This is a genomic window from Ktedonobacter sp. SOSP1-85, from assembly GCF_016587415.1.
Lineage (GTDB): Bacteria > Chloroflexota > Ktedonobacteria > Ktedonobacterales > Ktedonobacteraceae > Ktedonobacter.
The window spans coordinates 5,290,532-5,405,874 of sequence record NZ_BNJI01000001.1 but is presented as its reverse complement, the minus strand read 5'-3'; the positions used below and the strand labels follow the sequence as shown (position 1 = coordinate 5,405,874).

90 protein-coding genes and 4 pseudogenes (2 of these 94 running past the window's edge) are annotated in these 115,343 nt (G+C 52.3%); 51 read left to right on the top strand and 43 right to left on the bottom strand.

What is annotated here, in order from left to right; all coding sequences use genetic code 11:
* The 4 genes from KTE_RS22505 to KTE_RS22490 form a co-directional block, all read left to right on the top strand.
* Positions 1-616, top strand: partial view of an NB-ARC domain-containing protein gene (locus tag KTE_RS22505; RefSeq protein WP_201384855.1) — the 3' portion only. Its footprint begins 3,071 nt before the window's first position; the window shows 616 of its 3,687 coding nt (coding positions 3,072-3,687); its start codon lies beyond the left edge, outside the window; the stop codon is at positions 614-616.
* A 317-nt stretch (positions 617-933) separates the two neighbouring features.
* Positions 934-1,548: an IS607 family transposase gene (locus KTE_RS22500; protein ID WP_201381799.1), complete on the top strand. Its 615-nt coding sequence runs from the start codon at positions 934-936 to the stop codon at positions 1,546-1,548.
* Positions 1,520-2,743, top strand: coding sequence for an RNA-guided endonuclease TnpB family protein (locus tag KTE_RS22495; RefSeq protein ID WP_201384853.1), 1,224 nt, complete (start codon positions 1,520-1,522; stop codon positions 2,741-2,743). Before KTE_RS22500 ends, KTE_RS22495 begins: the two co-directional genes overlap by 29 nt.
* A 176-nt stretch (positions 2,744-2,919) precedes the next feature.
* Positions 2,920-3,294 (top strand): hypothetical protein, encoded by a 375-nt coding sequence (locus tag KTE_RS22490; protein ID WP_201384851.1) that lies wholly within the window; start codon positions 2,920-2,922, stop codon positions 3,292-3,294.
* Here KTE_RS22490 and KTE_RS22485 read toward each other — a convergent pair.
* Together KTE_RS22485 and KTE_RS47665 are read right to left on the bottom strand one after the other, a co-directional pair.
* Positions 3,237-3,596 (bottom strand): Lrp/AsnC family transcriptional regulator, encoded by a 360-nt coding sequence (locus KTE_RS22485; protein WP_236600521.1) that lies wholly within the window; start codon positions 3,594-3,596, stop codon positions 3,237-3,239. The genes KTE_RS22490 and KTE_RS22485 overlap by 58 nt on opposite strands.
* Positions 3,597-3,762: 166 nt before the next feature.
* Complete coding sequence (locus KTE_RS47665) at positions 3,763-4,074, bottom strand: Lrp/AsnC family transcriptional regulator (protein WP_236600520.1); 312 nt, start codon at positions 4,072-4,074, stop codon at positions 3,763-3,765.
* A gap of 342 nt (positions 4,075-4,416) precedes the next feature.
* Here KTE_RS47665 and KTE_RS22475 point away from each other — a divergent pair, with 342 nt between their 5' ends.
* Both KTE_RS22475 and KTE_RS22470 read left to right on the top strand, forming a co-directional pair.
* Positions 4,417-5,334, top strand: coding sequence for a PhzF family phenazine biosynthesis protein (locus tag KTE_RS22475; protein ID WP_201384848.1), 918 nt, complete (start codon positions 4,417-4,419; stop codon positions 5,332-5,334).
* 263 nt (positions 5,335-5,597) lie between these two features.
* Entirely contained in the window at positions 5,598-6,953 is a 1,356-nt protein-coding gene (locus tag KTE_RS22470) for a PQQ-binding-like beta-propeller repeat protein (protein WP_201384846.1), read from the top strand.
* Between the two features lie 172 nt (positions 6,954-7,125).
* Here KTE_RS22470 and KTE_RS22465 read toward each other — a convergent pair whose 3' ends face one another.
* The 8 genes from KTE_RS22465 to KTE_RS22430 all read right to left on the bottom strand — a co-directional run bounded on the left by KTE_RS22465 (position 7,126) and on the right by KTE_RS22430 (position 15,591).
* On the bottom strand, positions 7,126-8,331 hold the full coding sequence (locus KTE_RS22465; protein WP_374226785.1) for an enolase C-terminal domain-like protein: 1,206 nt from the start codon (positions 8,329-8,331) through the stop codon (positions 7,126-7,128).
* A 69-nt stretch (positions 8,332-8,400) separates the two neighbouring features.
* Positions 8,401-9,438, bottom strand: a complete 1,038-nt coding sequence (locus KTE_RS22460) for an ABC transporter permease (RefSeq protein WP_201384844.1) — start codon at positions 9,436-9,438, stop codon at positions 8,401-8,403.
* Positions 9,435-11,021, bottom strand: coding sequence for a sugar ABC transporter ATP-binding protein (locus tag KTE_RS22455; protein WP_201384842.1), 1,587 nt, complete (start codon positions 11,019-11,021; stop codon positions 9,435-9,437). Before KTE_RS22455 ends, KTE_RS22460 begins: the two co-directional genes overlap by 4 nt.
* A gap of 43 nt (positions 11,022-11,064) precedes the next feature.
* Positions 11,065-12,138, bottom strand: a complete 1,074-nt coding sequence (locus KTE_RS22450) for a sugar ABC transporter substrate-binding protein (RefSeq protein ID WP_201368717.1) — start codon at positions 12,136-12,138, stop codon at positions 11,065-11,067.
* 384 nt (positions 12,139-12,522) lie between these two features.
* Positions 12,523-12,711: a hypothetical protein gene (locus KTE_RS22445; RefSeq protein WP_201368718.1), complete on the bottom strand. Its 189-nt coding sequence runs from the start codon at positions 12,709-12,711 to the stop codon at positions 12,523-12,525.
* Between the two features lie 62 nt (positions 12,712-12,773).
* On the bottom strand, positions 12,774-13,730 hold the full coding sequence (locus tag KTE_RS22440; protein WP_201384840.1) for a TetR family transcriptional regulator: 957 nt from the start codon (positions 13,728-13,730) through the stop codon (positions 12,774-12,776).
* 23 nt (positions 13,731-13,753) lie between these two features.
* Positions 13,754-14,422, bottom strand: coding sequence for a DUF998 domain-containing protein (locus tag KTE_RS22435; RefSeq protein WP_201384838.1), 669 nt, complete (start codon positions 14,420-14,422; stop codon positions 13,754-13,756).
* 431 nt (positions 14,423-14,853) lie between these two features.
* Entirely contained in the window at positions 14,854-15,591 is a 738-nt protein-coding gene (locus KTE_RS22430) for a polysaccharide deacetylase family protein (RefSeq protein ID WP_201384836.1), read from the bottom strand.
* A 398-nt stretch (positions 15,592-15,989) separates the two neighbouring features.
* Between KTE_RS22430 and KTE_RS22425 the strand changes: the two genes are divergently transcribed.
* The 3 genes and pseudogenes from KTE_RS22425 to KTE_RS22415 all read left to right on the top strand — a co-directional run bounded on the left by KTE_RS22425 (position 15,990) and on the right by KTE_RS22415 (position 18,294).
* Positions 15,990-16,535, top strand: coding sequence for a DUF1349 domain-containing protein (locus tag KTE_RS22425; protein ID WP_201384834.1), 546 nt, complete (start codon positions 15,990-15,992; stop codon positions 16,533-16,535).
* Positions 16,536-16,599: 64 nt separating this feature from the next.
* Positions 16,600-16,776 (top strand): annotated as a pseudogene (locus tag KTE_RS22420) (hypothetical protein); the annotation flags it as partial.
* A 210-nt stretch (positions 16,777-16,986) separates the two neighbouring features.
* On the top strand, positions 16,987-18,294 hold the full coding sequence (locus tag KTE_RS22415; protein WP_201384830.1) for a GNAT family N-acetyltransferase: 1,308 nt from the start codon (positions 16,987-16,989) through the stop codon (positions 18,292-18,294).
* Between the two features lie 188 nt (positions 18,295-18,482).
* Here the strand turns inward: KTE_RS22415 and KTE_RS22410 are convergent, their stop codons facing one another.
* Entirely contained in the window at positions 18,483-19,004 is a 522-nt protein-coding gene (locus KTE_RS22410; RefSeq protein ID WP_201384828.1) for a hypothetical protein, read from the bottom strand.
* A gap of 502 nt (positions 19,005-19,506) precedes the next feature.
* Here KTE_RS22410 and KTE_RS22405 point away from each other — a divergent pair.
* From KTE_RS22405 to KTE_RS22385, 5 genes are all read left to right on the top strand, one after another.
* Positions 19,507-20,730 carry a WD40 repeat domain-containing protein gene (locus tag KTE_RS22405; RefSeq protein ID WP_201384826.1) on the top strand — a complete coding sequence of 408 codons (1,224 nt, stop codon included), beginning with the start codon at positions 19,507-19,509 and terminating at the stop codon, positions 20,728-20,730.
* A gap of 137 nt (positions 20,731-20,867) precedes the next feature.
* Positions 20,868-21,542, top strand: a complete 675-nt coding sequence (locus tag KTE_RS22400) for a hypothetical protein (protein ID WP_201384824.1) — start codon at positions 20,868-20,870, stop codon at positions 21,540-21,542.
* 108 nt (positions 21,543-21,650) lie between these two features.
* Positions 21,651-22,799 carry an RNA-guided endonuclease TnpB family protein gene (locus KTE_RS22395; RefSeq protein ID WP_201384822.1) on the top strand — a complete coding sequence of 383 codons (1,149 nt, stop codon included), beginning with the start codon at positions 21,651-21,653 and terminating at the stop codon, positions 22,797-22,799.
* Positions 22,800-22,973: 174 nt separating this feature from the next.
* Positions 22,974-24,236: a D-arabinono-1,4-lactone oxidase gene (locus KTE_RS22390; RefSeq protein ID WP_201384820.1), complete on the top strand. Its 1,263-nt coding sequence runs from the start codon at positions 22,974-22,976 to the stop codon at positions 24,234-24,236.
* A gap of 66 nt (positions 24,237-24,302) precedes the next feature.
* Complete coding sequence (locus KTE_RS22385; protein ID WP_236600518.1) at positions 24,303-26,117, top strand: glycoside hydrolase family 36 protein; 1,815 nt, start codon at positions 24,303-24,305, stop codon at positions 26,115-26,117.
* 287 nt (positions 26,118-26,404) lie between these two features.
* Here the strand turns inward: KTE_RS22385 and KTE_RS22380 are convergent, their stop codons facing one another.
* On the bottom strand, positions 26,405-28,324 hold the full coding sequence (locus KTE_RS22380) for a glycoside hydrolase family 30 beta sandwich domain-containing protein (protein WP_201384818.1): 1,920 nt from the start codon (positions 28,322-28,324) through the stop codon (positions 26,405-26,407).
* A gap of 546 nt (positions 28,325-28,870) precedes the next feature.
* A complete protein-coding gene (locus KTE_RS48930; RefSeq protein WP_255552925.1) occupies positions 28,871-29,002 on the bottom strand; it encodes a hypothetical protein in 132 nt (43 codons plus the stop codon).
* Between the two features lie 446 nt (positions 29,003-29,448).
* Here KTE_RS48930 and KTE_RS22375 point away from each other — a divergent pair, with 446 nt between their 5' ends.
* Complete coding sequence (locus KTE_RS22375; protein WP_201384816.1) at positions 29,449-31,521, top strand: glycosyl hydrolase family 28-related protein; 2,073 nt, start codon at positions 29,449-29,451, stop codon at positions 31,519-31,521.
* Positions 31,522-31,768: 247 nt separating this feature from the next.
* On the opposite strand, the gene KTE_RS22370 is transcribed toward KTE_RS22375, so the two are convergent.
* Together KTE_RS22370 and KTE_RS22365 are read right to left on the bottom strand one after the other, a co-directional pair.
* Positions 31,769-32,710 carry a helix-turn-helix transcriptional regulator gene (locus KTE_RS22370; protein ID WP_201384814.1) on the bottom strand — a complete coding sequence of 314 codons (942 nt, stop codon included), beginning with the start codon at positions 32,708-32,710 and terminating at the stop codon, positions 31,769-31,771.
* Between the two features lie 278 nt (positions 32,711-32,988).
* A complete protein-coding gene (locus KTE_RS22365; protein WP_201384812.1) occupies positions 32,989-34,899 on the bottom strand; it encodes a glycoside hydrolase family 6 protein in 1,911 nt (636 codons plus the stop codon).
* A gap of 401 nt (positions 34,900-35,300) precedes the next feature.
* On the opposite strand from KTE_RS22365, the gene KTE_RS22360 reads away from it, so the two are divergent.
* Positions 35,301-35,897, top strand: coding sequence for a hypothetical protein (locus tag KTE_RS22360; protein WP_201384810.1), 597 nt, complete (start codon positions 35,301-35,303; stop codon positions 35,895-35,897).
* Between the two features lie 199 nt (positions 35,898-36,096).
* Here the strand turns inward: KTE_RS22360 and KTE_RS22355 are convergent, their stop codons facing one another.
* The gene (locus tag KTE_RS22355; RefSeq protein WP_201384808.1) at positions 36,097-36,669 is read right to left on the bottom strand and encodes a peroxiredoxin; all 573 of its coding nucleotides are present in this window, start codon (positions 36,667-36,669) and stop codon (positions 36,097-36,099) included.
* A 239-nt stretch (positions 36,670-36,908) separates the two neighbouring features.
* Positions 36,909-37,349: a hypothetical protein gene (locus KTE_RS22350; protein WP_201384806.1), complete on the bottom strand. Its 441-nt coding sequence runs from the start codon at positions 37,347-37,349 to the stop codon at positions 36,909-36,911.
* Between the two features lie 145 nt (positions 37,350-37,494).
* Here KTE_RS22350 and KTE_RS22345 point away from each other — a divergent pair, with 145 nt between their 5' ends.
* Positions 37,495-39,027, top strand: a complete 1,533-nt coding sequence (locus KTE_RS22345) for a zinc ribbon domain-containing protein (protein WP_201384804.1) — start codon at positions 37,495-37,497, stop codon at positions 39,025-39,027.
* 59 nt (positions 39,028-39,086) lie between these two features.
* Here KTE_RS22345 and KTE_RS47660 read toward each other — a convergent pair whose 3' ends face one another.
* Positions 39,087-39,338 carry a hypothetical protein gene (locus KTE_RS47660; protein WP_236600682.1) on the bottom strand — a complete coding sequence of 84 codons (252 nt, stop codon included), beginning with the start codon at positions 39,336-39,338 and terminating at the stop codon, positions 39,087-39,089.
* A gap of 93 nt (positions 39,339-39,431) precedes the next feature.
* Positions 39,432-40,216 (bottom strand): annotated as a pseudogene (locus KTE_RS47655) (glycoside hydrolase family 43 protein); the annotation flags it as partial.
* Between the two features lie 473 nt (positions 40,217-40,689).
* On the opposite strand from KTE_RS47655, the gene KTE_RS22330 reads away from it, so the two are divergent.
* From KTE_RS22330 to KTE_RS22295, 8 genes and pseudogenes are all read left to right on the top strand, one after another.
* The gene (locus tag KTE_RS22330; protein WP_201384798.1) at positions 40,690-41,736 is read left to right on the top strand and encodes a LacI family DNA-binding transcriptional regulator; all 1,047 of its coding nucleotides are present in this window, start codon (positions 40,690-40,692) and stop codon (positions 41,734-41,736) included.
* Positions 41,737-41,970: 234 nt separating this feature from the next.
* Positions 41,971-43,272, top strand: coding sequence for an extracellular solute-binding protein (locus tag KTE_RS22325; RefSeq protein ID WP_201384796.1), 1,302 nt, complete (start codon positions 41,971-41,973; stop codon positions 43,270-43,272).
* A 195-nt stretch (positions 43,273-43,467) separates the two neighbouring features.
* Positions 43,468-44,436, top strand: a complete 969-nt coding sequence (locus KTE_RS22320; protein WP_201384788.1) for a carbohydrate ABC transporter permease — start codon at positions 43,468-43,470, stop codon at positions 44,434-44,436.
* A gap of 155 nt (positions 44,437-44,591) precedes the next feature.
* Positions 44,592-45,356, top strand: a complete 765-nt coding sequence (locus KTE_RS22315) for a carbohydrate ABC transporter permease (RefSeq protein WP_374226784.1) — start codon at positions 44,592-44,594, stop codon at positions 45,354-45,356.
* A gap of 191 nt (positions 45,357-45,547) precedes the next feature.
* Complete coding sequence (locus KTE_RS22310) at positions 45,548-47,899, top strand: glycoside hydrolase family 3 N-terminal domain-containing protein (protein ID WP_201384784.1); 2,352 nt, start codon at positions 45,548-45,550, stop codon at positions 47,897-47,899.
* A 498-nt stretch (positions 47,900-48,397) separates the two neighbouring features.
* Positions 48,398-51,338, top strand: a pseudogene (locus KTE_RS22305) (PAS domain S-box protein).
* A 222-nt stretch (positions 51,339-51,560) separates the two neighbouring features.
* On the top strand, positions 51,561-52,487 hold the full coding sequence (locus tag KTE_RS22300) for an acetamidase/formamidase family protein (RefSeq protein ID WP_201384782.1): 927 nt from the start codon (positions 51,561-51,563) through the stop codon (positions 52,485-52,487).
* A 351-nt stretch (positions 52,488-52,838) separates the two neighbouring features.
* Positions 52,839-53,072, top strand: coding sequence for a hypothetical protein (locus tag KTE_RS22295; RefSeq protein WP_201384780.1), 234 nt, complete (start codon positions 52,839-52,841; stop codon positions 53,070-53,072).
* Positions 53,073-53,162: 90 nt separating this feature from the next.
* Here the strand turns inward: KTE_RS22295 and KTE_RS22290 are convergent, their stop codons facing one another.
* The 8 genes from KTE_RS22290 to KTE_RS22255 form a co-directional block, all read right to left on the bottom strand.
* Entirely contained in the window at positions 53,163-54,107 is a 945-nt protein-coding gene (locus KTE_RS22290) for a threonine/serine dehydratase (RefSeq protein ID WP_201384778.1), read from the bottom strand.
* A gap of 101 nt (positions 54,108-54,208) precedes the next feature.
* Positions 54,209-54,781 (bottom strand): GNAT family N-acetyltransferase, encoded by a 573-nt coding sequence (locus KTE_RS22285; protein ID WP_201384776.1) that lies wholly within the window; start codon positions 54,779-54,781, stop codon positions 54,209-54,211.
* 32 nt (positions 54,782-54,813) lie between these two features.
* Positions 54,814-55,932 carry a D-alanine--D-alanine ligase family protein gene (locus tag KTE_RS22280; RefSeq protein ID WP_201384774.1) on the bottom strand — a complete coding sequence of 373 codons (1,119 nt, stop codon included), beginning with the start codon at positions 55,930-55,932 and terminating at the stop codon, positions 54,814-54,816.
* A 22-nt stretch (positions 55,933-55,954) separates the two neighbouring features.
* Positions 55,955-57,385 carry a UDP-N-acetylmuramoyl-tripeptide--D-alanyl-D-alanine ligase gene (gene murF, locus KTE_RS22275; protein WP_201384772.1) on the bottom strand — a complete coding sequence of 477 codons (1,431 nt, stop codon included), beginning with the start codon at positions 57,383-57,385 and terminating at the stop codon, positions 55,955-55,957.
* Positions 57,386-57,454: 69 nt separating this feature from the next.
* A complete protein-coding gene (locus KTE_RS22270; protein ID WP_201384770.1) occupies positions 57,455-58,228 on the bottom strand; it encodes a hypothetical protein in 774 nt (257 codons plus the stop codon).
* Between the two features lie 109 nt (positions 58,229-58,337).
* Complete coding sequence (locus KTE_RS22265; protein ID WP_201384768.1) at positions 58,338-59,717, bottom strand: HEAT repeat domain-containing protein; 1,380 nt, start codon at positions 59,715-59,717, stop codon at positions 58,338-58,340.
* Complete coding sequence (locus tag KTE_RS22260) at positions 59,714-60,298, bottom strand: RNA polymerase sigma factor (protein WP_201384766.1); 585 nt, start codon at positions 60,296-60,298, stop codon at positions 59,714-59,716. The genes KTE_RS22265 and KTE_RS22260 overlap by 4 nt, the downstream gene beginning before the upstream one ends.
* 209 nt (positions 60,299-60,507) lie before the next feature.
* Positions 60,508-61,413 (bottom strand): ABC transporter ATP-binding protein, encoded by a 906-nt coding sequence (locus KTE_RS22255; protein WP_201384764.1) that lies wholly within the window; start codon positions 61,411-61,413, stop codon positions 60,508-60,510.
* Between the two features lie 409 nt (positions 61,414-61,822).
* On the opposite strand from KTE_RS22255, the gene KTE_RS22250 reads away from it, so the two are divergent.
* The 7 genes from KTE_RS22250 (at position 61,823) to KTE_RS22220 (ending at position 73,427) form a co-directional block, all read left to right on the top strand.
* Positions 61,823-62,689: an SPFH domain-containing protein gene (locus tag KTE_RS22250; protein WP_201384186.1), complete on the top strand. Its 867-nt coding sequence runs from the start codon at positions 61,823-61,825 to the stop codon at positions 62,687-62,689.
* Positions 62,690-62,772: 83 nt separating this feature from the next.
* Entirely contained in the window at positions 62,773-63,699 is a 927-nt protein-coding gene (locus KTE_RS22245; protein WP_201384762.1) for an NAD(+)/NADH kinase, read from the top strand.
* A gap of 250 nt (positions 63,700-63,949) precedes the next feature.
* Complete coding sequence (locus KTE_RS22240; RefSeq protein ID WP_201384760.1) at positions 63,950-66,148, top strand: WD40 repeat domain-containing serine/threonine protein kinase; 2,199 nt, start codon at positions 63,950-63,952, stop codon at positions 66,146-66,148.
* Between the two features lie 3 nt (positions 66,149-66,151).
* The gene (locus tag KTE_RS22235; RefSeq protein WP_201384758.1) at positions 66,152-68,491 is read left to right on the top strand and encodes a WD40 repeat domain-containing serine/threonine protein kinase; all 2,340 of its coding nucleotides are present in this window, start codon (positions 66,152-66,154) and stop codon (positions 68,489-68,491) included.
* A 3-nt stretch (positions 68,492-68,494) separates the two neighbouring features.
* Positions 68,495-70,675 carry a WD40 repeat domain-containing serine/threonine protein kinase gene (locus tag KTE_RS22230; RefSeq protein WP_201384756.1) on the top strand — a complete coding sequence of 727 codons (2,181 nt, stop codon included), beginning with the start codon at positions 68,495-68,497 and terminating at the stop codon, positions 70,673-70,675.
* Between the two features lie 4 nt (positions 70,676-70,679).
* The gene (locus tag KTE_RS22225) at positions 70,680-72,977 is read left to right on the top strand and encodes a WD40 repeat domain-containing serine/threonine protein kinase (protein WP_201384754.1); all 2,298 of its coding nucleotides are present in this window, start codon (positions 70,680-70,682) and stop codon (positions 72,975-72,977) included.
* Between the two features lie 204 nt (positions 72,978-73,181).
* Entirely contained in the window at positions 73,182-73,427 is a 246-nt protein-coding gene (locus KTE_RS22220; RefSeq protein ID WP_201384752.1) for a heavy-metal-associated domain-containing protein, read from the top strand.
* Between the two features lie 84 nt (positions 73,428-73,511).
* Here the strand turns inward: KTE_RS22220 and KTE_RS22215 are convergent, their stop codons facing one another.
* From KTE_RS22215 to KTE_RS22190, 6 genes are all read right to left on the bottom strand, one after another.
* Positions 73,512-74,186, bottom strand: a complete 675-nt coding sequence (locus KTE_RS22215) for an isoprenylcysteine carboxylmethyltransferase family protein (RefSeq protein ID WP_201384196.1) — start codon at positions 74,184-74,186, stop codon at positions 73,512-73,514.
* Between the two features lie 83 nt (positions 74,187-74,269).
* Positions 74,270-75,010 carry a TetR/AcrR family transcriptional regulator gene (locus tag KTE_RS22210; protein ID WP_201384750.1) on the bottom strand — a complete coding sequence of 247 codons (741 nt, stop codon included), beginning with the start codon at positions 75,008-75,010 and terminating at the stop codon, positions 74,270-74,272.
* Positions 75,011-75,222: 212 nt separating this feature from the next.
* A complete protein-coding gene (locus KTE_RS22205; RefSeq protein ID WP_201384748.1) occupies positions 75,223-75,435 on the bottom strand; it encodes a DUF2795 domain-containing protein in 213 nt (70 codons plus the stop codon).
* A gap of 241 nt (positions 75,436-75,676) precedes the next feature.
* Positions 75,677-76,138 carry an HAD-IIIA family hydrolase gene (locus tag KTE_RS22200; protein ID WP_201384747.1) on the bottom strand — a complete coding sequence of 154 codons (462 nt, stop codon included), beginning with the start codon at positions 76,136-76,138 and terminating at the stop codon, positions 75,677-75,679.
* Between the two features lie 2 nt (positions 76,139-76,140).
* Positions 76,141-77,622 carry a pyridoxal-dependent decarboxylase gene (locus KTE_RS22195; protein ID WP_201384745.1) on the bottom strand — a complete coding sequence of 494 codons (1,482 nt, stop codon included), beginning with the start codon at positions 77,620-77,622 and terminating at the stop codon, positions 76,141-76,143.
* Positions 77,623-77,634: 12 nt separating this feature from the next.
* The gene (locus KTE_RS22190; protein WP_201384743.1) at positions 77,635-78,246 is read right to left on the bottom strand and encodes a helix-turn-helix domain-containing protein; all 612 of its coding nucleotides are present in this window, start codon (positions 78,244-78,246) and stop codon (positions 77,635-77,637) included.
* A 401-nt stretch (positions 78,247-78,647) separates the two neighbouring features.
* Here KTE_RS22190 and KTE_RS22185 point away from each other — a divergent pair.
* The 6 genes and pseudogenes from KTE_RS22185 (at position 78,648) to KTE_RS22160 (ending at position 90,698) form a co-directional block, all read left to right on the top strand.
* A pseudogene (locus tag KTE_RS22185) lies at positions 78,648-80,327 on the top strand (AAA family ATPase).
* Positions 80,328-80,721: 394 nt separating this feature from the next.
* Positions 80,722-83,796 carry a LuxR C-terminal-related transcriptional regulator gene (locus KTE_RS22180; protein ID WP_201384741.1) on the top strand — a complete coding sequence of 1,025 codons (3,075 nt, stop codon included), beginning with the start codon at positions 80,722-80,724 and terminating at the stop codon, positions 83,794-83,796.
* Positions 83,797-84,126: 330 nt separating this feature from the next.
* The gene (locus KTE_RS22175; protein ID WP_201384739.1) at positions 84,127-85,881 is read left to right on the top strand and encodes a serine hydrolase; all 1,755 of its coding nucleotides are present in this window, start codon (positions 84,127-84,129) and stop codon (positions 85,879-85,881) included.
* Between the two features lie 166 nt (positions 85,882-86,047).
* Positions 86,048-87,550, top strand: a complete 1,503-nt coding sequence (locus KTE_RS22170; protein WP_201384737.1) for a serine hydrolase — start codon at positions 86,048-86,050, stop codon at positions 87,548-87,550.
* Between the two features lie 181 nt (positions 87,551-87,731).
* A complete protein-coding gene (locus tag KTE_RS22165; RefSeq protein ID WP_201384735.1) occupies positions 87,732-89,444 on the top strand; it encodes an ABC transporter substrate-binding protein in 1,713 nt (570 codons plus the stop codon).
* Positions 89,445-89,633: 189 nt separating this feature from the next.
* On the top strand, positions 89,634-90,698 hold the full coding sequence (locus KTE_RS22160) for a dipeptide epimerase (RefSeq protein ID WP_236600517.1): 1,065 nt from the start codon (positions 89,634-89,636) through the stop codon (positions 90,696-90,698).
* A 126-nt stretch (positions 90,699-90,824) separates the two neighbouring features.
* On the opposite strand, the gene ctaD is transcribed toward KTE_RS22160, so the two are convergent.
* Complete coding sequence (gene ctaD / locus KTE_RS22155) at positions 90,825-92,513, bottom strand: cytochrome c oxidase subunit I (RefSeq protein ID WP_201384733.1); 1,689 nt, start codon at positions 92,511-92,513, stop codon at positions 90,825-90,827.
* A 361-nt stretch (positions 92,514-92,874) separates the two neighbouring features.
* Here ctaD and KTE_RS22150 point away from each other — a divergent pair, with 361 nt between their 5' ends.
* Positions 92,875-93,519 carry an acetate uptake transporter gene (locus tag KTE_RS22150; protein ID WP_201384731.1) on the top strand — a complete coding sequence of 215 codons (645 nt, stop codon included), beginning with the start codon at positions 92,875-92,877 and terminating at the stop codon, positions 93,517-93,519.
* Positions 93,520-93,639: 120 nt separating this feature from the next.
* On the opposite strand, the gene KTE_RS22145 is transcribed toward KTE_RS22150, so the two are convergent.
* Positions 93,640-95,007, bottom strand: coding sequence for an MFS transporter (locus KTE_RS22145; RefSeq protein ID WP_201384729.1), 1,368 nt, complete (start codon positions 95,005-95,007; stop codon positions 93,640-93,642).
* Between the two features lie 347 nt (positions 95,008-95,354).
* Here KTE_RS22145 and KTE_RS22140 point away from each other — a divergent pair, with 347 nt between their 5' ends.
* Positions 95,355-95,720 (top strand): VOC family protein, encoded by a 366-nt coding sequence (locus tag KTE_RS22140; RefSeq protein ID WP_201384727.1) that lies wholly within the window; start codon positions 95,355-95,357, stop codon positions 95,718-95,720.
* A gap of 48 nt (positions 95,721-95,768) precedes the next feature.
* Here the strand turns inward: KTE_RS22140 and KTE_RS22135 are convergent, their stop codons facing one another.
* Positions 95,769-96,500: a nucleotidyltransferase domain-containing protein gene (locus KTE_RS22135; RefSeq protein WP_201384725.1), complete on the bottom strand. Its 732-nt coding sequence runs from the start codon at positions 96,498-96,500 to the stop codon at positions 95,769-95,771.
* A 445-nt stretch (positions 96,501-96,945) separates the two neighbouring features.
* Between KTE_RS22135 and KTE_RS22130 the strand changes: the two genes are divergently transcribed.
* On the top strand, positions 96,946-97,248 hold the full coding sequence (locus KTE_RS22130; RefSeq protein WP_007909757.1) for a putative quinol monooxygenase: 303 nt from the start codon (positions 96,946-96,948) through the stop codon (positions 97,246-97,248).
* A gap of 162 nt (positions 97,249-97,410) precedes the next feature.
* Here the strand turns inward: KTE_RS22130 and KTE_RS22125 are convergent, their stop codons facing one another.
* Both KTE_RS22125 and KTE_RS22120 read right to left on the bottom strand, forming a co-directional pair.
* Positions 97,411-98,220, bottom strand: coding sequence for a carbohydrate ABC transporter permease (locus KTE_RS22125; protein ID WP_201368786.1), 810 nt, complete (start codon positions 98,218-98,220; stop codon positions 97,411-97,413).
* Positions 98,217-99,149, bottom strand: a complete 933-nt coding sequence (locus tag KTE_RS22120; protein ID WP_201384723.1) for a carbohydrate ABC transporter permease — start codon at positions 99,147-99,149, stop codon at positions 98,217-98,219. The genes KTE_RS22125 and KTE_RS22120 overlap by 4 nt, the downstream gene beginning before the upstream one ends.
* A gap of 34 nt (positions 99,150-99,183) precedes the next feature.
* Here KTE_RS22120 and KTE_RS22115 point away from each other — a divergent pair, with 34 nt between their 5' ends.
* A complete protein-coding gene (locus KTE_RS22115) occupies positions 99,184-99,351 on the top strand; it encodes a hypothetical protein (protein ID WP_201384721.1) in 168 nt (55 codons plus the stop codon).
* Between the two features lie 44 nt (positions 99,352-99,395).
* Here the strand turns inward: KTE_RS22115 and KTE_RS22110 are convergent, their stop codons facing one another.
* Positions 99,396-100,877: an ABC transporter substrate-binding protein gene (locus KTE_RS22110; RefSeq protein WP_201384719.1), complete on the bottom strand. Its 1,482-nt coding sequence runs from the start codon at positions 100,875-100,877 to the stop codon at positions 99,396-99,398.
* A gap of 212 nt (positions 100,878-101,089) precedes the next feature.
* Between KTE_RS22110 and KTE_RS22105 the strand changes: the two genes are divergently transcribed.
* Positions 101,090-102,838: a sensor histidine kinase gene (locus tag KTE_RS22105; RefSeq protein ID WP_201384711.1), complete on the top strand. Its 1,749-nt coding sequence runs from the start codon at positions 101,090-101,092 to the stop codon at positions 102,836-102,838.
* Positions 102,835-104,358, top strand: a complete 1,524-nt coding sequence (locus tag KTE_RS22100) for a response regulator (RefSeq protein ID WP_201384709.1) — start codon at positions 102,835-102,837, stop codon at positions 104,356-104,358. Before KTE_RS22105 ends, KTE_RS22100 begins: the two co-directional genes overlap by 4 nt.
* 6 nt (positions 104,359-104,364) lie before the next feature.
* Here the strand turns inward: KTE_RS22100 and KTE_RS22095 are convergent, their stop codons facing one another.
* The gene (locus tag KTE_RS22095) at positions 104,365-104,895 is read right to left on the bottom strand and encodes a YceI family protein (protein ID WP_201384707.1); all 531 of its coding nucleotides are present in this window, start codon (positions 104,893-104,895) and stop codon (positions 104,365-104,367) included.
* Between the two features lie 115 nt (positions 104,896-105,010).
* Positions 105,011-105,139 carry a hypothetical protein gene (locus KTE_RS48925; RefSeq protein ID WP_255552922.1) on the bottom strand — a complete coding sequence of 43 codons (129 nt, stop codon included), beginning with the start codon at positions 105,137-105,139 and terminating at the stop codon, positions 105,011-105,013.
* 151 nt (positions 105,140-105,290) lie between these two features.
* Here KTE_RS48925 and KTE_RS22090 point away from each other — a divergent pair, with 151 nt between their 5' ends.
* A complete protein-coding gene (locus tag KTE_RS22090) occupies positions 105,291-107,027 on the top strand; it encodes an AAA family ATPase (protein WP_201384705.1) in 1,737 nt (578 codons plus the stop codon).
* Between the two features lie 121 nt (positions 107,028-107,148).
* Here the strand turns inward: KTE_RS22090 and KTE_RS22085 are convergent, their stop codons facing one another.
* Entirely contained in the window at positions 107,149-108,258 is a 1,110-nt protein-coding gene (locus KTE_RS22085) for a hypothetical protein (RefSeq protein ID WP_201384703.1), read from the bottom strand.
* Positions 108,259-108,315: 57 nt separating this feature from the next.
* Positions 108,316-108,783 carry an SRPBCC family protein gene (locus tag KTE_RS22080; RefSeq protein WP_201384701.1) on the bottom strand — a complete coding sequence of 156 codons (468 nt, stop codon included), beginning with the start codon at positions 108,781-108,783 and terminating at the stop codon, positions 108,316-108,318.
* 331 nt (positions 108,784-109,114) lie between these two features.
* Between KTE_RS22080 and KTE_RS22075 the strand changes: the two genes are divergently transcribed.
* From KTE_RS22075 to uxaC, 6 genes are all read left to right on the top strand, one after another.
* Positions 109,115-110,137, top strand: a complete 1,023-nt coding sequence (locus KTE_RS22075; protein ID WP_201384699.1) for a LacI family DNA-binding transcriptional regulator — start codon at positions 109,115-109,117, stop codon at positions 110,135-110,137.
* Between the two features lie 511 nt (positions 110,138-110,648).
* Entirely contained in the window at positions 110,649-111,845 is a 1,197-nt protein-coding gene (locus tag KTE_RS22070; RefSeq protein ID WP_236600681.1) for an ABC transporter substrate-binding protein, read from the top strand.
* 90 nt (positions 111,846-111,935) lie between these two features.
* Positions 111,936-113,087 (top strand): ABC transporter ATP-binding protein, encoded by a 1,152-nt coding sequence (locus KTE_RS22065; protein ID WP_201384695.1) that lies wholly within the window; start codon positions 111,936-111,938, stop codon positions 113,085-113,087.
* A gap of 4 nt (positions 113,088-113,091) precedes the next feature.
* Positions 113,092-114,012, top strand: a complete 921-nt coding sequence (locus KTE_RS22060) for an ABC transporter permease (protein ID WP_201384693.1) — start codon at positions 113,092-113,094, stop codon at positions 114,010-114,012.
* 3 nt (positions 114,013-114,015) lie between these two features.
* A complete protein-coding gene (locus tag KTE_RS22055; RefSeq protein WP_201384691.1) occupies positions 114,016-114,921 on the top strand; it encodes an ABC transporter permease in 906 nt (301 codons plus the stop codon).
* A gap of 95 nt (positions 114,922-115,016) precedes the next feature.
* On the top strand, positions 115,017-115,343 hold the beginning of the coding sequence (uxaC, locus tag KTE_RS22050) for a glucuronate isomerase (RefSeq protein WP_201384689.1). 1,095 nt of this gene lie beyond the right edge of the window; only the first 327 of its 1,422 coding nucleotides appear in the window; the start codon lies at positions 115,017-115,019; the stop codon falls past the right edge of the window.

Genomic DNA, 115,343 nt, shown 5'->3' with positions numbered 1-115,343 from the left:
AACCTGGGTCAGACGCGTGGCCTGGAGTCCGGATAGCACACGACTCGCCGGAGGAGATGAAGATGGAAATGTGTATCTGTGGAACACAGCCGATGGATCCCAGATCCTACAGTTGCAGAGGCATCATGGGGCAGTCATGAGCGTGGCCTGGAGTCCGGATGGCGCACAGTTGGCCTCTGGCTGCGGGAGTAGAGACAGTGGAGAACTTGTGGTATGGGATATGCGAACCGGTGAGCCAATACGATCCTTAAAGGGGCATTCGGGGGTGGTCTCTGCGGTGACGTGGAGTTCGAGTGGAACGCTACTGATCAGTGGGGGAAGTGACGGGATGCTGCGCTGGTGGGATGTCTCCAGGGGAGCGTGTGTGCGCGTGCGTCAGGCCCATCAAGGGATGATACAGTCCCTCAAAGTGAGTCCCGATGGCCGCTGGCTGACGAGCTGCGGGGATGATGGAAGCATCGTGCGTTGGGACCTACAGTGTGGCGAGTCGCTCCACATGCTGCGCCGCGACCGCCCCTACGAGCGATTGAATATTGGAGGGGTTCGAGGCTTGACGGAGGCACAGAAGGCCACGCTGAGAATGTTGGGAGCAATTGAGTGCGCTCCAGCTGAGTAGGCTTGTTCCTGCTAACTTGCCAGCTTCACACAGTAGAGGCGGAAATAGCTGAGGCAATGATGCGGATGCAGCATGTGTGGTCGCAATTGAGTGTTTCCTAACAGCGAATGAAGTGGAAACAGAGCACAGAATATTTCTGTACTCTGTTTTTTGTGCTGATCGGTAAGACCAGAATAAGGGGGTGGATCACGCTCCAATCTAGTTCGTCGTGGGCCACGCGGCATGCTACCAATTTTCAGCCACTCTCCCCGGCGCGTCATCCAGAGGAGAAATAAAACAGTTTTGACATAAGCACTCAAATGTGTTAAAATATGCTTATGCAAAACATATATAGCATTCAGGCATTTGGGAAGCTTATTGGCAAGTCAACCAAGACGCTGCAAAAATGGGACCGCGATGGCAAGTTAGTTGCTCATCGTTCTCCACAATCAAACAGGCGCTACTACACCCACGATCAGTATCTTGAGTATCGCGGGCTCAAAGCACCAGAACAGGGACGTACCATTGTCTATGCGCGCGTTTCAGGGGTCTCACAAAAGCCTGACCTTACCAACCAAATGACTGCCTTACAAGCGTATTGTACTGCTCATGAGATCACTGTCGATGAATGGGTACAGGATATTGGCAGTGGACTCAATTACAAACGCAAAGGCTTCAATCATGTGATGGAGATGGTTGAGTTAGGGCAAGTTCGCACGATTATCATTGCCCATAAGGATCGCTTAGTGCGGTTTGGGTATGACTACTTTGAGGCGTTCTGCGAACGGCATCACACCCAACTGGTTCTTCTTCATGGTGACCACCTTTCTCCTGAGCAAGAGCTTGTGCGCGATCTTATCGCCATCATAACCGTATTTAGTGCCAGGCTTCACGGACTCAGATCCTACAAGAAAGTGATGAAAGATGCTGCTTTGCAAAAAGATCAAGATTGACGTGAGCGAGCAGGACGCTGCTACGCTTGAGTTCATGCAAAGCAAATGTCGAGGGCTGTACAACTGGTGGGTTATGAGGCTCAGGGAAGGAGAGAAGTGGAATCTCTACGAAGCCAAACGGAGTTTACAAGAAAGTAAGCACCATGATCCTGAGCTTATTCAGGTGTATGGCAAGTTGCTTCAAGAGGTCTACTATCGCCTTGATGGGGCCATGAAAGCATTCTATCGTAGGGTGAAAGCAGGTGAAAAGCCTGGATTTCCACGTGTACGTCCAAGACACGGCTTTTTTACGCTCTGCTATCCTGCCATGTACCTCAAACGTGAGGGTGACAAGCTCATCTTGCCTACAGGTGGTGGCGGGAAGCATGGGGCAAAGGTACATCCCAACGTCACTGCCCGTCTCACTGAGAGACCGCCAGAACAGTTCAAAAAGGTGGCGATCAGTCGGGATGCCAGAGGCAACTACTATGCTTCCTTCCCGGCAGAGCGGCCATCAAAGCCCTGTTCAACTGATGATGTTGCCGCCTTTGATCTTGGCATCAAAACCCTGGCAACAGGCGTGAATGAGCAAGGCAGAGTCTACACCATTGGCGGATTCAAAGGGGCAAAATGGCATAACAAGCAACTGGACAACATTCGATCCAAGCGTGATAAATGCAAGAAAAAGTCACGTTGCTACCTCCATCTCAGCAAAGTGTACAAGCGCGTTTCCCAGAAAAAACGCAAGAAACAACGGGATAGTTTGCATAAAGCATCCCACCTGATAGCCCACAAACTGGTTGAAAGAACCGTTGTGGTTGGCGATCTCTCCCAGAGACAAATGGTCACAAAACAGCATGTAGAGCGCAATAAGCAGCTCAATAGAGCGGTCTATAATGAGTGGGGACTCTCCACCTTCCTCGAAATGCTGAAGTACAAATGCCAATTGTACGGGAAAGAATTGCACTTCTTAGATGAGCGCAACACCTCCAAGCAGTGTAGTGGCTGTGGGAATCTGCAAGCCATGCCGCTGTGGAAGAGAACCTACTGTTGCGTCGAATGTGGACTCGTCATGGATCGCGATGAGAATAGCGCGGTGAACATTTTGACGAGGTTCCTTGCCCGGCGAGGGCCACACACTCCCTCTGTGGAGTGCGGTGTGCTGCAGGCGACCCAAAGCAGCGGAGAAGTCAAAGAGGCTTCCTGTGAGGGGTAAGTGCAGCAATTGGATCTATTCGAATGGGCTTCGCGCACATTTGAGTAGATTTAGAAAGGCAGTATGATCATTTTGTGCGTATGCTGGTCTCACACTGCAAGGGGCGGGTCCGTTACTGGTAATGCGAAAATGAGCCGACGAACCCTCTGCTCTGGGAAGGAACAGCGCAAGACTATGTGAACCACCTCAAGGTCTTCTCACGTGCCGTCAAAGAGGTTGATCCAGAGGCTATGGTGATCCTTGCCGGCGCCGTTGACGCATTTTACCCATCCGCCGACGCTCAGCATCCTGATCTGCAAGCGGAGCAAGACTTCTTTGATTACCTACTACGGGAAAGTGCTAGCGACTTTGATGTTTTCGATCTCCATCTCTATGGCGACCTCGATGCCATCACGGCAAACATCAATGCGGTCAGGCAGAAAATGGCCGCCCTGGGGTATCAGAAGCCGATCTTCCGCGGTGAATACAATGGCCCGAGTTTCTTCCAACCATTTCACCTTTTCCCTTGTTCAAGCATCTTCTGCGTGATAACGTGCTGCTTTTCGGGCTGAGAGAACGTAATCGAGGTTGAAGGCTGACCATAGACGGCAAGTTGGTCAAGGATGCTATCCAGGTGATCGATCGAGGTTGCAGCTACTTTGACTAATACCTGATCATTGCCAGCCATGCGATAGCACTCAAGCACCTCTGGGAGTTCACTGACAGCGGAGGCGATGTTCCGACAGTGAAGTCCCGCCGCTGGCACTAAACGAACCATCGCTACAAGTGGTAAACCGAGCTGAGCGAGGTCTACCTCAGTATGATAGCCCCTAGTGACGACTCCCCACGGATAAATCCGGGGGCTTCTCAGCAAACCGAAGTTTCCTGAAGGCTCCGTCCGAGCCAATACGTGTTTGCTCTCTTGGATGGCAAGGCGGCTTTGAAGCTCTTAAAAGACCTCACCGAGAGGGCACAGGGACACTTGTACGCAAGTGCTTTTACGCAAGGGAACGATTTACCTTGCAACGCCCAAACACTTTTCAGTTGTGTCTGTACCAAAACACTTGTTCTAGTGTAGTGTAAAAGGTGGATAGTGTCAAGAGAGGGATATCCCCAACCACCCTATCCGCCTTCAAAGGACTCGCTTCTATCCCTAGGGCTAAAGCCCAGGGTTTTACGCTCGGGTCGATAATTCCCTGTTCCTCCATCTTGCGCATTCGCTCAGCTACGGCGGGCGCAGTGAGTCCCACCCGTTGCCCTAACTCGCTGTAGGAGAGGCGTGCGTTCTGTTGCAACGCTTCAAGCAGTTGCCAGTTTGTCTCATCAAGAGGCTTTTTGGTTTCCAAAGCCATTATTCGCTTTTCCTTTGGTATCTGAAGTTTTCTGGGAATATTACTTTCATTTTTTTCTCCACTTTACCACAAAATGATGCTACACTGGAAACGCAGAGCAAGCAGATCAGGAAAGCCATTGTGAGCATTATTTTGCGCATGAGTGCCTTCCTTTTGCTCTCCCGCTTCTACCTTTTGTTCCTCTCAGAGATGGAAGACGGGTACGTGCGCCTGCTGGATGGGCTTTCGGATGCACCACAATCGTCACGAGATCTTGTGCATTCCCGATGATAAAAAATAAGGTTAACAGGATGTTATCACTGCATGAAATGAGCCATCGTAAGACAAGAGAAGGAGAAACCAATGAGAGAACAGCATATTCGTTTCTACATAGTTGATGTCTTTGCACAGGAGCCACTGAACGGTAATCCACTCGCGCTGGTGGTGAATGCACAGGACCTGAGTCAGGAAACCATGCAGCGGATCGCGCGCGAATTTAACCAGTCGGAGACCACCTTTCTACTCCCTCCGACCAGGCAGGAAGCCAATTGGCGTCTACGTTCATTCACCCCAGTGGGAATTGAGGTCGGAGGTGCTGGTCATAATGCGCTTGGGGCCTGGTGGTGGTTGGCCGAAGCAGGACAACTGGAGTTGTCTGGGCCTCAGACCACCTTTCAACAGGAGATAGGGGAACAGGTCCTAGAAGTGGAAGTATTGGCGGAAAAGAGAAGAGAGGGTGCACCGTGGGAACCGACCACTATCGGGATGAGACAGACAGCACCATCATTTGGAGACACCCATAAAAATCCAGTGGAGTTGGCAGCAGCGCTTGGCCTGGAGGTAGCCGATCTAGCTGTAGAGGGTTTACCGGCGCAAGTTGTTTCCACGGGGGCAGCACATCTACTTGTTCCAGTACAGAACCGTGAAGCAATAAGGCGTGCTCAACCAGATGCGAAACGTCTGTATCAACATCTTCACTCAGTTGGTGGTCAAGGCTGCTATCTATTTAGCCTGGACCCAGTCGATCCGGATGCCGCTGCTCATACACGCTTCTTCAATCCCACGGAGGGGATTGTCGAAGATCCGGCCACGGGAACTGCGGCCGGCCCACTCGCATGCTACCTGGCAAAGTATGGTCGGATCAGCTCATCGGGAACAGTGACGATTGAGCAGGGATATGAGTTGATGCGGCCAAGCCGTATTGAGATACGCTTGCATGGCGATGAGGTGCGCATCTTTGGCGCTGGCGTGACGGTGGCTGAAGGTGTGCTACGGCTCTAAGCTCTCATGCCACTTGGTACGGTCCAACACCAGTATGATGCACCTATCTGGACCAGCGCTAATAGCTTACGCAAAGCGCTTTCTTAGGAGGGCTTGAGCTATGAAATGGCCAGTGGTAAGCGACCGTGAGATAAGTGAACGTGCTGCATGCAGCCTAGCGATGAAGGTGCAATTGAGACACGTTTCAGCTTTTCTTCAGGAACATATTGTACTCTCTTGAGAGAAAGTACTGAAAAAGTGTTTTTCCGTAGAAGAGGTGAGTCGTGGGTACGCCTGAAGATGAGCAAACCATAAACGATACTGAAGTCGAAATGGCCGATTTGGACCCACCGGGCACAGTTCACAAGGGGTTGGGCATACAAGTCATTCAGGGTCAACGTCTTTCATTCCAGATACGCTGGTTCCTGCTCCTGCTGACCATCATGGGAGGATTTGTCTTTCTTTTTCTCTGGCTTCCAAATATACCTCAGGGGGCCAAAGATACCCATCCAATGGGAACTCCGGTGGTGGCTCACCCAACGTTTGTGCCAAAGTCTCTCTCTCTGCTGGATGGGGTGATCTACATCACAACAGCAGACGAGAATATACATGCGTTGCGTACCAGTGATGGTTCTCTGCTCTGGCGCCACCCAGGGCTCGTTGATGCCTATCCGGTAGCCAGCACCAATGGGGTTGTGTTCCTATTAGAACCACAAAGCGGAATGGTCGATGCGCTGCGGATCAGTGATGGAACCGTGCTCTGGCAAAGGAGAGGGCTTGGCTGGCCTGACGTCGAAAACGGGCTCGTTTATGTAAGCGAAGAGACGACGGTAAAAGCCCTGCGCGCCAGCGATGGCACAGTCGTATGGCAACGAAAAGTCGCCAGGCAAGGACTTTGGGTTGCAAACGGCGTCGTCTATGCGCTACCAGATTTCGGCGGCGTGGGCGCATTCCGCGCCACTGACGGCTCCCCGCTCTGGTACCACAAAATCGACGGCCTTATCCTCGGAGTAGACAATCGTATGGTTTACCTGGACTTATGGGATCATAGTGTTGCAGCCCTGCGCACCAGCGATGGCTCCGACGTCTGGAACCAGAAGGCCGTACAAGCAGATACCCTTTCCTCGATCAAAAACGAAGCACTCTATTTCCTGACCCCTGGTGGTGAGTTAGACGCGCTACGCACCAGTGATGGCTCTTTCCTCTGGCACAAACACCTACCCCCAGCCAATCTTGCGGGCGCGTATGTGTACGCTGACGACCAGGTCGTTGCCCTCTGTTTCCAAAATGGTGCGAGAGACTTTCTGCGCGCCAGTGATGGCTCTTTGCTCTGGCACGCTCCCAATACAGCCAGTGGAAGCGCTTTCGGATTAGAGGCAGACCATGGTCTCACCTACTTTAACACATCAGATGGGGGAGTGGACGCCCGCCGCGTGACTGATGGCATGCTGCTCTGGCACCGTCGCGTTAAAGGGAACGTCATGCTGATAGAAAAGGGCATCATCTACTTCACTACTGATGACGGGAGCATTCATGCCATGCGCGGCAGCGATGGCGCGCTGCTCTGGCATCGTGTCTTGAGCATCTCCGGGCTCACCATCAACGAAACCGCCGAGCATGACCAAGCTATCACACGTTGATAGACATGGACTACCAGTTCTTGAGGGATGATCGGTAGTACCCGTGCCGAGAGGCATTTGGCGTTTATTACCATCGCCAATGGATCTATGTGGGAAATAGCGGCAGCGATGTGTACACCTTTTGGCAGACATGTGAAGATCGCGGATATAATCGTACAAAAAAAGCACAGCCTTAGGGTCGCGCCGCGGTGCCATCTGGTGTGCGCGCCAGGGTCCACTGTGGTGGCCCATCTGAACAGGGATAACGCGCGGCCAGTTGCTCATCGATAGCAATGCCCAGTCCTGGCCGCTCGTTGGGATACATGTAGCCGTTTCGCACTTCCGGGCACCCTGGAAAGACCTCGCGCACAGTTTCACTAAAGCCGCTCCACTCCTGTACGCCGAAGTTATGGCAGCTTAGATCCAGGTGCAGGTTCGCCGCGTGCCCAACCGGTGAAGTATCGCCTGGTCCATGCCACGCGGTACGCACGGCAAAGGCTTCGCACAGGGTTGCCAATTTCCTGGCCGGTGTCAGTCCACCGACCTGGCTTACATGCACGCGGATGAAATCGATCAGGCGCCGGGTAATCAATGGCATCCACTCGTGCTGGTTGTTAAACAATTCGCCCATGGCGATGGGCGTAGCGCACTGTTGCCGCAGCATCTCAAGCCAGCCGCCCTGCTCCGGCGGCAGGGGATCTTCAAGAAAGAACAATCCGTATGGCTCTAGCCTCTTCGCCAGGTGTATGGCCTCAATGGGCGCCAGGCGTTCGTGAACATCGTGCAACAATTCTGCCTGGAAGCCAATGTGTGCGCGTATATACTCAAAGAGCGGCGGTATGCTGCGCGCATAAGCGGCCGGGTCATAGTATGTCCCTGGCTGAGCCTCCTCCGGCAACTGGTTGAGCGATGTCTTACCCCCATAGCCTCCCATCTGACAGCGTATGTAGTGATACCCCTGCTCCATCAATGCCTGGACGCGCTCTAGCACTTGCGCCTCGTTTTTCCCATCTGCATGCCGGTAGACCGCTGCGGCTTCGCGGCACTTTCCTCCTAGTAGTTGGTAGATGGGCATACCGGCAAGCTTCCCTTTGATGTCCCACAGGGCAATATCCACGCCTGAGATGGCATTGTTGAGCACTGGTCCATTGCGCCAGTAGGAATTAACCCACATCGTTTGCCACAGGTCTTCAATCCTGTGGACATCCTTTCCCAGCAAGAATGGCCTTAGGTACTCCTCCACGGCACTTCGCACAGCCAGGGGACGTTGCGTAAAGGTCGCGCAGCCCAGGCCATAGAGTTCCGGCTCAGTGGTCTCGACCTTGACGATCACCAGCCGATTTGCGCCATCTGGCATCGTTAAAATAGTTCGAACATCCCTGATGGCCAACATCATCAATATCCTCCTCGGTTGTAATTATTCCGAACGCCCCGACGCCAGATTTCGCGCGGGGAGCTCTCAGAAACATTATGCGCTCTCGGTACCGATCAAGCGGGCAATACCCAGTGCAATTAAGATAATAAGCCCATTGGCCGCATCTATCCAGAAGGTCTGGATTTGCGAAAGAATGAGGATGTTCGTGACCAGCGCCAATAAGATGACACCCGTGAGGGCACCCACGATACGTCCTCGACCGCCATCCAAGGAGATACCACCGATCACGGCGGCCGCAAAGACCGAGAAAATGAGATTGTTACCCTGGTTGGCGGTTACCGCCACTACCTGCCCCGCTGTCATCAGTCCGGCCAGCGCAGCCAGGAGGCTCCCAACAATAAACACTCCTATGCGGATACGGTCTACCTGGATCCCAGCAGCTCGTGCCGCTTCCGTGTTCCCTCCGATGGCATAGATAGCGCGTCCAATCCGATGATACCTCAGAAAGAGTGCCGCGACCAGGAAGATCGCGCCAGTAATCCACACTGAGACCGGAATCCCTAGAACGTATTCCGACCCCAAATAGATATATGCAGCGGGCAAGCGATAGATGGTGCGTCCACCCACAATACCAACCTGGATACCTGCCAGGAGGATCAGCATGGCCAGGGTAAAGATAAAGGCATTGAATCCCAGCTTGATCACCAGGATACCATTAAGAGTTCCGATCACCAGACCTATGAGCAGAACAATGGCGATCCCAAGCAAGGGAGGCCAGTTGGTACCCAGGCCCTGGCTATCCTTTGAGACAATCAGCCATGCTCCTACCATTGGTGCCAGGCCATACGTTGATTGCAGAGACAAATCAAACTTGCCGGTGAGCAAGATGAGGGTCTCGGCCACCACAACGGCACCTAAAGCCGCCGATTGCTGCGCAACGTTGATGAAGTTATCCGCAGTCAGGAACGCGGGATTGACAAAGGCGCCCACGATCACGATCAAAATAATGATCGGAAGCAGGGCCAGTTCTCGGATCCAGCTGGTAGCCATGGAGCGCCCACGACGCAGAAGCGTCCCATCAGTAGGCTGTTGCAATGGTTTGACCTCGTGTTCGACCATTGACTTTCTCATGACAATTCCTCTCCGTTCGTTTCGGTATACCCTTGTGCGGAGGCCGGCTCAAGCCCCTCAATTGCAGTAATGAGCACATGGCGGTCCCAGGGCGGCTGGTACTCCTTGACCAGTCTCCCTTTGACCATAACTAGCAAGCGTGTGCAGATGCGCAGGTCATCCAGATCGTCAGAGATGAGTAAGACAGCCGTCCCATGCACGCGGGCAGCATCGATTACATTGAGAAGCGCCTCCTTAGCGGCGACATCCACCCCGACCGTAGGCGTCACGACCACCAGGACCTCGGGCTGCCGGGCCAGTGCCCGCCCAACCACTACCTTCTGCTGATTTCCTCCACTCAACTGCCCAACTGGCTGATCGAGGCCGCTAGCGACGATCCCCAGTTGTTTGACCAGGCGTCTGGCAACCGTTTGGCTGCTGGAACGCGAAACGATGCCCCCCTTTGCGACACGATCCAGAATGCATAATGTCAGGTTCTCTTCAACACCAAGATACGGCACGAACCCGCGTGCATGCCGATCCTCAGGCACATAGGCAATCCCCTGTCGCAAGGTAGCGTCTACTCTGCCCGCCTGAATCGGCTTGCCATTGAGCTTAATTTCTCCCGAGGCTGGTTTTCTCAGACCAACGACAGCGTCCGCGACAGTCGTCGTACCAGAGCCTTGTAAACCGACCAGGCCAACGCACTCCCCCTCTCCCACCGTAAAACTTACATCCTGCACAGGGCCCAGGGTGGCGGGGATATGCAGGTGCGAGATTTCGAGCCGTGGGCGTGGGGAAGCAACGACCTGGCTCGCGACTGCGCTGTTTGTTTCCTGTTGCGGCGCAGCTCCAACCATCGCCTCGACAAGTTGCTCCTGCCCGATCTCCTCAACCTGCCTGTTCAACACACGCACACCGTCGCGCAGGACGGTGACCTGGTCGCACACCTCATAGATCTCCTCCAGGTGGTGCGAGATAAAGAGGATAGCGACGCCGCTCTCCTTAAGGCGACGGATCCTTTCAAAGAGTCGTTCAATCGCGACCTTCTCCAGCGACGCCGTGGGTTCATCAAGAATGAGAAAACGCGCTCCCACCGAAAGGGCACGCGCAATCTCAACGATCTGCCGCTGCTCAACGGTCAGGTCATGCGCGCGACGGTTGATATCCAGATCGAAGCCCCAGTCGAGCATGACCTGCCGGGCCCGCGAACGCATGGTACGCCAGTTGACGATCCCTCGGTACTTGCTGGTCACGCGATTAAGAAAAATATTTTCGGCGACGGTCAGGTTGGGAACGACCATCGATTTCTGGTACACACAGGCCACCAGGTGCTGCCAGGCGGCGCGATCCACCAAAGGTGGCGCGACTTCGCCTCCGATTCGAACGACGCCGCGGTCGGGGTACGTCATACCGGTAAGGATGGCAACCAGGGTGGATTTCCCGGCCCCGTTACGCCCAACCAATCCGTGGCACTCGCCGGCCCTGACCTCAAGTGAGATATCACGAAGGGCCTGGGTTTCACCAAAGGCTTTCCAGACGCCCTGTGCTACCCCCACAGAGGGCTGGGCGGGGCCCAGCCCTCCATTCACAGCTTCTCTCACGATTCCTCCTATGTCAGGATCTCTCCGCTTTCAGGCTCTTCCCTTAGGAGGTCGACTTCGCATTTCCCCACAGGTTAGGATCGCCCACGTTGGTTTTGTCGACGATGGGCGCCGGAAGTGCGTCCTCAAGGTTGCCTTGCAGGCTAACGATGGTACTTTTATGATCGGTGCTCTGTCCGGCGGAGTAGGTCTTGCCCTCCAGCGCAGCCCGGGCATAGAAGACGGCATATTGCGCGTAGGCATTAGCGGGTTGCGAGATGGTTGCATCAAGCTTGTTGCTGCGAATGAGGGCATGTTCATGCGGCACGCCATCATTGCCAACCAGCACGATATGTGACGATCCCCCCACAGAGGTGAACTTGCCAGCAGCCTGTTCAGCCGCCAGAATACCATCCTCGGGTGCGCCCCACTCCACATAGATGCCTTGCAAATCCGGGTAGGTACTCAGCGCCGTCTTGGCGTCGTTAACAGCGGTCGGCGTATCCCATTTCGTGGCGTACTCAACCGTCTTGAATTGCGGATAGTTCGACTTGATCACCTGGGTGCAGCCATCGGTCCGGTCCTTGCCGTTGAGCGAGGCCAGGTCGCCCTCCAGGATCGCGATGTGCCCACCGCTACCAGATGCATGGGTGGCAATATATTTGCAGGAGTTTTGTCCATACAGTACATTATCCGCGCGTACAATCATAAAGACCTTGCCCGTGCTTGGCGCGACATCGACGCTAATCACGGGGATGTGCTTGCTGGCAGCGTAATCGAGCGCGGGAGCAATCGCGGCGCTATCAACCGGGTTGACGATCAGCGCCTGGGCGCCTTCCTGGATAAGGGTGCGAATATCGGTAATCTGTTTGGCGGCGTCATTATTAGCGACCAGGGGTCCAATTAAGGTTGCCTTATACTGAGAGGCGAACTTGGTCTCATAGGAGATATAGTTAGTCCAGAAGTCGGTGTTGTTGAAGGTGAGTGACACACCAAGTTTGAAGCTATCGCCTGGCGCGAGTGTCCCACCTGAGGATGAACCAGCTGTCGTGCTACCTCCGCATCCTGCGAGGGCAAGTGTGGCGAGGATAACGAGTACCCCCAGTGCTCGTAGACGGCTTGCGAACTTCGATGTCATGGTTTTCTCCTCCCGAAATATCAGCTACTATGCTGACATACAAACGCTATACTTCTTCGGAGCCATGTCTAGTATTGGGAAGTCCTGAAGTCAAGGGTTGTACAAGCGCCTCCTTTCCTCTGCATGGATGCACTTATTTAGATAAAAGCGGCACCTCATTACTCTCTTCTGTTTTATGTATTACATGCTAGCAGAAACGGCGTTCAAATTCAACCATATTCCCTACCCACGCCCTCCTGAGGGACCCACGAATTGCGCAACGAGATGATCATAGGTAGCGAGAAAGCAGAAAATGTGCCTCTTCGATGGGAAAGAACGAAACAGTTCCCAACAAGGAGGCACACATGACGAGTATCGCCGCTTCAGCGGTCAGGATCCAACCCTCTAACCAATCGATACCTCGACGCCATGCTGGCTGGGAGGGTCACTCTTATCAAACCATGCCAGAAGACCCCTGTTTTCAAACACTTTGTCCCAGGTCTTTCGATTGGGTTCGTCGCCAGAAAGAGGGCCAGAGCGAAAACCACACATCACGACGGTTTGTGCCGTAAGCAGTTTGAGATTGACCGTCATAGAACATCTCCCTTCCACAACGTGTCAGCGAAAACACGCACTTTTCCTTTGCCCGTAATGAGTCATGATTCGCCTGGCCTCGCGTCCTTGAGATAGCGATAGAAGCTGGCACGAGAGATCCCGAGCGTCGAACAGATCTCCTCAATGGACTTGGTCTTATCAGCATACAGGCGCCGAACCTGGTCGACCTGTGCAACGGTCTTCAATTTCTTCGAACGCCCGCCTTTTCTTCCTCTCGCACGGACGGATCTGTGGGCACGCGATCGATCATCCTCCACCTTCGCCTGATCACCCACTTGAAGCTGTTCTTGTGCGCTTGCCACAGAACGATCCAGATACTGCTTCAAGGCATGGGAAGCCATCTGGAGTGAGCTGGATGGAAGCGGGTCACGAGGCTCTAGTGTGCGATGACCCGTTTCAGCTATCAACTCTGCCAGTTCCTCGTCAGAAGGTTTGAACGCATCTGGCAAGAAGGGAACCGCGAGGAAAAAACCGGTAAAAATGGAACTGAAAAGGGCTCCTAGTGTGTGCAGAGAGAGATCTGCGCGCACCAGTCCCTGTTGGCGCAGCGCTTCCAGATAGGCCGTGAAGCCTGCCAGCACCTCTGTCGAGAGAGTGCTGCCCTGCTCGCGCTGGATAACCTCTCCGAAGACCTGTGTATCATGCAGCAGAGCTGCTTTGAGCAATGGGCGCTGCATCAGCGCAAGTGCTGCGTGTTTGAGAAGCCCATGCAACGAGGCTCCCACAGGATCGCCTGCAATCCGCTGCTTGATGTCTTCTGCCATCGCGACCTTTTCCCGGAGAATGAGCGCAGCGAAGAGCGCTTCTCGCGAGTCCCAGTGCAGATAGAGCGTCCCCTTCCCGACGCCGGCTTCCTTGGCGATCTCCTCGATGGTGGTCTTGTCATAGCCATCGTGCAAGATCAAGGTCGAGGCCGCATCCAGAATGCGCTGTGCTCGAGCCTCACGTCTCTCTCTGGTCTGCATCTGTCGGCTTTCTCGCCTGTTCTGCTGTGCCAAATGTCGTCCTCCTGTTGCACAGCTCAAGCTCTCTGGACCTTCTTGCTCATGAGGCGGATCGCCAGCAGAGCAATCCAACTCCAGCCGATAATGATGCAGATTCGTTGCATGAGCCCTGCTGGCCCGTTGAGCAACGCAACGACATCGGTCACGACGAAAAAGACAGCGACCAGGATACCTGTGGCAACGGAATACCAGGCCCAGCCGTGCCCGGCAGGATCAGCGGCCTCGCGCCGTGCCAGCACGAAGCAAGCCGCAATCAGCGAGGCGAAGACGAAAAGGCTCAAGAGGTTATGGAGGGTCCCGTGAACGGTTGGCGTGCTCGATGCTCCAGGTGGATAACCCAGAAGTGGGTCGGTCACGAAGATCCCAGCACCAATGAGGCAGAGGCCAAAGATACCTAGCAGGATGGGCCCCCAGGTGGAGCCACGGCCTGCACGCAAGGCACGCCTCAGCCCGATGGCAAAACCGAGCACGAGCGCTCCGCAGACGATGAAGTTCGCCATTTGTATCCACCCACCCTCACCCTGACTGAGTGAGCTGACAACGTTCTGCCAGGCGCTGTAGTGAGGACGTATTGCCCCTTCGATGAGAAACACAACAATGAAGAGCAGCGGACCGATGGCCCCACAAGCTAGCAGCAGTCTGATCGCTACTGGCTGTTCGCCTGTGCTTTGTGTTGAGGTTTCCATGTACTTTTTCCTTTGTAGGAAGATAAGTGACCATTTTATGATAAATAGTCATGAATATATCAGTAAAACTATACCGGAGAGGAGGGAAAAAGTCAAGGAACGAAACATCATGATCGATGTTCTAGAGCCTCTTCAAGTGAGAATTCATGAGCTGCGAGTGCTTCCCTTCTTGATCTTACTGAGCGCTAGTCCCATAATCAACGTCTCAAAACATACTGATACCATGGGAACGTAAGACACACGGAGGAGGGGGATTGAATGTGCATCTCTTCTCCCTCTGCGCTGATCAGGACTTCGGAGATGCAGGAAGCCCTGTTTCGCTTTTCACTAGGCGCCGTGAGATACAAGCTCAAGGATGGCTTGAGGTGGTCCCCATGCATCTTGGTTGCTGATGCTGCCTATGATGCATGGTACGTCTATGAGGCGGCAGTCTACTTTTTCGCATACATCAGCAATTGAGAGACAGTCACAAACTGATAGCCTCGTGCCTCTAGCTCGTCGATGATCCTGGGGATAGCCTCGCGGTCCGCTGCACAAACCTTGTCACAGAACGGATGCAACAAAATAATCGAGCCCGGCTTTGTATGTTCTAGCGTATAGTTCACCAGGAAATTCGCATCCCCGTTGCTCGCACCTGTATCCTCAAATGTGTCGGGTTCGACATCCCACATGATCGTACGAATATGCTGCTGGCTGAGATACCAGGGCAGACCAACGAGCTTCTTCCCATTTGGGGGTCGAAACATAATCTCCCCGCTATAGCCAGTACCCCTGATCAACCGATTCGTTTTGTCCACCTCGTCCTGGTAAAAGGAAAACGGCTTCAAGACCATGCGTTGGTGGGAATAGGAATGATTGCCCACCTGCATGCCCGCCTGTGTGATAGCCCGCGCTAACTGCGGATACTTCTCGATTGCTGAGCCAATCTCGAAAAAAGTGGCCCGGACGTTTTTTTGTGCCAACGTCTGCAACACAGAAGTAACCTGTAGGGTTGGAGCATCATCGAACGTAAGTGCTACCACCTTTTGATCAGTCTCGATGCGATCAACCAGGCCACCAAAAAACTGGAACGTGCGCATATCCATCAGTCGTAATGTCCCATAGCCCACTGCCGCAAAAACCAGAATGACTACCAGCGGAAGAAGCACATATTTCTTTTTCACTCTCATAGTATCAGCCTGAAAGTCTCCATCATCTCACAGTTCCCTCGCCTCGCCGTATTTCTTAAGCATAACCTCAAGAACATCTCTTGTCCAGTAGAACCACTTCACTAGAAGGCATCAAATTTCCCCCTCTTTACACAAGGGCTTTCTTGAACCTGCACTAGTAAAGCGGATACCGGGCATTCTATGAATACACGATCAAATGCACGTCTTCCTCAGCTCTTGATCCACATTTCCTCGACGCCCTTCGTTATCTGCTCCGAACGCACGATTATACGTTCGACGCGCTATCAGATCATCCTTTTTTTCAGGCAGAAGAATTGTCTGAGGGGGAATGCTCTGGCTATGATAAAATACCGTAGCTACTTCTTTTATATTATTGATAGAACAAGGAAGAATACGTCATGCATTGGTACAACGAGCCTCCCACGTGGACGATCCAGGACAACAAGGTAATCGTCCACACAGGGCCTAAAACGGACTTCTGGCGTCTGACTGCCGGGGGCTATATCCAGGATAGCGGGCATTTTTACTTTGAGCGACGGAAAGGAGACTTCCGGGCCGAGGCCAAATTCAGCGGGGAGTACCAGACCCTCTACGACCAGGCGGGACTGATGGTACGCTTAAATGAGACTACCTGGATGAAGTGTGGCATTGAGTTCATTGAGGAGAAACAGCATGTCAGTGCCGTGGTGACGCGAGATACTTCAGATTGGTCAATGGTTGCCCTTTCCTCCAATCCTTCAGCACTCTGGCTTCGTGTAACCAGGGCCGGGAACACAATTGAAGTCCATTATGCTCTGGATGGAAGCCACTATCAAATGCTTCGGCAGTTCTCTCTCCCGCAGGAGGAGATGTTGGATGTGGGGCTGATGTGCGCCTCCCCTGAGGGCACTGGCTTTGTAGTGACCTTTGAGGATTTCTCCATTCAACCAGAGCAGCATCCATAACTCTTGAGTGTGAGGAAAGAAAAAAGCGACGAAGACAAGGGCCGTCTCTCCTTGTACTGAGAACAGCGCTCGCTCGCAAATGGTAGAAGCGCTGCTCCAGCACCTGAGTCATGGAACGATCGAGGCGTTCAGCGCAGGAAGTGCTCCAGCAGCGCAGGTCCATCCGCTGGCGGTACAGGTTCTGGAATGCAGGAGTGCTCTTCTCGTTGGCCCATTGATTGGAGAGGCTGGAGAGGCGTGATGTCAGATCCGCGAAGCTGAGAGCCTCTGGCCCGGTGACATCAACTGGTCCAATGGTTGTCAGCTTGCCTATGAGTGCACCGGTAGCTGCACGTGCACAATCCTCGCGGGAGATCCAGCTGTGTTTGGCATTACCTTGTTCTGCGCAGGCACATGGAATAGAGTAGGTGAAAGAAGAAAAGAAACAGGCATAAACGAGAAAGAAGAGAGCATGGATCAGAGAGACCGTCAAGAACTCTTTCTAGATGAGGGCCCAACCTTTGAGCAACAGTGGCAGGCATTGAGTTTGAATAACCAGGGCTGGTTTGCCCGCTGTGCGCAAGCCAGGGCGAAAGAAGTGGTTTCTGAAAAAGGCATCATGTGGACGAGCGGGCACCTGGCTATTTCTTCTGTCAATCCTCTCCAGATTGACGACCAGCTAGACCGTGCGCTGGAGTGGTATCGCGCTCAACGTCCCATGGGGGGGGCGATCTGCTGGTATCTCACTGCGATTCCTCCAGGCGACCTTGCCGCGCGCTTGCTCGCTCGTGGGTTTGAACCAAACTGGCAACCGCACTGGATGTGGTGCAACCTTCGTGATCTCTCAGGCCAGCATGTCCATTCTTCCGCCTTTGACATTCAGGCTGTCGAGGACGAACCAGCCTGCCAGGTAGATGATCTTTCTTTCTACCCTGCAGAGAAGAGAGAAGCTCGCGCTGCCCTACATCAGATGTATCCACACCATGTGCGCAGCCTGGTCGCTTTCCAGAAGAATCAGATAGTGGGGCGGTGTATGCTCAATATCACGACCGGCGAATGGGGGATAGGGGGACTATTTGCGATGGAGGTGGGGCTTTCGGCTCGCAACCAGGGGATCGGGACCGCGCTGGCGTGGGAGGCATGCGACCTTGCACGGCAGATGGGATGCCATCATGTTGTGCTCAATGCAACGCCCATGGGAGAGCCGGTGTACCGACGCGTCGGCTTTCAGTCCATGGGATACGGTCCAAGCTGGCATCTGCGCACGCAGACGCTAGCGGCTCCCCCACCAACAAAGGATCAGGTACTCTTTCTGGAAGCGATCGGACGAGGTGAGGTCATGGCCCTCGACGAGAGAGGCAAACGTGTTGAAGACAGGTTCTTCCACGATTCCCTGCCCAATGGGCTGACGCCCCTGGATATAGCAGTTCACTGCCAGCAACCCGCCTCGGTGGACTGGCTCGTCAGCCACGGAGTGCCTCTTGATCTTCTCTCCGCATGGGATATAGGATGGAAACAGCAGGTTCACCGGTTGCTGATCGAGTATCCAGAACTGGTCAACGTCCAGCGTGGAGAAAGGCAACTTACCCCCCTTCATATCGCGGCCGAACGGGGCGATCTTGAACTCGCGAAAGTTCTGCTCACCGTTCCCAATGATCTTGACCTCAAGGATAGTGAATTTGAGGCAACAGCATTAGGATGGGCACAGCATTTTCAGCGTGCGGAAATAATCATACGCATTGAGCAGCACCGCATGAGCCAAAGGAAACTGGATCACTAAAGAGATTTTCTGGAATATTCAGTTCGGAAGTATCACGCTCACGAGCATCTCGCCAGGTGGCGAGATGCTCGTGAGCTACGATAGGCAGGATATAGCAGTCACGACACCTTGACGGTTCCTCTTGGTGTGCTCATCAATCCAGGCGCCTGTTTGCTGATTCATTGAACTCAGCCGCATTGTAAGTGGCTCTATAGCTCCAAATGGTAGTCATTGTAGTTCCGGGGATTGACCTGGACGGTCACGTACTCACCCTCACGCACGACCGGACGCGAGTTCTTATCCTGCTTGAAGCGATAGCGCGAGCCCGTTCGCGGATCGAGCCACTCGGCATGTACGGTATAAACGGTATAGCTATTGCCGGGCGAGCCCGCATTGTTCACGTAGCGGTGCTTGATTGCACTGACAAGCGCGGAGATGCGCATGCCTCCCTTTGAGAGACGGTCGCGCTTAAAGGCATAGCTCACGCTCTGGATGAAGACGATCAGCCCGATGAGTATCCCGCAGCCTACACCGATGAGTGTGCCAGCGCTGGCAAGACCGGGTGTTTGCAGGACCGTTGACATATCCGATGGATCGATTGAAGAGAGTGAAGTTCCGTGCGCAAAGAGCACTTCATACAAGACCGTTCCAATAATACCGCATACGAGAACGCCCACGACAGTCGCGAAAGCGCCCGCAATTACGGCTCCAATTAACCGGATAAGAAGCATGCTAGCCTCCCCGCCCTCAAGGCATCTATTAAACTTGTATATAGCCTGGTATCATTATCTGAACGCGGAGAGCTGTGAGTTTCAGCGGTTGGCTTATACCCGAACTACAGGCGCGACCTGAGATGTAAAACGCAGCCTGCCGATACAACAATGCCCCACTGCCAACCACAACCCCTCGCAGTCAAGAAACCTGTCAGGATCTTAGGGAGATACGCATAGAAATATACATATGGTCTTCGTCCTGGTAATTTTACCGGGTAGGTCCCATTTTTCGCCTCATCGTGAAACAAAACCTGGCTCCAAATACCGGTTATATTACAGATGCGTAAAGGCTGTTTCCCCCTGTATACTCTCCCCATACGCAAGAGCTACGGCTTCTACAACCTACGATTGGCAGTGTATAAAGAACCCGTTGAGAAGGTACAGCATGCAATTACAAGTTTGATTGCGAAAAGAAGAGGCTTTGTTGCCGGTAAGAACAACATTATGAAAGGACAGCTGTATGTATCAAGCAGCCAGGCGTATCTGTTCTGCATGTGGAACAGCCCTCGCCACGCATGAAGCATTTTGTCATAATTGCGGAAAACCCTATAGTGAGCATTATAACGCGGCATATGCTCCGCCCCCTCTCCCTATGGGAGGCCAGCAGCCATATGACAATCACCAAAATGTTCAGGCGCCACAGCGTCGGTCTCTATGGTTTATTGGAAGCATCAGCGCGTTTGTCTTGCTGGCTCTTCTTGGAGGAAGTTTTTTTTTCCTGATCTTGCCCCGTCTCCAGTCGCACGCTGGCAACGGTGTCCAGAACTCTTCCACTCTGACCCCGACTATTGTACCCCTCCATATCAATCCCTATAGCTACACAGGACATTCATCAGTGGTCTGGCAGGTTGCCTGGTCCCCTGATGGGAAACGAATCGTCTCCGCAGGCGGACTTGGCGACGATTCGGCGCAGGTTTGGGATGCCGTGACTGGCAAAAAACAGATGACCTATGCCAGTTATACCGTCATGAATGCGATTGCCTGGTCGCCCGATGGGAAATATATCGCCGCTGGCGGAAATAGCAATGATGTGGATGTCATTCAAGTTGTTGGCAAGCAGAAAATCGCTACCTATAAAGGGCATCAGGATGTCATCCTCTCCCTTGCCTGGTCGCCTGACGGAAAATATATTGCTTCTGCCAGTTATGACAAAACCGTGCAGATCTGGAACGCCATGACTGGCGCTCATGTGCTTACCTATCAGGGACATAGTGATACAGTGAGTAGTATCGCCTGGTCGCCCGATGGAAAGAAGCTGGCTTCCGGGAGCTTTGATGGCACCATCCAGATCTGGAATGCCACAAGTGGTAAAGCGATCCTCACCTATAAGGGGCATACCGACAAGATTTACGCGGTTGCCTGGTCGCCTGATGGCAAACGCATTGTTTCGGGCAGCGTTGATGAGACCGCTCAGATTTGGGATACCAGCACTGGCCAGATGGTGTTTACCTACCGGGGACACCACGCGAGCGTGAGCAGCGTCGCCTGGTCGCCTGATGGCAAGCACATTGCCACTGCCAGCTACGACAAGACAGTGCAAGTCTGGGACGCGACCACTGGGGGTAATGTATTCACGTATAGCGGCCATCATGATTATGTTTACTCCATTACCTGGTCCCCTGACGGTCAGTATATCGCTTCTGCCAGCGCCGATCACACCGTGCAGGTCTGGCTGGTTCGCTAATGGAGGTACCGTAGCAGAGGCTGTAAAGCATTTTCTGTAATATGTAGGGGCGTCGCACCCGCATAACCTCTGATTTTTAATACATTGCTTTTGAGCGTTTCGCGTATGCAATGCAGATCTAACCCTAGGAGAAAATCATGATAAAAAAGCATCTTCTATGGCGAGCGCGCCACCTGAGCTTGAGTTTGCTTGCTATGATCGCCGCCTGTTGTCTGTTCTTTGCTTCCTCGTTACCAGCGCAGGCGGATACCGTCCACGTCAGCGATCCAGTAGAAGTACTCAATGTCCAGCAAGTGATATATGAGGGATCAAAGCTCGCCTACCCACTCGACGTCTATACTACCAGCACGTTCAGCGGAACGGCGTCTGACTTTGTGCAACGCACGGTCAGCGCTCATCTGACCAGCAAACGGTTGATCGTGATTGCCATTGACGCCGCGCATCACTACTTCACGGTAGTTGGTGGTTCCCAAGTTCCGTTGTCAAAGTCGCAATATACCGCTGCTGGGCAGGCTTTCAAAAACGCGGCTGTCGGCAATCATTTCACTTCAGCGACGCTTGCGGCCATTCAATCTCTGGAAACCTCTCTGCAAAGCCGCTCTAGTGCAAGTTCTGGTAATGGGGGAATGCTCCTAATGCTCTTGGGTGGGATCGCAGTTCTCGTCGCTCTTGGGTCCATCATTGGTTTCATCAGGCGACTCCTCGGATTGGGTGGACGCCTTGCAGTCACTCAACCTCCATCGGGAGGTCAGCAGATACGCTACGGAGATGGGCGCGATAATCTTGGCGGTGGCGTGGCAGGGGATTTTTAACCACCAGGATTGCGGCAAGGGTGCCCTCGGCTTGAGCCGTAGGGAGGAATTGCCGCAGATACCACATGCGAAATTGACACTACTGTTGTTTAGTGGTAAAATGGGTGTATGCAGATACAACGAACCGTTCCCATCGTCATAGAGCCTGACAGCGACCTTGAGCACACCATTGATGTGTTTCGGGAGGTGCAACATGCCCTCTCTGAACCGTGTTTCAATGGTGGGAAACCTCTTGGTGCTCTCGCGTTGCAACGGGCGTGTTACCATCAGGTGAAAGGTTCGCTCTCGGCACAAATGACGATCTCTGCTATTCGTCTTGTCTCCGCTGCCTATGCCAGCGCCAAATCCAACAAGAAACCTGCACAACGCCCCTTTCTCTTCAAGAAGGCTCGTGCGTTGTTCCTGGTCGGCAAGCGTGGGCGTGACGCTGACTTTCGCAAAGATGGCACCCTTTCTCTCTGGACGGTAGCAGGACGGAAACACCTCACGTATACGCTCCCTCAAGACTTTGAGACGACCTTTATGAAAGCCATTGAGATTGATAGCCTCACCGTTATCAAGCGCCATGGCAAGCTCATTGGGCGTGTGACGCTTACCCTTGACGCCCCAGAGCCTCAAGGGATTCTCCCAGTAGGCATTGACCTCAATGAAACCAATGCCCTTGTCGCCGTTGACCCCGATGGGCGCACCCTCTTTGTGAGTGGGAAAGACGTCAAAGTCAAGAATCGACGTACCGCCAAGACCCGCGCTCGCCTCCAGCGCAAACATGCGATCCGTAAGGCAGAGAAGAAGGATACACGCAGTATTCGGCGTCTTCTCAAACGGTTAGGTCGCACCCAACGCAATCGTACCCGCACCTTTGCCCAACAAACAGCCAGGCAACTGATCACCTTTGCCCCTGAGAATGCCGTGCTTGTCTTTGAGGACTTGCATCTGCCCAAACCAGAGAAGGGCACGCTCAAAGGCAAGGCACTTCGACGTCGAATGTCGCTGTGGCAACGGCACCTCATTCGTACCTGTGTGGAGAACAAAGCCCAGGAATGTGGGCTGAGTGTGACTCAGGTGAATCCTGCCTACACGAGTAAGAATTGTTCTCGCTGTGGTTTGCGTGGGGTGCGCAAACGTCATGCCTTCTCCTGCCCTCACTGTGGTCACAGGGACCATGCTGATGTGAATGCGGCGGTAAACATTCGCAACCGCTATACTGCCTTTCGGGGTAGTGGGCTGCTGTCAATCAGCCCTGAAGCCCAGTCCTAGGATGTGGGCAAGCCCCTGCATTTATGCATGGGGTTATTGACTTATAATCCAACGCCAGACACTACCCAATTTCTCGTGGTACAATGCGGAAGACACGAGGTGTTGTTTCCCCAAAGAAGCCCGTTCTCCTCCTCGTCAGGCTTGGAGGTCGGGAATGTAGGAAGAAGGAAGGCAATGACTGAGATATCTGTGCCGGAAAGAAACTGGGCTGGCACCTACACGTACCAGGCACAGAAGCTGCACCGACCGCGGACGATTGAACAAGTGCAGCAGATCGTCGCCAAGGCGGCCAACGTGCATGTGTTGGGCTCGCGGCACTCGTTCAACGGCATCGCCGACGCATCGGAGCTGATCTCGCTCGAGGATCTGCCTGCTGATGTGCTCGTCGAGCATGAAGCACATACGGTCTCCTTAGGCGGGGGGATGACATACGGCAATCTGATCAAGACATTGAACGACGAGGGAGTGGCCTTGCACACCCTTGCCTCGCTTCCCCACATCTCCGTCGCTGGTGCCGTAGCGACGGCGGCGCATGGCTCAGGCGTCACCTGTGGCAACCTCGCGACTGCGGTCGCCGGGCTGGAGATGGTGACCTCCAGCGGTGAGATCATCAAGGCATCCAGAGGCGATCCCGACTTCGACGGCCTGGTGGTCGGACTTGGCGCGCTTGGCGTGGTCACCCGAATCACCCTGGATGTGCAGCCGGCCTACGAGATGAAACAGCAGGTGTATGAGGGGCTCAGTTGGAAGGCACTCTTCGACCACTTCGATGAGATTACCTCGTGCGGCTACAGCGTCAGCATCTTTACCCGCTGGGGCCAGACGAACGATCAGGTCTGGGTCAAGAGCCGGATGGATGAACCCGACCAGGTGGAGGGTGACCTCTTCGGCGCGATTGCCGCAACGGTTGATCGGCATCCGATCGTTGGACTCGATCCGACCCCTTGTACACCGCAGTTGGGGCGGCCTGGTCTCTGGTCCAACCGCTTACCGCATTTCCGCATGGGCTACACGCCCAGCAGCGGCCAGGAAATCCAGTCGGAGTATCTCATCCCCCGGCGGCACGCCTTCGCGGCTATAGAAACTCTACGCGCCCTCGCAGACAGGATCCAACCACTCCTACAGGTGAGCGAGATTCGCCGGGTGGCCGCGGATCGGCTGTGGATGAGTATGAACTACGAGGAAGACTGCGTTGGCATCCACTTCACTTGGAAGCGCGAGCCAGACGCAGTCCAGGAGATGGTCATCCAGATCGAGGACGCTCTGACCCCGTTCGAGGCGCGCCCGCATTGGGGCAAGTTCTTCTATGCGAATGCAGCGGCAATTGCTCCGCTCTATCAACGCCATTCCGACTTTGTCCGTTTGGTGGAGCGGCTCGACCCGCGCGGCGCGTTTCGCAACGCATGGCTCAAGGCCCACGTGCTTGGCGGCAACTGAGAGCTCCCCGCGCTAAAACCTGACACTTATACACAAGTTGTGGCGTACTGAAAAGAAAGCAGAACAATGGAGATCTCAACAATGCCAGCATTGCGCATGGACGCCCACCATTTCCGCGTCGAGGATGTCGGAGAACACTTTACAGCATCCCTGACCACCACTACTCTCACGAATGGTGTGCACCTCATTCATTTACACCTTCTATCAAACTCCCAGACCGCGAACTACCTGCCACAAGTCAAACTGCGCTGGGAACTCCCCATCCACGATATTTATACCCACTGGCACCCTGCAAGCGACCGCAATAAAACACTGTTGCCCGATTGGATACGCGGCTATAAAGCAAAGGTGACTTCACAGATGCCGGTCAGTTCTCTCCTGAACGCTCAAAATGAGAATCGCCTGACCTTTGCATTCTCTGATGCGCTGGAAACAGTTGAAGTACGCGTTGGTGTGAACGAGGAAACGGGCATGCTCCACTGTGCCCTCCATCTCTTCCAAGAATCTTCTCCTTTCCTAGCCAGTTATGAGGCGACGCTACGCTTCGATACTCGGGCAATCCCTTACTATGAGGCGCTCGCGGATGTCCAGCACTGGTGGGCAACACAACCCGACTATACCCCCCAACCCGTCCCCGAACAGGCTCGCTTACCGATGTACTCTACATGGTATAGTATTCATCAGGCCCTGACTCCGGAAAATGTTGAAGAGCAGTGCCGCATCTCTAAAACGCTTGGCTGCGAGTCAGTGATTGTGGATGATGGCTGGCAAACGACGGATAATGCTCGTGGCTATGCCTATTGTGGCGACTGGCAGGTGGCGCTCGAAAAAATGCCAGATATGCGTGCCCATGTTGACCGCGTACACAAGCTAGGTATGAAATATATTCTCTGGTACTCGGTCCCTTTTATTGGGATGTATAGCCAGGCCTGGGAACGCTTTAAAGATCGCTTACTCTACACAATGCCCGGTCTGATGAGTACGGGGGTTGTCGATCCACGCTACCCCGAAGTGCGCGAATATTTGATCCAGCTTTACGAACAGGCGGTTCGCGAATGGGACCTCGATGGCTTCAAATTGGACTTTGTGGATAGCTTCCGCCCCTCCGACAATGAACCTGCTTCCTTACAACCAGGTCAGGATGAACTCTCGGTAAACAAAGCTGTCGATCGCTTGCTTACCGATATCACGACACGCCTGCGCGCCCTCAAGCCAGATATCTTGATCGAGTTCCGCCAATCCTATGTTGGCCCTCTGATGCGTAAATATGGCAATATGTTTCGCGCCGGTGACTGCCCTTATGAGTTTGTGACGAACCGTGTACGCACTCTGGATATTCGCTTACTCTGCGGCTCGACGGCTGCTCACTCCGATATGCTGATGTGGCATAAAGATGAAACTCCTGAGATGGTCGCCTTACAGTTCATCAATATTCTTTTCTCGGTACCTCAAATCTCGATCTTGCTCGATCAGCTGCCTGAGTCACACCGCAACATTGTGCGCTTCTGGCTCTCGTTCTGGCGTGAACATCGCGGTGTGCTTCTAGATGGCAGGTTGATGCCCCTCAATCCCGAATCTTCTTACCCTGTTGTACTCGCCTCTACTCCTACGAAACAGGTGATCGCGGCCTACCTGGATACTGTCCTTAAACCTATCGGCGAGGTTCCTGCCCACCTGCTTATTGTCAATGGCACCCTTGAACAACGACTCATTCTTGAACTATCCACTGATACAGGTGAGCGCGCAGTGAAAACCTTTGACTGCCAGGGTCATCTCGTACGTTCCGAAACGTTACATCTCACTGCCGGGATCCATCGTCTCGCTATCCCACCCGCTGGTGTTATCTCCTTACACTTACGAGACCAATCAGGCTTATCATAACAATTCACGTATCCAGCGCATAACAAGGCAATAAAGATTGCCGTTTTTGCATGAAATAATACTTTTACGCCACTCATCTGAATAGTTACAAGAAAAAGGACATCTTCCCAAGCTTGGGACCAGTTAGGCAAAAGCAGCACAGCGCGACACGCCCAGTATCGCTCATGCAAGGATCTGGCAGAAGTGTTCTGCCAGATCCTTTTTGTGCTACCAAAAGAGCGGGTCTCTGAGAGTCGTCTCTAGCAACAACATACATCGCACCTACTCAATCGCACAACCTTGCTTTACTACGACACCTGTCCCCACGTGAATTGCTCCCAGCCCTGTACCTGGGTCACATTTGCATCCAGAGGCGTATTGCTTTGGTCAGTTCGGGCGCTCACATAATTGTTATTGGCCACGGCTTGCAAGGCGACCGTCCCATTGCTCTGTGGAAGCCACATGAACTCTTCCCAGGCCTGTACCTGCGTAGCAATTGCCTCCAGCGGCGAATTGGTTTGATCTTTGCGGGCACTCACATAGTTGTTATTCGCGTGCGCCCTCAAAGCGATGAGTCCATTGCCAGCATCAATCACATCAAACTCTTCCCAGGCCTGCACCTGGGTCACGTTTGCATCCAGGGGCGTATTGCTTTGGTCAGTTCGGGCGCTCACATAGTTGTTATTGTTCGTTGTTTTGAGCCAGATGGTATGGCCCACCGGAGCTCCAGAACCACCACCCGTTTGTGTTCCACTCCATTTAAAGGTTACAGCCGCACCTGCTGGCAGCGTATAGGCAAACGATTCCCCGCCCCACTGCACATTGAAGGTCTGGCTGCTGGATGCGGAATTATAGGCAACCAGTACTTTGGTTCCATCGGGATTCTTGAAGGCGACATTCTGAATGCCATTGCTGCCAGCGCTGGAATCAATATGGTAGGCACCAGGGGTGACGAACTTGCTGGCCTGCCCCAGACCGTAGTAATCTCCGTTATACGTGACGTTGCCATTGTTCTGATCCACGCTGACAACGCCGCGACAGGTGGAGCAGGCCGCACCTGTACCGAGGTTCGGCTGGCCATTGGGATCGAGCACCATGCCCCAGCGGACAACCGACTTGCCCCAATTGCGCACAACGCCGATCAGCAGTGACATCGTGTTGGGGAAACCATTGCTATTTTCCCATGATCCACCAGAACATTCGGTTTCCCAGGTATCTTTGTTGGGGAACGAGTTATGTACCGACGTCTGCGCATCGACGGTACCACCATAACAGTGCCAGGCGGTACCAGCGGTATAGGGGTTGGAGGTTGAGTCACTCAGAATAGTGGTAGGATAACCTGGTTGATCCCAGTTGTGATCGTAGCCCAGGATTTTCGTTGTAATGCCGTTACTGGCAAAGGCCGGCCCCAGGTTAGTTTTGATAAAGTTGGTCTCATCGCTCGCCGGAAAAGACATCCCAGGATAGCCATTGGGCACATAGAGAGGCTCATTTTGCGGTGTAATGGCATAGATGGGCAGTCCCTGTGCCTGATATGCCTGAATGTACTTGACGAAGTAGTTGGCATAGGCACTATAGGCGCTCGTGTTGAGTGTGCCACCCTCCATCGAGCCAGTCGACTTCATCCAGCCAGGAGGACTCCAGGGCGTACCCATAATCTTGAGAGCGGGGTTGATCTGCAACGCCTGTTGGAGCACTGGAATGATGTAGGCGGAATCGTGGGCAATGGAGAAGTGCGCCAGCGTCGGATCGGTCTGTCCACTGGGCATGTCATCATACGAATACTCACCCACGGCAGGAGCTGGCCGCGTGAGATCTGAAGCGCCTATAGGCTGGCGGAGGAAATTCAGACCAATGCCGCTACTGCTACTAAAGAGATTATTCATCAACGTAGAACGCTGGCTACTGCTCATCTTGTTGTAGACAAGCCACGCCGAGGAGTCTGTAAAAGAGGCTCCAAAGCCATCCATCTGTTGATAGGTCTGATTCTCGTTGACGGTGATCACATTTCCAGAAGTGTTGCTAGAGGAAAACGTGAGATTAGATTGTTGCGCAAGATGTGTGCTCAGATCGCCGGTGGTGAGCCACACGCTGACCGTTTCGCCAGCAGCATGCGCCTGATACGTACTCAAGAAGAGGGCAAAGACACTACTTACGATAACAATACAGATCACGGTAATATGAAGTACTTGTACAGGTACTTTGCGCATAAAGGTCGACCAGAACATATAATCCTCCTTGATACTTTTGTCGGTCGGACACAAACAAATGCAACAGGCTCCTTCCCCATAATGCGGGTTGGCTAAACATCATTAATCCATCGATAGCATGGGACCCCCCTTCTCCCCGATGAGGGTTGCATTAAGACACATTCAATCCTCCTAATGTATTTGTCTTTTCCAGGTATGTATAGCGCCTCTATCAGCATTCCTACACAATACTAGCGCTCTACAAAATATACCTACCCTCCTTCCCAAATGTCAATATGTCTAGACCTCTATACCAAGGTCCACCTACACTTCCCGTATAGTAGGATGGCACCCTCAGGGGCATTCTAAGGTGAGGGAGATTATATGCTTTTTAGGTAAACGTTCACCTAATTCGCTTTTCCAGATAGGGATGCAAAGTGATCTAAAATGCCAAGTAACCTGGCCTGATATTCGATTTTAGTCAGACATGACTGCTCAATCTTAGAAAACAGAAAGAGAAACGCCCTCGCTTTCTTGACAATGATGTTTTTCTATGTTACTTTTCTCTATAAGGAAGAGTAAACGTTACCCCTTTTTCTCTATGAATGAGAGCAGAACAATGACGAGCATTACAGTTGTCTCTTTGACTGAAAGATCTGCCAGGAGATAGCCGTTCTGCGTAATGGGAGCGTTTGCGATTCGTATGTCCTCTCCCATTTGAGCAATAACTCTTTCTCTGGCTCCTTTTATTCTTTTGTCGAGGTTTGACAAAGAAACTATCTGTGAGGAGGTCTTTTGAAGCTATGAAGCTGATGCCTTTGCGGCGTGCCAGAAGCCAGGGAACACTTTAAGCCACAGCATTTTATGCGAACTCACCACCCATATCACGGCTCGTTTTCTCCCTGTCCTTCTAGGCGTATAACTTACACGATCTATTTTTCGAGCATGTTCATGTTGAAGGGTGGTATTTGACATGCTTACGACATGACATAAGAACTACATTATTATTTGTCGCAATTCTAGGAATTGATTCAACCAACATACGTGCTCTTTTTTACAAAAGCGGCTTTGCAAAGCCCACATTTTTGGATGAAAGGAGGATCAATACCCAGCAGGATATACTTCCAGGGCCTTAATGGAATAAGCGGAAAGGAATATATTTTATGCAAGACATTGTGCGCACGAGGCGCAAAAAGAGGCTGGCGGGACTTGTTGCCTTGCTTATGCTGGTAAGCGCCGTCAGTCTGGTGGTACCTTTTCCCCACGCGGCTGTAAGAGCCGCGACTTCCCCGCGCGTGACCGTCGCCGCAATCGACCCGTCGCTCGTCGCAGGACGCGGCGCCCAGCTCGGTATCGTCCAGCAGGAGGCCGAGAACGCCACGACGAACGGGACGATACTCCCGTTCGACACGTCGGCTTACACGCTGTCGAGCGAGGCATCAGGCCGGCAAGCCGTGCGGCTCACGCCTGGCCAGTCCGTCGCGTTCACGCTCACGCAACGGACGAACGCGGTGACTATCCGCTACGCAATCCCCGACGCTCCGACCGGCGGCGGAATCAACGCCCCGTTGACCGTGAGCGTGGACCACAACGGCCATGAGAACACGCATCCGCATACGATCGCGCTGACCTCGAAGTACTCATGGCTCTACAACCTATATCCGTTCACGAACGACCCGAATGCGGACTTGCTACACCCGGACTGGTGGATCACCGAGTGCTCGTGCGTTCCGGCTTCTACGACACCGCCACCGACCATAACGAAACCGTTCAGGCCGATGCACTTCTACGACGAGCAGCGCCTGCCGCTCCATAACACCTACCAGGCGGGAGACGTCGTCCGCCTGACCATGCCTGCCGATTCGAATGCAGCGTGGACGGTCATCGACCTCGTCGACTTTCAGAAGATCGCCGATCCCACGCCGCAACCGAAGGGCTCCGTCTCTGTGACCAAATTCGGCGCCGACCCGAGCGGCATGCGCGACTCCGCGGATGCGTTCGATCGCGCGATTCAGGCGGCGAAAGCCTCAGGTAAGATGGTCTATATCCCGACCGGCACGTTCCAGGTGAACAGGCACATCATCGTCGATAATGTCACTGTCGAAGGCGCCGGCAGCTGGTGGTCGATCGTCAAAGGCCATCAGGTCACGCTCACCTCACCGGCGCCCGACGGCTCCATGCACACGGGCGTCGGTTTCTACGGCAAGTACGCAGCCGATGGCGGGAGCCACAATGTACACCTGTCGAACTTCGCAATAGAGGGCGACGTCCGAGAGCGAATCGACACCGATCAGGTGAACGGTATCGGCGGGGCGCTAAACGACTCGACGATCGATGGCCTCTACATCCATCACACGAAAGTTGGCATCTGGCTCGATGGGCCGATGAACAACGTAGAGGTCAAGAACACGGTCATCGCGGACCAGATCGCGGACGGCATCAACTTCCACCAGGGAGTGACAAACTCGAGAATCGTCAATTCGCTCATTCGCAATACGGGTGATGACGGACTCGCGATGTGGTCGCAAGCGGTTGACGGGCAGCCCGGAATCGAAGACACCAACAACGTGTTCGATCACAACACGGTGCAGAACCCGGTGCTCGCAAACGGAATCGCCATCTACGGCGGCCACAACAACACTGTGTCGAGTAACATCGTCGCCGACCCCGTGCGCGAGGGCAGCGGCCTCCACGCGGGATCGCGCTTCGGCTCGACCCCGTTCGCCGGCTACCTCCGGTTCACGAACAACACGACCGTGCGGGCCGGCTCGTTCGAGCTCAATTGGCAGATTGGCCTTGGAGCGATCTGGCTCTACGCACTCGAAGGCTCTCTCACGGCGGACATCGAGGTTACTGGTGACAACTTCCTGCAGAACACGTATAACGCGATCCTGATGGTTTCCGACTTCCCAGTGAAGGATCTCTACTCCATCTCGAACGTCCATTTCCAGGACATCCACGTTGATGGAACAGGCACATCAGTGCTGAGTGCGCGTTCCTCCGGAAACGCGACGTTCCAAAACGTCATCGCGCGCAACGTCGGGGCCGTCGGCATCAACAACTGCGGCTCCTTCCACTTCACGTCGGCGGGTTCAGAGTTCCAAGTGACCGACCTCGGCGGCAACACCGGAAGCGGGACCACCGGTCCCTGGCTCGCGCCGTGGGAGCTACCGAACACAATCACCTGCAACGATCGGCCGCCGGTCGTTCCCCCTCCGCCCCCCTCCGCCTGGTAAGCGGTCAGATCGCGAACTATGAGTCATCCCTGATTTTTCTGGCTACCCGCGTGGAGCAAGGAGCAAGACAACAGGGGTGAAACAAAACGGATCGGCTCGTTTCAGTGTTGAATAATCAAACCAACACCGAAACGAGCCGATCCGTTGTTATCGTTGCATCCTCCAGAGAGATGCCTCGGCGAGGACCGTAGTGGGTGAGCCATACCCTCGCGAGGCGTAGGACCCCTCCAAAGAAAGCCCACACGTTCTATCCCTGCCAGGTTACCATCGCGGTAGCGTTACCGACCGAGGAAGTAATTGTAAATGTCAGTTGGCCACGCTGGCCCGGCGTGCTACGGATATAGAGTGTCAACTGGCACGGTTGCCCTGGCTGACCTGTTCCCTGAAGCGGGGTAAACTGTACTGGGAGCGTCGCGGGGCCAGTTTTCCAGATCCAGGAAGATGCCCCCTGTCCGTTGGTATAGAACCAGAGTTTCACATCGCATCTGTAGCCAAGTGTTTCCAGACTACACTCCTGAGGAGTTAAATTCCTGGGATCGGCCTCGGCTTCGAGAGAGGAAGATGAGGGTATCACGGAGACAGAAGATATCGCAGGCGTAGGAGATGGGACAGGGGACGGTGTAGATGTCAAGAGTGGTATTGTACGGTTACTTGATCTATCAGGCACCCTTCCCTTGGTGCTTACGTTTTCCTGGGTGGGCAAAAAAGCATGAACGCCTGAGGATGAGGGTGAAACGAGGGGATACATCTCTTTGAAGGAAAAGCCCCCTAGAAAAAAGGCTGAGATAACAAGCAGGGCCAGCGCAATACCTAGCGTCCTATGATCCGGACGTATATGAACGATATACGTACAGGAAGGCACAACGGGCGGAACGGCCTCCTCCTCGCAAATTTCTTCTCTCGACCGCTCCCCATGTGCGTGCGGTGAGGACAGAATACCAGGCGGTTGGAGAGGTAGATCACTACATCCTTCCTCGCATAATCGACGCGAACTCTCCAGTAGCCCCAACTCCTCGGCATTCTGGTCGAAAAGTACGCAGAGTTTCTCGCGAAAATACGGAGTGGGCGAAAAGAGTCCACGTTCCCAGCGGCTCACAGTTGTTGCGTCTGTACCGATTTGTTCAGCAACCTTTGCCTGCGACCAACCTCGTAGTTCGCGCACCTGTTTCAAACGATGATTAGACGCCATAGATCCCTCCAATAGCCTCTTGCCGTAAACGTTTGATTGAGTAGCATCTTGCTCACAAAATCTTCTGCAATAAATTATCCCAATTTATTGTTTTCACCCATTTATTCCATTTCCCCCCTTACAACTCTTTATCATGAAACATCAGAGAAATCAACAAGAAAGGGGAAAGTGAATAGAAAGTGAATAGAAGGACGGCTCATTCATCTCCCATATGAATAATGGGGGGATGAATGAGCCGTTTGCTGGAATTTTCCAGCGCGAAAAGGGGTGGAGCCGATTTACGGGAAAGCTGGGTAGGCGTTGGAGACGAGCGTATCAAATCCCGCCTGGAACCAGGCTCCCGAGACCGGGGCGTTGGCCATGGCACCAGTAGGCATGTTGTTGTTGAGCGCGTCTCCGCCAAACGTCGGGTCACACATGCGATCAAAGCCCTTACCAGTCGGGTTGTTCGGGCCAGTCGGAATCAGCGAGCTGGAACCATCGGACTCACCGGGTGGTTTGATCCAGACATAGGCGTCAAAGCCTGCTGCTGGATTGGCGACTGGGCGAGCGCCGATGCCGCCGGGCTGGTTGCACCAGTTGCCCTTGGCGATGCGCTGGTCGATCCTGGTAGCATTGACAAATGTGTTCAAGTCGGTCGAGGTACTCGGGCCAGTCGGGCGCTTAGGACCACCCCAACCGTTACGCGACGTATCGATCAGCATGCCAATGGTGCTGGGGAAGCCAGCAGCGATAAAGGCATTGCGCATGTCAACGTCGTAACTCTGTTCGTCAATGTACGTGTTCCACTGGAAGAAGCTCGCCGAGCGCACTGGCTGACCACCAACCTGCTGGTTGGCAGTCATGTATGGCTCAACGGTTGGCGTGTAGTTGGCCGTGTTGCTAATAAAGCCATCGAGGCTGCTCAATCCCGCGGTCGTGCCTTTTGCCACACTGGTGGCCAGATTGACGAATGGCTGGAAGTTGCTATTCCAGCCGAGCCAGCCGGAGTGAGCGATGTCGAGGAAATTATACACGTTCGGGATCGCGTGTAGCTTGTTGAGCGCGTACTGAATCCCCTGCACATAGACGCCACTGGAGTTCGCGTCAGCACAATTCTGAATACTCAGGTTGGTGACCAGGTTCGGCAGGGAATCCGGCTCAATGATCGCCGAGACACGCAGGTTGGAGAACTGCGGCTGGCTCAAATCAGACGCGATCACATCAATGTAATTGTGCTCGTAGGTCTGCAGGCCATTGTTGGCGATCTGTAGTTCGCCGTTGGAGGCGAGGGCAGCACAGTCGCGGTCGGGCAGATCATAAACGACAATGGTCACTATGATCGGCTGGCTGCTGCTGGCCGCCTGTGTCTCCGCGGCTTTTAAGTAATCAAGCAGGCTAGAGGTGTAACCAGTTCCACCGGTGACTGCCGCCATGCTATCGAGCCAGATGGCCGTTGGATAATTGGCAACCGCTGCCTCCTTCGCGCCAAGCGTGCCACCTACAGAGGCCCCAGCGGCCTTCACTTCCGCAACGTAGTTGGGGTTAAGGAAACCCTGCGCCCCAGCATACGGATTTTGCACGTGACCACCACCCGTCACGGGAGTACCGGTCGGGGTTGGGGATGGCGTGCTGGTTGGCGTGCTAGTCGGTGTCGAGGTCGGCGTGCTGGTGGGTGTACTGGTTGGCGTGTTGGTGGGCGTATTTGTGGGCGTTGGTGTGGGAGTGCCACCGCCAGAACCAGTACAAACATTCCCATTAATAGAGAAACTGGTCGGCATGGGATTGCTCGTCGTCCACGAGCCATTGAAGCCAGGCTCTGAGCTGACTGTGCTACCGGCCGGGACAGAACCATTATACGACAGATTTGTAATCGAGACGTTCTGACCGGACTGCGTATAGTTACCATTCCAGACCTGTGTGACTTGCTGGCCGCTAGCAGGGAAGGCGAAAGTCAACGTCCAGTTGCTCCAACTGGAGCCGCTAGTATTCTGGATAGTGAAACTCGCCCCGAAGCCACCAGTCCACTGGTTGGTCACCGTGTAAGTTACCTGGCAATACGAGGCTGCGTGCGTGGGCGTCACCCACAGAAAAAGACTGCTCATGGCGATGAGCAGCATACAGGTAAGCAAACCCAGACTGCGAAGTGGCCTTTTGAACAGGGATCTTCGCAATCCGCTCTCAGAGAAATCGCGCTTAAATTCGCGCATTCTCCCCCTCCTTTGGGTAAAACTAAGGCAAACGCTCCTGGTTACCTCCTTTCTCAAGTGTCGCGTTTGCTGCATTGATACCTTCTCATCCTTGATTGGTATATGCCGCGATTCATCTCTACCAGGTGCCAGCTCCGGCATTGCTGGCATCATTCATGTGAGCGAGTACGGCTATAGACAAATGATAGAAGGCGGTGGGGAAACAAACCAGAACAGATAGAAGACACTTGATCAGCAGTGAGACAGCATGTCCTTTAGGAGCCTGCCTCTTATCTGTCGATTGGATGCTTCGTATGTGCCGTGGCTTTCCTGGAGAGAAACCGTATACTTTTCTTCTGTACCACTGTGAGCGGAACGGGATGAGTAGACACCATTAAGAGCAGGAGGAGCATCTTTCGCTTATGATTTTGTTCTGGAAACGGGCTACCCGATACACAACGCTGGCTTTGAGCATCTGGTTCCTGCTAACGGCGCTGGCGGCCTGCGGCGACACTACCACAAGTGATCCGCAGCCAAAGCCAACTCCAGTAGTGACGCTGCGAACGTACCAAGGAGCGGGCTTCACACTCAATTACCCATCAAACTGGGGTGTGCACGCTTCGGGCAACCAGGTGACGTTTGCCGATCCTCAGGGGAGAAATGTGCTGGCCATCTTTGCCGATCCCGATCGAGCAGGTGAGCCAGATGCCAGTGTGGTGGCCGATCAAGCCATGTCCCACTTCAAGGGCACGCTGCTGGCAAACGCACAGGACATATCCGCTCCCCAAACCTTCACCACGGGCAAAGTGACCTGGATTCAGCGGAGCGCAACGGGAAGCCTGGCGATTACCGATCCTGGCGTGCAAGGGAATCTTTTCCTTCTCGTGACAAACTTCCCTCCTCAGGCGAAAAATACCGTGACATATGAGGTCGAGTACTATGGGCCAACTGCAACATTTGGCCAGGCAAATGTGAGCTTTATGCAAATGTTGCAGTCGTTTACCTTTACAACGCGATGAACGCCACCCATAGTGTTCGTCAAGGATCGCGTGATACATGCCGCAGATCCATAGATACGGGTAACGACATGTTACGTGGTCACACGATACCTGGCACAAACTCTCTCCTCACGAATAAGGCCGCCTCTTGTGGATAAAGGGCATGCTAGCCGCTGGCGAGGCCAGCAACTGCATGCCCTTATCCACAAGAGTACTTAGATTACTGCCTGGCTGCCTTGTAGGGATAATGCAAGGTCTTGCCGCCCTCCCAGTTCTCGCGGAGACCGGGTTTGGCGAGATCCCAGTCGGGGCGTGTCTTCTGCATAATGGCGCGTAAGTCTTGACGCAGATCGTCAGGCGACGGACGTCCCCAGAACCAGTAACCATTGTAGATCTTGTAGATCACCAGCCCTGGCTCCAACACGATGGTATGTGGGATCATCGGATTATGGTGGGGATCGGTGTATTCCTGGATATCCAGGTCTTGCTGGACCTTGCGACCTGAGTCAGAGAGGAAGGTCCATTGCGCCCCCACCGCGCTACGAAACTCGTTTGACTCCAGAATATTGTCCGTCGAGATAGTCACGATCTGGGTATAAGCGACGGCTATTTTGGGATAGAACGCGGCCAGTTCTAGATGCTGCTGGTGGTCTTTGGGACAGTAGTGTCCACGTGAGAGAAGCAGGACCATCGGATCGATGCCCTGTAGCTCACTAAGCTTACGCCGGGTTCTGGTGTGATCGGTCAGTTCATAGTCGGGAAATTGCGCACCGGGAATAATATCTGCTCGCACGCTAGATCTCCTTTGTGTTATAGGTGGAATACTGGAAGGTCACATCTCTACTATAAGCTTGACTGCTTACTTCTCTATAACACGCGGAGTGAGAGGCTTCTTCCCCTGGATGCAATTGGCATTGAATGCTCTTTGCCATCGCATACCCTTGATCAAAGTTTCACATATGGAAACGATTTCGGCTGTGTTGCAAGAGAGTCAGCCGATGTGTCAAAGAGCGTCGCTGAGTACCAGACACCTCACTCCAGCGGCACATAATCAAACCAGTCGAAATCCGCTGGCGCGCTCGGACCCTGGTTATTGCTGGTAGCATACATGCCGAGGTAGACTCCGGTAAAGCTGCCGGCTACTTCGCTTCCAAGGTAGCGCGCCAGACCCCTGGCCAGGATACGCGTATCCTGGCCAGGTAGGGCATACGCGAAAGTATACATATCTGCGTCGGCCTGAATGGTCAATTCCAGTTCTTCTGTGTCGACCCGCTCGCAGGCAACGAGCGCGCTGAGATCGCCGATGCGCCGGCGCACAATTACCTGCACCTGGCCCTCCAGGCGGGTGAGCGCAACCTCATAGTGGTGCTGATCATTCATCAATACAGTCAGACCGGCTTCTTCACCGTCGCGGGGGGGAATAAAGCACAGATGGGATCTGACTAGATAGGGCTTTAGCCCGCCGCAAGCCACGGTTCTTTCGACCGTGGCGAGGCGTGTTATTAGGCTTTAGCCCTTGTACAATAGAGTACTATATAGAACGTATGTTTGACAATTTTACATCAGTCTGGTATTCTCGAAGAGAGATACCATATATTTTTGTGAGAGGAGGTACTATATGGCAAAAGCCACGAAAACCATCAGGCAGGCGTTACACTATCCACCGCAGTATGCTGCCTACTTCGCGGCAAACCAGGTCCTCTTCAATCGCGTCGTGGCCTTTTATTTTGAAGTCATCCAGGCACACGAAGGTCTTCTTGCCCTCAACAAGAAGGAGGCCCTCACGGCCCTGGAGAAACTCACGCATACAACGGAGTCCAACCCCAATCCGATCATGCCACTCACCGATCTCGCGCCAGATATCCCTGCGATGTTCCGACGCGCTGCTATCAATGCCGCGCTCGGCTCGGCTCGCTCCTTCTTCTCCTCTCTCAAAAAATGGCGATCACGGAAGCAGAAACACGAAGCCAAACAAACGAAGAAGGGCAAGAGTCGGCCGTTCAGGGTGCGACCACCAGTCCCGCCCCGATCATGGAAGAAGTCAGCTCCCTTCTACGCAAGCCTTTGGCGCGAGCGTTGTACCCGTTCTATCATGCTCAAAGTCTGGACCGGCTCATGCTGGTCCTGGCTCAAAATACACACGCTGGGTCGCGATCTCCCTGATGGTGATCTGATGGGCAGTCCGCAACTCGTCCGCAAGGGAGATCGCTGGTGGTTGCATACCCCTATCGAAAAGACATTCGAGGCGCCCGCAAAAGTCAGAGAGCAACTCACCGCCGCCGATACACGTCTCTGCGCGGTGGATCTCAATCTTGATCATCACGTAGCCGTGTGCAGCGTCCAGACCGTTGACGGCACCATCCTGGCTACTTCCTTCATTGGGAATGGCACAGCGGTATCGGGCTGTAGGAAGAAACTGCTTGGACGTATTGCACACAACCGATCTCAGACTGGCATCATTGCCGAGAACGAACAGGACAATGCCGACCTCTGGGCCAAAATCAGGCACGTGGACGAACAGATCGCGCACCTGGTGAGCGCTCGCATTGTCCAGTTCGCCACCAAGCACGAGGCGAGTATTCTCGTCTTCGAGCATCTAGGCAACCTGCGACCAGAGCAGGGCACGTATTCGCGTCGGGGTAATACGAAACGGGCCTACTGGATGAAGGGCCGCATTTTCCGCTACTCAAAGTACAAGGCGTGGAATGGAGGCGGTATCATCACGGCCCGTGTGAATCCGCGCAATACAAGCCGGGAATGCCATCGCTGTCATGGCTTGGTCGTGCGCTACAACCAGGGACAACCCCAGGAGGGCTATACTCCCGGCGCCGCCCTCTGCTTCTGCCCACAGTGCCAGATGCGCGATCATGCCGACAGAAATGCCAGCCTGAGAGTCGGACAGCGCTTGATCGAGCGTACGCAAGCACCTTTGAAGGAAAAGCCACATGCTCTGACGCGACGTGCGAAGAGGGAGCCGAAAGGCTCAGGTGTTGGGATCTCCCAGGATGCCAAACGCCAGTTGGGACCATCTCTCCCTGCGGCAAGGCGTGGAGATCATGCCAACGGGCATGGCACCGCCCAGAGAGGAAGGCGCCGGATGGGCGCGCCTCTCCCAGATATTGCGTCCCAACTACGGATTCACTTTGAGTAGTGGCTACGCCACATATCCCACGAATCCGACTACGGCACAGTGTCAGAAGCTGCTCGGCTTTAGCCGACGCGGAGTGTCACTAGACAGGCAAAGTGCTCCTGGCACCGGCCCACGAAGGCCGGAGAGGCCAGATCATTGAGGGTGAGCGCTGAGCCATACAGGCGCAGCCAACCAGGACGCGTGCTGAGAGACCAGCTCGCGGCATCGGGGTTGCGCAAGAAGTTCCAGCAGAAACGCAGACCGGGTTCGTCAAAATCATCGCGCGCATCTTCTTTTGGCCAGGCATAGGATGGCAGTGTCTCGGCCTGCATGGTGAGAGCGAGCATTTTATCCGAGGAAACCTGGAGCCAGCCGTCTGGAGTCCAGCTAGCCGGTGCGAGAAAAGTTTCACGGCCAAGGTGATACTGGCCATTACGCGGGCGTACTCCGAGCAACACGAGCCACCAGCTGTCATCGTGAGCCTGGATCAAATCCGCATGGCCAATGCATTGAATGGGATTGGTATCCACATCCCGGTGGGTCAAGATTGGATTATGTGGACAGGCTTCAAACGGCCCCCACGGACTCTTGCTGCGCGCCAGCGTCTCCATATGCCCATATGAAGTTCCCCCCTCGGCAATCATCAGATAATAATACTCACCCAGATGATAAAGATGTGGTCCTTCCGGCCAGCGCCCGCCCGTACCGGCCCAGATCATACGCGTCTCAGTCAACTGCTCTCCGGTAGCAAGATCGATCTCGCATTGTAAGATCCCATGGGGCTCCCACGCAGCGGCACTGGTTAGATATACATGCCCTTCATCAAAATAGAGCGAAGGATCGATGCCCCTTGCTTGAGGTAGATTGGCTCGGACCACTCACCAGCGGGATCGTCTGCATACACAAAGAAGTTGCCACCGGATGAAACATTCGTCGTCACCATATAAAAACGCCCTGCGTGATAACGCAGGGTCGGCGCAAAGATGCCTCGCGAAGCGCCAATATTCGCCAGCGGCACCTGGCTGGCGCGTGTCAGACAATGCCCGATCTGGCGCCAGTGGACCAGATCACGACTGTGAAAGATGGGGACACCGGGAAAATATTCAAAGCTGCTCGTCACCAGGTAATACTCCTGGCCAACACGACACACGCTCGGATCAGGGTGGAAGCCTGGTAGCACCGGATTTGTATAGGTCAACTTCTCAGTCATGGCACATACCTTGTATGCAGAATTATCTTTGCAAACGTTTGCAAATCCTACAGAAGATATACTCTATTTCTTCTCTGCTGTCAACCTCTGTAAAAAAAGTGCAGAACTATGTATGTAAGAATTAGCGGCAATTCTAGGAGCAAGTGCCATTTTTCTTCCAGACACTTTAAAATACGGGTAAGATGGTGAAAGAAAGGCTCTGGAAGGGCCTTTCGCGCGTTGGTAAGAGATGGGAGAGGCCCTGCAATGCCCTCTCTCTTCAGTATTTTTATGATTTCTTTGCGCTGCGTGGAAAAATAACCGCAAAAAGCCTTGACAGTAAGGGAGAGTCTATGGTATCACTGGATACAGAGATTGTAAACGTTTGCAAATTCATCCCCTGAGGCTGAGCGAGCAAACGGCCTGGGTGCTGGCTTTGATGGCTTGATCCAGGCAAAGGAAACCGATCCTCCAATGTTGAAGGAGCCCAGGCTTTGCAGAAGAGAGAAACGGATAAAGAGAGCCAGCCAGCGCGCGAAATCACGATTGTCGATGTTGCCGATGAAGCCGGAGTATCCTATGCAACGGTTTCACGTGTGATTAATAATAAAGATCATGTGAAGCCTGAAAAGCGTGAACGTGTTTTGCGAGCCATGGCTCAGCTTGGTTATGTTCCCAATATGCAAGCGCGCAGCCTGGCCGGAGGTGAGTCGCGGGTCGTTGGTTTGCTGGTCGATTACCTCAGCAGCAGCTACATTGATGAAATTATTCGCGGCATCGATGAAGCGCTGGACGCCGAAAACTACGATCTGATGCTCTATACAACACACCGGCGCAAGACGAAGGAATCGGCCTATGTAACCAAGCTTACGCGCGGACTAGCTGATGGTCTGCTGCTGATTCTGCCGCGCAACGCGGCGGCATATTTAAATACACTGCGCCAGCGCCAGTTTCCGCATGTGATCATAGATTATCTCAGCAATAAACAGAACGTCCCATCTGTTTCAGCAACCAATTTTCGCGGAGCCTATGACGCGATGTCCTTTTTACTCTCGTTGGGACACCAGCGCATCGGGTTTATTACCGGCACGATGGAATTAGGCAGCGCGCGCGATCGCCTGGATGGCTATCACGCGGCTCTGAAGGACCATGGCATTCCCGCCGACCCACACCTGATCTGCGAGGCCGATTTTACGCAGCCACAGGGCTATCAATGCGCCCAGGAGTTGCTCAGCTTGCCTGAGCGGCCTACCGCAATCTTTGCGTCCAACGATATGATGGCCTTCGGAGTCATGGAGGCCGCCAGAGAGCGCGGACTGCGTCTACCTGAGGATCTATCAATCGTGGGCTTCGATGATATCCCCCAGGCCTCTTATGTCCATCCCGCGCTCACAACTGTTCGCCAGCCTCTTGAAGAGATGGGTCGAAGCGCGGCTCATCTCCTCTTAAAATATATTGCACACCCCAACGCGGAAATCGAGCGCATCGAACTACCAACCCGCCTGATTATCCGCGAGTCGTGCCAGACACTTTCGTCGTAGTAAAGGTCTTATTTGCCGGACGCTGTACGCGCTTTTGTTAAAAGAAAGGAGCTTTTACTTTTTCTGAAATCTCTCATGACACTCATACTGTCGTATGGTCGTATTGCCATGCTTGACAACCTCTCGTTTGTGAGGAGAAACGACAATGAGCACGACAGTGGCGAAACCCGGTTGTTATCAGTCCAGAGTCGGGCGACTCTCCATGTCTATTTTTGAAGGGAGTAATACAACCTTATGAAACGACGCGAATTTCTTACCTCCGTGGGCGCGGCTGGTGCTGCTCTCTCTTTCCCCTCGCTTCTCTCTGCCTGTGGTTCTTCCCCTAGCTCCGGTGGTAACGGGAAGGCCACGATCAACTGGTGGCATATCGCCACCGGTGATCCAGGCAAATCGTTCTACCAGAACCTTGCCAAGCAGTACACGAAGGACCATCCCAACGTTAAGATTAACATTACCGTCCTCGAAAACCAGGCCTTCAAACAGAAGCTCACGACGGTTATGCAGTCGGGTTCACCCCCGGACCTCTTCCACACCTGGGGCGGTGGCGTGCTTTTCCAGTACGCCAAGGCTGGATTGGTCCAGGACATCGGGTCGTATTTCCAGGACGATTGGGGCAAGTCCTTCGATCAAGGGGTCTTGAACAGCGTCTATAGCGATGGTGGCAAGTATTATGCCGTTCCGGTCGATAATGGCGCGATTGCCTTCTGGTATAACAAGGCACTCTTTGCCAAAGCGGGCATTACGAAAACGCCAACGACCTGGACCGAGTTTTTGGAGACCATCAAGACGCTGAAAGCCGCGGGTATCACGCCCATCGGTCTGGGCGAAAAAGAGCAGTGGCCGGGTATGTTCTACTGGGCCTATCTCGCCACACGTATCGGCGGCAAGGACGCGTTTCAAAAAGCGTATAGCCGCAACGGGGGATCGTTCGCCGACGCGCCGTTTGTGCAGGCCGGTCAAAAATTGCAGGAGCTGGTGGCTCTCCAGCCCTTCCAAAAAGGCTATCTGGGGGCGACCTATAGCGATGAGCAGAGCACGATAGGAAATTCCCATGCCGCTATGGAGCTGATGGGGCAATGGGCTCCTGCCAATGACAAGGGTGTTGCTACTGACAAAAAAGGTCCGGATTTTGGCATTTTCCCCTTCCCGATGGTTGAAGGCGGGGCCGGCAATCCGACGGATGTGATGGGCGGCGGCGGCGGCTTCGCACTCGGCAAGAACGCGCCAACGCAGGAGACAATGGATTTCCTGAAATTCATGACCAACGCGACTAATGCACCTCAGCTGGTCAAGCTGAACATCGGTGTTCCGCCCATGAAAACGGCCGAGTCTGTCGTCACTGATCCGCTGCGGAAGCAAATCGATGATATGGCCGCCGCTGCGCCGTACTTCCAGCTCTACTACGATCAGTATCTCCCACCGGCGGTTGGCCAGGTTCTGTTGGATCAGACACAGGGCCTGTATGCCGGGACAATCACTCCGCAGGCTGCAGCCAAAGCCATCGATGACTCGGTCTCTTCGTCACTGAATCAATAGATGCAAAAGAGTTGCAGGACAGCAACATCCTGCTGGTGTAGGAGCAAGCTCCTACACCAACTCTTGCGGAAAAGGACGCGGCTACCGATCTGCCACGGACAGCTAGGGCAGCGCAAGGATGTAGCTTCGCTCTCCGCGTAATGGATTGGTGCCGCTCCCCAGGCTCGTTGAAGAGCTTTGGAAAGGATTTTTCGGATGCAACTGACTACCAGACCTCGCGGCACAATGGAGGCGCCGGTGCTGCCAGAACCTGCCAAGTTCCCGGGGAAAAGAAGCAGATATATACGCACGCTTGTGCTCTTCTTATTGCCCTGTGCTGTGCTCTATGGCGCGATTGTGCTCTTTCCGGTCGTCCAGGCCCTCTACTATAGTCTCTGGAATTGGAGTGGCCTGGGACCGCTGACAAGCTTTGTCGGCCTGAAGAATTTCGTCACGGCCATCAGCAGTTCGACGTTTCGGACAGCGCTCGGTCATAATCTGATTATTCTAGTGCTCTCGCTCTGCGTGCAGCTGCCACTCGCCCTGGTCCTGGCCCTGGTCATTGGCAAGTCGCTTCCTGGTCGCTCCATATTCCGCATGATTTTCTTCATGCCCTACATTCTCTCCGATGTTGTCGTCGGCGTTATCTGGCTCTTTATCTTTGAGCCAAATGGTTTGCTCTCTAGTGTGTGGCAGCATGTGTTTCCTGGCTCGCAGAGTCCACTCTGGATGGGTGACCCCAATATCGTGCTCTATGCCATCTTCATGACGATGACCTGGAAATACCTGGGCCTCTCCCTGGTGCTCTACGCTGCCGCGATCCAAAATATTCCCGACGAACTGGTGGAGGCCGCGCGCATCGATGGCGCATCGATGTTCCAGGTTGTACGCAGTATAACCATTCCCCTGATGGGCAGCACTATCCGCCTCACCATCCTGCTCTCAGCGCTGGGTTCTCTGCAATACTTTGATCTGATCTGGATCATGACCAACGGCGGCCCAGTGCATGCCAGCGAGACGATGGCCACCTATCTGTACAAAAACGGTTTTGTGAGCTTTGAGCTGGGCTATGGCAGCGCGGTAGGTGTGATTATGTTCCTGATCTGCTTTGTTTTTGCCATCCTATATCAGCGCTTTGTAATGAGCAGAGACCTGGCTGGCAGTGTTACCGAGGCAGTTGTCTAAAGGAGGAAGAATCGATGAAGATTAGCGTTACCCGGCCTCATCAGGATCTGGCCCTGCGGCGGCAGGCCGCGGACACACAGCGGCGGCGCGCGAAAACGCAGCAGGTCGCTGGCTTGTCTGTGCGCTATCTGATCTGCATTGTCGTCGCCATTTTTATGCTGATACCGATCCTGGTGGCCTTTCTGGGCGCCTTCAAATCCGATGATGAATTGAATGCCGCACCTTTCTCGTTGCCAAGCGTCTGGCATTGGGAGAATATTATCTTCGTGCTGAGTCAGGGATCTTTCTGGCAGTCCATCCTCAATAGCCTGCTTATCACAATCTTAACGGTGGTTCTGTTGCTGGCTGTGGCTTGCCCGGCGTCTTTCGTCTTTGCGCGCATGCCGTTCCGGGGACGAGAGATGGGAGTCAACATCATCCTGATTGGCCTGTTGCTCCCCTTCGCGATGGTCATTTTGCCGTTGTACATTACCCTGCGCAGCCTCGGCCTGCTCAATACGATGTGGGCAGTGATCCTACCGCAGGCGGCCTTTGCCCTGCCTACAACGATCCTGATCCTGCGCAATTTCTTTCAGAGCATTCCAGGCGAGCTAGAGGACGCCACCTATATTGACGGCGGCACACATGTTGATTTCTTCTGGCGTGTCCTGCTGCCCCTGGCTCGCCCCTCGCTGGCGGTGGTGGTTGTGTTGACCGCGGTCGCGAGCTGGAATAACTTTTTGTTGCCGCTCATTGTGCTAAACGATGCTAACCAGTGGACCGTGCCTCTGGGCATTATGCAGTTTCAGGGCGAACATGCCTCTTCGTGGTCCGCGATCATGGCCTATGTCTCGCTAATGATGCTTCCTGCTCTGATCTTCTATCTGTTCGCGGAGCGCCACCTGATTGCTGGCCTGATGGCTGGTAGCGTGAAAGGGTAGCCATTTTGCAAAGTTGGGAGGTAAAATGACGCTCCCAGTTTATCTCCTAATGAAGTGAAACGACCTGTAGGGCCCATGCTGGCATGGACTCTCACACCCACCACGTCGCTTCGCTCGCAGTTCATGCCAGCATGGGCCCTACAGATTACATGAATTCACCACTTATTCTATAAAGGAGTATCTCTAGTTCTATGTCCACGCCATCCTATCGCGATCCCCATGCCTCGCTTGAGGAGCGGGTTGAGCATTTACTCTCTCTGATGACGCTTGATGAGAAGCTGGCGCAGCTCGGCTGTCTCTGGAGCACCTCTTTTGTCCGCGCGGGCACGTTTGACCCGGAAGAGGTTGCCAGGCAAATACCGCATGGGATCGGGCAGGTGACGCGGATCGGTGCCGCTACCGGCCTGCACCCACGCGAGAGTGCTGCCTTTATGAATGCGATCCAGAAAGTCGCCCTCGAACGGACGCGCCTGGGCATCCCTGTCATTGTGCATGAAGAAGCAACGGGCGGCTTCTCCCATCGCGATGCGACAGTGTTTCCTCAGGCTCTTGGGCTGGCCTCAACCTGGAACCCCACGCTGATGACAGAGGTGGCCGGGGTGATGCGTGCCCAGATGCTCGCTGTGGGTGCGCGTCACGCTCTGGCGCCAGTCCTCGATGTGGCCCGCGATCCCCGCTGGGGGCGCGTTGAGGAAACATATGGCGAAGACCCCGTGTTAATCGGCGCGCTCGGTAGCGCCTATGTGCAGGGTTTGCAGAGCGACGATTTGCGTCAGGGTGTAGCAGCGACAGGCAAACACTTCCTGGGTTATGCCATGTCAGATGGCGGACGTAACTGGGGACCAGTACAACTCGGGCCACGCGAACTACGCGAGGTCTACGCTGAGCCCTTCGCTGCCGTCATCCGCAATGTCGGGCTTGCCACGGTGATGAATTCTTATGCCTCGATCGATGGCCTGCCCTGCGCTAGCAGCCCGGCGATTCTGACCGACCTGCTGCGCGAGGAACTGGGCTTTGGTGGTGTGGTCGTGGGAGACTACGACGCGGTAACCCAGCTCATGGACTATCATCGTGTGGCTGCAACCCGTGGGGAAGCAGGGCGCCTGGCTCTGCTGGCCGGTATCGATTTGGAACTGCCAACCATGGACTGCTACGGAGAGCCGCTCAAAGCCGAGATCGAGACCGGACGGCTTGACATAGCAGTGGTCGATACCGCAGTGCGCCGTGTGCTGCGCATGAAATTCCAGCTTGGACTCTTTGAGCAGCCATATGTCGATGATGCCGTGGCCCACGAGATCTTTCAAACTCCTGAGCAGCGCACACTGGCGCGCCGGGCAGTTGCCGAATCAACTATTCTCCTCACCAACGATGGCGTACTCCCGCTGGCTCCGACGATCAAACGCATCGCGGTGGTTGGTCCCGGTGCGGATGACGAGCGGCTCTTGCAGGGCGATTATCACTACCCAGCGCACCAGGAAATACTCTACCAGGCAGCACAGGATGTTGAGATCGCGGGTCTCGCTACTCCGCAGACGGCGGGGAACTATGCGCCCGGCCCCTACTTCACGCCTCATGTTACGCCCCTGGCTGGGCTGCGTGCCGCGCTACCCGATGTCGAAATTTCCTACGCCAGAGGCTGCGAGGTGCTGGGCAACGACACTTCAGGCTTCGAGGATGCGTTACGGATCGTGCGCGAGGCCGATATAATCGTAGCGGTGGTGGCCGGCAAGAGCGGCCTTTTGCGTCCCGTCACTGTGGGCGAAGGCAACGACTCCACCAGCCTGGACCTCACAGGTATGCAGCCCGAGCTTCTCAATCTCCTCGCCGGCACAGGCACACCCCTGGTAGTGGTCGTACTCAGCGGGCGCGTGCATACGCTAGCCAGCGTCGCGTCCCAGGCCAACGCACTGCTCCAGCTATTCCCGGCTGGCGAAGAGGGCGGCCATGGTCTGGCCGACGTGCTCACCGGCAAAGTCAATCCCGCAGGCCGCCTGCCCGTCACCCTCCCGCGCTCGGTCGGCCAGGTGCCAATCTTCGCGAGCCAGCGCGCTGGCGCGGATCGTATACCACTCTTCGGCGATTATATCGACTCGCCACCCACGCCGCTCTTTCCCTTTGGACATGGCCTGAGCTATACCACCTTCGCGTACGGCGATTTGAGCATATATGCGACGGACATCACCAGACCAATCGCGATCTCTGTTGAGGTTGAGAATACTGGCGAATTCGCTGGCGATGAGGTAGTGCAGCTTTATGGACGCGATGATGTCGCCTCAGTGGCCCGGCCTGATCGCCTGCTGCTCGGCTTCGCGCGCATCTCGCTCGCACCTGGTGAGTGCCGCCAGGTCACCTTCACCGTCCATCCTTCTCGCCTGGCCTTCTACGATCCACACATGCGCTTCGTCACCGAGCCTGGCGCGTTTACCTTTAGCGTTGGCGCCTCCTCTGCCGATATTCGAGCAGAAAGTACACTTATCCTCGACGGCCCGCTTGTCGAATATAAGCAACGCGAAGTTGTGGAGACGACAGTACATATTCGTTAGACTTTATCTCTATCAGGCTTTGACACTCCCCCGGACCGGATACATCACGGGGGATTCTCCCTTTATCCAGGTAGATATATTTACTCCCATCGCTGAAAGCAATACATTTGAGCAAGAGAAAAGAACTATGACGCGAGAACGCCTGGAGGTGTGCCGACACACCTCCAGGCGTTCTCGTGTCATCACCTGGACACGCCAGCAGACCTCCTCCTTCGCCAAATGACTCTTTCCCTTACCCTTATTTATCCTTCGCCGCCTCTGAAAACCCCTACATTCACATCTGTCTTTTGCAACACAACCTAAAGAAACGAAGGATATCTCCGATGTATTACCTTGACTCTAGAGAAATGGAGGGGTTTCTCTGGCACTCCAAAAAGTGTAGTCTGCTTATTTCTCGACGCTCTCACTCACATCATTGAAGTATTCATCTTAAGATCAGAGCAGGAATGCGTCTTCATTCTCAGGGATCGAGGTATGTGAAAGGGGTATGAGCGCGATATGTCTCATACAAAGCAGAAAAAACGTGTCACGCCTGCATCGAGTGAGACACTCCTCACTCTTCTTGAGACGCTTCCCGGTGCCTTGTTTCTTCTCGATGACGACACGACGATTGTGTATGCCAATGCAAATGCACAGACCATGACACGAAAAGATGTCTGTGGCAAGCCATTGTGGCGTGGCGCGCCCCAACTGGTGAGTACATCGCTCTATCAAGCTGTCCAGAAGGCCAAACAGACCCGAGAACCAACCGAAGTGGAGTATATTTCTCCCGTCACTAACAGCCGGCTGCACGTCTCGCTCTCACCTACAAACGAAGGCCTCGCAATCTTTTTCCAGGAATATCTGGAACCACAGTCCCCCAGAATGCCTTTAGCCAGAACGAACACATGTATCGAGATCTCCTGGAAAGCTTCTCTGATGGGGTCACCATCTTGACCCCGGAGGGGCTGGTTCTCGACGTCAATCAGCGTCCCCTGGCCGATGCACACCTCCAGCGAGAGGAGATGATTGGCAAACCGTTCGCCGACTCCCCAGCATGGTCCCATGACCCTGCTGCCCAACAACAATTGCGCGCAGCCATTGCACGAGCCAGCAGGGGAGAAACCGTGCGCTTTGAGGCCAGAATCCATCCACGAAGTGACCTGTCTCTGGACATTTTGATGACGATTACCTCCCATCGTGATGCCAACCAGCAGGTCGAGTATCTCATCTGTGCAGGCCGAGATATCACTGAGCGAAAGTACATCGAAGACGAATTGCGCACTCTGGTCGATGCCATTCCCCACTTTGTGTGGATTGCAAGACCCGATGGGCATATCATCTACAACAACCAACCCTTGATAGATTATCAGGCGATGTCCCGCGAACAGGTCGAAGGCGATGGCTGGATAGCAGCTGTGCATCCTGATGACCGGCAACGTGTATGGGATGTGTGGCAGACCGCCATTCAGAGAGGCGTGCCCTATGAAGTGGAACATCGTATGCAAGACGGTATAAACGGAGCGTATCGCTGGTTTCTTGTGCGAGGAGTGCCGCAGCGAAATGCAGAGGGCACGATCCTGCACTGGATTGGCACCTGTACTGATATCGATAAACAGAAACAGGCTGAACAGAGAATCAAAGCCAACGAGCAGAACTTTCGTGTGCTGGCCGAAACGGTGCCGCAACTCGTGTGGACTACGCGCCCTGATGGATTGTCAGACTATTTTAATCAACGGTTCCGTGACTACACCCACGCCACTTTTGAGCAACTGTATGGCTATGGATGGAGCCAGTTTTTACACCCGGATGATTCTGAGCGCACCCTGGCGGCGCGAGCGCATGCGTTCCGCACAGGCACTCCCTATGAGGTTGCCTACCGTTTCAAGGAGGGCCAAACGGGTGTGTATCGCTGGTTTTTAGCCCGCGCCATGCCGGTACGCAATGACACCGGTCAGATCGTCAAGTGGTTTGGGACTATCACTGACATCGACGATCAGAAACGGACCGAGCAGCGGCTCAAAGACAGCGAGGAAAACCTGCGTGTGCTGGCCGAAACGATGCCGCAGTTTGTGTGGACCACTCGACCAGATGGCCGTCTTGACTACTGTAATCAGCGCTATTGTGAGTATACGCATGCCACTTTTGAGCAAATCCAAGGCTATGGATGGCGTCAGTTCTTGCATCCTGAGGATATTGAACGCTCGCTGGCTCTTCGGCATCACACGCTCGAAACAGGTGAGCCCTTTGAGCGCGAACATCGTCTCAGAAATGGTCAGACGGGGGAGTATCGCTGGTTCTTAGCCCGCGCCATGCCGGTACGTAATGAAGCAGGCCAGATCGTCAAGTGGTTTGGGACCTGCACCGATATCGAGGAGCAGAAACGGACTGAGCAAGCCTTACGCCAGAGCCAGGAACGCATCCGCGCCCTCATCGACTCCAATATTATCGGGATTACTTCAAACGAGGGGGATGAGGAAGTGCTGGTGGATGCCAATGACGCGTTTCTTCACATGACTGGCTATACCCGAGAAGATCTCAACAACAGAACGTTGAACAGGATGAGGATCACTCCCCCGAACATGCACCTCTCTTCCAGCGCGTGCTCCAGGAGGTAGCTACACACGGGCAGCATACGCCTATTGAAGCCGAGCTGGTGTGTAAAGATGGCAGTCGCCTTCCTGTCTTAGCAGGTGCCGTCACCTTCCAGGACCATCCGCGCCAGATGATTGGCTTTGTGCTGGATAATTCGGCCCGCAAGGAGTTGGAGCAGCGCAAGGATGACTTTATCAGCATGGCCAGCCATGAACTGAGGAACCCGCTCACAGCCTTGAAAATGCAGACCTCCTTGCTACGCAGGCAACTGGCAAAGCAAGGCCTCCAGGCTTCTGCTCCGGCTCTTTCCAGCATGGAGACCCAGATCAACAAAGTCACCCGGCTCGTGGAAGAGTTGCTGGATGTCTCCAAGATCCAGGCGGGCAGACTGGAGTATCGGCAGGAGACGGTCGATCTCGACGCATTGCTGCGGGAGACCATCGACACTATGCAGCAAACCCATCCCAGCCATAGCATTCTAGTGCGTGGCGCCGTTCAGGCCAGCCTGATGGCGGATCGAGACCGGCTCGGACAGGTCTTCACCAACTTGATCAGCAATGCCATCAAGTATTCTCCCGGTGCAGAGACCGTCGAGATAGACCTCGAGGCCTCCCCAGAGACCGTCACGATCCGTGTGCACGATCATGGCCTGGGTATCCCACGAGAGCAGCGCGACAAAATCTTTGAGCGCTTCTATCGGGCCACTGGTCCCAAACAGAAAGCAATCCCGGGACTGGGAATGGGATTGTACATTGTGGCGGAGATCGTCAAGCGTCATGGGGGAACCATCACAGTGGAGAGCGCTGTCGGAAAAGGATCGATCTTTACGGTGACTCTTCCCAAGAAGAGGGATACTCTTGATTGAACAGTTTCCTGGTTTTCCATGGGTGACGTTGACCCACTTGTATGCAAGCTCAAATGGCTTCACTCTCAGCAAAACTATCGTCTAAGGAGCGTCACCAAAACTATATATGAATGCAGAGGTATCCACAAAGCCGATTAGTTAGATGATAGCCCGTCTCCTTCTGTTATAATTAGGTGGAATTGCAGCGTTTTGAGATATGCGAAACAAAAGAGGAGCCACTGCATGACCATTTATAGCATTGGGCCAGAACGAGCCACTCTCCACGGAAGCTTTTCCCGCGAGTTTCCCCCCATAATTACTATTGCATCGGGTGATGCCGTCCACTTTCGTACCCTTGATGCTGGTTGGCATCTTGGACCCTCTACAGAAGAGTTGCAGAATCGCTTTGAACCACGTGACCTTGTGCACGATAGTGGTCATGCGCTGTGCGGCCCCATAGCCATTCATGGTGCTCAGCCCGGGATGACGCTCGAAATACAGATACACGAGGTACGGCCGGGAAACTGGGGGTGGACGAGCGCTGGAGGTCGGGAAAGTGCTATGAACAGGTATCTGGGACTCGTTGAGAGCCATGAGCTGCTTCACTGGACACTCGATGCTGATGCCATGACTGGGACAGATCAGTACGGCCATACCATTGCACTACGCCCATTTATGGGTGTTATGGGCATGCCTCCCGATGAATCCGGCATCCATTCCACTATTCCCCCGCGCTTCTGTGGCGGCAATATTGATTGTAAGGAATTGGTTGCTGGCAGCACACTCTATCTGCCAATCAGCGTTCCTGGAGCACTCTTCTCTGTTGGTGATGGACACGGCGTCCAGGGGGATGGTGAGGTGAGCGGCGTGGCTATCGAATGCCCTATGGAACGCGTTGATTTGACATTCCATGTGCGTGAGGATATGCCTTTGAAGACTCCACGTGCGAGAACGACCAATGCATGGGTAACCCTGGGTTTTCATGAGAATCTGCATGAAGCATCTTTCATTGCACTTGAGGCCATGCTCGATCTGATGCGTGAGCAGTACGACATACCCCGCTCACAAGCGCTCGCGCTGGCGAGTCTCGTCGTGGATTTGCGGATCACACAAATTGCCAACGGAGTGCATGGTGTGCATGCGGTACTCCTTGATGGCTCCATAAAATAGTACCATCTGGATGGCGGCAAGAGCGCCCTCGGCTTCAGATATGTCTTTTCTAGACATGGGATTTTGCAACGTGGCAGAGCGTGAGAAGCCGATTCTCACCATAGCCTTTCTTTCTACAATCTTGTCGCGCCTTCTTAAAAAACCCATTAATTCATACTGGTCATTATTTTGCTTGTAATATCATAAATCACAACATAGATTATCTCCGTTTATCCTTGTAAGTAAAATAAAGACAGAAGCATGATATATGCTATCTTGCAATCAGGTTGCACCATTTGCTCTCAAAAAAAGAGTTCAAAAAGTACAACATTTTTCAATAGGACATTTTCTGATGGAGAAAGGAACGAACCTATGAAATCTCATACACTCGCCCCCATCACACGTGCTTCCTCGCTTACAGAGCAATTAGGGATCCACGACCTCACCGAACAGGAATTGGAACAGGTCGCAGGGGCTCAAGGCTATGGCCACGATCATGACTATGGTCGCAATGATCATGACCATGACTGGGACGATCATCGCCGTGGCTGGGGCTGGCATTATTATAATCGCGGCTGGCATTATAGCCGTGGCTGGCGCCGCTAGCCTCGTCGCCACTGTTATAAAGAAACAAAAGAAAGCGGGTATCCTTCTCGGATACCCGCTCTTCATATCTCAAGTTCGCTACCCGACTTCTTAGCGTGTACTCGCTTCCTCTACTCTATACTTCCTCGTCGCAATCTGGAAGGTTTCCTCATCAATATTGCCACCAGATATCACAGCGGCTATTCTTTGACCTGGATGGTTCTCCAGGTAGCGTAGAGCAGCCGCGACAGCGGAAGCACCCGCCCCCTCCGCGCGTATATCGTTGTGCTTCCAGAGGAGATATAACATGTGCTGTATCTCTTCCTCAGAAATAAGCTCAACGTCGAAACGCGGATAGGCCCTGGCTCTCTCCAATGGAAGGACACCAGCCTGCCGTACCAACATTCCTTCGGCCATACTCCGCGCCGGAGGCAGCAGCACACGCTCATTGCTCTCAAGGGCGATCTTCATCGAGGGAACGCATTCCAACTCAACACCAATGATATGCATACCTGACCCCTGGTAACACTCCAAGCATCCAGCCAGTAGGCCACCCCCACCAACCGGCAGCAAAAGCGCGTCGAGATCCTCTTCGGCCTGCTCTCGAATCTCGCGGAAGAGGCTCGAATGCCCGTGTATCACCGAGGGGTCATCGAGGCTGGAGATGTATGGAGCACCTGTTTCCCTGGAGAAGCGCAATGCTTCCTGCACACACTCATCATAGCCACCAGCCACCTTCTCAACGTTCGCCCCCAACTGCACTAGCTTCTCTGCTTTTACTGCCGAAATGTGTGCTGGCACAAAGACCTGGACTCGCAGGTTCAGAAGCTGGGCAGCTAATGAGACTCCCATGCCATGGTTGCCTGTTGATGCAGTAACGACGGTTGTTTCAGGCGCTTCCTCAAGCAAACGATGATATGTGCCACGAAACTTGAAGGATTTACCAACCTGCTTTGTTTCATCTTTCAGCCATAGCTCACTTCGTGGAGCAAGGGGTCCCTGATAGCGCACCAGGGGAGTATGAATCACATGCTGATAATATTGTTGTGGAAACAAGATATATCCTCTTTAATCTAGCCAACTGCTGATATATGACTTATACAATATGAATCACTAATTCATGACAAAACGGCATTTCGTTAGCTTATTGTGATAATTCATTTAGCCTGCGCGCTTTGCCGTATAAATTCGTCTCGCAATATGCTATAGACCCGGACGTTGTGATACGTTCCGAAGCGCAGAATGGCCTCACGCAGAGTACCCTCTAATTGGAAACCCGCTTTCTCGTCCGCGCGCCAGCCACCAATGTTCTCCTCCATATCCTGCGTCTGGATACGATGAAGATTCAATTCCATAAATCCATACTGGATCATAAGTTTGGTAGCCTCGGTGCCATACCCTCTTCCCTGGACGGAAGGATCAACCTTGATATAAAACTCAGCGGTTTGATTGAGCGTATTGATGTCTTTCAGACCCACCACACCAATAAGCGTGTTGTCTTGCTTCAAGGCAACGCCTAAGAGGATATGTCGAAAGTCGCGATACATTTGGTCCAGTCGCTCTTTCGAGCGCGTATCGCTGGTCGGATACACGTTAAAATAGCTGCGCATTTCCTCGCCGTTGTGCCATAACGCCACATGGTGATAATCCTGGGCTGGCTCTAATGGGCGCAGGTAAAGGCGAGGGCCAACACTAAAAGGATTCTGCATTGCTAATTCGTTATTACGCATATATATTTACCCTTTCCTACATAAGGATGTGATTAACGATAGGAGCGCAACTGCTGGCGTGTCTCATGCTGCCGCAAAGCCAACTCGATAAGCTGGTCAAGTAATTGGGAATAGGCAAGACCACTGGCGGCCCATAGTTTAGGATAGAGGCTCATTTCGGTAAAACCAGGCAACGTGTTCACCTCGTTAATGTAGAACCGACCAGTAACCTTGTCCTGGAAGAAATCAACACGAGACAGCCCTTGGAGATCAAGGGCCTGGTAAGCTCGCAAAGCCATATCACGTAACATTTGCGCTGTTTCTGTAGGGATAGTTGCAGGAATAACAAACTGGATGGTGTGATTGACGTACTTATCTTCGTAGTCGCTAAACTCGTCGCCGGGAAGGATTTCGCCGACAACTGAGGCGCTCGGCTCGTCATTGCCCAGGACAGCACACGAGAACTCGCGACAATTGATGCCCTGCTCAACTTCAATCTTGCGATCATAGGTAAACGCCTCGTTCATTGCCTTGATAAGCTGATCCCGATCATTTGCGCGACTGACGCCAATACTCGATCCAAGATTGGCAGGCTTCACAAAGCAAGGGTATGCCAACTGATGCTCGATCATAGCTATCAGGTGTTCCGGCTCACGCTCCCACTCAAAACGCCTATAGGTAAGGGTCTTGACCACGGGCAACCCGGCAGCCTGAAAGAGTTCCTTCATGATCTCCTTATCCATACCAGCCGCCGAGCCAAGCACACCACAGCCAACATAGGGAATATTGGCCATCTCGAAGAGCCCCTGAATAGTGCCATCCTCTCCATATGGGCCGTGGAGCACGGGAAAGAGTACGTCGAGTTCGCCATTAGCCGGAAGAGGCTGAGCTTTATTGATGCTGATAAAGCGTCTACTTTGTGAATCAATAACCAGAGTCACGACAGGAGAGGATGCAATCTCTGTCGCCAACATAGGATCATTGACGGCTCGAAGCAATTGTTGGGGCTCAACGCCCCAGAGCCACGCCCCATCTTTCGTTATAGCTATAGGAACAATGTCGTACTTTTCCGCGTCAAGATTCTGCACGACCGATGCCGCCGAAGCCAGAGAAACTTCATGTTCACAGGATCGGCCACCAAAAATGATGCCAATACGTTTCTTCTGTTTCATCGTTTTGCCTTTCTCCTTCTATCTAAAACATTGAAAGCATAGTTTCCATGCGCATTCCGCGCGATCCTTTGACAAGGACGAGATCTTCAGGGTGCACCCTCTCTTTGAGCAATTGCACAACGGCACGTTTGCCATCTTCCACTTCAGAGACATTGGCAGGATCGACGGAAAATACGTAGATATGCTCGGCAGGCATCCCCGCCTGCATTGCCCCTTCCGCGAAGTAGCGCGCGAAGTCCCCAAGCACTACCAGGTAGTCAACCTTACCCGCCAACGCCAGGCCAGACGCAATGTGTTCATCCATGGTATGCTCACCTTGCTCAAGCAATTCGCCTAACACTGCCCAGCACTTTCCCAGAGGGACCAGCGGAGTCGTCTGCATTGCCTGAGTCATAGCAATGATAGATTGCCGTATAGAGTTATAGGTATCGTCGACTAACGTGCTCCCATTCGGGCCAGCGCTTGTCTTGATCTCACCGCGTCCCTGGACGGATGAAAGGTTTTCTAGTGACTCGCGAATGTTCTCAAGCGGAACGTTAGCGGCATAGCCGACAGCCGCCGCCGCAAGGGCAGTGGTTATGCCATGCGTGCCGGGTAGGCGTAACTGTACTGGCACCTCCTCATCCTCGATGCACAGCGTAAAGCGGGAGCCGAGGAGTCCCCGTTCTTCGACGTGCCGACCGCGCACCATTGCCCCATCACCCTGCCCATAATAGATCACACGCGCCTGCGTCTTCTCCTTCATCGCTCGAACCACTGGATCATCATAATTGAGCAGCGCGATTCCTTCTGGAGAGAGCACCTGAACCAGTTCGCTCTTGGCGATTGCAACATTCTCCAGTGAGCCAAAGTGCTTGAGATGAGCAGCCCCTACAGTAGTAATCACTGACCAGTCTGGACACGCAATCGTCTCGCAGAGGCCCCGCAATTCGCCGACCCATTCAGCACCCATCTCCAGCACCGCGTATCTATGCTCGGCTTCCAGGCGTAGTAGCGTCAGTGGATAGCCAAGCTCATTATTATAGGAGGCATAGGTTTTTAGTGTCGGTGCGACACTGCCGAGTACAGCGGCAATAGCTTCCTTGGTTGTCGTTTTGCCACTACTGCCTGTAATGCCAATCTTGATAGTCCCCGGTTGACGCTGTACACGCGCGCGGGCAGTGGCTTGCAATGCCTTGACAACATCTGGTACCACCAGTTGGAGAAAACTGTCGGGAACGTCCTCAGAAGGCGTGGTGCAGAGTGCTCCAGTTACTCCCGCACGCGCAATTGCAGGGATGAAACGATGTCCATCTACACGCGCTCCAGTGATAGCGACAAAAAGGTCATTTTGTCCACACTGCCTGTTGTCATGCTGTGCGCTCTGGAACACTGGCTTCTTAGAGCCCACCAGAGAACCATGAATGGACAGGTTCTCCTGGTTGCCAGACATAACATCCTGTAGTTCAAACATTTAGACATGCTCCTGATATATAGGAAAAATCATTATCTGAATTCACTATCGTTTTCTGTGCGAAAATACCTAACAGCGCCGTTGCTGCCAGGAGACATAGCCCCACAATATCCCTAAGACAACCAGAGCAGTACCCACTAAGGCTAACAAGCTTTCTAAACCCTCGAATGGAGATACCACCATCAACCCGCTATCAGCGATAATAGTAACACCGAAGAAGCCATTCGCTATAACCATACCAACTGGTGTGAGAATTGTACGACTAATAGTGGGCACACCATAACCCGGGCGTAAGAGATTCCCCCAGAACCAATAGCAGATGAACAGGAAACGATATAAATTCGTGCCAAAGAAAGCTGGCCCTGCCAGCGAAAAAGCACTGACAAACAGCATACCGGGTAGCATAATGACTGCAAAGCAAAGTACGCCATAGAATACAGCCAGAATATCACGCACGAGCCAGCACAAATAGGCAACACCAATTCCATAACAAAGTAAAACAGGCAAAAGGGTTGCACCTAAATTCCCCAGATACTTTCCCAGGATGCGTACGCCTACAGGCACAGATAAGGCCTGGACCAATTCTTCCATCATTGCGTTGCGATCCCGTAGTAGGCGATCCGCCATAAGTATCCCTACCCCCAGTGGCAGGAAAAGGTTGGCATTGCTAGCTAGGAGGGCACTGATGTGCAAGAGAGCGCTATCAAACGCAACGTGTTCATCAAATGAGCTTTTATATAGAAAGCTGCCCATAGAATGTGGAAGCCACATCCTGTTCAGGCCGAATTGGAACGCGATAAGCAGCACAGGTACAATCCAGACGGCAATACGCCGGATCTGCATACGAAATTCATAGCGCATTATGCCCACGAAACTCGAAAAACATCTCACTGTCCGTCAGAATCTCCTTACTCTAGAACTCTAGAATAAATTACATATGTCGTTTCCTTGCCTACGACCACCTCGACCACCTGACCACTCTCGGTTGGCGTGGAATAGCGACCAGAGCAACAACCAGGCAAAGCGCGGTAAGCAAACATATTGATAAATTCGTTTGCCACCAGGAAGAAAGAACAAAATCAATACCCAGAAAAGTATTTAGAGGCGTTGTCTTCATCTGGATAGACTGGCTTGCTTCCAACAATAACGTCACACTGGCCGCACCCCAGGCTCCAATCAGCGACGAGAGCGCCAGGGCCATAGAGGCAAGCAAACACATGGGACCTAACCATATGTGCAAGATATCCAGAAAGTTTTCGTGATGGGTTAGAGCCAATAACACGGACATCCCCAGAGCCAACAAGACATTGTAACCAACTACTAACAGAAAGCGGCAGAACACTATCAGCCGCATAGAAGTAGGGGTCGAGCTTATTAATTCGAAGCCCGCGTCGTGCTTCATCCCATAGAGAAAGGGTACATCACAGGCTGCAGCTGCCGTCGTGAACACAGCGAGGACGGAGACAGCCATCTGAAGCTGAGTTTCAGAGTGTACTTTAAAGAAAAGGAAGATGCCTACACTAAATACCACCAGGAGCGGAGCAATCCAGACACCACTATGAATCAGGCGTATCTGCATCAACAAAAGTTGCCAGACCTTTAAGAACGCGCCACGCCATGATCGACGAGTTGGATGTGACATCAACTGAGCAACCGTATCCAGCGCCTGTGCAGCGGCTGTTCGGACCATGCTATCCTGGTCGTGGGCAACGACAGACAATGCTTCAAGTGGAAGAGCAATACCCTGCTCACTTAACATACCGAATGTCAAAGCAGCAGCCTCGCGCACAACCCAGGAACGATCCTGTAAAGTGAGAGATAATTTGTCTGCTGGAACGTCTTCTCCCAGAGAACCAAGAGCATGCACTGCCGCTGCACGTACCGCTTCATCTTCATCATGAAGGGCGGCGCATAATGGTTCAACACAAACTGGATCCTGAAGGTACCCCAACATCCGCACAACTGCTTCGCGAACACGCCAATCGTCGTCGTGTGTACGTATTTCAACCAGCTGCTCTAGCGAAACACTGCTTCTCTCCATGCTTAACACACGAAGCGTTGCCACACGTATGGATGGGTGAGGGTCCTCTAACATAACAAGTAAGCGTTCATGATACTCCTGAACAGCCGATGGAGGTATATCGCTCAGGGCCTGGAGACGGACATGCCAATCAGAACTCTTTAGTGACTGATCAATGTTCACGTAAGGATGCTCAAACAGCGAAGCGCTTTGACCTAATCCCAATTGTCGCAGAACATCACTTGCCAGCGTAGTAGGAACCACATGCTTTTCAGCCCCTTGTCCAGACACAAAGGGTGTAGACTCATTCATCTCGACCGCACCTCGCCTTCCTGAGTGGTTAACGCACGACGCAACAATTGCGTGCCACGATAAATACCAGATTTCACAGTGCCCAATGGGATAGCAAGCAGATCTGCAATCTCCTGGTGATTCAGTTCTTCGAAATAATAGAGATTGACGAGTGTACGAAATTGAAGTGGGAGACGGGCTATATACTCTTCAAGAGTACGTATCCATTCCCGCTGTTCGCTCATTATATCTGGCTGGTCATACCAGGCACTTTGCCAGGTTTGATCGAAGTCCTCAAGCAGGTCAAGGGAAATTTCATGTACCCTTGTCTGACGCAGATGCCCATAAAACGTATTCACCGCCACTTTGTAGAGCCAGGCTTGAATCTTCAACGTACGCCTCCGTTCGGCCGGGTAATTGCGCAACGTTGAGTACGCGCGTAAAAAAGCTTCTTGGAGAATGTCTTCCGCGAGTTGGGCATGGCCTGTCTGGCGCAAGATAAATACATATAATCCCTGCTGATAGCTCGCGACTAGCTGCGCGAAGTGCGCATCAAGATCCAGCGCGAGTAACTCAGGTAACCCGATTTCCGGATTCTTCATGCGCCTGCTTCATTCCCTTTCGTCAATCTTTTGCTCTGTCTATATAGTAGAGTGCAGAAAGTTATGTTTTGGTTCCCGTTTTCAGGAGACAGCAGAAGCCTTTTTGATAAACGTGAGCCGCAATGTGCCCTTGTAGCTCTATTCAGCAGGCATTGAGATATGCCCAGGCAGCACCGCGCTATCACTGTATATGCTCTAACTTCAGGGTATCATTTATCAAGAGGGGATATAGTAGGGGCTAGAGTTTGACGGGCATTACGCATAAACCAGACATAACTGTCTTCCAGGTTGGGATCGATGGCTACAACGTTGGAATAAGATGGGTATTCACCTACAACACGATATTGTGTGTTCAGACCCATATTGAGCGTTGAGACAACAGTAAAGTTGCCCGCTGGCTTTTGACCAGCGGTTGTGATCTGCCAAACCTTGCCACGTGTCTCCTTCAACATATCTGAAACCGTTCCCTGAAAGAGCATATGGCCATTTGCCATTAGCACAAGCTGCTGACAGGTTTGAGCAATGTCTTCGACGATATGCGTGGAGAGAAGCACAGTTCGTTTACCCGCCAGGTCCGAAAGCAAGTTACGGAAGAGGATACGCTCTTCAGGATCAAGACCCGCTGTAGGCTCATCGACGATGAGAAGTTGAGGATCGTTGAGGAGAGCTTGTGCAATGCCGACGCGACGTTTCATGCCACCGGAAAACGTTTTGAGCTTGCGATGAGCGAGATGGCTAAGCGCGACTGTCTCTAGCAACTCATCAACACGTCGCCGTCTCTGTTTACCATCATTGAGGCCTTTGAGAATACCCATATAGTCCAGAAACTCATACGCTGAAAGGTCAGTATACACCCCTAATTCTTGAGGCAGATAGCCCAGGATACGCTGGATCTGGGTCCGACCTCGCTCTGTAGCCCCATCATAGCTGCCGACACGAATTGAGCCTTCAGAAGGGGAAAGAACTCCCGCCAGAATGCGCATGAGGGTGGTTTTGCCCGCGCCGTTGGGGCCAAGCAGACCAAACATGCCACCAGGGATGGTCAGGTTCAGGTCCTCAAGAGCATGGATACCTCCCCCATAGACTTTGGTAAGATGCCGAACTTCTATTCGCATGCTGAGTATTCTCCTATCAGAGTAAACGATTGTCACCTATAGCGTTACTAGCGAGCATACGGCCATTGTACCAAACCACGTAAGATGAGTAAAACCAAGATGGCATCAATGAACATTCTCGGGAAACAATCAATCAAGAAGCAGGCTTGAGTAGATGGAGTTCCTTTTTTGCTCGTTAATGCTTGACTTTCCCTGGCTTTTTCTGTACACTACTTAGTGTATACTTCACACTAAGTAGCACTCTGTTCAATTTCATTTGAAAAGGATTCATACCGCCTGCGGCGGTAGGGGAAAGGGACGTAGAGGGGCTGACGCCCCTCTGCACTCCCTATCTTTCATTTTCAAGAGAGCTGTAACAGAACAGTAGGTATGCAGATTCATGCTCGCTCGCATGGAAAGGGAAATCAGCATGGCACTCTTCTCATACTTTAAATCAGAGCCAACAGAGTATATTCTCGCGTATGTGAATGGACATGTGGTGAGACGGGGCACGGGACTCTCTTTCTGGTATTGGGCACCCCATACGTCGATCTCTCTGGTGCCAATCTCGACAGTGGATGCGCCTTTCATCTTTAACGAGACAACAAACAATTTCCAGGCCGTGACCGTCCAGGGCCAGGTGACGTTTCGTATTGTTGCGCCTGAGACGATGGCACAGCTCCTCAATTTTACGGTTCAACCACGCACGCGTCGCTACCAGAGTGAGGACCCGGTCAAGTTGCAGCAGCGCATTGTCAACATTGTGCAGATGCATACGCGGAATCAGCTCCAACAGCTCTCGCTTGAGGATGCTCTGCGCAGCTCGGAGTCACTGGCCCGGAATGTCCTGGCCCGTCTACGTGAAGGAAATGAACTGGCAGCCCTGGGTATTGAATGCATGAGCCTCTTCTATACAGCACTGAAAGCGACGCCGGAGATGACGAAGGCACTGGAGGCAGAGCAGCGTGAGGCACTACAGCGTCGCGCGGACCAGGCCATCTATTCGCGCCGAGCAGAGGCAGTCGAGCAGGAACGTAAGATCAAGCAGAATGAGCTGGCAACCTCTGTGGTTTTGGAAGAGCGTCGTAAGGAACTCGTCAACCTGCAAGGAGAGAATACCCGTCAGGAGGCCGAGTACGAAGCTATGGCTATGCGTATTCGCCTCGCCCCTTATAGGGAGCTCGAGGTTAAACAACTGCTTGCCCTATCCTTCCACGATTTTGCGGATAACGCCCATAAGATTGGCAATTTGACGATCACCTCTGAGATTCTCGAACAATTATTGCATGGGCAGTAAGCCTTGAATACATACCACACCAGGAACAGACATATGCATGTAGCGCATCTGTTCCTGGCTACTGCTACACCATGGGAGGATTTATGGCTGCTATTGAACGCATTGTTGTTGTAACCAGAAAAACGGCTCTGGAGGAGTTGGTGCAGCGTATGAATAGCTGGGCGCAGGCACGTTTCTATCTGGAACAGAATCAGGTCGCATTTCGCGAGTATGAGCAGGCCGATGCACAGTACCACCGTGCCGTTGACTTTGCGCGCCAACATCTCCCATCTACAGTAAAGCAACATTTCATTGACCGGGACTTCCTGCCAACCTACCAGTTTCGTGAGCGCGACCTGGTCGTGACGATCGGACCTGACGGGCTGGTCATCAATACCGCCAAGTACCTCACAACACAACCCATCCTGGCTCTCAACCCTGATCCTCAACGCGTCGATGGAGTCCTGATTCCTTTTCACTACGAGCAGGTGCGGAGCGTTGTCGAGCAGGCCGCGCGGGGACGCAGCGAGATACGGCACGTCTCGATGGTGAAGGCGACGTTGAACGATGGTCAGATATTATACGCCATCAATGACCTGTTTATCGGTCAACGCAGCCACACCTCAGCCCGCTATCTGCTCCAACTTGGGGAACAGCACGAAGCACAGATATCAAGTGGCATTATTGTCTCTACCGGGGCGGGCAGTACTGGTTGGTTACGCTCGATTGTACAGGGGGCATGGGCAATTGCGCACCCCCAGGGGCATGAACAGGTGTTGCCAGTGGCACCATGGGATGCTGATACGCTCTGGTACACAGTTCGTGAACCATTTGTCTCGAAGGTTTCCCAGGTAAATATCGTCTTTGGACAACTCAAACCAGGCCAGGAGCTTGTGATTACCTCGCAGATGCCCGATAACGGCGTTATTTTTAGCGATGGTATCGAGAGTGACTATCTTGCCTTCCATTCAGGTCTGATCGCGCGTGTGGGATTGGCAGAACGAAAGGCACACTTTGTCGCGGCCCAATGAGCTATGCATATAATGATCTCTTCTACTTTTTGGTTCCCAAAAAAGCATATCTCTTACCCGTCTGACAGCGGCATGCAGAAAGGTTGATCTCGTGCTCCGACCGTCGTGCCCCCGCAAAGCTCAATGTATCTGCACACTACTTTGAGATGTCAGGTAAAAAGTGGTGGAGCACATATCCATCAAGCTCTATTTCTGCTATATTACTGGATAACAGTTGAAATCTCGCATGAAGGATTAAACGAAAGCGTATATGGAAAAACAGGATGTTTTACCGATCACAGAAGTAGCCGCTCTAGGCCGCTATAAGATCGTACGGCGCATTGGACGCGGCGGAATGGGTGAGGTTTGGCTCTGTGATGATCCTCGCTTAGGTCGCCAGGTAGCGATTAAAACATTGCCCGTTCATGGGCAGCAGGATCAGGATTTTGTAAGACGCTTTGAATACGAGGCCAGATCAGCTGCCGTCTTGACACATCCCCATATTTTAGAAGTCCATGATTATGGTAAAGAAGTGTTGTCAGATGGCTCACTTCTTCCTTTTATCGTCATGCCGTATATTCAGGGCAGATCCCTCGGTAAGTACCTGGCAATCCGGCCATACCTGCTGCCCCCTCAGGGCATCTTTCTCTTTTTGAGACAGGCAGCCGAAGCCATTGATTACGCGCATAAACAGGGCATCATCCATCGCGATATTAAGCCCGATAATATGCTCCTGCGCGATGAACAGTGGCTTCTCCTGGCCGATTTCGGTATTGCCCGCATACTCACTTCAAGTGTGCAGATGACGAAAGGGAGTGTAGGCTTCGGCACCCCTGAATATATGGCACCTGAGCAGGCACAAGGCAAGGCAACGATCACGAGCGACAATTATAGCCTGGCTGTGATCGCCTTTCAATTCTTCACCAGACACCTCCCTTTTCAGGGAGAGACCGCTCTCGCTACGATCTTGCAGCATCTCACGCTTCCTCCCCCCTCTCCGCGCCAGTATAACAACGATCTTCCTGCCACGTTTGAGCAAGTACTCTTACAGGGCCTGGCCAAAGATCCGCAGAAACGCCCTGCGCTCGCGAGTGAGTTCGTTCAACAATTGGAGCAGGCATTCTTTGATTCCTCCTTTATATTTCGGCACCTGGGCACGCTAGAAGAACATCCGGAACTCGCATTTCGCGAGACGCCACCAGGAGAGGCTGCAACTCAGGAGACGGGCAAACGTACACTCTCGCGTCGTCAACTCCTCTTTGCGGGTGCCTCTGGCGCCGCGCTCATCGCGGGTGGAGCACTAGGGGCCTGGGGCTACATACATATACAGCCAACACATCTCCAGGACCTACCACAACCGCCCGCCCTCTCGGCTCGCCCGCCCTCTACGGGCCCTCATAAGCCCTCATTAGTTCTGATCGGGCATACGAGACATATCAATAGCCTCTCCTGGTCGCTCGAGAGTACATCGCTCTTTTCCGCTGGCGTGGATGGCTATGTGCTACGTTGGGATATTGAGGATCTCTTGCGTCAGCCTGATCAAGCACCGGGTGCTCCGCTCTACGCGGCTCAATCCCTGCCTTATTACGGCGGGCAACTCTATCCCTCCTGGTCACCCGATGGCAAAACATTGGCGATTGCCAATACCGTCTGGAATGAGCAAAAGGTCCAGGTCCAGCTTTGTGACGCCAAATTTCACGAGAGGGCAACAATTACCCTTGCAGATGGCACAAATCCTCTCGCAGGGCTCACCTGGCTCTCCAATACTCAACTCGCGCTCGTACACATTGAGGGGTACACACAGCAGAATCCTACTGACCCTGGAAACTATACGGTCTATGTTGTGGATACACGTAATCCCAGCCAGCCAACTAAACTATTTACGCGCGCGAACGATCTCATTGTCGGCGACAATGTATTGATCACTCCCTCAGCAACGAATACAACGCTCTACGCCTTTCTTCACGGAAGGAACATCGAAGTTGGGGCGTTCTCGCTTTCTGATCACCCCGACTGGCAAATAAAGGAACATTTCACCCTCCTGCCAGCACCTCACACTGGGTATGAAGGAGACACTATTCAGGATGCACGCTGGGTCGCTGATGGCAAATATATCGTCGTGCTTTCCGAGATTGACCCCCGGCTGTTCTTTTATAACTGGCAGGAGCAATCTCCCGCTTTACACGCCTTCACAGTCCCTACGACTGGTAAGGGAAAACCACGGAATATCAACTGCATAGCATGCAATCCAACGTCAATGTCACCCGCTCTGGCTACTGGCACAGATACCGGTGACTTGTATCTCTGGGATATGAATGAAAGCAAGGCCACGCCTGTTCGCACGCTCGATACACTTGGCCGCACAACGCCTATACCTACACTCTCCTGGTCGCCTGATGGTAAATGGCTGGCCGCTGCATTCGATGACCGCGATCTCTCGCTTCTCATCTGGCAGCTAGAAGGACGATAGATAATGTTCGCACATCAAACACATCAATGGCAGGGCCGCTCACTCGGACGTTACCTCCTGCTCAGCCTGCTTGGGCGTGGGGGAATGGGTGAGGTCTGGCAGGCTGAAGATACACAACTCCATCGCCAGGTAGCCATCAAACTCTTGCTTCCTGTTCTCGACAGTGAGAAGGAATACCTGGACGCCTTCCAGAACGAGGCACGTCTAGCCGCCTCACTCGATCATCCCCATATTCTCTCTGTCCATGATTTTGGGGAACTACACCAGGGTGATGATGTTATTACCTACCTGGTCATGCCATTTCTCAATGGGGGCGCGCTGCGCAATCGTATGGAGAGCCTGGGGGAGCTTCTTCCTACCAGGGTGAGTTTGCGCTATCTGCGCCAGGCTGCTGAGGCCATTGACTACGCGCACAGTCGACAGGTGCTACATCGTGACGTGACACCCTCCAATATGCTACTCCAGGATGACCAGCTCTATCTCTCCGATTTTGGCATTGCGCGCTTACTCTCGACCTCGACCTATCACAGCCGTACCAGTGTGGCGGTCGGCACCCCGGAATATATGGCCCCTGAACGCATCCAGGAGAAGGCTGTCACGGCCAGCGATCTCTACAGCCTCGCAGTCATTGCCTATCAACTCTTCACTGGCAGACTACCATTTGAGGGCGAAGATGCTCTCGCTGTGCTACTCAAACATATTCAGGAACCACCTCCCTCTCCTCGTCAGTTTCAGCCGCAACTTCCCGAGGAGGCTGTGCAACTGCTACTTATCGCGCTTTCAAAACAACCTGAGGAGCGCCCTTCGAACTGCGTAGCCTTTGTTGAGGCCCTGGAGCAGAGTTTACAAATACGCCAACCGTCTCATATCACGAAGGCAGATGATCCCGATGCAACGCTTGTCGCGCCCTGGAATAAGCGCGCCCACAATGCTACACGAGAAAGCGGTCCCTATCAAACCCTTCCCGTTGGGATTGCCTCTACGTTGAACCTTGCCACGCCTGGCACACAACTACACACGTTTTCAACAGGGCAAGCTCTTGAAACGACACAAACACAAGTACCCGACCAGGCACGCAAACGCGCTCACGTGAACAGGCGGGCCTTTATGCTGGGTGTTACCTCGGCAGCCGTCTTCCTGGCTGGCTCAGGCCTGGCGTTAGGGAGCTCGCTCTATCGCTCATATGCGCAGGTGCCTGGTCCCCAACAGTTGCATCCCGGTCGACCCATCCTGAAACTTAATGGACTAACCGATATTATCTGGAATGTCCGCTGGCACCCGCGCGGCCGCTACCTGGCAACCGCTGGCTACGATAACCTGGTCCAGGTCTGGGACCTTGACGCCTCACTCTCTTCCCAGGGGCATACGCCAAGCAACCTCTCCCACGCTTCGGCAAATTGGAAAATTGGAGCCACTGTCAACCGGAATAGCCTGACCTGGTCGCCAGATGGACACGCTCTGGCGCTCTTTGCCCCTCTGGAAGGATGGGCAGGCTCAGATGCAGTCCTGGCAACGGTCGATGTCTTTCAGCCTCGCGCCTCCCTTCAGCTCTACACTGATCCCAGCACCAGCGCAGATAGATTGTATCGCGGCTTGAGTTGGTCATCTTCTAATCAGGTGCTGGCAACAGGAACCAGGCAAGGGAATATTTCGCTCTGGCATCCAGGGACAACCCATGGTGTCTTCAAACGCTTTACCAATCCTGAGCAATCCACGCAGGATACAGTGTCGGATCTCTTTGATGCCCCTCCAGCCCTCTGCTGGTCACATGACGAGCAGCAAATTCTGGAATACTTTCAGCCAAACAGCATTACGAGCTGGAATGTCCAGACTGGTCAAAGAGCCACGCTACTGACCCTTCCTGAAAAGCCAGGGCAAAAGGGTATCGTGTATTTCTTGACGTTCCTCAATTCGCCCACTAGCCCGACGCAGTTCCTTGCCAGCGATGTCGATATTGCCGTCATCTTTGACACCGCTCAGAAAAAGGTGCTTTCTATCCTGGGATGTGCTGACCTGGACGCGCACCGCAGCGTCATGATACCGTCCTATTCAACTTTCAATAAGTTTTGTCCGCAATTGGGGCAACTCACATGGTCACCCAATGGCCGTTATGTCGCGGGCACCTATTTGAGCAGTAATCAAATCTTCGTCTGGGACTTACACAATACCCAGCCGCACCTCTCCTCGGACGGCCATCACCTTCCTGAACTGGCCTTCGGCAAAAACAATGGGCACAGCCAGGGAGAAGTTATTGTCGACCTGGCCTGGTCTCCTGATGGGCGTTATATAGCATCTTCAGCAACCGATGGCATAGTCCTGATCTGGCAGGTAGATGGAGAGTAGACAATGATACATACCTCTACAACACTTCAACGCCTCAATGTGAACTCATTGGGACGCTACCAGATACTGCGCCGCATCGGACGCGGCAATACAGGCGATGTCTGGCTCTGCCGAGACCCACGTCTTGAGCGCCAGGTAGCAGTGAAAACACTACCTATTTACCCACAACAGGATCGCGCCTTTGCACGGCGCTTCGAGCGAGTAGCAAGAGCGGTCGCGGCCCTTGCTCATCCCCACATACTTCAAATCCATGACTATGGGAAACACCTCCTTCCTTCAGGAGAAACGCTCCCCTATATAGTGTTCCCGTTTATTGAGGACGGATCGCTGCAAGGTCACCTCACATCTAACCAACCACTTCCAGCGGATAAGGCATTTACGCTCCTCAAGCAAGCTGCTGAGGCCATCGATCATGCCCACCAGCACCATATCATCCACCGCGATATTAAGCCTGCGAATATGCTAATACGCGATGGGCGCTGGCTCTTGCTTGCGGATTTCGGCATTGCACGCCTCTTGACATCTCCTGAACAAGATGCCAGGGGCGAAAGTGACCTGGGAACACCAGAATATATGGCCCCCGAACAGGCTCAGGGCCGGGCCACGACGACGAGCGATATCTATAGCCTCGCGATTATTGCCTATCAACTCTTTACAGGTCATCTTCCCTTTGAGGGTGAGACCGCGCTCTCGACAATAATGCTGCATGCATTAGAGAAGCCGCCCTCGCCTCGTCAATTCAACGCCGCTCTCTCGGCTACCTTCGAGCGGATCCTGCTTCAAGGCCTGGCAAAAGAGCCCCAACAACGCCCCGCCCTGGCAGGGGAGCTGGTGGAACAGTTAGAGCAAGCCTATGGGCACACTGCGCACCAGTATGTCGCTTTGCGTACGCAGCGTGATCTACCGACGCTCGCGTTTGAGGACGAATCCATTCATGACATAACACACCAGAAGGTTACACGACCTGACCGTCGTCAATTCCTGCTCAGTAGCGCGGTCACGGTTGCCTTTGTAACTGGTGGAGCATTGGGAACCTGGGGCTGGCTACAACATACCTCTACCTCTTCTCCCATACTCCCGTCCCAGCCTCCCCTCTCCGCTCGTCCTGCTCCCTCAGAGTCACGCGATCTGGCGCTTGTGCTGACCGGGCATAATGCTGCGCCCACTCAAATGGCCTGGTCCCCTGATAGTAAAACACTTATTACCGCCGGTGACGATACGCTGGTACTGCGCTGGGATATTGCCAGTCTCCTACGGAAACCAGATCGTTCTGATACGTCCCCATTATATAGTGGGAAGCACCTGCAATATGAGTTTGATGGGTCTCTCGTGGCGTGGTCACGAGATGGGCAACGCGTGGCCGTGGCGAACTACCTCAACAATAACAAGGCGCAGCTGGGTATCTTCTCACCACAACTGGCGCCTCTCACTCCTCCCATAATGTTAGAACGCTACCTCAGCCTCTGCTGGCTCCCCAACAATTCCCTGGTGATACTCAGATTCATTCCAGAAGATGTCTCAAAGAAAACGCCGAGCCGTACTGAGATGTGTACGCTGGACGCGCAGCTACAAAATCTGCATGTCATTGACCCCAATGCGGGCAAAAATTTAGCCTTCAAATCCGACACGCTGTCTCTCTCCCCTGATGGGACACAGGCGGCATTCCAGCGTGATGACAACATTGTTATTGGTTCCTTCCAGATATCATCTGCCACCACAAGCTGGCAGCCGCGCAGCACCCTGCCCTTGCCTTCATCAAATTATGACGTTGCCTGGGCCGCGGATAGTAAAACACTTGTAATGCTCACGGACTCTGATACTGGCAACATCAGCTACTTCTCTTCTCAGGATGAGGCGCTAAACCTTCAAATTCCCTCTAGCTTGAGAAAGCCAACCGACGACGCGAATATACCGCTGGATTCTTCCATTAGCGCGCCGCGTATTAATTGTATCGCCTGCAATCCCGCATCACTTGCTCCCGCGGTAGCCGCAGGCACCACCGGCGGGGAAATTTTCCTCTGGAATCTTCGAGATAAAGCTCCTCCCATACATGGCCCGCTTACCAGTACAACCACTGGCACGCGAAGCGTTGAGGCACTCTCCTGGTCGCCTGATGGCAAATGGTTGGCAGCAAGCTATGGAGATGACAACGCCTCTATTTTGATCTGGAAAGTGCGAGGATAGCCCTATGTTAGCGCAACACACCCAATGGCAAGATCAGATGCTGGGACGCTACCGCTTACAAAGGTTGTTGGGACGCGGCGGGATGGGTGAAGTCTGGCTGGCAGAAGATACCGATCTCCAACGCCAGGTAGCGGTGAAACTGCTTTCGCCAGTTTTTCGCTCACAACAGACATACTTTCAAGCCTTCAATCGTGAAGCACGCCTGGTTGCCTCGCTCGAACACCCGCATATCCTTTCCGTCCATGATTTCGGCGAGTTTGAGCTTGCCGAAGACGTGATAACGTATCTCATCATGCCCCTTATTTCTGGTGGATCACTTGAGAGTCTCTTGCGCGAGCAGGAGCAACCGTTACCACGCTCCATTGCGCTACGCTACTTGCGCCAGGCTGCTGAGGCCATTGATTTCGCGCATAGCAAACGGATATTGCATCGTGATATCAAGCTCGCCAATATGTTGCTGCAAGATCACTGGCTCTTCATCTCTGACTTCGGCATCGCGACGCTACTCACGACTCAGGCATTTCGCAGCCAGACAAAAGCTGGTGCGGGCACACCTCTCTATATGGCTCCTGAGCAGAGCCTCGGCAAAGCACTCCCCGCCAGTGACCGCTATAGCCTGGCAGTCGTAGCCTACAAACTCCTCACAGGTCATGTCCCTTTTGATGGCGATAGTCCTTTCGCCGTCGCGCTCAAACACATTCAGGACGTGCCGCCCTCACCACGCCAGTTCAATCCTGAGCTTTCTCAGGACATTGAGCACGTCCTCTTACGTGGCCTGGCAAAAGATCCCGATCAGCGCCCAGCCTCGTGTGTGGCCTTTGTTGATGAATTAGAGCGCTTGCATCACCCGCCGCATCTCGTTCCACGCGTTGAAAACGATCCAGCTTCGACCTTGATCAAACCCATGGACGAGCTACACTCTGCACGTCGCTCTTCTCCTCCTCAGGAGACATCACAGGCGGGCGAAGTCTCCCCCCGTGATCGGTCACGCTCCCAGAACGCAAACAGCGTTGGAGATCAGGCGGCACAAGAACAGTTAGCTACAACTGCTGGCGCGCATCGGCCTCTCTCACGCCGCTCGCTTCTGCTTGGAGGAGCTGCCGCTACCATACTCCTGGCTGGCGGAGGCTACGCCCTCGCCAACGCCTATCAACCAGAAGCAACACCGCGCCGTGGGCCACAACGCCTGATTCCAGGTATTCCTCGCCTTAAGTTTACCGGGCATGCCGATGGTGTGAATAATGTGTGCTGGAACCCTCAGGGGCGTTTTCTCGCATCTGGCGGTCTCGATACCCGGATCATGGTCTGGGACCCAACCTCTATCTTACAAACACCGACAAAAACAACACGATCAGTTACACAGCCTGCTGCTCAATGGAAACTATTCGCGGAAAACTATCGCCATGACCTGGGCTGGTCCCCTGATGGCCGCTTTCTGGTAACCGCCCCTCATGAGAGGGGTGCATCTGTGACGTATATTTTTAGTAGGACGGTTGCGACTATTGATGTCTTCACACCCCAGGCTCGTATCGCTCTCAATAGTGATCGTAGCGGAAACTATGATACGATCGACGAGGTTTCCTCGCCTGCCTGGTCTCCTGATGGTAAATCTATCGCTACCGCGACCGACCAGAACCAGGTCGTTTTCTGGAATGCTCCCGGCCCAAATAAAGGCCGGGGAATTATCAAGCTCTTTAATAATAGTGTTACGAGTACCAAAGATTACTATGAAATCTCTGTTATTCGCTGGTCTCTCGACGGATCTCTCCTCCTTGGTTTGGACAACAAGTTTCACCTGCTCGCCTGGGATCCCCAGACGGGGAAACAACAGGTATTCCCTCTTCCCGACCGCTCTGCTGAGCTCAAGGTATGGGCACAGACTCACCAGACACTCAATATGCGCAGCCTGGCAACCTCTCTGGCTCTGCCCCATCAGATCCTCGTCGACGCCTTCGATGTCGCGGCTATCTTTGACCTTCAGCAACACAAAATTGTTACGCTTTTGACCGTCGCCGACCCCGTACTCAAAGGGTTACTCCAGGTTAGCAAACTCGCCTGGTCCTCCAATGGCCGCTATGTGGCTGGCTGTTACCTTGGTAGTAACCAGATCTATATCTGGGATCTCGCGAACTCGCGCTCTCGCAAGACCAGCAACGGTTTTAAGTTGCCCGACCTATCCTTTGGCAAAAACAATGGACACAGTAGCGATATCTTCGACCTTTCCTGGTCACCTGATGGTCGTTTCCTGGCCTCTGCCTCCGCTGATCACTCAGTGATCATCTGGCAAGTCGATGCGGAATAGGTTTGTCAGATAGTTATTAATTTCATGTCAGCATCAATAGAGCGCTCTACGAGTAGACAAAGCAGTTCTCTTTTGAGTACACTAGAGGTGGAAATAGATATATGTCGTGCGTTCTTCGAAAACGGTAACCATTCCTCCTCCATGTTCTTGAAGGGAGCGAAGGAAAAACATGAAGTAAGCTAGCGGTAAAGAAAGGAACCCTTCATGTCGCACCAGTATCATTTTCAGGTCGAAGATGTCACGTGCGAGAAATGCGACGCCCGGATTCGTCAGGCACTTCTGGCGCTTCCTGGTACCCAACAGGTCGAACTCACACGTACACAGGACAACGAAGCTACCGTCATTTTGACGACAGCGGAAGATCTACCCACCACACACATTGAAACGGCCATTGAGCAACAATCAGCGGGAACATCTCATCAGTACAAGGTTCGTTGGAAAAAAGCATAAATAGCAATGAAAGAAGCGTTTTCCCCTAACATCATCAATGGGGCGATAAACGCTTCTCCAGCCTTTATTCCTGCAATTCCGCCTTTACCACACGTATGGCACCAACCGATAGTGTACCTTCTGTGTGTACTCGCTATATCCGTCTAACTCTTGCTTGAGCATCTTTTCTTCGTCGAGGATGCGGAAGGCGAGCCCAATCACGCCAGGGATGAGGATGACAAGCCCCCACCAGGAGTCGAGCGCAAGGGGGATACCTACCATCATGATCAGCGTTCCCACATACATCGGGTGCCGCACGAGCCCATAGAGACCAGTGGAGATGACTTTCTGGCCCGCCTCTACCGTGATGTTGGCGGCTGCATAACTATTCTGTATGACCACAAGCATGGCGATACCAAGTCCAATCGCGACCAGAGCATCCCCAATCACTGAGACAGCCGTTGGAACTGGCGACCAGCCAAAACGATGGTCGAAGGCGCTGAATATCATCACCGCTGGCAGCGACAGGAGTGCAACAGAGATGATAATTTTCTGCACTGTTCTGGTTTCCGCCATTGGCCCGGCATGCATACGCCGCTCAAGGGCTGCCGGGTTCTTCAGACTCAAGTAGATGCTAGGGACACTCGTCGAGAGGGTAAAGACGGCAATAAAAACCCATGCCTGCCAGTAATTGAACGTCCACGCTGGCAAAAACAACACCAACCCAAACACTACAAGTCCAATAAGTCCAGTACCGACTGCTTGAAGACCAGTTTTCATGATCGCTTCTCTCTTTTCTCGTCGCGCGTTCTCTTGGCTCATTCGCTTGCCAATTGGACGTGGAGGACGGTGTTGTAACCCCATTAGGGAGCTTGCCCTGGATCTTCCTGCTGATTATTCTCTCGTATCGCTTCAACCCAGAGTTGCACCCCTTCGGCATTGGTTCGGTAGAAGGTGTGCGGTGGCACACCTAATACTCGCTCGATAGCATCCATGTAGACGGCATGGGTAGTAACTATCTCTTCAATGAGGCGTTGATCATTGTCGCGTGTCCGGTCTAAGGCGAACAGTAATTCAGCATGCCTGTCTCCCATCCCTTGTAGCAGGGTCACAATGACTTCCCCTGCGTTGTCAGGATAAGCGACGACAAAGCTGCCTTCCTGAATGCCTTGCCGGACGATCTCGTTGAGCAGTTGCGCTCGCTGTCTGGCAATCGCCTCAGTCACTCTGAGTCGCACAACGGCATTGCTATCGGAATACCAGACACGCCCAATCCTGACCACTTCCGCCTTGCGCTCCATTCTCAAGCGGTCCAGCGTATCAAAGAAGCCCTGGAATTTTTCGCGGGCGCTCAGCTTAGGGTCATCAATGAGCTGTCGAAGCGGCTTCCCCGACTCTTCCTTGATCTGCTTGATGAAGGCTTCTAACAAGGCTTCGCGCGAGGCGAAATAATGATGGAAGGCCCCTCTTGAGATTCGCACTTCCTCCAGGATGTCCTGGATCGACATGCACTCATACCCCTTGCTCAACATCAGTCGCTGGGCCGTATTGAGGATCTGTGCACGTTTGGCTGCGTATTGTTCTGGTCTAACGATTCGTGCCATTGCCTCTCCTCAATTAATAAAAAGACACTCTGACTATTAATTATAATCAACAAATTTCTCTTGTCAAGGATTCAATCACCTCCATCTTCGTATTTCGGACTCTACAACAAAGCGGAGCAACAATAAGAATGGAGTTAAAAAAACGACTGGGAAAGCATATGATAGCTTATGCTTTCCCAGTCGTGTCTCTTCCATGTGCGTCTTACACGTGCTTATCTCTGACCACGATCCATATCGCCAATCGCCTTGCTGACATCCGTCGGCTTATTGAATGTCTCATTGGGTAAGCGATTCAGCATTTGTTCAACTTGCGCATCGGCTCCATGTTGCTTGGCATAGTTGATCACTTCTTGTTTGTCGGCCGGATAATCCATTCCCTTGAGGCACTTCTCGACCTGAGCGGAATTCACTGGTTGTTGTGACATATCAATGTTCTCCTATTTTCCTGTTTTTTCCAAATACATACTCGTATGTACGACGTGGAACACACGTCTGTGTTGTGTCCACGCAATCATCTTGAAACAGAGGAGGTTCTGATTGCTTGCCGATTCTCGTTTCCTTCGCCGGTGCGGAAGAAAGGAGAATCGGGGGAAAGCTTTCTGCTCGCTCTGTCGTCCTTCATTAGTATGAAGAGGATGAAAAAATAGCATATGTTGGGGTATCAACCTAACAGGATGGGAAAAAATCATGTGCCCATAAAAATGTCCCTATACCAGCGAGTTGAGCACATTGCTCATCGTTTGCAGTATCTCCAATCAACACGGCCTGTGCCAGATTGATCGCATGCGTTCGCGCCAGGTCGAAAACCATTCCAGGTTGTGGCTTACGGCAAGGGCAGCCAGCGAGCGGATGGTGCATACAGATGCGATAGTCAGTAATCACCTGTCCAACCGCAGCATTGATCTGGTCAATAAAGCCTCGCGCTGTCGCTTCAGAGAGTTGCCCCAAAGCCACAGCTGCTTGATTGGTAATAACAAACACAGGTGTTCCGCGTAGAGGCAAAAGATGATCTCTCACACCTGGCAATAGCGTGACCTTCCCCGTCTCAGAGCAGGCGATCTCATCCTGCTCAAGGGCAAGTAATGTGCCGCCCAGGTCAAAAAAGTAGGCACTGTAGTGTTTCTCCATGGTCATTGCTCCTGCTTTCGGGAAAGCGCTGCTGCGTGCCGCACGCTCTCCAATAAGATCCTGAGATCATCCGGAGTTGTAGCATCGTGAAGGATGCAAGCACGTAACGCAAACTGGCCGTGAAGGACAGTACTGGTGAGAAAGGCTTCTCCTGTCAATTGGAGCAAGGGAACCAGAGCACGGTTCATCTGCTCAATACCCGCCTCATCTCCTTGCAGTTCCAGAGGCAGGTAGCAGAAACAGACGATAGACAGCGTCACTGGAGCAACACGTTCAAAGTCAGGAGCTGCATCAATCAGCGATGCCAGCTGCTGCGCAAGGGCATTATGATGCTGGATACGCTGTACCAGCCCCTGACGTCCCGTGGTTTGTAAGACCATCCATACCTTCAGTGCGCGAAAACCGCGGGTTTGCTGGAAACCATACTCGGAGAACCAGGGGAGATTCGCAAAACCTTTGCCTTCTTCAAGCTGCAGATAGGGAGGAACAAGGCTAAAGGTTTCACGAAGCAGGTGTTTATCTGAAACCAGGGCACAGCCACATTCGACGGGGACAGAGAGCCATTTGTGAGGATCGATGGCGACCGACTGTGCACGCTCAATTCCCTCAAACAGAGGCGCAACCTGCGGGTCCACTTTGCCTACCGCACCATAGGCCCCATCCACATGCAACCAGAGTGACTCTTCTGCACACATATCTGCCAGGAGAGACAAAGGATCGATTGCCCCGGTATTGACCGTTCCTGCACTTGCCGCCACACAAAAAGGCTGTCGTCCCGCAGCTCGGTCAGCTTGAATGGCTGCTCGAAGTGCAGTCACATCCATCCGAAAGGTTGAATCGGTTGGAATCAGGTGCAAGGCGTTGCTACCGAGGCCAAGCATCTCAGCTGCTTTGCGAATGCATCCGTGCCCTTCTTCCGAGAGATAGAGGACCAAATCTGGATTCTGTGCTTGCAGCCCTCGTTCTCGCACGTTCCATCCCGTTTCTTTCGCCGCCCAGAAGCGCGCTGCTGCCAGGCAGGTCAACGTTGCCATCGAGGCCCCGCTCACGAAAAGCCCCATACTTTTCTCTTGAGGAAAGCCGATCAATTCCATCAGCCAGCGGATGACACTATATTCCAGATAAGTGGCGGCATGATCTCCCCCTGCGCAGCTGGGATTGAGGGCCGCCGCCAAGAATTCGGCGATAATGCCAGGCAGGGCAGGAGGCGAATTGACCCAGCCGAAAAAGCGAGGATGCCCATTGCCCATGGGATGGGTAAAAAGACGATCGCGAATAATGGTCAACAGTTCTTCTGGCGGTATTCCCTCTTCGGACAAGTCCTGGGTCAGTAACTCCTGTCGCTCATCAGGAGTCATAGGGACGAATACCGGGCGATCTCGGAGAGTTTCGAGGTAATCGGCGGCCATATCGACTGCCAGATGGCCGAGTTGGCGAAACGTGACCAGATCCTCTACAAGAGGAGATACGAAGGAATCAGACATACAACGAACTCGCTATCTATGATGAACATGTGGAACGGGAGAGGGTGGAATCTCCATCACAAGGTAATAGGTGCAGGGCTTTTCCCCTGGATTGGCAAAAGCATGCTGGCAGTCGCCAGCATAATAGATACTATCTCCCGCCTGGAGCAGATAAACAGTGCCGTTCAAGGTCAGTTGCAAGGTTCCTTCTTCGACAGCGATATATTCGCGAGAACCAGTGCCGTGAGGAAGAAAGACCCCCGCATCGACTCCAGGCAAGATGGTGGTACGCATAAACTCAAACTCTATTCCAGGCAAAACGGGAGAGAGAATGCGCCGCTCCCAACCTGACGGATCTTGTACAACCTCTTGCTCCCTATGACACAGAACAATCACCTTTGCTTGTTGTTCTTCTTCAAGAAGCCGAGCGAGACTGGTTCCCAGGGCTGTTGCAATAGAATCAAGCACGAGGACGGATGGCACCTTTTTGCCGCGCTCAATGTCGGAGAGCATACTACTGCTGACTCCCGATTGTGAAGAAAGGACCTCAAGAGAGAGATGCCGACGGAGTCGTTCCGACCGAATACGCGCTCCTAAGTCAGTCAGATCAAGTCCACTCGCCAAACGTGGCATTGGTACTTCCATAACAAAATCACCTCCATAGAGAAATTATATCCTCTATAGAGGATATAAACAAGAGAGAAGGCACGACCACTATTCCCTTTTTCTTAAATAACCCATGGATGCCGCTCTGTATGTCCTCTATGTCATGGGGCGGAGTGATAGCCGCTGACGCCTGTCACCGAATATGAGTTTCGGAGGGCATGAAAAATGCTCCTAGAACCATGTCTACAGAGTGTAGAATAGCTTTACAGAGAACGCGGAGAGAAAGCCCCGGTCATTCATGCCGGGATGAATCGCCGCCTCTGCTGGATGAGAGGAAAGAGAGCAGGGTCAGAGGCCTGGAACTTGCGTTCTTCCGGACACTCTGCTACAATAGGCGTCAGTGGATCAAGATCACGTGTGCGTTCATAGAAGGGGCCAGAATGCCGAAGAAGTGTCAGGGACAACGCAAACAGAAGGAACAGCAGAAGAAGCGACCTGCGACCCCCACCTTTCTGCTGGAACTGCCCCTGGCCGTCGATGCAGGGCAAGCCGCCCGCCTGCGAGCCCATCTGGAAGCCGCTCGTCAGCTCTACAATGCCATCCTCTCCCACGGGCAACAGCGTCTGCGCCATATGCGAGCTGACCCCGCCTGGCAAGAGGCCCGCGCCCTTCCTCGCACCCACAAAGCGGAACGCGCGGCAGCCTTCTCCGCCTTGCGCAAGGCGCATGACTTCTCCGAAGCCGCCCTGCATGAAGCCGTCAAGGGACTACGCGTGGGCTGGATTGCCGAGCACATCGAGGCGGTGCTGGCGCAAACCCTAGCCACTCGCGCCTATCGCGCCCTCAACCGCGTCTGCCTGGGCAAGGCCACACGCGTGCGTTTCAAGAGCCGAGGGCGCGGCTTCTCCAGTCTCGAGAACAAGCGCAACGATACCAGCCTGCGCTTTGTCCTGCAAGCACCCGAAGCCGGAAACGCAGGCTTTCTCCTCTGGAATGGAGACCAGCTGCCCGCCCTCATCGACTGGGAGGATGAAGTGGTCACCCATGGTCTCAAGCACCGCATCAAGTACGCTCGCCTCATCCAACGTCCCGCCAGCAGTCCCAGAGCCGCCGGAGCCGATGCGCAGGGCTCTCGCTACGTGGTCCAACTTGTCCTGGAGGGCAAGCCTCACCAGAAGCCCAAACACACCGTTGGGACGAGCACCGTTGGAGGAGATCTGGGACCCTCGACGCTGGCTCTGGTTCCCCAGGAAGGGGAGGCGAGCCTGCAGGTGTTCTGCGCGGAACTGGCCCCTGATGCCAAGGCCATTCGTCGCTTGCAGCGGCAAATGGAGCGGCAGAGGCGAGCTGCCAATCCTGAACACTACGACGAGAAAGGTCGCATCAAAAAGCAAGGCCAAAAGAAGCGGCGATGGAAGCAGAGCAAGGGCTACCAGGCGACGCGACGGCGCAAAGCGAGCAAAGAGCGCAAGCTGGCGGCGCACCGCAAGAGCCTGCATGGCCGCAAGGTGCATGAGGTGGTCGCGCTGGGCAGCACCATCATCATCGAAAAGATTTCCTACAAAGCCTGGCAAAAAACGTTTGGCAAGAGTGTGGGACTGCGAGCCCCAGGGATGTTTGTGGAGTTGTTGAGACGCACCGTTGCAAGCACGGGCGGCATCCTCATTGAAGTTCCCACACGCACGACAGCGCTGAGTCAATGGTGCCATGGCTGTGGCAAACGGGTGAGGAAGCCCCTCTCCCAGCGTTGGCACCAGTGCTCTTGTGGCGTGGGTCCCGTCCAACGCGACCTCTACTCGGCCTTTCTTGCCGCCTATCTCGATCCAGCAGATCCCATTCCCTCGTGTGCCCGATACCAGGGGTATTGGGAGGGTGCGGAAGCGCGCCTGCGGGCAGCACATGAGTGTACAGCATAACGCGCGAAAGAGGGGCAGGCTCTGCCCCGAAGCTTGGGCCTGGCCTGAGCTGGAGCGCGTCTGCCCAAAAGTTCAGGGGAACCACCACTAGAGCCAGCCTCCCTGCTTGGGTGGGAAGAACTGGAAGCGTGGGCCGAATCCCTGGAACCCCCGCTGCTTTCGCGCGGGGAGCTCTCAGATCTGTCTCTTCTTCGAGTATGCTAAAGTTAGTAACACACGTCAAGAAGCAAAACATGCCGTATTCTCCTCAACACATGGCTCAATATCTGCTCGCGCTCCAGAGAACACCTCGCAACGAACCTGGGCTTCAGGTCTTCCTGTCGCATAAGTGACTGAGGATGCGGTGTATGGAAGCGCACAGCCGCCGCGGGCTGACCTGGAGGCACTGAAATAGCAAGCGTTGAACGTGTCATTACAGAATACGCAGGAAAAAGACGTTCGGGGCAAGGATATGCCCTCAATGCCGACCTTCGTTGAGCTGTCGAACAGTACGCGATGGAGCACGCAAAGGCCTTTTATATTCTCTATATTTGCTGGGTAATTTTTGGGTAATATGATATTACCCAGTTAGTTGATTGCCTGACGGAGGTGAGTTTGTATGCCGCGTCGCTTGATGGCACGTGTTATCGATAACCAGCTAACTTTACCTTCATCATTCGCAAATATGTATGCAACAATTGAGGTTGACTCTTCTGCCTGGTTTACCTGGCTACAAGCTGAAGAGGCGCGTGCTTTTGCGTATCAGACCGCTCACGGGTCCTTTACAGCCAGGCGAGAGTTCCGACAGGGCAACGGTTACTGGTATGCCTACCGCTCCCGCAACGCAAAATTGCATAAAGCGTATCTGGGTAAGTCGGAGGAACTTACCCAACAGCGTTTAAGTGATGTCCTTAAAAAACTTTTAGAGCGCTCTGTTGGCATAAAAGATATTCTTCATAAAAATGATACGCGGCTAGAGCAATTACATGCTTCTCTTCTTCTGGCGAAAGTAGACATACCTGCGGTTCCCGGTAACCTGGTTACACGTCCGCGTGTCATGCACATATTGCAGCGCGCGCTGGTATATCCAGTGACTATGGTGTGTGCGCCAGCTGGCTTCGGTAAGACAACACTGTTGAGTGAATGGGGTAACCGTAACAGGAGTTCAGTGGCATGGCTCTCTCTCGATAAAGAGGATAATGATCCACTCCGCTTCCTCGTGTATGTTATCAAGGCGCTACAACAGCTCTGTCCTGGCGTTGGCCAACAAGTACTGACAGCTCTATCCATTTCATCCACATGTTCATTGACACATAGCTTGTATACGGTAATAAACGATCTGGCAGCCAGAACTTCCTCTGCCACCCTTATCTTTGATGACTACCAGGCTATTGATTATGAAGTTATTCACACCACTATTCAGACAGTCGCTGAACATCTCCCTCCACATATCCACTTTATACTTGCCTGCCGTAGCGTGCCCGCCCTGCCACTGGCACGATTGCGCGCAAATAATAAATTGGCAGATATAGATGCTACGACACTTCGTTTTACTCGTGAAGAGGTAGACACGCTTTTTAACGCTGGGATGAAGCTACGACTTGCTGCGGAGGAACGAGAAATACTATTTCAGCGTACCGAGGGATGGGTTGCAGGTCTGCGCTTGTTTGGCTTGGCAATGCTAAATAGATCAGGCTCCTCTTTTGCTGTTTCTTTGGCGACTGGCAATCGCTACGTTATAGCATACTTGCTTGAGGAGATATTCGATCATCTTCCCGTACAGATACGGACTTTTCTCTTATACACCTCTATTCTTGAGTGTTTGAATGGATCGCTGTGCAGGGCGGTCACAGAACAGGAGAATGCAGCGGCGTTATTAGAGTGGCTGATACAGGCAAATTTCTTTATTTCTCCCTGTGCGGAGGCAGGAAACGTCTATCTCTATCATACCCTTTTTGCGGAAGCCCTGCGTCATAGGCTAGAGCTTGCTCATCCAGAACTCATACCTGTCCTCCATGTCCGCGCCAGTCGCTGGTTTGAGGCTCATCACGCTCTCGATAAAGCCATTAACCATGCCCTGGAGGCGCAAGATCACGAGCGCTCTCTGGCGCTCATCGAACAGGTGGCACAGGAGTTTCTGGCAAAAGGTGAGATTGCCTGCCTACAGCGCTGGCTTGATGCATTACCAATTAAAGCGCTTTACACGCGACCCCGCCTTTGCATGGCGGCAGCCTGGATACAACTGTTGACAACTCAGACAGGTTGCCATTCCTGGCTCGATGCGGCAGAGCAGGCCATTAACCAGCAAATAGAGACACTCCTTCCGACTGTCGCGCAAGCAATGACAAATGAAGTACAGACATTACGAGCTATTATGGTCATTGCCTGCAATGAATTTACGCGTGCTATTGAGATGTGCAGCCACATCCTCTCGCATCTGCCCGGAGAAAGGTTGTTTGAGCGAGGCCTGGCATTGTTCGTATTAGGGACGGCACATTTGCGAGGGGCCGATGTGCATATCGCGGTGCAAGCTCTTTCAGAGGCGAGTAGCCACATTCAGGCCTTAGGACATGATCTGTTGACGCAGTATATCATGGTCATCCAGGTAGAACTATATCGCATGCAAGGTTATCTCCTTCAAGCAACCAGGCTTTGCCAGCAAATTATTAAGCATTCCCCACAGCAAGATGGGCAGCCTTTTCCAATGGTAGGTATTGCCCAGATATGGCTAGGTGACATTTTCCTGGAATGGAACGACCTGGAGCAGGCGAAGCATCATTTACTGCTGGGGTGGCAGATAGGGGAGCAAATCCATAGCAGACATATTACCGTGCACAGTGCTTTGAAGCTGGTTCACGTGGCGCAGGCACAGGGGGATATAGAGGAGGCAGAGCACTGGTTGCGCCAGGCAGAAGCGCTTGCCCAAAGAGCGAATATTATTGAAGAGATCGAAGAGGTAGCTGCTGTACGCGCCTGGCTTGCACTACGTCATAATCGCTTACGCGAAGCGCTGTTATGGGTACAGGAACGTAACTTCTTCTGCGATGAAATATTTCATCGACAAGAGCAAGAGTATCTTATGCTTATCCGAGTAATGCTGGCAGCCGAGCAAAATACTATGAACGGACAATACATACAGCAGGCTCATGCGGCGCTCATGTATCTCTATCGTTCGGCAGAGCAGGCAGGGCGGGTTCGCTCTCTTATAGATATCCTGATTTTACAATCTATAGCATTTTATATACAACAACAAATAGAAGATGCTCTGGCAACACTCACGCAAGCAATGCATCTCACTGAACAGGGAAGACACATCTATCCTTTCGTGAGTGAGGGTGAGGTGGTCGAAAAGCTGTTGCGCCAACTCCTGGAACGACAACGTACACATAAATCCGGCGAGCAGCAGGTGAATCTGGCATATCTGCGCACACTTATAGCCGCTTTTGAACAGCCTACCCTGAGGATCCAATTTGTGCCTTCTGTAGATGAACAACCTCTGTTCATCCCGCTGAGCTGGCGCGAACGCGAGGTGTTGTACTTAATGGCTGCCGGGCGCAAGAACCAGGAGATTGCTAGAGAACTGTTCGTCGTCACCGGGACGGTAAAGGCTCATATCAACAATATTTATCGTAAGTTGAATGTGAACAGCCGGGTGCAGGCTGTAGCACGTGCCAAAAAGCTACACCTACTGTAAAAATATACCTTTCACTTTTACCCTTTGGTAGATGTCTCTTACCAGACCGCTTGAGTATACTTCCTCTCATACACATTGGTGCGGTGTCTACTGGATTCGTGAAAGTTGATATGAAAGGCTCCTTTGCCACTGGCCTGGATGGCGATATCGAAAGTTTCTCCTTGCCTATCGAGCCAGGGTTCAAGCCGCTCGTCTTCACGCGAGTAGCAGATAAAAGCTTACGAGAGAAAAGTGTTTTACTACTTATCCGAAACCCTGAGCGCGAAGCGCTAGGCACGCGAGTGACGTTGGGTTTCGGAATAAGATCTTAGAGAAAGAGGAAGCGATATAATGACGAATACATCTGCATCTGTTACCGACACAGCATTGCAAGGATTACCCGAAGTTATTGAAGCGATCAGAGATGAGTGGAACGTTCCAGGTCTGGCAACAGCCGTGGTCAAGGATGGTCAAGTGATCCTTTCCCAGGGCTTTGGCAAGCGTTCTATCGTGGGTAATCTCGACACTACGGATCAGACCCTCTTCGCTATCGGTTCCAGCTCCAAGGCCTTTACAGCTATGGCGATTGCGATGCTCGTTGATGAGGGCCTAGTCAATTGGGATACTCCCATCAAGCATTACTTGCCAACATTCAAACTCTATGACCCTATAGCGACCGAGCAGACCACAGTAATTGACCTGCTCGCCCATCGTACCGGTCTGCCACGCTATGACCTGGGGTGGTACAACTCTTCCCTTTCACGCAAAGACCTGTTCGAACGCCTCCAATACCTGGAACCCAACAAGAAGTTCCGCGAGGTGTGGCAATACCAGAACCTGATGTACATGACGGCGGGCTACCTGATCGAAGCCCTGACAGGGCAGACCTGGGAGGAGTTTGTTCAGCAACGTATTTTCACGCCTCTGGGGATGACTACTAGCAACTTTACACCTAAAGACTCACAGCAGACCTCCGACTTCGCTCTCCCTTACCGGGAAGCCAAAGAGGAAGTGCAGCAAATGGAGTTCTACGACCGCTTTCAGGCGGTAGGACCTGCTGGTTCGATCAACTCCAGTGTGCAGGAGATGTGTAAGTGGCTACAATGTCTCCTCAACAAGGGCAAATATGGCGAGACCACCCTTGTTTCAGAGGCACAGTTCGCGCAACTCGTAGCGCCTCATATGGTCATTCCCCCCGATCAACCGGCGTTTAAGAAACAACCGGAAACCTTTTATTACAATTATGGCCTGGGTTGGGGTCTGACGTCCTATAGAGGGCATACGCTTGTTGAACATGGTGGCAATATCGACGGCTTTAGTGCCCTGGTAAGCTTCCTGCCCGATGACAATATCGGCCTTGTTACATTGACAAACCTTGATAGCAACCTCGCGACACAATCTGTGAACTATACGCTATGTGACCATTTACTTGGATTGGAAGAGCGTCCCTGGAGCACGCGCAGCAAACAGTTCATTCAAGGCCTAAAAGAGCAGGCAGAGAAGGCCAAGGAGAATAGCCTGGATACCCGTGTACCAGACGCGCCACTTTCGCACCCCCTCAAGGACTACACGGGAAGTTTTGAGCACCCCGGTCTTGGAGTATTTACCATCACCCAGGATGACGAGACGCTGAAGGGTACGTATAACGAGACCGATTTCACATTCCAGCACTTGCACTACGATATCTTTCTTGTCACGGCAGAGCGTTTCGAGGTCCATATCAAAGGGTCTTTCATTACCAATCTTGATGGCGATATCGAAAGCTTCTCTTTGCCTATCGAGCCAGACGCTACACCTATTGCCTTTATGCGGGTAGCGGCAAAGCACCTGCAAGAGAAAAGCGTCCTGGAGCAATTCTGTGGCGCATATGAGGTCATGGACCAGGCCGCTACGGTCGCCTTCAAGGGTGAACATATCCTCTCTCTAACGCTGCCAGGCCAACCCACATACGAACTAGAGCCGTATAAGGAAGATTCCTTCCGTGTAAAGGGACTGAGTGGCTACAGCGTTGCATTCCAGCGCGATGAGGCAGGAGTTGTAACGCAGGCCCTATTCAAGCAGCCATTCGGGACCCTGGTAGCCACGAAAAAAGCAGAGCAGCAGTAACAAATTGTCTATGTATTGCTATATGAAATGCACATAGGTTAAGGAACGACTCAGGTCCCATCTTCTCAAGAAGGTCTCAGCATCATTACCCAGGCCGCTTCATAGCAGATGGTGACCTGAGTCGTTATTGAAGCGAGTTTTACAGGAGTTATTTACAGGAGACGTAATGGCATACACATCACCTGCTTCTGTTACTGGCACAGATCTGCAAGGATACCCTGAGTTTGTTGAGGTAACTATGCAGGAGTGGAAGGTACCGGGAGTGGCAGTAGCGATTGTGAAGGATGACGAAATAGTTTTCGCGCAGGGGTTTGGTAAGCGAGACATTGCCGAGAATCTGGAGGTCACGCCTCAAACTGTCTTCGCGATTGCCTCGTGCTCCAAAGCTTTCACCACTATGGCGCTGGCTATCCTGGTGGATGAAGGAAAACTTAGCTGGGATGAGCCAGTCAGAAACTATTTCCCAGCCTTGAAACTCTCTGATCCCACGATCTCCAGGCTTGTCACATTGCGTGACCTGCTCTGTCACCGTACGGGCATACCTGGATACGATCTTGTGACTCTTCACTCTTTGATGTCACGCAAAGAGTTGGTGGGGCGCCTTCAATACTTTGAGCCGAATAAGGGCTTTCGAACGACCTGGCAATATAACAACGCGATGTATTCCCTGGCAGGCTATCTTATCGAGGTGGTAACTGGACAAACCTGGGAAGCATTTGTGCAACAGCGTATTTTGAACCCCCTTGGCATGACGAACACCTACTTCTCTGTACGGGATGTGCAGCAGGTGGCGGATTTTGCGCTTCCCTACAAACTCATTCAGGATGAGCCGCAAAGAACTGATTTTTATACCAGGGAGGATGCTATCGGCCCTGCGGGTTCGATGAGTTCTACTGTACTGGATATGAGCAAGTGGCTACGTTGTCTCCTTAATAAGGGAAAACATAGTGAAAGTACGCTCGTACCCGAGGAGCAATTCCGAGAGCTGACTTCTCCACAGATGGTCATGTCCGCATTCCCGCATAATCTCCCTAAATATCCCGAGGAGTTTTATTACAGCTACGCGCTTGGATGGTGGACGACATGTTACCGTGGGCATAAGCTTGTGCAGCACAGCGGCGGTATCAATGGTTTTAGTTGTTTAACGACGTTCCTGCCCGATGATAACATTGGTATTGTCGTACTTACAAACAGACAAGCTCACCTGGTACCAGTGCATGGTATCTTTACCTATAATGCTGTCGATCGCCTGCTGCAACTGGAAAACGTTCCCTGGAATGAACGTACCAGGCAAAGCTATGACAAACTGAAGGAACAGGAAGCTAAAAGCCAACAAGAAAGCCTCGCTACTCGTGTTCCAGATGCGCCGCTTTCTCATCCCCTCAGCGCCTATGCCGGGCAGTTCGAGCATCCTGGAGGTGGTACATTTACCATTGTTCAAGATGGCGACACCCTCAAAGGATGGCATAACGACCTGGAATACACCTTCCAACACCTGCATTTTGATGTCTTTCTTGTATTCCTGGAACGTTATACCCTCTATCTCAAGGGTTCTTTTGTTACCAATCTAAATGGTGACATTGAAAACTTTGTACTTCCTCTGGAGCCTGCTGCCAAACCGTTGGTATTTACGCGCGTAGTGGTTGAAGCTCCTGTTGCAAGCCTTTAAGGGTGCACAAGGCCAAACCACTATCATTCTAGACCAACTGGTCTACAACATCTTTATCTTTTCTTTTTTGTGCATTAAGATCTTATTCCGAAACCCAACGCCACTGGCGTGTCTAGCGCTTCGCGCTCAGGGTTTTCGGAGAAGTAGTAAGTGCAGTTTGAGAACATAAGGGGGCATGATTATGCCGTATCGCAAATTTTTCCGGTCAGCGCTTCTTCCTGGTATTTTGGGGATACTTGCCATACTTGTTCTTGCCTGTAGCGGCGGTACAGGTCCAAGCAGCAATACAAGCACTACGCCAGCACCTGACAGTAAGCAAATTTTCCGTTATCCAATCGGGCCATCGGACTTTGGTTCTCTGGACCCCGCTCTTACTGTACAGAATACCGATATTTCTGCAATACAGATGATGTTCACCGGCCTGGTAGCACTATCATCAGATGGGAAGGTTACAGACCAGCTCGCAAGCAACCATACCATTTCTTCGGATGGGCTTACCTATACATTCACCCTCAGGCCCAACCTGACCTTTAGTGATGGTACCCCGCTTACCGCTAACGACGTTGCTTACAGTATCAATCGCGCGTTGTTGCCCAGCACAAAATCACCCGCGGCCTCCTTTCTCAGTCCAATCAAGGACTTTACCAAAATTATTAGCGGGCAGCTTCCTACATTGATCGATGATAGCCTGATTGTGAAGGATGATCACACCATTTCTATCATCCTGGCTCAGCCAACAGCTTACTTTTTACAGTCATTAGCAGCTCTCCCAACTGCCTACACAGTCAATAAGAAGGTAGTGGAGAAATATGGTGCTAAGTGGACCGAACACCTGGGTGAAGGTGGAGGAGCAGGTCCCTTTAAGGCTTCTAGCTACAGTCATAATAAAGGACTTACCCTGATCCCCAATACGAACTATTATGGACCCAAACCACGCTTGCAGCGAGTAGAGTTACAGCAGTCGGGTAGTACAGATACAACCTATAAATCCTATCAGGCAGGTCAGCTAGATTACGCAACTATTCCACTTGCCGACCTGGCAAATGCCAGGAAACGCCCAGATTACAAGCACACGCCAACGTTAGGGTTGAATTATGTGCTCATGAATTACCTGGCAAAGCCATTCAACAACATCAAGATCCGCCAGGCCTTTGCACTTGCCATCAATAAAGATATTCTAGCTCAGAATGTGATGTACGGCTCAGTTCTTCCTACGAATCATCTCATACCTCAGGGTGTTCCAGGCTATAATCAAGCCCTGGCGGGGCCCGCTGGTGTAACAAGCACGAAAGGTGATTTGCAGAAGGCGAAACAACTCTTTCAGGAGGGGTTACAGGAAGAAAACTATCAAAACGCCGCTGCGTTGCCGCCTATCACGCTTTCATATCTTGCAGGTAGCAACGATACGAAGAATCTTGTAACCGTCCTTGCGCAGCAGTGGCAGACAGCCTTTGGCGTCAATATGCAGGTGTCTAGCATGGAGGCCAGTGCTCTGATTCAGGCTCAATTGGGAACGACGGGCAAATCCGGTCCATTACAGATATGGACGATCTCGTATGGCAACTATGCTGATCCTCAAGCCTGGCTGAGTACATGGTTTGCGAAAGGCGCTCCATTCAACAATGCCAACTATGGACAAAATACCTCTAGCAACGCCACCCAGCAACAGGCCATTCAGAGTGAGCTTGCCCAGGCCGACGTAAACCAGAATCAGCAAGAGCGTCTACAGCAGTATAGCTCAGCTGAACAGCATCTGGTTGACGATGTCGCTGCAATTCCGCTCTACCAGGTGGAGGCACATGTACTCATTAATCCTAAACTGCAAAATTATTCCCTGAACCCGCTTGTTACTATTGCACCGAATGACTGGGGCAACATCTACATGAGCCTATAAACACAATCTCTTATTGCTCTCTTGCCTTTCCTGGCCCGGTGCAAGGAGTTGGCAAGAGAGCAACATGTCCACATTTCAGGTAACTCTTCAGGGCACCTCTGCGTCACAGGCGCTTCGTTTCGCCACCTGCGGTGGCGAGGGTCCTAAATAGTTACATCGCATACGGAAAAGAAGGGAACCTTAGTACATATGGTCCGTACAACAATCACAGCAGTAAAAGTCGAACCTCTTAACATTCCATTGCGCGAAACATTTACCATTACCACTGGAAGCGTCTCTGAAGCACGTAATGTCCTGATCACTATTGAACTTGCCGATGGGAGCATCGGCTATGGTGAATGCTCTCCATTCGCTCCTAGCACAGGTGAGACACAGGAGACAGCCCTGGCAGCGGCGCGAACCTGCGTTCCATGGTTAGAGGGGCAGGATGCCTCACGCTGGCGCCCGCTCTCTAAGCTCATCAAACATAACTACTACCATCAAAATACTGTCCGCACAGGTATTGAAATGGCTCTGCTTGATGCCCTCACACATTCGTATGGGATGCCTCTCTATGTTTTTCTGGGCAATGCCGGAACAACTGTAGAAACTGACATGAGCATTCCCCTGGCCTCGCCTGAGCATAGCTACGAACTGGCGCAGCAAATCGCGGCGCGTGGTATCAAATATATCAAAATCAAAGTGGGCGTCGACATGCAGGAAGATATAGCGCGTATCGAAGCCATTCATCGTGCAGCCCCAACACTAGCTCTTACGCTAGATGCCAACCAGGGCTATACCCCTGATGAGGCATTGTCGTGTCTGCGCCAACTTGAAGAGCGCCAGATTTATCCGATCTTGCTGGAGCAACCTGTATACAAAGACGACTTTGAGGGACTGCGCTTCGTTACACAGCATACGTCTGTTCCTGTTGCGGCAGATGAAAGTGCCGCTAGCCTGGCTGATGTGGAGCGGCTGATTGCCATGAAGGCTGTGAATGTGGTGAATATTAAGTTGATGAAATGTGGCATTGTCGAAGCGTTGGATATTGCAGCCCTTTGTCGCGCAACCTCAACACAACTGATGATCGGTTCTATGATCGAATCGCGCCTGGGGACGAGCGCATCGGCACATTTTGTTGCTGGGCTGGGTGGCTTCCGCTTTATTGACCTGGATGTACCTCTACTGCTAGCGGAAGATCCCTTTACGGGAGGCTATGTGGAGCAACAGGGGGCATCTATGATGTCTCTAACATCGAATCAGGACTGGGCATAGCCAGGAAAGTCTGAAAAGAAGAGGGTCTGGCTCAAATTTGGTGATTGAAGACCTTATTACCAAAAGTGAGCCAGATCCCAAACGGTACCGCCGTGACTTCACGTCGTCCTAATTGTTCTCTCATCCTCAGTGAATGGCTGACTTCCAATCTGCGGTCTCAGGATTCTTCTTGTCATAGAATGGGCGACGACTGCGAACGATGGGTATGGTAAGGAAGTTATACTTCTTCGGCGGCGATGTCGTGTCCCACTCCAGGGTAAAGCCGTCCCAGGGATCATTACCTACCTTCTGGCCTGACTTCATGCTTGTGACAAAGTTGCAGAGGAAGACCATGACCGCGATACCAATCAAGAAGGCTCCAATTGTCGACATCAGGTTCAATTCGTTCCACCCTAAATTCGCTGGATAGGTGTAGACGCGACGCGGCATGCCCAGCAGCCCCAGGATATGCATGGGGAAGAATGCCAGGTTGAGACCAATCATCAGCAGCCAGAATTGAATATGTGCCAGCCTCTCATTCATCAATTTGCCGGTCATCTTGGGAAACCAGTAGAAGAGGCCCGCGAAGATCGCCATTACGCTACCACCGAAGAGCACGTAGTGAATGTGCGAGACCACAAAGTAGCTGTCCGTGACCTGGTAGTCAAAAGGCACGACAGCCAGCGCGGCCCCATTCAAACCACCGATGAGGAACATAGCAATAAAACCGAGCGCGAAGATCATAGGAGCCTTAAGGCTCAATTTCCCCTTGTAGATCGTTCCCAGCCAGTTGAAGATCTTCACGGCGGTTGGTACCGCGATGAGAACCGTGCTGGAAGCGAAGAATGCCTGTGCGACAGGTGGCAGACCAACGGCAAACATGTGATGAGCCCAGACAGTGAAGCTCAAGAAGCCAATCGCCACACCGGACCACGCGATAAAAGTATAACCAAAGATGGGTTTACGTGAGAAGACCGGCAAGACCTCCGAGACAATGCCGAAGGCTGGCAGGATCAGGATATATACCTCAGGATGACCAAATGACCAGAACAAATGTTGCCACAGAAGCGGGTCACCACCATAGGCAAACTGATAGAAGTGCGTCCCAAGATGGCGATCCAGCAGCAACATCAGACTCGCCGCCGTCAGACTTGGCATCGCGAATAATATCAGAAACGCCATGACCAGGATCATCCACGTGAAGAGCGGGATACGGTTAATGCTCATGCCAGGCGCGCGCATCTTCAGAATCGTTACAACAAAGTTAAGCGATCCTGCGATTGAGGAGATACCAAGCATTGTTATACCCAGAATCCAGAAATCCGCGTTCATCCCAGGTGTACACTGATAGGCATGGATGCCGCAGACCTTTGTCGTCAGACTCAAAGGAGCGTACATGAACCAGCCCCCATTAGGAGCCACGCTCAACAGAAAGCTGGACTGTAAGAAGAGGCTACCAAAAAGCAAGATCCAGTACGCAAAGGCATTCATGCGTGGGAATGCCATATCGCGGGCTCCAAGCATCAGAGGTACAACATAGTTGCCCAGCCCCGACAATATCGGCATGACGAATAAGAAGATCATCGTCGTGCCGTGCATCGTGAAAATCTGGTTATATTCTTCGGGACTGAGCACCTTCCCATTGGGGACCGCCAGTTGTGCCCGAATGAAGAGTGCCTCCACACCGCCGATCAGGAAGAAGAAGAAAGCTGTGATAATGTACATGATGCCGATCTCTTTGTGATCGGTTGTCGTGAGCCAACTACCAATATAGGTGTCGCTCAAGTGCCTCTCACGCACGCTCACTGACTCTCTATTACTAGTGCGAGTTGCCATATCTGATTTCTCCAAAACATCTCTTCTATACCAACACTAGTAACACCACATACTTCATTTTATCTTTTAAGTATAGTCAATGCAATCTCAAGATATTCTCCCCTGTGTTTTAAGGATCAGTCACGTAAAAATATCACTCAACGTGATTCTAGATGTTCCTAAAATGTTCTCACAATCTTCCTCACAGAAAAAGCTCAACCTAGTAGTCAAGAAGCGCACAACTCCTGAGAGCGACAATCTGTAGACACTCGAGGACTTCGTCTTAGAGACGCAAAAGGATGATTGTCAGGATGAGTGGGAACATGTGGTTCTAGAGTGAGGAATAGTACCTTGGCGATCTTCTCCCGAAAGGAGAACTATCATGGCTCAATACTCAACAAGAACATCGGAACATCGTGACTTGGCCGAAGGACGTATTGCAAGCCCTATCCCTCTTGGGCTGAGCGTTCTTGCACTGACTACGGCTATTCTTGGCTCCTGGTACGCTGGTTTTATTCTTCCATTTGGAAATCAAGGCGCCCTCAGAGCTATTGGACCGATCATTCTCGTGGGAGGAATTGTTCAAATTCTGGCTGGCATGTGGGAGTTCCGCAAGGGAAACATGGAAGCGGCTACGCTCTTTACCTCGTATGGCGGCTTCCTCACAGCCCTTGGCGTGATCTTCATGCCAGGGTTTGGCATCTTAACGAGCATGAGTGCGGGAGTGCAGCATCTCCTCTTAGGGCTTTTCTACCTATGCTGGACCATTCTTCTTGCGGTGACCTTCATTGGATCACTCAGGATGAATATGATCTACCTTGCGGCCGTTGGTTTGTTGTTTCTGGCCTACCTCTGTCTGACTATCGGGCACCTAACAGGATTTAACCGGGTGTGGCTTGGCATTGGTGGTTGGCTGGCTATCATCTGCGCGCTCGTTGCCTGGTATGCGACGATTGCCAGTATGCTGCGTACGGCCGCTGGTATCACGCTGCCAACAGGCGGGCGCGGACCTGTTGCAACTGAATAAGCACGCATCGATGCTCACAATGTTTTCTCGTACGTACCTGGAGCAATCGTCAGGTGGTACGAGAAAACACGCTCAAGAGGTAAGGCGCTGGAGATAAGCATTTTGCCTATCTTATCTCGCTTATACTAAAAGTTTTCCTTCTTTTCTTTCTTCTTGCAGGGTATATTCCCCATCATGGTCTGTTTCCCGTTCAGGAAGAGTTCTTGTTTTGCTGTGGAAACCAAATGTGCAAAGTGCGAGGATCACACATATTGAACCAGCAATACCTAGCGTCAGAGACGCTCCAATGTCCTGAGCTATCCAACCAGCAACAAGGTTGCCAAGTGGCGCGAGGCCGAATGCAGTCAGTATCCAAAGGCTGAGAACACGCGAACGCATCTCCTGTGGCACCATCATTTGTAGGATGGTATTGGTGAGGGTTGAGGAGAGCACTGAGCATATACCTATGCAGATGAGCAGGGCCAGGGAGAGGGGTAAACTGTTAGAGAGCGCAAAAGCCAGGCAAGCGCCTCCTCCCAGGCAACAGACAATCACCAAGATACGCGACCCATTTTGAATGCGTTGTGTCATCATGACTAGAATGATGGAACCAAGTAGAGCCCCAATGCCTGCCGCAGAGTTCAATAGACCCAGCCCGGTAGCCCCGATATGGTAGATGTTGTTGGCAAAGATTGGAAGCAGTGTCTGGTAGGGGAAAACCAGAAAGGCAATAAAAAATTGCAGTAAGAGCACGATTTGGGCTATAGGCCGCTTTCGCACGTACTGTAGGCCATCACGTAGGTCGCTCCACATACTTTTGTGTGTGCTTTTGCGTTGCTCTCGATTGGCGGTGTGCATCAGGAGGAGTGGAATAATGACCGCAATGTAGCTTAGAGCATTGAGGTAGTATGAGCCTGCGATCCCAAAGATACCTACAGAGAGGCCTCCAATAGCTGGACCGATCACACGCGAGAGATTAAATTGAGTTGAGTTGAGCGCGATGCCCTGCCTTAACTGCGATGGGGGTAACAGGTCGCCAACAAATGTTTGCCATGCGGGGAAGCCAACCGAACTGAATACCCCATTCAGCAGTGCAAGCAGAATAATCTGCCAGACAGTGATGATGTGTAAGGTGGTAAGAATGCCCATGAGAAGGGAGATGAGCATATAGAAGCACTGTGTAAAGAGGAGCAGATGGCGCCGATTGAAACGGTCAGCTATAACTCCCCCAATAGGGGAGAGGAGAAGGTTAGGCAATGTCGCTATGAAGGTGACCAGGCCAAGCAGCAGGGCAGAATTGGTGAGTTGAAGCACCTGCCAACCTTGACCAATAGATTGAATCCAAAAACCAGCATTTGAAAGAAATGCTCCTACCCATAGAAGTGCGAAATTTTTTTCCGCTAATGGGCGTAGTGACGATGGGAGAGCAAAAGCGCGTGTTTGAACAAGGTGAGATGATTCCGAAAGTTTTTTAGTATCTTTTATATTCTCAATAGAGGGCGATAACATAAAATATCCTTGCTAGACTAAAAATGAGGATTTTGATGAAGAAACTTTACTTTTTATAGTGTAACCGGATAGGTACATGCATACAATGTATAAATGCTCTATAAACAAGGCGAATAAGGTATGCAAAACACGAAAGATCGAAATCCACTGTTCCTTTTGCTCGGCCATAGACGACTTTTTGGGACAGCTTTCTGGAAAGCTGTCCCAAAAAGAACGGTTCAACCCTCTTTAGATATGATGATTATGGAAATAGTCACCCTCGCCATGCCTCTCCTGAGAGAACGCGCAGAAAAATGGTTGACATTTAGCCAATGGAGATTTATTTCTCCAGATAAAAGGAGCTTCCTATGAAATTGAACCATATCAATTTGACCGTTACCGATACCTCAGCAGCAACCCACTTTCTCGAAACATACTTTGGGTTACGTACACTAGCCGACAATCAGATGTTAACGGTGCTCACCGACGACGACAACCTGATTTTTACCTTGACAAAAGCTGGTCAGGTAAACTATCCCAACTCGTTTCATATCGGCTTTGTTCAGGAGAATGCAGAACAGGTCAACACGATCTATCACCAGTTGAAAGATGGTGGGTTTGAGATAAAACCACCACAGCGGAGTCACGCTATGCCTGGAGGAAAGTATGCCTGGAATTTTTATGTGCAAGCACCAGGCGGCTTTATGGTTGAAGTACTCACCGCAGTTGATTGATCAGCTTGAGGGTATCTGCATACTCAAATGCAAGATTGATTGTACCAATCAATCTTGCACCCCTGGCTCAAGCGGAAGAGAAGTTTTTCCCTCACTATCCAAGTACAGCAAAATCCAGTCAAGAAGCTCTAGAGCAACCTCCACACGCTGCTTAGTTTCCCCACAAAAGAATTGTTTTAGCCGCTCTTCGACATCAGGAGGTCCTTGTGATAAATCCTCGAGGTGCGCCCAGATTGATCCGTTAGGTGGAAGAGGCCTGTTATTTGCAGCCCATAGCCCCTCGATAACCTGCCAAGAAACTGTCCCAGCCACGAAAGCTGCTTTCAACAGATGACCCCCTCTCTCAGCTACACGTATTTTGAAGCGAGCAGCCTCTAGCCAGGAGGTGATTTTCTCCCGCTCTTGTTCAGAGATCCGGTAGGTCTCAAAACGTCTTTGCGCCTGTTCTTTCAGGAGCGCAAGGATTCCCTGCGGATCAAAGAGGATACAACCATCTAGATAGGCATAGACTTCCATTGGGTTCGTTTCGAGTTTGTACTGAGTTCCTGCCGCATCAGCATATTCCTGTTCAACCAGAACCCCCTGGCGCAGCCCTCTATGAAACGCGCGCCTGGCACCTGGAGTAAGAATGAAGCGTAGGTCAAGATCGGCTCCCGGCAAGGCATCACCTCTCGCGACGGAGCCAGTGAGCAGGATGCCAATGATCTCTTCCTGCCCAGATGCCTCTTCGATTATCTCTTGCAGGAGGGTCTGATACAACAAATCAGCATCTCCTTTCATAGGTTTTGATCTCCTTATCCATGGATTTGCGCTCAATCGAACCAAATCTCTCAATGCTCGACTTCTGCAAATGAATTAGTTGCACCCTCGCCAAGGACATCACGCAGCACATCTGGCGTGTGAGAAGCGTCAGGTTCGATGTTCATCATACCTCTCTCCTGCTGTTGGAACTGGGAGAGACCCGATCCACAAACAGGCGGGACGATCTCTTGCCAATCCAGGTGTAGTTTTACACTTGGTACAACACATTTCCCCTAGTATACTCTTCCCTGTGAGCAGAAAATGGCCCAATGCGCGTGACTGCCTGGAAGAGGCTCTCTCCAAGAGGACCAGCAGAAGCTTCACCTACCAATGAGCGAGAGCTGTTCTTGCGAGAAAGACAAGCTCACGTTCATGTGGGATTTCAGACACCTAGTGCAAATGCAAGAGAAAAAGGAGATATAACATGGTGACTGTAGGGTTTCTCATTCGATATGAGGCAAAGCCCGGAAAAGAGGCGGATGTCGAGCGCGCCCTCAAAGAAGCGTTGGCAGCAATCCAGGAGGAGCCAGCAACGACCGCCTGGTTCGCGATCCGCCTGGGACCCTCGACGTTCGGCGTCTTCGATGCCTTCCCCGACGAAGAAGGAAGGCTCGCACACTTCAATGCCCGTGCGGCGCAGTTGCAGGCGAGAGCTTCCGAACAGTTTGTCGAAGGGTCACTGGTCATGGAGAAGGTTGATATCCTGGCAGCCAAGCTTCCTGGATAGAGACTCTAAAGATCGTTATGTGCCGAAGGAAACATCTGTGGTTGGGAACCTCGCCAGGACCGGCGTGTCGGTCCTGGCGAGGTTCCCGTCGTTTTCCACAAGGAGGATATCTCACCAATATGTCCGTTTCCGCTCTTAGGATAGAAATTGTGGCTATAGCGGCTATTTCAGCACACCATCCGTCAACCCCCTGATGAAATACCGTTGCAAGAATAGGAAGAGGAATACCGCTGGCAACATACTTATCAGGCAACCCGCAGCCGCCCAGTTGACATTATTATGGTACTGAGAGAAGAAAGCCGCCAGGGCCACAGGAAAGGTTTGTACCTCTGGTTTCTGAAGGAAAAATACAGAGAACTGGTAATCGTTCCAGATGGCAAGCCCAGCCAGAATAATCACCGTTGCCGTCACAGGCTTTAAGAGGGGGAGCAGCACGTGAAAGAAAACGGTAAAGCTATTGCACCCATCAATAAGCGCGGCCTCATCTAATTCCCGCGGTATCGTGCGCAGGAAACCGGTATAGAGGAATATAGTGAGCGGCAAGAAGAACGTGACCTGAACAAGGATAATTGCCCAGTAGGTATCGATTCCGTTGATATCCACCAGGAGCTTGTACAGGCTCACCAGGATGGTGAGGCCGGGGACAATCATAGACGCAATGCAGAGCGTATAGACGAAGTTATTCCAGCGGCTTGGGAAGCGTGCCAGTGGATAGGCAGCCGCGGCGCCAATAAGTACGACCAGGATCACCGATACAACTGTAATGAGAGAGGTATTGAGTAGCGCTTGATCCAGGTGCGCACTTTGCCAGGCATTGACAAAATTGTCGAAGAACCAGTAAGTGGGGGTTATCCACTTCGAACTGGTATCATTCGGCGACTTAAAGGCAATATTGACTAGAATAAAAAAGGGAATACTATGTATCAGGCCAATAAAGACCGTAAGCGCCCCCAGAGAGATCTTTTTCGTCATAGCTGCACTTCCTTTCCTCTGAGAGAGCGTAATGAGAAGATGCTGATAATGCTGATGAGAAGAAACATCACGATCCCCATTGTTGCTGCGTACCCAGCATCCTGGCGCGCAAAGTAGAGATTGTACATCATGGTTGAGAGAGACTGCGAAGCATAGCCTGGTCCACCTTGGGTCAAGGCAACAATGATGTCAAATAGTTTTAAGCCACCTATAATGTTGTAAACAATGCTAATAGTTACCGAAGGCATGAGAAGAGGTAGCGTCACATCTTTGAAACGACCAAATGAGGAAGCTCCATCGAGCGCGGCAGCTTCTAAATACTCCTTGGGGATAGCTTGTAGCCCAGCGAGGTAAATCAGCATGGCAATCCCAACGTATTGATAGGAATTGACAAAAGTGATGATCCAAACAGCGAGCGTGCCATTACTCAACCAGTCGCGTGGAGGATTGCCAAATATTTTCAGAATGTCATTGACAGCACCACCGTCATATTGGAAGAAAAAGTAGCCAATGTACCCCATAATCAGTGGGCTAATGATAATTGGAAGGTATATGATGGTGCGGACAATTCCCTGTCCGCGCACTTTGCGGTCTAAAAACAGTGCATAAGCCAGGCCAAAAATATTTTGTAGCAGGGTGCTACCCAGCCCATAAATCAGGGTATTCACAATCGTATGGAGAATGTCTGCATCAGTCAGTATGCGACGAAATTGCAACCAACCTACCCACTGCATCTCATCAGAATAGCCATCCCAGTTGGTAAAGGAGAGACGAATGCCCTGTAAAAAGGGATAGAAAATAAATACCGCTAACAGGATGAGCGCGGGCACATACATGAGGTTAACCAACCAGGTCTTTCGTTTTTTCCCCTTGTGAGCTTGTGTTAATAATCGCGGTTTTGCCAGTCGCAGTTGAGCCTGAAAACGCACTGTTAACTCCTCACTACTAGAAGCCGTGTGATACATGCGTCATCCCAAATTGTTGTCCGCGAGCTTTCCTATCTGGAAAGCTCTCTGCGCGCCCCTCCCTCCCAAGGATCAGGATGCCGGTGGTGAAGTTGCAAGCCCAACCACCAGCATCCTGATCCCTGGAGCGCCAGAGACGCGCGAGGAGCACAGCAAGCCAACGTAGATGTGAATATTTGGAGGTGAGCATGTTTGGCTTCAGAATCTCAACTAATGAGACCCTTTAAGCCGGTCATACTCTTGTTTCAAATTCGCGGAATATTGGCTGGGCGTGATTGCCCCCGCCAGCATATTCTGTGCATTCTTACAGAGCGGGTCCCACATCCCATTCGGCAAGTAGACGCGATCAAAGTATGGATACACAGGCGTCGAACTGTATTTTTGATAGTATTGAGTCATTTCACCAAGATCCACCTGAATGCCTTGCAGTCCTGCCGGTGCCTCGCCAGTTTTCGCGAGATACTTGATATTCTCAGGCTGTGCCATGAAGTCCAGTAACTGCTTGGCTTCTTGCAGGTGAGGAGAGTCTTTCCATATCCCTAGAGTTGTTCTTTCACCACCGGCAAAACTTGGTTGATCTCCCGCAACCATGGCGGGAATAGGCATCAGTCCAAGATGGACATTGGGGTTCACCTTCTTTGCCTCATCAACAATGTACGAGCCATAGAAGCCAAAGGCCGCTTTTCCCTGCGCCAGAGCTTGTGCCGAATCACTGTACTTCGCGGTCAGCACATCTTTATTCAAACACCCCTTTTTCTGCAGATCCAGAAAATCCTGTGCGAGCGGCGTATAATGCGACCAATCGAAGGTGCCATTGAGTAGATCTGTTGTGTAGTTCTTCTGTGGGCTGATAAGGAGTGACGTTGAAAAATAGTCGAAGTAGTTTCCTAATGGCCATGAATCCGCACCGCCGATATGCATTGGCGTCACCTGCCCGTGACTCTTCTCATTGATCGTCTGACAGGCTGTGACAAGTTCATCATAGGTCTCAGGGATGGCAATCCCGTATTGCTTTAAAACGTCGGAGTTAAACATTAGGCCCGATTTGTCCTCATCGATTGGTAGGACATAGACCTTTCCGCTGGAATCAGTAATGTTATCCTTGATGGTTGGGCTCAAATGGCTAGCCCATGGCCTATCGCGCAGATCAGCCAGGAAGTTCCCATAGCGAATCTTTGCCCATCCATGCGTCGAAAATATGTCTGGTAGATGCTTTGAGGCCATCTTCACCTTCATAATATTTTCATAGTCCGCCCCTGGCGCGGTCACGTCAACTTTAATAGTAGGGTGCAGTTGGGTAAATTTTTGCGTAAGCGTTTCAATTGCCTGCGCTTCAGCATCTGTTACGTTTGTCTCCAGCGTCAGCGTAACAGTGCCTCCATTAGAGCCACCGCCACCTGAACCACAAGCACTCAATAAACAGAGCAGAAGACAAAAACCTGCCATCATGGCTTGTAATGTGCGACGCCGCATAAATGCCTCTCCTGTTCTTTCCCTGGAGAGTAAGCTCAACGAGCCTGGACAGCCCATATAAACCACTGCACCTGGCTCCAGGAAATACTGGATACGCCAGCAGATGTACTCTCCAGAAAAATGTACAATAACGTTGAAGTGCCTTAAGAGCTTTGTATAATAGCCACCTCTATTACTGGCCGCTTGCTTCTTGACAACAGATAAACGATCAGCTACCATTCACTTCAGGACCTGATAAAAGATTAATCTGTATTATTGTGTTTGTGTATGCTGTAAAACTACGATATGCGCGCTCATTTCTCTTCATTGGGGTAACTACTTCAGATATATTCTTGCTCACGGCATTCCTACCCACACGTCCATACCTGAAGAGTCATGTAGTGGCGAGAAGTCCTGTGAATTGGCTGAACATCGTTTGCAAGGAAGAGGCGATGAAGTTCACAAAATCATTGCGGATGAAGCTGTCAGTCTTGTATCTGTTGACGACTGTTATACCCCTGGTCGTTATTGTTTTTGCGATGCCCAGCTATACCGAGGGGGTCATCACCCAAGATACGCAAACCTTGACTACCGCTACATTGACAGCAGTATCGCGCAACATTGATACCTACCTCGATGACTTAGACCGCCTGACCCTGACCCCTTATCTCAATAGCGAGGTGATGTATGCGCTTAAACTCAAGGCGAGCAACGAGTATGCACACGCGACACCTTACCAGCAGCTCATCGCGGACCAGGCCCTATATAGCACCCTTCCTAATTACCTGCGCATTACCAGAAAAGACATCTTAAATACCATTATTTTGCCACTTGATGGTTCTGTTTTTGTGGCGTCCAAATATCCCTCCTCCAGTCCCGTTCCCAGGTATCCATTTACAAAACAGGAGTGGTATCGAAAAGCCATCCAAGCCGACGGAGACATTGTCTTTGTGAATCCACATTCGCAGGATTATCTGCTAACGTCCACCGCGACGCAGGTTTTTTCCGTCGCGCGGCTGATCAAGGACCCCGATTCCGGGCTTCCCCTGGCTGTTATAATGGCGGACGCTGACACAGTGGTATTACATGATATTGTCAACGGCATCAAACTGAATGTCAGTTCGATCATCGCCATATTTGGTACAAACGGAAAACTTCTTTACTCCAGTCAGCCACTCTCTACGAATGTGGAAAACGCAATAGCCCGCAGAGATCCAGGTGCCCAGGGTGCCACTGATAATTACATCCCAGTTATCCAGTCTACGGCCTCAGCGCAGTGGAAAGTCGTGATATTACTCTCACAAGCAGAAATAATCGCGAAATTGCGCTGGCTGTATATCACAGGGATTGGCTTTGCCATCGGCGCGGTCTGCATTACCCTTCTTGTATTTTTCTTTCTCTCGCGCTGGATTATCACGCCTTTTCAACATATGATTATTGCCATGATGCAGGTGCAAGAAGGAAATCTGCACACGCGCTTTGTCACTGATGGAGAAGATGAAATCGCGCAGCTAGGGAATGCCTTTAACACGATGGTTGCGCGCTTGAATACACTCATTGAACGCGAATACGTCGCGACATTAAATCAACGCAATGCCGAATATCATGCGCTCCAGGCGCAAATACAACCGCACTTTCTTTACAATACCCTCAATGGCTTTATTGGCCTCAACCGTTTAGGTGAGAGAAAAACGCTGGAGAGCGCCATTATCGCACTCAGTGGCCTGCTGCGCTATGTGCTCAATAGTGATGAGCAAGTCATGCTCAAGGAAGAGTTTCTGTTCGTAAAGCGTTACTGTGAGCTTCAGGCACTTCGCTTTCAGGGTAGATTGACCTATCACCTGCAATGTGAAGATGGGCTAGCAGACTTTATACTCCCCAAGGTTCTTTTACAACCCCTGGTCGAGAATGCCATGATTCATGGTATCGAACCCTCGGACCGTCCATGTCACCTGAATGTCTGTGCGACCTCGTTGTTAGATGAAGAGACCGGGCAACCCATGATACACATCCTGATTGAAGATGATGGAGTAGGTTTCTCTACGGCTGCACAGCGTGAACGGTGTGGACTTGGCCTGAACAATGTACGCGAGCGCCTGAAAATGGCTTTTGCGGCAGCCTCTCTAACGATCAACAGCCAAGTGGGTCAAGGAACACGCGTAGCTATTAAAATTCCCAGAGGCGAGGCGGTAAGGACATGAATATTCTCATTGCTGACGATGAACACCTGGCACGGATGAGCTTAAAAAGCATATTACAAGAAGCAGGTCTTCCCCTAGAAGCTATGAAAGAAGCTATCAATGGCGAAGAGCTGGTCGATCTGGCTCGTCTCCACAAGCCCCTTCTTGCGTTCGTAGATATTAGAATGCCCAGGCTGAATGGTTTGGAGGCTATCAAACAGGCCAAACTTCTCTCACCGCAGACGCGCTGGTTTATCCTCACAGGCTTTTCGGAGTTCCAGCATGCCCATGACGCGTTACGTATAGGGGTCTCCGACTATCTCCTTAAACCAATTGATCCGGCAGAGATACACACAATCATAACAAAGGTCACAAGAGAACAGAGACAGCACCTGCTCGATCGCAATAAACAATTCGCTATGGATCTCACGGCTATCTATCATGGTGTTAGTCCTCTATCGCAGGAAGAACAGGATGACCTCCTGCAACATGCATGCTTCATTGGCACCATATTTTGTATTGACACGACCTTATCAGCGATAGAGAAGGCCAGGCGCCAGGATTCTCTGCTCCAGACCGTGCAGTCTATCATTGACGAAATGGTGACTCCTGAGTTCAAAATGACGGTCTTTGTGCTCTCTAATGGTGAAATAGCCTTAATTGGCACTTGGGGATCAGAAGATGCCGATCAGGGGATGCAGCATTGCCTGAACTGCCTGTACCAGATTGAGCAAACTGTATATCGTCCTCCAGATACCGGTTTTGACGTGACGCTGCTACAAACAAGTGTTTGTCCATCCTACAAAGATTTGTTCTATCAGTTCAACTGGCTACAACAATTTTCTAACTTGCGAGTGATTTACGGGATTGGCAAGAAAATCCAGCAACGCGACCTCTTACCCTATGCAGATACTCCACGTTTTCTCGCTATAAGTAAGCTGGTTAATACCTTGACCGATTACTACAGGCAAAGCATGTATGTAAACTACATGAGCACGCTTGACCGCTTCATGAAAGCGTGTGCAGAAGAGCGTGCCATTGACTACGGCGTAAAGAAAAGTGTTGCGGAGTTCCTCAGTCAGATGCTTCCCTGCCAGATTTCCCCTCAACAAGACCTTGCCGACTGGTATCAGATCTTGAAGGACTGTGGAGAACATCTCTTACATACTCAATCTCACAAGGAAGCTGTTGGCCTGGTTGAGTGGGTCATAGCGACTATTGAGCAGGAATATCATGCCAACATTAGCATCGCTCAGATCGCTGTAAAGTTAGGAGTATCACCAAACTATTTGAGCACCCTCTTTCATAAGAAAACAGGAATGACCTTTGTAAGGTATGTAACAAAAGTTCGCATGTTCAAAGCGAAAGAACTGCTTAACAATCCTTCTTTGCAAGTCCAACAGGTTGCCGAACAGGTAGGCTACTACAGTGTGCGACACTTCACCAAAGTATTCACCGAGTTCTTTGGCTATTATCCGTCAGCCCAACGTAAAAAGCGAGACAAAAATACCACACCTGCCCAAGTGGAACAGCAACCTTAGTTGTTTTCATGAAGGCTTCTTGACGGCTTCTATGCAGAGCTCAATGCGCGTGTCGTAGCCGACAAGAGAGATGCCCATGTCCAAGACCTGGTTGAAGTGCATACCAAACATGCGCCGGTCGATGGTAGCAACTGAGAGGAGGCCAAGTCGCCAGCCATCGCTAAAAGGATCGCGTGCGTAACCATTGAAATCAGTTTGAAAGCTGACAGTACGCGTAATGCCATGTAGGATGAGATTACCAACGATAACACAGCTTTTGGACGTAGTGCGCCTGACCCGTGTGCTCTCAAAGGTAATTGTAGGATATTGTTCGACGTCAAAGAAATCAGCAGAGCGCAGGTGTATATCTCTCTGCTCAGTACCCGTTGAGAGGCTGGCCGTGTTGACCGATGCCTTGACCCAAGAATTTTCTGGTTCCTGGGTATCCAGATAAATACTTCCCTGTACCTCGTTAAATCGTCCTTTGACAACATTAATCATCAGGTGTTTCACGGAAAATTCAACGAGCGTGTGATAAGGATCAATGTCCCAGTACATAGAGATACTCCTACAAAGATGGCCAAACTCCACAAAATATAGATATGTGCGTGAGAGAGGAGATATCGCACCTCTTCTTCTTACTTTGTCTCTTTACCCTGGATATGTCACATGTTTAGCAATTATGTCGCTTTAAAAGCGGTGCCGTTTGATGATAGCCCACACCTACCGCCGCGAACACCAGGTAATCGGTCGCGATATTCAAATATTTGCGACCGGAATCCATCTTTCTCAGCTTACTCATTTAATTTTTCGTGTTGCCACTCATTGTTGCCACTCATTATAGAATAGAAGCGTGAAGACATTGTGAATACTCGCAAAGCACTGGTGATAGTTTTGTAATGTTCATAGGATATTCTTGTGAAGATAATTCTTTCCTGAAGCAGAGGAGCGTTATGTCTCATTCAGAACAAGATATGCAGCAAGAAAATCTTTTTCTGTCCATGCTGCGTGCTCTACGAGAGGAAAAGGACTTTTCCTGTGATGGGACGCAGGAGATCAGTGAGAAGCAGACCCATCTCTCAGTGGTGTTGCTCACGCCGCAGTACGTGTACAAGATAAAAAAGCCGCGAGACTTTGGCTTCTGTAACTACACGACACCTTCACGCCGCCGCTACTTCTGCCTGCAAGAGGTCCTGTTAAATGCGTCGCTGGCCCCGAATGTTTATCTTGGAGTGGCCCCTATTCTTCGATGCTCAGGAGAACACTTCCGCATAGGCCCAGTCATCGCGAGCGATGAGTTGCCTGAAGCTGGGACACACTATCAAGAGGGGATCGTCATTGACTACGCGGTCGTGATGCGGCGCTTGCCCGAAGATGCGACACTCGCCTCCCTCATTCAGGCGGGTCAGGTCACCCCTGAAATGATGCGCGAGGTCGCGCAGACGATTGCACATTTTCATATGGCAACCCCTACGAATGCCTCTATCATCACCTTTGGTGACGCGCAGACAATACAGCAGAACTGGGAAGAAAATTTTCGCCAGATCCAACCCTATATCGGTCGTGTGTTAGAACGAGAAGCCTATGACGCACTGCGCCGCTACGTCGCTCAGTTCTTGCAGGCGCATGGCCCACTCTTCACGCGGCGTCTGTTACAAGGACGCATCCGTGATTGTCACGGGGATCTGCGTTTGCAGCATGTCTATGTATTGCTCACTACCAACCATTCCCCCACTCGACATATCCTCCTGCTTGATCGCATAGAGTTCAACGAGCGATTTCGCTACGGAGATGTCGCCAGTGAAGTCGCGTTTTTGGTGATGGAGCTGGAGATGGCACAGCACCATGACCTCGCAATGAACTTCCTCCAGGTCTATATCGCGGAGACCGGGGATACCGATCTCTACACACTTCTCCCTTTTTATATCTGTTACCGAGCTTGCGTACGCGGCAAGGTGACCGCATTCCTCCTCGATGATCCCGAGATCGAAACTAATCAGAGCAGGCAAGCTATTCAGGAGGCCTCTGACCTCTTCGCCTTCGCCGTTCGCACCACAAACAGCGACACGCACCACCCGCTGCTACTCTGCATAGGCGGGCTCATGGGTAGCGGGAAGAGCACACTTGCCCAAGCATTGCAACAGCATCTCTCCTTTCCCTTGTTCTCCTCGGATGTCATCCGTAAACAACTCACGCAGCAGTCGCCCGCTATGCATCAGGCGGAACATTATGGCAAAGGAACCTATACCCCCTCCTGGAACAGGAAAACGTATGCTGCTCTCGCGCAACGCGCGCTACTATATCTGGAGCAGGGGCAATCGGTGATCCTTGATGCCAGCTTTTCACGTCGAGAGGAACGACAGGTATTGGCGCGTGCAGCGATGCCATTGGGAGCCAGGATCGTTTTTATCGAGTGTGTCTGCCCGCCAGAGGTCGCACTGGCGCGGCTCCATGGTCGCTGGCAAAGCCATTTCGATGGGACCAACCATGAAGCGTCCCCTGAAGCTGTTCAGGCCTCAGATGGTCGTCCAGATTTGTACGCCGTACAAGCAGCACACTGGGAGCCCTTTGAGTCTGCATTGGAACCATGGGTTACACATATCCTTCTCACAACGACCTCTCCTCTTGTGGAAACAGTACAGCAACTTCTGACAAAGCTACCGCTAGAGTGTACCTCGCGCTACGCTTAGTTGGGGAATGCTGGGCGACAATGCTATTTGAACCAGTGCAACAACGAAATTGGATACATATGTATGCGTACATATGTATCCAATAATCGGAGCAGGATGTCATTCCCTTTCCTTCCCTAGCTCAAAACCGACCATCCTGCGCTGGCGAACGGGGTGACAGCATAGGAGCATGCTTTCCCTGGAGCATGTAGTAGAGGTGCCAGGAAATCTCATCAATAACGGGTACCTGGGTCATGAAGAGCTGAGGATCAAGCCCATTGACCATACTCTGGCCAGTGTTGATACGCTGTAGCATTGTTAAAAGCAATTTAGCAGCATAAGCTGTCTGCTCATTTGTAGCGCCGCCTTGCTTGAGACGATAGAACTGCCTCAACTGGTTGTTGATGAACATCCCTTGCTGATGTAGTGGATGGTCCGAAGATAAAATGATGAGCCCTTCCTGGCCATTTGCCAATAAACGCAAAGCATTGATGACCTCCTGCACAAACTCTTCCACCCGTGCTTTGCGTTCAGTCTCAGCCATACTAAAGCGCTGCTCAATAGTTCGCAATTCCTCTGCCCGATCAGCGCGTCGCACTGCTTGATCCATGCCACGTACCCAGAGAAAGGCGATAACGGCTGTCATAATCTGAATCGCTACCGGACGCCCAGCGATAACAGCCATGCTGTATTGAGATAGAGCCTGGTGAAGATCAGTGGACCAGGGCTGCAACATCAGATCGCCATAAATAAGGACAACATTCACACCCGCAATGATAAACGCTGCACCGCGTGGGAGAATAGAAGCACCAAGAATGACAGAGATAACCAGAACATCGTACGCGGGCAAATAAACCAGGTGGATTTTGCCATCCGTTGAACCTAGAACAACACCGATGACTGCCAAACACGATAGTATCACTAGAATAGTTCCCGCTACAGTGACCAGGCCCCCACGATTGCATAGTATCGCGACCAGCACACCTGCAAGAGCAAAGAGGACGGCAAAAGCTGAGGCTCTGTCCGTAAAGGTAGCGGGAATGAAGGCCACAAGAGTGACAAGCATACCCAACAAAATCCAGGAAGTCAGGCGACTGCGGCGAACGTTCTCACGTTGCTCAATTGTTTCCTGGGGTAAATCCCAACCAGTACTTGTCATCCGCAACCACCAGTTTGTTCGAGGTACTGGTGGCGCAGGGGTTTCACGCAATGGCATACTTGTCCGAGTCTCGGTATTGGTAGGGTGCGTCATAAGCTAGCCTCCTTTCACTGCCATGACTAAAGGGAATACGCGACAAAACTCTATTTTCTACTTGCTGGGAATAGGTGAACCCTCCAGTAGTGCTTTGAGCTTCGCGAACATCTCTTTATGCGATGCTAAACCTTGCTTATAAACCGTTTTGATAAGCAAGCTCGGTGCCGTAATTTCAACACGCTCTTGTATTCGCGTGCCATTTCCCTCAGGGAGACAGATAGTAACATTGTGCAAATAGATGCCTGGAGATTGGTGCGCATCGTAGACGATCTCGCCTCGAGCATTGATGCTCATCTCTACGCTATAGGTAAAGGTGGTCATAAAGGGACCCTGCTTCATACGATCACGAATCTTATAATGATCAATACGCGAACCATCAGCCGCCTTCGTTGTTTTCTCATATGCGATATTAACAATAAGCGGGTGAATCTGGGTATGGTTACTCAGTGTAGAGAGGAAACTCTTCACCTTTTCAGGTGGCACCTCAATAAAAGTGTCGAGTTCGAATGAGTCCTGCGCCATAAAACACATCCTTTCGCTGCCAAAAAGATAAATAAAGCATTTTTTGCGTTTCTAGTGAGGTGGATGCTTTCCATCTATGAGTGCAATGCCTCTATATGGCTCACATATAAAATATAAACGCTAAACGAACTATAGCAGCACCATAGAAGGCAGTCAATATACATATTGAAGGTCCTAATGAACAAACGATTCAGGCCGGTATGCAAAGGTCATTGATCACGTCAAAAATTGTTTTGATCTTCATTGGCGAAATCATCATCTCATGCCAGGTTGACAAAAGCAGAAATTCATATTATCATTTTCATGAAAAACGATAGGTACAACATAATATATGACCACAACAAAACTCATCGATGTAGCGCGCACTGCTGGTGTCTCTCCAACGACAGTCTCGCGCGTATTGAATAATACGGGACCGGTCAACGAAGGCACGCGCGCGCGCGTGTTAGCGGTCGTTGCCGAATTAGGCTATAAGCCAACCGGTGGCGTACGGCCACAACCTAGAAAAGAGCAGCGCACTATCGCCCTGGTTATTAGCGATATTCTTAATCCTTTTTTTCCTGAAATTGTACGCGGGGTCGAAGATGAGGCAGGCACGAATGGATTGACCATGCTCCTTTGTAACACGTCAGAAGACCCGCAAAGAGAGGCTCAGGCACTCACGACACTCATTGAACGCCAGGTAGATGGAATTATTGTCTGTGCTTCGCGTATTGAGAGTAGCGCCCTGGTTACGCTCTATGAGCAGAGCAAGATCCCCCTCGTGATCATTAATAAAAATCTTAATCATCCCGAAATTCCTTGCATCCTCATCGATTTTGAAAACGCAGCGTATCGCTCGACACAACATCTACTCAGGCTCAATCATACACGCATAGCGTATCTAGCAGGCAACAGTCTCGCCAGCCCTTCTTTAGCCAGAAGGCGAGGTATCGAAATGGCACTTCGCGAGAGGAATCGGACATTGCAGCTTGAATGGTGCCCCACCAGTTTTCCTAACGTTGAAGGAGGATTTCAGGCGATGAGCTCACTCCTCTCGCGCCCTCGTGCTGAGCAACCTACCGCTGTGATAGCTTACAACGATATTATGGCATTAGGCGCTCTCCATGCTATTCGCACATACGGACTACGTGTCCCCGACGACATTTCGGTCGTTGGTTGCGACGGTATCGCGATGGCGGCTCACTCCAACCCACCTCTCACCACTATCGACCAGCCAAAGTATCGTATGGGGCAACTAGCCATGCAGATGCTTCGACTGCTCATTGAAGGGCGGAATGCACCGAGCAGCGGCTACACACTCATGGAAAGCCCCTTGATCGTACGGGAGTCTACCGCCCCTTGTGTGCCTTAAGCCAACAACTAGCTCCAACTCCATACACCATTTCTCTCTGGGATCTTCGCCCTCTTCAATTTCATGAAAATATTACATTCATTTTCACCTTCCATTGAGTAAGACCCGGGAGCGCAAACAACACATTTGCGCTAAAACTGAGGAAGAATCTGCATTTACGAGCTCATAATTAGGGAGATTTGTTCTTTTTTTTCTGACACTGGTATGCGCAGGCTTTACAAGGCCAAAGGTGAAATCACTGAAAGTGCGCCTTGACAGAAGGGGTAATCATATGCTACCTTCTGAAAAGTAGTGAAATATTTTCATCTTTTTCTGGTAGCTAGCTGGCATTAACAAGGAAGGTGTGTCGCAAGAAAGATCAGTACTTCCCCGGCAGGTATATTTACACACTACCGCATGACAGAGGAGTTATATCGGGTAGTGCGATCAAGCGCACTTATGGCAATTCGCGTCAAACTACGGTGACTTGTCGTCAGAATAGTACTTATCAAGGAAGAGGTACACAGTGCAAATGGTGAAGAACCCGCTAAGGTCGCCAGTTCTCCGTATCGTATTTCTAGGCATGGCCTTTCTGCTTGCTGGATGCAGCGGAACTGGAGGATCGCCCAATACCAACCACCCCATCATATTACAGGTAGTCGATGCCGGAGGATATACCGCGCAAGTAAAACCCATGCTCGACGCCTACCAGAAGGCTCATCCTGACAAGGTATCAAAGGTCGTCTATCCTGCACGCATTCAAGCCCCCCAACTTCCTGGCAAGCTCAAGGCCGAAGAAAATGCCGGTAACATCCAGGATACACTTATCATTACTGGCTATGATGCTGTCGCGAGCACTATTCAACAGGGGCTAGTCGAACAACTGACACCGGCTCATAACGACAAATTCCCTAATCTCGACGCAAACTATCTGCCTGCGGCAAAGGCTTATAACGACCTGGCTCAGGGTTACGGCCTGGTTTTTACCTACACACCAAGCGGCCCCGTCTTCGAGTATAATCCAGCTAAGGTGTCCAATCCCCCCACAACCATTGAAGAGCTACAAGCCTGGATTAAAGCCCACCCACACCAGTTCCTCTATGCGCGTCCCTCAAACTCTGGACCTGGACGAACAATGTTGATGGGCCTGCCCTATCTGTTAGGTGACAAAGACCCCAAGGACCCAATACATGGCTGGGACAAAACATGGTCATTCCTGAAAGATGCAGGCTCCGCTATCGATGCGTATCCAACACGAACCGGAGACACAATGAAAGCCCTTAGCACTGGTGAAGCCTCAATCATCGCCAGTACCCTGGGATGGGATATTAATCCTCGCTTCCTCCAACAGGTCCCCGCGGGAGACAAAACTTTTGTCCTTAAGGACACGACCTTTGTGGCCGATGCGGCCTTTATGATGATGCCCAAGGGGCTGGATCAGGCACGCCAGAATGTCATGCTGGACGTGATGGCCTGGATGCTTCGACCAGATCAGCAGGCATATAACTACGATTCTGGATACTTCTATCCCGGCCCAGCAGTAAAGAACGTGCCAATCTCTCTGGCACCAGCTAGCAGCCAACAAGTCATGCAACAGTACGGTCGCCCAGAATACGACACGCTCATTAAAAACATCAAAATCGAGCTGCCATTGAAAACTGACCAGCTCGTAGCGGCTTTCCAAAAGTGGGATAGCGATATTGGTAGTGGCAAATACCAAACTTCTTAAGGCTTTAAGCGAAGATCGTGGTGCAGGAGGAGAATTTCCTCCTGCATCTTGCTAGAACCGAATACACCACCAAACCAGGACACAAGAAGCATGAAGAAAATAGAGAAGCTCGTGATCAAGGGCATGACGCGCCGCTTTGGTGATGCGACAGCCTTACACGACTTTACCCTCGAAATAGCTGGCGGTCAGTTTATTACCCTGCTGGGTCCTAGCGGCTGCGGCAAGTCCACAGCACTCAATTGCCTCGCTGGACTCCTTGAATTGACTGAAGGCGAGATCCTACTCAATGGTGCACCTGTCCAACACTTACCGGCGGAAAAGCGCGGCTTTGGCATGGTTTTTCAGAACTATGCCTTGTTTCCGCACCTTACCGCACAACGAAACATCAGCTATGGACTGGAAATTCGCCGTGTTCCCCGAGCTGAGCGAGAACAACGTGTCCGTAAAGCCCTGAATATGGTCCATTTGCAGGATTTCGGGAAACGCTATCCGGCCCAGATGAGCGGTGGTCAGCAGCAACGATTAGCGATTGCGCGTACGATTGTTCTGGAACCTTCTCTCCTCCTTTTAGACGAGCCGCTCTCCAACCTGGATGCTAACCTGCGCAACGAGATGCGTATCGAAATTAAGCGCTTACATACTGAGCTTGGTCTGACAACCGTCTACGTGACGCACGATCAATCCGAAGCCATGTCGCTCTCAGACAAAGTCGTCGTCATGCGCCAGGGTCGCATCGAACAGATTGGGACGCCACAAGAAATTTACAATCGCCCTCAGAGCCTCTTTGTAGCCAGATTTATGGGGTATCTCAATCAGTTCCCTGGCACAGTTATAGGAAGAGATGGCGAGTACTGGCTCATTCAGACGGCATCCGGTGTGCAATTTACCGCCAGTAGTACAGCGGCAGAGAGTACCAACTGGCAAACGGGGCAGCGTGTACTGGCATGCATACGTCCCGACGAAACACTGGCTGATCCGTTGCCCGCCGAGAACCACGTCCAGGGCCATGTGCGACTGGTGGAATATGTGGGGCGAGCATATGAGATTCTGGTACAACTTGCGGACGAGAGAGGCACACAATTGCTGGTGCACAGTGCCCACGCGCCAGCAATTGGCACTCCGCTTACATTTGGCGTGCAACCCGACAGGCTTTTGCTCTTCCCTGACGACGAAATGACAACAGGTCACACCAGCGCGGAGCAGGATCTAGTAGATGTCGCGGCGATGAGAGTCGAGAGATAATGCGATGGCAGATATACCTCATTCCTCCATACGGCGCAAGATAAACAGGCGCGGACTTCCTTTCAAGGTCAATAGCAGCGCGGTGTTGCTCTCGCTACCAGCGATCATGCTGGTACTTGTGCTGTTTTTCTATCCTTTGCTCTTCGGTCTTGATATCAGCTTACGTTCAAGCGAGCAGGCACCGTCCTGGAGCCTGACAAACTATTTCCAGTTTTTTAGCAATTCCGACCTGGTTGCCACCATCTGGACAACCTTTCGTGTCGCCTTGCCTGTGACCCTCTTTAGCGTGCTGGTCAGCATTCCCCTCGCCTATTACATGCGTCGAGGAATTAAGTTTGAACGCCTGCTCACCGCAATTTTGATTCTGCCCATCACGCTCGGAAACGTTATGGTGGCCCAGGCGATGCTGGACTATTTCTCGCCTACCGGTTGGTTCAATCGCGTGCTCCTCTCGTTACACCTCATACAGCAACCCATGCACCTATTGCATCACTGGCTCGCGGTCGAGATCGCGCTCTTTATCCAGGGCTTTCCCTTCACCTTTTTGTTGATCCTGGGCTATATGTCAGCGATCAGCCCGGATCTGGAAAGGGCCAGCCGGATGCTAGGAGCGAGGCCGTGGCAAACTTTCTGGCGCGTTGTACTTCCCCTCTCATTACCGGGTATCGCGGTCGCGTTTTGTCTCAATTTTGTTGCCAATTTTAGTGTTTTCCCTTCAGCGAACCTGGTTGGAGAACCATCGCATGAGACGCGCGTGCTAGCCATCGCCGCCTATGAAACGGCCTTTACCAATTACAACATCCCGCTTGGCACGGCGATATCGTTGATCATGGGCGTTATTGAATTGCTGGTGATTGCACTGGTCCTGTGGCTGCAACGCAAAACGGCACGTGGCGCGACCATCAGTGGCGGCAAGGGGGTATAGGCAATGAACATTGAGGTTTCCCAGAATACGGTCACCAGTACCACGAACAACGTGCCAACTCGTTCGTCAGAGGGGCCACGGCGTCAGAGGCGCAGGGGGCGTTTCTGGAGTACGCTCGCCTTTTACACTGCGATCGGCTTCTTTATTCTTAACATCCTGGCCATGGTCTGCACGGTTGTGCTCGACTCGCTGGGCAAGCAGTGGTTCGCGACCTGGTTCCCAGAAGGACTATTTACCACACAATGGTACGCCTTCGCATTTAGTGACCATGACATCGTGCAACTCCTCTCGAACACGCTCATTGTCGCGATTGGCGCAACCTTTATTTCCATGCTTGTAGGCTTCCCCGCCGCCTACGTGCTGGCGCGTCAACAGTTTCGCTTCAAGGGAGCGCTGATGGGCTTTTATCTGCTACCAATGCTTGTACCGCCACTCGCGTACGGTATTCCGCTTGCGACAGTTTTGCTACGCTACATTGGTGGCGAATTACCAGGCGTCATTCTCATCAACGTTGTGCCCACGCTGCCCTTCGTTATACTCATTCTCGTTCCTTTCATCGAACAGGTGGATATCTCGCTGGAATCAGCCAGCCATATGCTCGGCGCGAATCGCTTACAAACGTTCTGGCGAATCGTGCTCCCCCTGGTGATGCCAGGTTTGCTCACCGCGGGCATACTGGCGGTTGTGCGCGTTATCGCGATGTTCGAGCTGACCTACCTGGTTGCCAACGCCGATGCCGGAACTCTCGTCGTCACCCTGTACGGAGATGCCTTTGCTTCGGGTATGCGGCCAGAGCAAGCAATCAACGCCATGGCTGTCGTCTATATGCTCACCACCATGGCGCTGCTGATCATAGCGCTCTGTTTCGTCAAGCCGACACAATTCGTTGTGCGCTTGAAAGGGAAGTAACACGCCATGTCATCCTGCCAAATTATGCGCAGCGTTTACGCTACAGCGCTTTATTCCTCGATATGTTCATTGTTGGTTCATAGATAGGAGATCCAATGACTCAGTCATTAGAAGACCGCTTCTTTTCATCGGATCCTGCTCAACGCCAGATTGCTCGCAGTCTGTATAAACGCGTAAAAGACCTTCCTCTTGTCTGCGTCCACGGACATGTTAATCCAGCGATGCTTTGCGCATCCAACTACGACTGGGGGACGCCCGTTGATCTCTTGATTATTCCCGACCACTATATTTTCCGCATGCTCTATTCCCAAGGTATCATGTTAGAGGACCTGGGCATCCCCTCCAAAGAGAAAGGGAGCCATCTCGCGACGCCAGATCATCGTAAGATATGGCAGATCGTCTGCGACCACTGGTACCTGTTC

Bases quoted from the DNA above. Each gene is read 5' to 3' on its own strand.
- KTE_RS47660 (WP_236600682.1), bottom strand. From the start codon at position 39,338: ATGCAGGCCGAGACACTGCCATCCTATGCCTGGCCAAAAGAAGATGCG.
- KTE_RS22260 (WP_201384766.1), bottom strand. From the start codon at position 60,298: ATGAAGAATCCGGAAATCGGGTTACCTGAGTTACTCGCGCTGGATCTT.
- KTE_RS22460 (WP_201384844.1), bottom strand. From the start codon at position 9,438: ATGAGAAAGTCAATGGTCGAACACGAGGTCAAACCATTGCAACAGCCT.
- KTE_RS22085 (WP_201384703.1), bottom strand. From the start codon at position 108,258: ATGACGCACCCTACCAATACCGAGACTCGGACAAGTATGCCATTGCGT.
- KTE_RS22475 (WP_201384848.1), top strand. From the start codon at position 4,417: ATGAGAGAACAGCATATTCGTTTCTACATAGTTGATGTCTTTGCACAG.
- KTE_RS22390 (WP_201384820.1), top strand. From the start codon at position 22,974: ATGACTGAGATATCTGTGCCGGAAAGAAACTGGGCTGGCACCTACACG.
- KTE_RS22265 (WP_201384768.1), bottom strand. From the start codon at position 59,717: ATGAATGAGTCTACACCCTTTGTGTCTGGACAAGGGGCTGAAAAGCAT.
- murF (WP_201384772.1), bottom strand. From the start codon at position 57,385: ATGTTTGAACTACAGGATGTTATGTCTGGCAACCAGGAGAACCTGTCC.
- KTE_RS22325 (WP_201384796.1), top strand. From the start codon at position 41,971: ATGAAACGACGCGAATTTCTTACCTCCGTGGGCGCGGCTGGTGCTGCT.
- KTE_RS22445 (WP_201368718.1), bottom strand. From the start codon at position 12,711: ATGACGGTCAATCTCAAACTGCTTACGGCACAAACCGTCGTGATGTGT.
- KTE_RS22115 (WP_201384721.1), top strand. From the start codon at position 99,184: ATGCGTCATCCCAAATTGTTGTCCGCGAGCTTTCCTATCTGGAAAGCT.
- KTE_RS22150 (WP_201384731.1), top strand. From the start codon at position 92,875: ATGGCTCAATACTCAACAAGAACATCGGAACATCGTGACTTGGCCGAA.
- KTE_RS22075 (WP_201384699.1), top strand. From the start codon at position 109,115: ATGACCACAACAAAACTCATCGATGTAGCGCGCACTGCTGGTGTCTCT.
- KTE_RS22295 (WP_201384780.1), top strand. From the start codon at position 52,839: ATGAAATCTCATACACTCGCCCCCATCACACGTGCTTCCTCGCTTACA.
- KTE_RS22210 (WP_201384750.1), bottom strand. From the start codon at position 75,010: ATGGCACGAATCGTTAGACCAGAACAATACGCAGCCAAACGTGCACAG.
- KTE_RS22145 (WP_201384729.1), bottom strand. From the start codon at position 95,007: ATGTTATCGCCCTCTATTGAGAATATAAAAGATACTAAAAAACTTTCG.
- KTE_RS22450 (WP_201368717.1), bottom strand. From the start codon at position 12,138: ATGACATCGAAGTTCGCAAGCCGTCTACGAGCACTGGGGGTACTCGTT.
- KTE_RS22125 (WP_201368786.1), bottom strand. From the start codon at position 98,220: ATGACGAAAAAGATCTCTCTGGGGGCGCTTACGGTCTTTATTGGCCTG.
- KTE_RS22135 (WP_201384725.1), bottom strand. From the start codon at position 96,500: ATGAAAGGAGATGCTGATTTGTTGTATCAGACCCTCCTGCAAGAGATA.
- KTE_RS22430 (WP_201384836.1), bottom strand. From the start codon at position 15,591: ATGAGAGTGAAAAAGAAATATGTGCTTCTTCCGCTGGTAGTCATTCTG.
- KTE_RS22205 (WP_201384748.1), bottom strand. From the start codon at position 75,435: ATGTCACAACAACCAGTGAATTCCGCTCAGGTCGAGAAGTGCCTCAAG.
- KTE_RS22395 (WP_201384822.1), top strand. From the start codon at position 21,651: ATGCAGATACAACGAACCGTTCCCATCGTCATAGAGCCTGACAGCGAC.
- KTE_RS22380 (WP_201384818.1), bottom strand. From the start codon at position 28,324: ATGTTCTGGTCGACCTTTATGCGCAAAGTACCTGTACAAGTACTTCAT.
- KTE_RS22500 (WP_201381799.1), top strand. From the start codon at position 934: ATGCAAAACATATATAGCATTCAGGCATTTGGGAAGCTTATTGGCAAG.
- KTE_RS22140 (WP_201384727.1), top strand. From the start codon at position 95,355: ATGAAATTGAACCATATCAATTTGACCGTTACCGATACCTCAGCAGCA.
- KTE_RS22375 (WP_201384816.1), top strand. From the start codon at position 29,449: ATGCAAGACATTGTGCGCACGAGGCGCAAAAAGAGGCTGGCGGGACTT.
- KTE_RS22345 (WP_201384804.1), top strand. From the start codon at position 37,495: ATGGCAAAAGCCACGAAAACCATCAGGCAGGCGTTACACTATCCACCG.
- KTE_RS22235 (WP_201384758.1), top strand. From the start codon at position 66,152: ATGTTCGCACATCAAACACATCAATGGCAGGGCCGCTCACTCGGACGT.
- KTE_RS22055 (WP_201384691.1), top strand. From the start codon at position 114,016: ATGAACATTGAGGTTTCCCAGAATACGGTCACCAGTACCACGAACAAC.
- KTE_RS48930 (WP_255552925.1), bottom strand. From the start codon at position 29,002: ATGGGAGAGGACATACGAATCGCAAACGCTCCCATTACGCAGAACGGC.
- KTE_RS22130 (WP_007909757.1), top strand. From the start codon at position 96,946: ATGGTGACTGTAGGGTTTCTCATTCGATATGAGGCAAAGCCCGGAAAA.
- KTE_RS22225 (WP_201384754.1), top strand. From the start codon at position 70,680: ATGTTAGCGCAACACACCCAATGGCAAGATCAGATGCTGGGACGCTAC.
- KTE_RS22255 (WP_201384764.1), bottom strand. From the start codon at position 61,413: ATGCGAATAGAAGTTCGGCATCTTACCAAAGTCTATGGGGGAGGTATC.
- KTE_RS22180 (WP_201384741.1), top strand. From the start codon at position 80,722: ATGCCGCGTCGCTTGATGGCACGTGTTATCGATAACCAGCTAACTTTA.
- KTE_RS22110 (WP_201384719.1), bottom strand. From the start codon at position 100,877: ATGGTAGCTGATCGTTTATCTGTTGTCAAGAAGCAAGCGGCCAGTAAT.
- KTE_RS22170 (WP_201384737.1), top strand. From the start codon at position 86,048: ATGGCATACACATCACCTGCTTCTGTTACTGGCACAGATCTGCAAGGA.
- KTE_RS47665 (WP_236600520.1), bottom strand. From the start codon at position 4,074: ATGGCTTTGGAAACCAAAAAGCCTCTTGATGAGACAAACTGGCAACTG.
- KTE_RS22360 (WP_201384810.1), top strand. From the start codon at position 35,301: ATGATTTTGTTCTGGAAACGGGCTACCCGATACACAACGCTGGCTTTG.
- KTE_RS22425 (WP_201384834.1), top strand. From the start codon at position 15,990: ATGCATTGGTACAACGAGCCTCCCACGTGGACGATCCAGGACAACAAG.
- KTE_RS22250 (WP_201384186.1), top strand. From the start codon at position 61,823: ATGGCACTCTTCTCATACTTTAAATCAGAGCCAACAGAGTATATTCTC.
- KTE_RS22385 (WP_236600518.1), top strand. From the start codon at position 24,303: ATGGAGATCTCAACAATGCCAGCATTGCGCATGGACGCCCACCATTTC.
- KTE_RS22220 (WP_201384752.1), top strand. From the start codon at position 73,182: ATGTCGCACCAGTATCATTTTCAGGTCGAAGATGTCACGTGCGAGAAA.
- KTE_RS22300 (WP_201384782.1), top strand. From the start codon at position 51,561: ATGACCATTTATAGCATTGGGCCAGAACGAGCCACTCTCCACGGAAGC.
- KTE_RS22240 (WP_201384760.1), top strand. From the start codon at position 63,950: ATGGAAAAACAGGATGTTTTACCGATCACAGAAGTAGCCGCTCTAGGC.
- KTE_RS22090 (WP_201384705.1), top strand. From the start codon at position 105,291: ATGTCTCATTCAGAACAAGATATGCAGCAAGAAAATCTTTTTCTGTCC.
- KTE_RS22315 (WP_374226784.1), top strand. From the start codon at position 44,592: ATGCTGATACCGATCCTGGTGGCCTTTCTGGGCGCCTTCAAATCCGAT.
- KTE_RS22270 (WP_201384770.1), bottom strand. From the start codon at position 58,228: ATGCAGATCCGGCGTATTGCCGTCTGGATTGTACCTGTGCTGCTTATC.
- KTE_RS22495 (WP_201384853.1), top strand. From the start codon at position 1,520: ATGCTGCTTTGCAAAAAGATCAAGATTGACGTGAGCGAGCAGGACGCT.
- KTE_RS22230 (WP_201384756.1), top strand. From the start codon at position 68,495: ATGATACATACCTCTACAACACTTCAACGCCTCAATGTGAACTCATTG.
- KTE_RS22070 (WP_236600681.1), top strand. From the start codon at position 110,649: ATGGTGAAGAACCCGCTAAGGTCGCCAGTTCTCCGTATCGTATTTCTA.
- KTE_RS22405 (WP_201384826.1), top strand. From the start codon at position 19,507: ATGTATCAAGCAGCCAGGCGTATCTGTTCTGCATGTGGAACAGCCCTC.
- KTE_RS22310 (WP_201384784.1), top strand. From the start codon at position 45,548: ATGTCCACGCCATCCTATCGCGATCCCCATGCCTCGCTTGAGGAGCGG.
- ctaD (WP_201384733.1), bottom strand. From the start codon at position 92,513: ATGGCAACTCGCACTAGTAATAGAGAGTCAGTGAGCGTGCGTGAGAGG.
- KTE_RS22200 (WP_201384747.1), bottom strand. From the start codon at position 76,138: ATGGAGAAACACTACAGTGCCTACTTTTTTGACCTGGGCGGCACATTA.
- KTE_RS22435 (WP_201384838.1), bottom strand. From the start codon at position 14,422: ATGGAAACCTCAACACAAAGCACAGGCGAACAGCCAGTAGCGATCAGA.
- KTE_RS22415 (WP_201384830.1), top strand. From the start codon at position 16,987: ATGGATCAGAGAGACCGTCAAGAACTCTTTCTAGATGAGGGCCCAACC.
- KTE_RS22095 (WP_201384707.1), bottom strand. From the start codon at position 104,895: ATGTACTGGGACATTGATCCTTATCACACGCTCGTTGAATTTTCCGTG.
- KTE_RS22060 (WP_201384693.1), top strand. From the start codon at position 113,092: ATGGCAGATATACCTCATTCCTCCATACGGCGCAAGATAAACAGGCGC.
- KTE_RS22245 (WP_201384762.1), top strand. From the start codon at position 62,773: ATGGCTGCTATTGAACGCATTGTTGTTGTAACCAGAAAAACGGCTCTG.
- KTE_RS22165 (WP_201384735.1), top strand. From the start codon at position 87,732: ATGCCGTATCGCAAATTTTTCCGGTCAGCGCTTCTTCCTGGTATTTTG.
- KTE_RS48925 (WP_255552922.1), bottom strand. From the start codon at position 105,139: ATGAGTAAGCTGAGAAAGATGGATTCCGGTCGCAAATATTTGAATATC.
- KTE_RS22105 (WP_201384711.1), top strand. From the start codon at position 101,090: ATGAAGTTCACAAAATCATTGCGGATGAAGCTGTCAGTCTTGTATCTG.
- KTE_RS22175 (WP_201384739.1), top strand. From the start codon at position 84,127: ATGACGAATACATCTGCATCTGTTACCGACACAGCATTGCAAGGATTA.
- KTE_RS22100 (WP_201384709.1), top strand. From the start codon at position 102,835: ATGAATATTCTCATTGCTGACGATGAACACCTGGCACGGATGAGCTTA.
- KTE_RS22190 (WP_201384743.1), bottom strand. From the start codon at position 78,246: ATGGAAGTACCAATGCCACGTTTGGCGAGTGGACTTGATCTGACTGAC.
- KTE_RS22215 (WP_201384196.1), bottom strand. From the start codon at position 74,186: ATGAAAACTGGTCTTCAAGCAGTCGGTACTGGACTTATTGGACTTGTA.
- KTE_RS22065 (WP_201384695.1), top strand. From the start codon at position 111,936: ATGAAGAAAATAGAGAAGCTCGTGATCAAGGGCATGACGCGCCGCTTT.
- KTE_RS22410 (WP_201384828.1), bottom strand. From the start codon at position 19,004: ATGCTTCTTATCCGGTTAATTGGAGCCGTAATTGCGGGCGCTTTCGCG.
- KTE_RS22285 (WP_201384776.1), bottom strand. From the start codon at position 54,781: ATGCGTAATAACGAATTAGCAATGCAGAATCCTTTTAGTGTTGGCCCT.
- KTE_RS22320 (WP_201384788.1), top strand. From the start codon at position 43,468: ATGCAACTGACTACCAGACCTCGCGGCACAATGGAGGCGCCGGTGCTG.
- KTE_RS22160 (WP_236600517.1), top strand. From the start codon at position 89,634: ATGGTCCGTACAACAATCACAGCAGTAAAAGTCGAACCTCTTAACATT.
- KTE_RS22400 (WP_201384824.1), top strand. From the start codon at position 20,868: ATGATAAAAAAGCATCTTCTATGGCGAGCGCGCCACCTGAGCTTGAGT.
- KTE_RS22195 (WP_201384745.1), bottom strand. From the start codon at position 77,622: ATGTCTGATTCCTTCGTATCTCCTCTTGTAGAGGATCTGGTCACGTTT.
- KTE_RS22280 (WP_201384774.1), bottom strand. From the start codon at position 55,932: ATGAAACAGAAGAAACGTATTGGCATCATTTTTGGTGGCCGATCCTGT.
- KTE_RS22080 (WP_201384701.1), bottom strand. From the start codon at position 108,783: ATGGCGCAGGACTCATTCGAACTCGACACTTTTATTGAGGTGCCACCT.
- KTE_RS22365 (WP_201384812.1), bottom strand. From the start codon at position 34,899: ATGCGCGAATTTAAGCGCGATTTCTCTGAGAGCGGATTGCGAAGATCC.
- KTE_RS22370 (WP_201384814.1), bottom strand. From the start codon at position 32,710: ATGGCGTCTAATCATCGTTTGAAACAGGTGCGCGAACTACGAGGTTGG.